The sequence below is a fragment of the Streptomyces africanus genome (assembly GCF_030816955.1).
GTDB lineage: Bacteria > Actinomycetota > Actinomycetes > Streptomycetales > Streptomycetaceae > Streptomyces > Streptomyces africanus.
This window is the reverse complement of the sequence record NZ_JAUSYP010000001.1, coordinates 1923366-2038708: the sequence shown is the minus strand read 5'-3', so window position 1 is coordinate 2038708 and position 115343 is coordinate 1923366. Positions and strand designations below refer to the sequence as shown.

The following is a 115343-nucleotide window of genomic DNA, read 5'->3' as shown; positions in this document are numbered from 1 at the left end:
ACCATCTTCGCCGAGGGACAGCGGCGCTACGTGGAGTCGCTCTCCTCGTACGCCCGGCAGTTCCTCGGCCAGATGGACAAGCCCGACGTCGACTTCATCGAGGGCCTGTCCCCGGCCGTCTCCATCGACCAGAAGTCGACCTCGCGCAACCCGCGCTCCACGGTCGGCACCATCACCGAGGTCTACGACTACCTCCGTCTGCTCTTCGCGCGCATCGGCAAGCCGCACTGCCCCGAGTGCGGCCGCCCGATCACCCGCCAGTCGCCGCAGGCCATCGTCGACAAGGTCCTGGAGCTGCCGGAGGGCAGCCGCTTCCAGGTGCTGTCGCCGCTGGTGCGCGAGCGCAAGGGCGAGTTCGTCGACCTCTTCGCCGACCTCCAGACCAAGGGCTACTCCCGCGCGCGGGTGGACGGCGAGACCATCCAGCTGTCCAACCCGCCCACGCTGAAGAAGCAGGAGAAGCACACCATCGAGGTGGTCGTCGACCGCCTCACGGTGAAGGACAGCGCCAAGCGCCGTCTCACCGACTCCGTCGAGACCGCCCTCGGCCTGTCCGGCGGCATGGTCGTGCTCGACTTCGTCGACCTCCCCGAGGACGACCCCGAGCGCGAGCGCATGTACTCGGAGCACCTGTACTGCGCGTACGACGACCTGTCCTTCGAGGAGCTGGAGCCCCGCTCCTTCTCGTTCAACTCGCCCTTCGGCGCCTGCCCGGACTGCTCCGGCATCGGCACGCGCATGGAGGTCGACCCGGAGCTCATCGTCCCGGACCCGGACAAGAGCCTCGACGAGGGTGCCATCCACCCCTGGTCGCACGGCCACACCAAGGACTACTTCGGCCGCCTCATCGGCGCCCTGGCCGACGCCCTGGGCTTCCGTACGGACATCCCCTTCGCGGGCCTGCCGCAGCGCGCCAGGAAGGCCCTGCTGCACGGCCACAAGACGCAGGTCGAGGTCCGCTACCGCAACCGCTACGGGCGCGAGCGCCGGTACACGACGGCCTTCGAGGGCGCCGTCCCGTTCGTCAAGCGCCGGCACAGCGAGGCCGAGAGCGACGCCAGCCGTGAGCGCTTCGAGGGCTACATGCGCGAGGTGCCCTGCCCGACCTGTGAGGGCACGCGCCTGAAGCCGATCGTCCTCGCGGTCACGATCATGGACAAGTCCATCGCGGAGGTCTCCGCGATGTCGATCAGCGACTGCGCCGACTTCCTGAGGGAGCTGAAGCTCAGCGCCCGCGACAAGAAGATCGCCGAGCGCGTCCTGAAGGAGGTCAACGAGCGGCTCCGGTTCCTCGTCGACGTCGGCCTGGACTACCTCTCCCTGAACCGCGCGGCCGGCACGCTGTCCGGCGGCGAGGCCCAGCGCATCCGCCTGGCCACCCAGATCGGCTCCGGGCTCGTCGGCGTGCTGTACGTCCTCGACGAGCCGTCCATCGGCCTGCACCAGCGTGACAACCACCGGCTGATCGAGACCCTGGTCCGGCTGCGCGACATGGGCAACACGCTCATCGTCGTCGAGCACGACGAGGACACCATCAAGACCGCCGACTGGGTCGTCGACATCGGCCCCGGCGCCGGTGAGCACGGCGGCAAGGTCGTGCACAGCGGCTCCCTGAAGGAGCTGCTCGCCAACGCCGAGTCGCAGACCGGTCAGTACCTGTCCGGCAAGAAGGCCATCCCGCTGCCCGACATCCGGCGCCCGATCGACCCGTCCCGGCAGCTCACGGTGCACGGCGCCCGGGAGAACAACCTCCAGGACATCGACGTCTCGTTCCCGCTGGGGGTGTTCACCGCCGTCACCGGCGTGTCCGGCTCCGGCAAGTCGACCCTGGTCAACGACATCCTGTACACGCACCTGGCCCGCGAGCTGAACGGCGCGAGGAACGTGCCCGGGCGGCACACGCGCGTGGACGGCGACGACCTCGTCGACAAGGTCGTGCACGTGGACCAGTCGCCCATCGGCCGCACCCCCCGCTCCAACCCGGCGACGTACACCGGCGTCTTCGACCACATCCGCAAGCTGTTCGCCGAGACCACCGAGGCGAAGGTCCGCGGCTACCTGCCCGGCCGCTTCTCCTTCAACGTCAAGGGCGGCCGCTGCGAGAACTGCGCGGGCGACGGCACGATCAAGATCGAGATGAACTTCCTCCCGGACGTCTACGTCCCGTGCGAGGTCTGCCACGGCGCCCGGTACAACCGGGAGACCCTGGAGGTCCACTACAAGGGCAAGTCCATCGCCGACGTCCTGAACATGCCGATCGAGGAGGCCACGGAGTTCTTCGAGGCGGTCCCCGCGATCTCCCGCCACATGAAGACCCTCAAGGACGTCGGCCTCGGCTACGTCCGGCTCGGCCAGTCCGCGACCACCCTGTCCGGCGGTGAGGCCCAGCGGGTCAAGCTCGCCAGCGAGCTCCAGCGCCGCTCCACCGGCCGCACGGTCTACGTCCTGGACGAGCCGACCACCGGTCTGCACTTCGAGGACATCAGCAAGCTGCTGACGGTCCTGTCCGGACTGGTCGACAAGGGCAACACGGTCATCGTCATCGAGCACAATCTCGACGTGATCAAGACCGCCGACTGGGTCGTCGACATGGGTCCCGAAGGCGGCGCCGGCGGCGGCCTGGTCGTCGCCGAGGGCACGCCCGAGGAGGTCGCCGCGGTCCCGGCCAGCCACACCGGCAAGTTCCTGCGCGAGGTCCTCGGCGCCGACCGGATCAGCGACGCGTCCTCGGTGAAGGCCCCGAGCAAGACGGCGGCGAAGAAGACGGTCCCGGCACAGACCAGGGCGAAGAAGACCGCCTCCAGGACGGTCGACAGCACCGCCGCCAAGAAGACAGCCGCCAAGCCCACCAAGGCCGCCGCGAAGAAGACGACGCGGACGGCCAAGAGCTGACAGCTCGCCGACGCGCCGTGCCCCACAGGGAGTTCCTTGCGGGGCACGGCGCGTCTGCGTGCTGATCAGGCGTTCTTCGGTTCCACGAACTGCATGTCGAGCTGGATCTTCACCACTTCCCCGAGCAGACCGGGAGCGAAGTCGAGCCCGAACTCGCTGCGCCGGATCTCGCCCGTCGCCTCGAAGCCGGCGTGCCGGCTGCCGTCCATGGGCACATCGACCAGCCCGCCGAACTCCACGGCGAGCGTCACCGGGCGGGTCACCTCGCCGATGGTCAGCTCGCCCTCCATCGTCCAGTCCTCGCCCGCACCCGACACACGCGTCGAGCGGTACGTCATCGTCGGGCGCTTCTCGACGTCGAGCAGGTCGGAGGCGCGGACATGCGCGTCCCGGTCGGCGTTGCCGGTGTCGATCGAGGCCAGATCGACGGTCGCGGAGACCCGCACGTCCTCGACGCGCTCCCCGACGAACAGGTCGGCCTCCAGCCGTTCGAAGCGCCCCCGCACCTTGGCGATGCCCAGGTGACGGATGGTGAAGCCCACGGAGGAGTGGAACGGGTCAAGGGCCCAGTGCCCCGGGGCCAGCGGCAGAGCGGTGGCGGAAGCGGCGGTAGCGGTGTCATTCGTCATGGCTCCACTCTGAGGGGCGCGCGGCCCGTGAGGGAGACCGGCCGGAGCCTGGTAGTGGCAGGGACACCCTCCCCACGCGCGGGGAGGGTACGTTCGGCGGGTGAGCGACAACAAGGTGAGCGACAACGAGTTGGGCACGTTCCTGCGCACCTGGCGTGAAGCCGTCAGCCCCGCCGAGGTGGGCCTGCCCACCGGCCCGCGCCGCCGCACCCCGGGCCTGCGCCGCGCCGAGCTGGCCACGCTCGCGGGCATCAGCGTCGAGTACCTCACCCGGCTGGAACAGGGGCGCGACCGCCACCCGTCCGCCCAGGTGCTCGGCGCACTCGCCGACGCCCTGAACCTGTCTCTCGTCGACCGGATGCTGCTGCGCCGCCTGACCAAGGAGGCGGACGGCGGCGACCCGCTGATCTGCGCGGCGGCCCCGTCGCTCAGCCACACGGCGCGCCCCACCGTCCAGGCCGTGCTGGACCACCTGGAGCCGGCTCCCGCACTGGTGGTCAACTGGATCGGCGACGTCCTCGCCCACACGACCGGTTACGAACGCCTGGTCGGTCCCATCGGCCTGCTCGACGACGAGCGCCCCAACCTGCTGCGGTACCTGTTCACCGACGAGCGGGCCCGCAGCGCCTACCGCGACTGGGACCGGGTGGCCGATGACCTCGTCGCCCGGCTCCGGCACGGCGTCCCCCTGCGGGACCCGCACCTCGCCGAGCTGGCCGACGAGCTGACGGTGACGGCGGGGGCGGACTTCGCCGACCGGTTCGCGGACCTGGCCGTGACGCCGCGGCGGACCGGCTCCCAGCACATCGAGCACCCGGAGGCCGGATCGCTGCGCCTGCTGCACGAGACGTTCGCGCTGCCCGACGAGGGTCAGCGCGTGATCGTCCACCTGCCCGCGGACGACGCCACGGCCGCCGCCCTGGACCGCCTCAACGGCCGTCGCCCCGGCGCGCTGCGGGCCGTGGGGGAGGCCGGCTGAGCGACGCCACGGGACGCGTACGGGAGGACGTTTTCCTGCCGTCCGCGCTGGTTCGCGGGAGGTGTCAGCCCTCCAGCTCGTGCGCGTACGGCGGTTCCGCCCCGGCCCGGGAGCAGGTGATCGCCGCCGCACGGGCCGCGAAGCCCAGCAGCCCCGTCCAGCCGTCGTGCCCCAGCGCGGCCAGCGCCTGCGCGCTGAGCGCGTCGCGTGCCGCGAGCCCGTGCAGCAGCGCCGCGTTCACCGTGTCGCCCGCGCCGATCGTGTCCACGACCTCCACCCGCTCACCCGGCACCGCGTACTCGCCGTCGGCGGTGAAGGCGGTCAGCCCGTCACCGCCCCGGGTGATCACGACCGCTGCCGGACCGGCCGCCAGCCACTCCTCGGGCGTACCGCCGAGCCACCGGGCGTCCTCCTCGGACAGCTTCAGCAGCGACACCGACGGCAGCCAGCTCTTGAACCGCGCCCGGTAGGCGTCCGCGTCGGGGATCAGCCCGGCCCTGATGTTCGGGTCCAGCGCGGTGAACACGCCCTGCGCGGCCGCCGCACGCATCAGCTCCTCGTAGGCGCTCGCCCCCGGCTCCAGCACCAGCGAGCAGGTCCCGAAGGAGACGGCCCGGGTGCCGGGCGGCAGCGCGGAGGGCGCCGTGAACAGCCGGTCCGCCGTGCCGTCGACGTAGAAGGAGTACGCCGCCGAGCCGTCCGCGCCGACCGTGGCGACGGCGAGCGTCGTGGGCTCGGCGCCCCGCTGCACCGACGACACGTCCACCCCGGTCTCCCGCAGCCGGTCCAGCAGGGCCTGACCGAAGGCGTCGTACGACACCCGGGAGCAGAAGGCGGCGGGCGAGCCGAGGCGGCCCAGCGCGACCGCCGTGTTGTACGGGCCGCCGCCGAGCGCCGGCTGGAGTGCCGCCAGGGCACCCGTGCCCCGCGGGACCAGGTCGATCAGTGCCTCACCGGCGACGACGATCATGCGACGGTTCCTCTCTCGGACTGCGCGGACTGCTCGGGCTGCTCGCACCGCACGGACTGCCCCGGCTCCTCGGGGCAGCCGCACGACGTGCGGTGGACGAAGGTGCAGGGGAGCCGCACGGTCCGGGCGGGCCGGTCCGGCTCGGCGAGACGCTCCAGGAGCACGCGTACGGCCTGCGCGCCGATGTCCCTGCTGGGCTGCGCGATCGCGGTCAGCCGGGGCGAGAACAGCTCCGCCCAGGCGAAGTCGTCGAAGCAGCACAGCGCGATGTCGCCGGGCACGGAGAGGCCGTGCGCGCGCAGGGCACGCAGCGCCCCGATGGTCATGGCGTTGTTGCCCGTGACCAGCGCCGTGGGCGGCACGGCGAGGGACAGCAGGGCGGCGGTGGCCTGTTCGGCACCGGCCGACTCCGAGTCGCCGTGCACCAGCAGCCGTTCGTCGTAGGGAAGTCCCCCGAACGCGAGGCCGGTCCGGTAGCCGGTGATCCGTTCGCTCGTGGTGCTGAGGCCCGGCCGTCCCGCCACCAGCCCGATCCGCCGGTGACCGAGACCGGCGAGGTGGGTGACCAGCCGGGACGTCGGTTCGGCGTTGTCGGAGCAGACCTGGTCGAAACGCGGTCCGCCGCCCGGGGCGTCCACCAGCCGGTCCAGGAACACGGCCGGTACGTCGTGCCGCCCCAGGTAGGCGAGCAGCCCGCGCGGATGAGCGGAGGGCGCGACGATCATGCCGTCCACCCGGCGCTCGTGCAGCAGCTGGACGACCTTGCGCTCGTGCTCCGGGTCGTCGTGCGGATCGGCGATCAGGAGACTGTAGCCGTGCTCCAGGGCGGCGGCTTCGACGCCCTGGAGGATCTCCGTGAAGTACGGGTTGCTGATCGCCGACACGGCCAGCCCGATGGACCGGGTACGGGCCGTCACCAGGGACCGGGCCAGCGTGTTCGTGGTGTAGCCGAGCTCCTCCACGGCGTCCAGGACCGCCTGGCGGGTGTGCGGCAGCACCGGCCGGGTGCCGTTCAGGACGTGCGAGACGGTCGCCACGGAGACCCCGGCGCTCCGCGCCACGTCGGCCATGGTCGCCATACCGCTCCGCCTCCTCTGTCAGGTCCCGGCGGGAACGTATCGCATTCAGAGGCAGACGTAAACGCTTACGCAAGCGTTTACGTCGACCCCAACGCCACGGGGCAGAGGCCTGGGCAGAGGGCGGAGACACAGGGCAGAGGGCAGAAGAGAGAGGGCGGCGAACCGCAGCCGCCCTCGGGGCGGCTACTCCCAGTCCCAGCCGATCCCCAGAAACCCCGTCCGCACCCGTGGCTCGACCAGGTGCACCGACCGGTGCCGTCCGCTCAGTGCCAGCTCCTGGCAGCCGGTGCGCGGGGCCGCCGTCGAGTGCTGCGCGAAACGGTGGCAGCGCACCGGGAGGGCCGCCGCGTCGAAGCACACCTGGAGCGCGTACTGGCCGCCGGGGGAGTCGAAGCCGCGGAGGTACTCGTGCGACACGCCCGCCGTGCCGTCCTCGACGCCGTAGCGGAACAGGAACGTGTCGCCGGCCCGCAGCCGGGTGTCGAAGAGCAGCTCGGCCGCGAGCACGCCCGTGTCGCGGTGCCAACGGACGCGTCCCGTACGGCAGTTCTCCAGCGCGTGCACCCGCATACGCTCCGGTGCGGCTCCCCGGTCGCCGTGGTGGACGGCCACGAATCGGTCGACGCCGTCCCGGTGGGCGCGCACGATGTGGTGCGACTCCCGCTCGGCCAGCTCGCGCCGCGCCCCGATCCGCAGCCGCTCGTGGTGCCCGAGGGTGTGCAGACCGCCGTCCGGCGGGCAGTCCAGCTCGGCCAGCAGCTGGTCCAGGACCCCGGAGGCCTCGACGAGGGAGCGGTAGGAGCGGGCCGCTGACCGCTGCCCGGACGGGCCTTCGCCGGGCTCGGCGAGCAGCCGGATCAGCGACTCCTCGGGAAGCTCCAGGATCTCCTCCAGCGCGCGCACGGCCCGCAGCGACTCGGGGCGCTGCGGGCGCCTGGCCCCCTGCTGCCAGTAACTCAGGCTGGTGACGCCGACCTTCACCCCGTGGCGGGACAGATGGTGCTGCACGCGCTGCAGCGGCAGCCCGCGGGCGGCGATCGCGGCACGCAGGGCGACGTGGAAGGGGCCGCCGCGCAGAACCGAGTCCAGTTCCGCGGTGGCGACGTCCGCGTGCTGTGGGGCGTGCGGCATGCAGGGGCCTCTCTGTGTGTCGGCGACGGCTGGTCAGACCGTTCGCACGGGCCGCCCGGGGCCGTCCCGCCGGCGCAGGGGAGGTCTTCACATCCGTAGGCCGTCGTTCAGGGGTCCCGAGTTCCTCCGCATTGAAGCGTGTTGACCTGGTCCCGACAACACCTGATGCCGGACAGTGACGTACTCCCGGCCAGGCCGGTCCCCACATGAGACCGCCCGGGGCGCTTGGCGCCCCGGGCGGTCTCTGCTGACGGCGTCACCGGCCTCCGCCGAGGCCGGCGTCTGCGGCGTCCGTCTACGAGCGGTCGCTCCCGCCCCGTTCCTCGACGGCCAGCCGCTTGGCCCGCACTATGTCGGGGTCGCGCGGGTCGAGGGCGTCGTGCAGGGCGAACCGTTCGTCCGCGTACCGACGGGCACGGACGGCCCGCCGGGTCTTCTCGATCCGCATCCGCTTCATCTGCGCAGCCCTCCGACCCGTGGCCCGCCCGCTTCGCACCGAAACGGCCGGTCCACACCGACAACCCGCCTGCACCGGCACGGCCTCCGTCCGCCGGACGTCGCCGTGTCCCCGTGGGAAGCCTGCATTCCCGCTCCCGGCGTGCCGTAACCCCGGGCGGGGCATGCCGTTGGAAACTGCCCCTCGCCGAGGCCGTGACCGTGTCCCGCCGTCCCGTCGGACTGTCGGTGCTCGCCAGTAGGGTGTGAGACATGGCCGACCCCTCCAGCTACCGCCCCAAACCGGGTGAGATCCCCGACTCGCCGGGGGTCTACAGGTTCCGTGACGAGCACCGCCGGGTGATCTACGTAGGAAAGGCGAAGAGCCTGCGCCAGCGCCTGGCGAACTACTTCCAGGACCTGGCGGGCCTGCACCCGCGCACCCGCTCCATGGTTACCACGGCCGCGTCCGTGGAGTGGACGGTGGTGTCCACGGAGGTCGAGGCGCTCCAGCTGGAGTACTCGTGGATCAAGGAGTACGACCCCCGGTTCAACGTCAAGTACCGCGACGACAAGAGCTACCCCTACCTCGCGGTGACGATGAACGAGGAGTACCCGCGCGTGCAGGTGATGCGCGGTCACAAGAAGAAGGGCGTCCGCTACTTCGGGCCGTACGCGCACGCGTGGGCGATCCGTGACACGGTCGACCTGCTGCTGCGCGTCTTCCCCGTGCGCACCTGCTCGGCCGGCGTCTTCAAGAACGCCGCCCGGACGGGCCGCCCCTGTCTCCTCGGCTACATCGGCAAGTGCTCCGCCCCCTGCGTGGACCGGGTCTCCGCCGAGGAGCACCGCGAACTGGCCGACGAGTTCTGCGACTTCATGACCGGCCGCACGGCCACGTACATCCGCCGCCTGGAGAAGCAGATGGGCGAGGCGGCCGAGGAGATGGAGTACGAGCGGGCGGCCCGGCTGCGCGACGACATCGAGGCCCTGAAGAAGGCCATGGAGAAGAACGCGGTCGTGCTCGCCGACGCGACCGACGCCGACCTGATCGCGGTCGCCGAGGACGAGCTGGAGGCGGCCGTCCAGATCTTCCACGTGCGCGGCGGACGCGTGCGCGGCCAGCGCGGCTGGGTCACGGACAAGGTGGAGGAGATCACCACCGGCGCCCTCGTGGAGCACGCCCTGCAGCAGCTGTACGGCGAGGAGACGGGCGACGCGGTCCCCAAGGAGGTCCTCGTCCCCGCCCTGCCCGACCCCGTGGAGCCCGTCCAGGAGTGGCTCGCCGGGCGGCGCGGCTCGGGCGTCTCCCTGCGCATCCCGCAGCGCGGCGACAAGAAGGCCCTCATGGAGACGGTGCAGCGCAACGCCCAGCAGGCGCTCGTCCTGCACAAGACCAAGCGCGCCTCCGACCTGACCACGCGCTCGCGCGCCCTGGAGGAGATCTCCGACGCCCTCGACCTGGACAGCGCCCCGCTGCGGATCGAGTGTTACGACATCTCCCACCTCCAGGGCGACGACGTGGTGGCCTCCATGGTCGTCTTCGAGGACGGTCTGGCCCGCAAGAGCGAGTACCGGCGCTTCCAGATCAAGGGCTTCGCCGGACAGGACGACGTCCGCTCCATGCACGAGGTGATCACCCGGCGCTTCCGCCGCTACCTCGCCGAGAAGGAGAAGACGGGCGAGTGGGCGGACGGCGAGGACGCCGAGAACGCCGAAAACGGCCAGCTCACCAGCACCAGCACCAGCACCCTCACCGAGGACGACGGCCGCCCCAAGAAGTTCGCCTACCCGCCCCAGCTCGTCGTCGTCGACGGCGGCGCCCCCCAGGTCGCGGCCGCCCAGCGGGCCCTGGACGACCTCGGGATCGACGACATCGCCGTGTGCGGCCTCGCCAAGCGCCTGGAGGAGGTCTGGCTGCCCGGCGACGACGACCCGGTGGTCCTGCCCCGCACCAGCGAGGGCCTGTACCTGCTCCAGCGGATCCGTGACGAGGCCCACCGCTTCGCGATCAGCTACCAGCGCACCAAGCGGTCCAAGCGCTTCCGGTCCAGCCCCCTGGACGACGTCCCCGGCCTCGGGGACACGCGCAAGCAGGCACTCCTGAAGCACTTCGGCTCGTTGAAGAAACTGCGATCCGCCACCATCGACCAGATCTGCGAGGTTCCCGGCATAGGCCGCAAGACCGCCGAGACCATCGCGGTGGCCCTCGCCCAGGCGGCCCCGGCCGCACCCGCCGTCAACATGGCGACTGGAGAGATCATGGAGGAGGAACCCGACACCATGGGTCCCAGCGGGGAGCCCGCACGGACGGGCGCCCCGGACGAACGACGGGGGCAGGAGACATGAATGTGAACGAGCACGACGGGCAAGAAAAGCAAGCCGGAGACGGAGCACAGGTGAGTACGGGCACGCCCAACGACAAGGCCGCAGTCCCGGACGTGGCCATCCCCGAGCTGGTGATCATCTCCGGCATGTCCGGGGCCGGCCGTTCCACGGCCGCGAAGTGCCTGGAGGACCTCGGCTGGTTCGTCGTCGACAACCTGCCGCCCGCGCTGATCCCCACCATGGTGGAGCTCGGCGCCCGCTCCCAGGGCAACGTGGCCCGGATCGCCGTCGTCGTCGACGTCCGCGGCCGCCGCTTCTTCGACAACCTCCGCGAGTCCCTCGCCGACCTGGAGGCGAAGAACGTCACCCGGAGGATCGTCTTCCTGGAGTCGTCCGACGATGCCCTGGTGCGCCGCTTCGAGTCGGTGCGCCGCCCGCACCCCCTCCAGGGCGACGGCCGGATCGTCGACGGCATCGCCGCCGAGCGCGAGCTGCTGCGCGAGCTGCGCGGCGACGCCGACCTGGTGATCGACACCTCCAGCCTCAACGTGCACGAGCTGCGCGCCAAGATGGACGCCCAGTTCGCCGGCGAGGAGGAGCCGGAGCTGCGGGCCACGGTCATGTCCTTCGGCTACAAGTACGGGCTGCCGGTCGACGCCGACCTGGTCGTCGACTGCCGCTTCCTGCCGAACCCGCACTGGGTCCCGGAGCTGCGCCCGTACACGGGCCTCAACGAGGAGGTGTCGGGTTACGTCTTCAACCAGCCGGGCGCCAAGGAGTTCCTCGACCGGTACACGGAGCTCCTGCAGCTCGTCGCCACCGGCTACCGCCGTGAGGGCAAGCGCTACGTGACCATCGCCGTGGGCTGCACAGGCGGCAAGCACCGCTCGGTCGCCATGTCGGAGAAGCTCGCCGCCCGGCTCGCCGCCGAGGGCGTGGAGACGGTGGTCGTACACCGGGACATGGGACGCGAATGACACGACGTACTCCGCGGCTGAGCCGGCTGCGCCGGGTGGTGCCCGACGGCAGCACCGACGGAAGGGGCAGCCGGCCCGCCGAGGCCCGGGGCGGCAGACCCCGCCGCCGGGGCACCCAGCCCAAGGTCGTCGCCCTCGGCGGCGGCATGGGCCTGTCCGCCTCGCTGGCCGCGCTGCGCCGGATCACCGGCGACCTCACCGCCGTCGTCACCGTGGCCGACGACGGCGGCTCCAGCGGCCGGCTGCGCGACGAGCTGGGCGTGCTGCCGCCCGGCGACCTGCGCAAGGCACTGGCCGCACTGTGCGGTGACGACGACTGGGGCCAGACCTGGGCGCGCGTCATCCAGCACCGCTTCCAGTCCAAGGGCGACCTGCACGAGCACGCGGTCGGCAACCTGCTGATCGTCGCCCTGTGGGAGCAGCTCGGCGACCATGTCCAGGCCCTCGACCTGGTCGGACGGCTGCTCGGCGCACAGGGCCGCGTGCTGCCCATGTCCGCCGTCCCGCTGGAGCTCCAGGCCCTGGTCAAGGGCCACGACCCGGCCCGCCCGGACGAGGTGGACACGGTCCGCGGCCAGGCCACCGTCGCCCTCACCCCGGGCGAGGTGCAGTCCGTGCAGGTCGTGCCGCACGACCCGCCGGCCGTGCCCGAGGCGGTCCAGGCCGTCCTGGACGCGGACTGGGTGGTGCTCGGCCCCGGCTCCTGGTTCTCCTCGGTCATCCCGCACCTGCTCGTGCCCGAGCTGCTGGACGCGCTCACGCAGACCAAGGCCCGCCGGGTACTCTCCCTGAACCTCGCCCCGCAGCCCGGAGAAACCGAGGGCTTCTCTCCGCAGCGTCATTTGGAGGTTTTGGGACGACACGCCCCTAAACTCGCCCTGGACGTGGTGCTGGCCGACGAGGCCGCCGTGCCCGACCGCGACTCCCTGACCGATGCCGCCAAGCGGTTCGGGGCCGCGGTCGAGCTGGCGCCGGTGGCCCGGCCCGACGGGACCCCGAGGCATGACCCGGAGCTGTTGGCCGCCGCGTACGACCGTATTTTTCGGATGCATGGAAGGATCGGCCCATGGCGATGACGGCAGCGGTGAAGGACGAGATCTCCCGGCTCCCCGTCACCCGGACCTGCTGCAGAAAGGCGGAGGTCTCCGCCATTCTGCGGTTCGCCGGCGGCCTTCACCTGGTGAGCGGTCGGATCGTGATCGAGGCGGAGCTGGACACGGCGATGGCGGCCCGCCGCCTCAAGCGGGACATCCTGGAGATCTTCGGCCACAGCTCGGAGCTGATCGTGATGGCACCGGGCGGACTGCGCCGCGGCTCGCGCTACGTGGTGCGCGTCGTCGCGGGCGGTGACCAGCTGGCCCGCCAGACCGGCCTGGTCGACGGGCGGGGCCGCCCGATCCGCGGCCTGCCCCCGCAGGTGGTCTCGGGGGCCACCTGCGACGCCGAGGCCGCCTGGCGGGGCGCCTTCCTGGCGCACGGCTCGCTCACCGAGCCCGGCCGCTCCTCCTCCCTGGAGGTGACCTGCCCGGGACCCGAGGCCGCGCTCGCCCTGGTCGGCGCCGCCCGCCGCCTGTCGATCGCCGCCAAGGCCCGCGAGGTGCGCGGCGTGGACCGGGTCGTCGTCCGCGACGGCGACGCGATCGGCGCCCTGCTCACCCGCCTCGGTGCCCACGAGTCGGTGCTGGCCTGGGAGGAGCGCCGGATGCGCCGCGAGGTGCGCGCCACGGCGAACCGGCTGGCCAACTTCGACGACGCCAACCTGCGCCGCTCGGCCCGCGCGGCCGTCGCCGCCGGTGCCCGTGTGCAGCGCGCGCTGGAGATCCTCGGCGAGGACGTCCCCGAGCACCTCGCCGCGGCCGGCCGGCTGCGCATGGAGCACAAGCAGGCCTCCCTGGAGGAGCTGGGCGCGCTCGCCGACCCGCCGCTGACCAAGGACGCCGTCGCCGGCCGGATCCGCCGCCTGCTGGCCATGGCCGACAAGCGCGCCTCCGACCTGGGCATCCCGGGCACCGACGCCAACCTCTCCGAGGAGCTCGCCGACAATCTCGTGGGCTGATCCAACAGACCGTCAAGAAGCCGGTGCCGACCGCCACTTGGGTGGTCGGCACCGGCTTTCACGTGTCGTTCGGCACTCTTGACTCGATCATGGACTGTCATGAGCCTGGCATCTGTTCGCTGCTGTGGCGAACCCACGCTAGGGGGGTTCATGAGACGAAGAGCGAGATCGATCCTCGCTGTCGGCGCGCTCCTGATCGGCGGAGCGAGCATCGCACCCATCGCCCAGGCACAACCGGACAGTTCACCCCCGTCCGACCCGGACGAAGTCAAGGTCTTCCGTGCCGAGGTCACCCGCAAGCAGGTACCCCTGCTGCTCGCGGTCGGCCAGGACGGCCACGAACTCGGCGAGCAGGTGCCCGACAAGGGCACAGGCACCGTCGAGGTCTACCTCACCGACCAGCAGGCGAAGAAGCTGGCGAAGCAGGGCGTCGACCTCATCGAGCACGACCTGTCCACCCGTGCGGAAGCCCGCGTCGAGAACGCCGCCGAGGGCGTGTTCCGCCCGTACAGCGGCAAGGGCGGCCTCAAGGAGGAGATCCTCAGGACCGCGCAGGAGAACCCCGGCCTCACCAAGGTCGTCTCCATCGGCAAGACGGTCCGGGGCCAGGACATCCTCGCGCTCAAGCTCACCAAGGGCGCCAAGAAGACGAAGGACGGCTCCAAGCCCTCGGTCCTCTACCTGTCCAACCAGCACGCGCGCGAGTGGATCACGCCGGAGATGACCCGGCGCCTGATGCACCACTACCTGGACAACTACCACAAGGACCGGCGCGTCAAGAAGATCGTCGACTCCACCGAACTGTGGTTCGTCCTCTCGGCCAACCCCGACGGCTACGACCACACCCACGCCAGTGACGACAACCGCCTGTGGCGCAAGAACCTGCGGGACGTCAACGGCGACGGCGTGATCGGCACCGGCGACGGCGTCGACCTCAACCGCAACTTCGCCTACAAGTGGGGCTACGACAACGAGGGCTCGTCCCCCAACCCCGCCGGCGAGACCTACCGCGGCGTCGGACCGGGCTCCGAGCCGGAGACCAAGGCCCTGGACGCCTTCGAGAGGCGGATCGGCTTCACGTACGGCATCAACTACCACTCCGCCGCCGAACTGCTGCTCTACGGAGTCGGCTGGCAGGTGGCCACGCCCACCCCGGACGACGTCCTCTACAAGGCACTCGCCGGTACGCCCGAGAACTCCGCGATCCCCGGCTACCACCCGCAGCTCTCCTCCGAGCTGTACACCACCAACGGCGAGGCCGACGGCCACGCGGCGAACGTCAACGGCATGGCGATGTTCACCCCCGAGATGTCGACCTGCCAGTCCGCCGCCAATGCCGACCCGGACGACGAGTGGAAGGCGTCCGACTGCCGGTCGGTCTTCACCTTCCCGGACGACGAGAAGCTGATCCGGCAGGAGTTCGCCAAGAACGTCCCGTTCGCGCTCTCCGTCGCCGAGTCCGCCGCCCACCCCGACCGGCCCTCCTCGTCGGTCGGACTGAGCGCCGCCGACTTCACCCCGGCCGCGTTCCCGGTGTCGTACTCCCGCGGCGCCGACCAGGAGGTCTCCGTCGTCGCGCGCAAGTCGCTGCGCGACAAGGAACTGAAGTACCGCGTCAACGGCGGCCGCACCGAGGACATGAGGCTCAAGCCCTGGAAGGGCGGCGAGACCTACGGCGGTGAGGACAACCTCTACTTCGACGCGTACCGGGCGAAGGTCAGGGACGGCGACCCCGGCGACAAGGTCGTGGTGTGGTTCACCGGGGAGACCAGGAAGGGCAAGAAGGTCTCCAGCGAGCGCTTCACCTACACCGTCGCCGAGCGGCCCAAGGCGGACACCCTCGTCGTCGCCGAGGAGGGCGCGGCCGCCACGCAGGCACAGAAGTACGTGGCCGCCCTCAAGGCCAACGGCCGCAAGGCGCTCGTCTGGGACGTCGCCGGGCGGGGCGCGCCGGACGCGCTGGGCGTGCTGAGCCACTTCGACACCGTCGTCCACTACACGGGCGCCGGCGTCCCCGGCAACGCCACCCAGGTCCAGCTGCGCGCCTTCCTCAACGAGGGCGGCCGGCTGATCGAGGCCGGCGAGCAGGCCGGCGGCAGCGTCGACCTCGGCGGCGCCCTGTCGGACGACTTCAGCCAGTACTACCTGGGCGCCTACAGCCGTACCTCGGCCGCCGGAGCCACCGGATTCACCGGCTCCGGCGAGCTGGGCGGCTTCACGGGCCCGCTCGCCGCCGCGCCCGGCAACCCCCTGGACGCGGCGGGCCGCTACAGCGTCACCTCCGACGAGCTGCCCGCCGGCACATTCCCGAAGTTCGCGAGCAAGGGCGCCGGACAGTTCGCCGGCGCGGTCAACCCGTACGGCCCGTACGCGGGCTCCTCGATGGCCGCCGCCGTCCACACCGACGACGCCTACAAGCGCCTCACCCGCACCGTGGACCTCACCGGCGTCGCCGCGGCCGACAAGCCCACCCTGCGCACCCAGCTGATGTGGGACACCGAGCCCGGCTACGACAACGTCCTGGTCGAGGCCCACACCACGGGCGCCGACGACTGGACGACCCTGCCCGAGGCGGGCGGCGCCACCAAGGCCGCCGTTCCGGCCGAGTGCGGGGGCGGCTTCTACGTCCGTGAGCACCCCTGGCTCAAGCACTACCTGACCCAGTCGGACGACGGCTGCACCGCGACCGGCAGCACCGGCTCGTGGAACAGCCTCACCGGCGCCTCCGGCGGCTGGCAGCGGGTGGACTTCGACCTGAGCGCGTACGCGGGCACGTCGGTCGAGGTCTCGATCAGCTACGTCACCGACCCGGGCACCGGCGGGCACGGCGTCCTCGCCGACGAGGCCTCGCTCGTCGTCGGCGGCACGGCGAAGGAGACCGAGGGCTTCGAGACCTCGCTCGGCGCCTGGAAGGCGGCCGGACCGCCCGCGGGCAGCCCGGCCGTCCTCAAGGACTGGGCCCGCACCGGGACCCTGCTCCAGACCTACGGCGCGGTCACCACGGACGACACCGTGCTGCTGGGCTTCGGCCTGGAGCACGTCGCCACCGCGGCCGACCGGGCGGCACTGATGAGAAAGGCGCTCGCCTCCCTCGACGTGTGACCGCGGACGTGTGACCCCACAAGACCTGGGAACTCTCCGTCAACAGGCACCACACCAAGTAGCGAATTCGAGTGATCTCGCTCTCGGTGACGGGCGGTCCGTACCCCTACTGGCGGGTACGGACCGCCCTGCCGTGTATGGGGCATCTGGATGTCACCACCGCAGCCTCAGGGAGGTAGGGTCGTAGGCGGTCGGGGACATCCCAAACAGAGCTCGCCGGCTCTTCATGGCCGGCGTACCAACGAGGAGATCGGTTCGTGACGATCCGCGTAGGCATCAACGGCTTCGGCCGCATCGGTCGTAACTACTTCCGCGCGCTGCTGGAGCAGGGTGCAGACATCGAGATCGTGGCTGTCAACGACCTGGGTGACACCGCGACCACCGCTCACCTGCTGAAGTACGACACCATCCTCGGCCGCCTCAAGCAGGAGGTCTCGCACACCGAGGACACCATCACCGTCGGCGACAAGACCATCAAGGTCCTCGCCGAGCGCAACCCCGCCGACATCCCGTGGGGCGAGCTGGGCGTCGACATCGTCATCGAGTCGACCGGCATCTTCACCAAGAAGGCCGACGCCGAGAAGCACATCGCCGGCGGCGCCAAGAAGGTCCTCATCTCGGCTCCGGCCAAGGACGAGGACGTCACCATCGTGATGGGCGTCAACCAGGACAGCTACGACCCGGCGAACCACCACGTCATCTCCAACGCCTCCTGCACCACCAACTGTGTGGCGCCGATGGCCAAGGTCCTCGACGAGAACTTCGGCATCGTCAAGGGCCTGATGACGACGGTGCACGCGTACACGAACGACCAGCGCATCCTGGACTTCCCGCACAAGGACCTGCGCCGCGCCCGTGCCGCCGCCGAGAACATCATCCCGACCACCACGGGTGCCGCCAAGGCCACCGCGCTGGTCCTCCCGCAGCTCAAGGGCAAGCTGGACGGCATGGCCATGCGCGTCCCGGTCCCGACCGGTTCGGTCACCGACCTGGTCCTCGAGCTCGGCCGCGAGGTCACCAAGGAAGAGGTCAACGCCGCCTTCCAGAAGGCGGCCGAGGGCGAGCTGAAGGGCATCCTCGAGTACACCGAGGACCCGATCGTCTCGTCCGACATCGTCAACGCCCCGGCGTCCTGCACCTTCGACTCCTCCCTGACCATGGTCCAGGAGGGCAAGAACGTGAAGGTCATCGGCTGGTACGACAACGAGTGGGGCTACTCCAACCGCCTCGTCGACCTGACGGTCTTCGTCGGCAACCAGCTCTGATCCACAGAGCAGGCACGTCCATGTGAGAGCAGGGCTCGGGCGGCGCGAGAATGCGCTGTCCGAGCCCTGACTCACGTACAGATCAGAGCTGTTCGATCACGAGCGCTTTCGAGCGATCACGAGCTCTTCCAGGAGTCCCCTCATGAAGACGATCGACGAACTCCTCTCCGAAGGGGCCGCCGGCCGGCGGGTCTTCGTCCGCGCCGACCTGAACGTGCCGCTGGACGGCACCACCATCACCGACGACGGCCGGATCCGCGCCGTCGTGCCCACGGTCAAGGCCCTCGCCGACGCGGGCGCCCGGGTGGTCGTCGCCTCGCACCTGGGCCGCCCCAAGGGCGCCCCGGACCCGGCCTTCTCCCTCGCCCCGGCCGCCGCGCGCCTCGGCGAACTGCTCGGCACGGACGTACGGTTCGCCACCGACACGGTCGGCGAGTCCGCCCGGGCCACCGTCGCCGCCCTCGCCGACGGCCAGGTCGCGGTCGTCGAGAACCTGCGCTTCAACGCCGGCGAGACCAGCAAGGACGACGCCGAGCGCGGCGCCTTCGCCGACCAGCTCGCCGCCCTCGCCGACCTCTACGTCGGTGACGGCTTCGGAGCGGTGCACCGCAAGCATGCCTCCGTCTACGACCTCCCGGCCCGGCTGCCGCACGCCGCCGGCTACCTCATCGCCAAGGAGGTCGCCGTCCTGAAGAAGCTGACGGACGATCTCCAGCGGCCCTACGTCGTCGCCCTCGGCGGCGCCAAGGTCTCCGACAAGCTCGCTGTCATCGACCAGCTGCTCGGCAGGGCCGACCGCATCCTCATCGGCGGCGGCATGGCCTACACCTTCCTCAAGGCCAAGGGCTACGAGGTCGGCAGTTCCCTCCTCCAGGAGGACCAGATCCCGGCCGTCCAGGAGTACCTCGAGCGGGCCGAGAAGACCGGCGTCGAGCTGGTTGTGCCCGTCGACGCCCTGAGCGCGACCGAGTTCCCGGACCTGAAGACCAAGGCTCCCGCCCACCCCACGACCGTCGCCGCGGACGCCATCCCGGCCGACCAGATGGGCCTCGACATCGGGCCCGAGACCCGCAAGCTGTACGCGTCCAAGCTCGCCGACGCCGCCACCGTCTTCTGGAACGGGCCCATGGGCGTCTTCGAGCACCCCGACTACGCCGAGGGCACCAAGGCGGTCGCCCAGGCCCTCGTCGAATCCAAGGGCTTCACCGTGGTCGGCGGCGGCGACTCCGCCGCCGCCGTGCGCACCCTGGGCTTCGACGAGACGGCATTCGGCCACATCTCGACCGGTGGCGGCGCCTCCCTCGAATACCTCGAGGGCAAGACGCTCCCCGGCCTCGCCGCACTGGAGGACTGACCTAGATGGCTGTATCTGATGTTCCTGGGCGCACGCCGCTGATGGCGGGCAACTGGAAGATGAACCTCAACCACCTCGAGGCCATCGCCCACGTCCAGAAGCTCGCCTTCGCCCTGGCTGACAAGGACTACGAGGCCGTCGAGGTCGCCGTCCTGCCGCCCTTCACCGACCTGCGCTCCGTACAGACCCTGGTCGACGGCGACAAGCTCAAGATCAAGTACGGTGCGCAGGATCTGTCGGCGCACGACTCCGGCGCCTACACCGGCGAGATCTCGGGCTCGATGCTGGCCAAGCTGAAGTGCACGTACGTGGCGATCGGCCACTCCGAGCGGCGCCAGTACCACAACGAGACCGACGAGCTGGTGAACGCCAAGGTCAAGGCCGCCTACAAGCACGGCCTGACCCCCATCCTGTGCGTCGGTGAGGAGCTGGAGGTCCGCGAGGCGGGCAACCACGTCGCCCACACCCTCGCCCAGGTCGAGGGCGGTCTGAAGGACCTCCCCGCCGAGCAGGCCGAGACCATCGTGATCGCCTATGAGCCCGTCTGGGCCATCGGCACCGGCAAGGTCTGCGGCGCCGAGGACGCCCAGGAGGTCTGCGCGGCGATCCGCGGCAAGATCGCCGAGCTGTACTCGCAGGAGCTGGCCGACAAGGTCCGCATCCAGTACGGCGGCTCCGTCAAGTCGGGCAACGTCGCCGAGATCATGGCCCAGGCCGACATCGACGGCGCCCTGGTCGGCGGTGCCTCGCTGGACGCCGACGAGTTCGTCAAGATCGTGCGCTTCCGCGACCAGTGAGTATGCGGTAGACGCGATCCGTCGTACCCTTGCGGGGTCCAGCACTGTGCTGGGCCCCGCGTCGTCCATCCGAATCCGAGGAAGTTGGTCCAGCCGTGGTTTTGGGGTTCTCGATCGCCCTGATCGTCTTCAGCCTGCTGATGATGCTGCTGGTGCTGATGCACAAGGGCAAGGGCGGCGGTCTCTCCGACATGTTCGGTGGCGGCGATGCAGTCCTCCGTCGGCGGCTCCTCGGTCGCCGAACGCAACCTCGACCGGATCACCGTCGTGGTCGGTCTGCTCTGGTTCGCGTGCATTATCGTGCTCGGCATCCTGATGAAGGTGAAGAACTGACCGGCCCGCATCCCGCACACACTGCGTACGCAGGCAATACGTACGTAACGCCCCATGTTCGGTACGCGCGGCACAGCGCGGCCTATCATGGGGCTTGCGTCTAGGTGTGAGGGTTGTAACTCCAATCACTGGACGCGCGTTGGGCCTTACGTAGACTGAGGCGCTCGCAGCGAAGCGGAACGCCGACTCGCTTCGCGGCACCATCACGCAGGGAGTTACGACCGTGGCAAGTGGCAACGCGATCCGGGGAAGCCGGGTCGGGGCGGGGCCGATGGGCGAGGCCGAGCGCGGCGAGTCCGCGCCGCGGCTGCGCATCTCCTTCTGGTGCTCCAACGGACACGAGACCCAGCCGAGCTTCGCCAGCGACGCGCAGGTGCCCGATACCTGGGACTGTCCCCGCTGCGGCTTTCCGGCCGGCCAGGACCGGGACAACCCGCCGGACCCGCCGCGCACCGAGCCCTACAAGACGCACCTGGCGTACGTGCGCGAGCGCCGCAGCGACGCGGACGGCGAGGCGATCCTCGCCGAGGCGCTCGCCAAACTGCGGGGCGAAATCTAGGAGTTGAGACCGGCCGGGCACCAGCAGGTGCCCGGCCGGAGCTGCTTTCCGCAACCGACGGACGGCCGCTCGCGGACCGATTGTCAGTGGTGCCCTCTACGGTTTGTGCATCGGGCGAACCGTGAGGGGGGAACAGTGGCGACGGTCGAGGTGGAATGCGTGCGCGTGCCCGCGTGGCGCGGCGGCTTCGGACGGCTGTGGAGCGCCGCCGTGCTGTCCAGTTTCGGTGACGCGCTGCGTACGGCCGCGCTGCCCCTGCTCGCCGTCACGCTGACCGACGAGCCGCTGCTCATCGCCTCCGTCACGGCCTGCGGCTATCTGCCCTGGATCGTCTTCGGCCTGCTCGGCGGGGCCGTCGCCGACCGGGTGGACCAGCGGCGCGCCATGTGGAGGGTGGATGTCTTACGGGGGCTGCTGGTGGCCGCCTTCGCGGTGGCCGTCGCTCTCGGTCACGCCTCGATCGGCCTGCTCATCGTGCTGGCCTTCGCCCTGACCACGTTCCAGACCCTCTTCGACAACGCCGCCACGGCCCTGCTGCCCGCCCTGGTCGACCGGGACGCCCTCGGCAGCGCCAACGCCCGGCTGCTGACCGGCCAGCGCATCGCGGGCGGCCTGCTGGGCGGGCCCGTCGTGCCGCTGCTGCTGGCCGCCGGGGCCGCCGTGCCCTTCGCGGCCGACGCCGTGACCTTCCTGGTGGCCGCCGCCCTGGTGGCCTCGCTGCCGGCCGCCGAGTCCGACCGCACGCCGCGACCGTCGGGGAGCACCCTGCGCCGCGAGATCGCGGAGGGACTGCGCACCCTGTGGCGCGACCGCGCCCTGCGTAGCCTGTGCGCCGCGACCGCCCTGTGCAACATCGGCATGGGCACCCAGCTCGCCATGCTGGTCGTCCTCGTCACCGACTGGCTCGACGCGGGCCCCGCGGGATACGCGGCGGCGGGCGCGGCCTTCACACTGGGCAGCCTGGCCGGGGGAGTGGTGAACAGCCGGCTGGTCGCGCGGCTCGGCCGGCTGCGGTCCGTGCTGCTCGCCGGCTCGGTGCAGACCGCCGCCCTCGTCGTCATGGGCACCGTGCGCAGCCTGACCGTGCTGGTGGGCGCGCTGGCCGTCTTCGGGCTCATGGGCATGGTGTGGAACGTCAACACGACGACACTGATGCAGGAGCGCAGCCCCGCCCGGCTCCTGGGCCGGGTCAGCTCGGCCTTCCGGACCCTGGCCTTCGCCGGTGTGCCCCTCGGCGCCCTGCTGGGCGGGGCCGTCGCCACCGCCTGGGGGCCGAACACCCCGCCCCTGCTCACGGCCGCCTTCTTCGTCCTGTCCGTCCTCGCACTGATACCCGCGCTCAAGGCGAACGTAGTTGTTGTCGGGCCGGACGACGGCGCCACGACATCCGATGTCACGCGCTGATCAATTAAGTTGGGGACCGGCAGCGGGGCAAGGTACGCAGGCAGGACAGGAAAGAAGGCTGAAGCCCGAGATGAACGCAGACGGCCGTACCAGGCTCAACCAGACGTCCGAGTGGACGGCACTGGCCAAGCACCGCGAGGAGCTGGGCGATGTCCAGCTGCGCGAGCTGTTCGCCGCCGACTCCGGCCGCGGCACCGCGTACACCCTCCGGGTCGGCGACCTGTACGTCGACTACTCCAAGCACCTCGTCACCGACGACACCCTGCGGCTGCTGCGCGAACTGGCCGCCGCCACCGACGTGTTCGGGTTGCGGGACGCCATGTTCCGCGGCGAGAAGATCAACACCACGGAGAACCGGGCCGTGCTGCACACCGCGCTGCGCGCCCCGCGTGACGCGGTGATCGAGGTCGACGGCGAGAACGTCGTCCCGGGTGTGCACGCCGTGCTCGACAAGATGGCCGACTTCGCGAACCGGGTGCGCTCCGGGGAGTGGACGGGGCACACCGGCAAGCGGATCCGCAACGTCGTCAACGTCGGCATCGGCGGCTCCGACCTGGGCCCCGCGATGGCGTACGAGGTGCTGCGTGCCTTCACGGACCGCTCGCTGACCGTGCGTTTCGTGTCGAACGTGGACGGCGCCGACCTGCACGAGGCCATCCGCGACCTGGACCCGGCGGAGACGCTGTTCGTCATCGCCTCCAAGACCTTCACCACCATCGAGACGGTCACCAACGCCACGTCCGCGCGCGGCTGGCTGCTGGACGCGCTCGGTGGGGGAGAGGCCGCCGTCGCCAAGCACTTCGTCGCCCTGTCGACGAACGCCGAGAAGGTCGCCGAGTTCGGCATCGACACGGCCAACATGTTCGAGTTCTGGGACTGGGTCGGCGGCCGCTACTCGTACGACTCGGCGATCGGCCTGGCCCTGATGATCGCCATCGGTCCGGACAACTTCCGGGAGATGCTCGACGGCTTCCGGATCGTCGACGAGCACTTCCGGACGGCGCCCGCCGAGTCCAACGTGCCGCTCCTGCTGGGCCTGCTGGGCATCTGGTACGGCAACTTCCACGACGCCCAGTCGCACGCGGTGCTGCCCTACAGCCACTACCTGTCCAAGTTCACCGCCTACCTCCAGCAACTCGACATGGAGTCCAACGGCAAGTACGTCGGCCGGGACGGGCGTGAGGTGGAGTGGCAGACCGGGCCGGTCGTGTGGGGTACGCCGGGCACCAACGGGCAGCACGCCTACTACCAGCTCATCCATCAGGGCACGAAGCTGATCCCGGCTGACTTCATCGGCTTCGCGCGACCGGTCGGCGAGCTGGGCGACCGGCTCAAGGCGCAGCACGACCTGCTGATGGCCAACTTCTTCGCGCAGACGCAGGCGCTCGCCTTCGGCAAGACCCCGGAGGAGGTGCGGGCCGAGGGGGTGCCCGAGGAGCTGGTGCCGCACAAGACGTTCAAGGGCAACCACCCGACGACCACCATCCTGGCGCCCGAGCTGACGCCGTCCGTCCTCGGCCAGTTGGTCGCCCTCTACGAGCACAAGGTGTTCGTGCAGGGCGCGGTGTGGAACATCGACTCCTTCGACCAGTGGGGCGTGGAGCTGGGCAAGATCCTCGCCAAGCGCGTCGAGCCCGCGCTGACCGAGGGCGCCGAGGTCGAGGGCCTGGACGCGTCCACCAAGGCCCTGGTCGGCACGTACCGGGAGCTGCGCGGCCGGCAGTGACGAGCACCGGGCGGGAGGCGGACGGCAGCGCGCTGTCCGCCCACCGCCCGGCGGCGCCCCCTCCGCTTCCCGTAGACTCCCGCACGATCATCATGGCGAGTGCTCGGGGGAGCGCGAAATGGCACGCACACGCGGCAGTTGGACAGGCGGCAGGCTGACGGTCCGGTCCGTCCTGAAGCCCCAGGACGTGGCCCAGGCGGTGTTCCACCCCGCGTGGATACCGCAGCCGCTCGATCCGTCCGTGGAGCGGCTGAAGAAATTCCGGGTCATCGCCGGGGCGGTCGCGTCCCTCGGGGTCTACACCTTCATCGAGGGCGGCTTCGACTTCACGGAGCTGCTGGAGAACGCGATGACGGCCTCCGTCGTCCTGCTCTTCCTCACGCCGCTGACGGTCGGGGCGATGCTCTGGGTCTGGCGGCGCGGGGGCACGGTGCGGCAGCTGCGGGTGCCGCTGCTCAACTCCCTTCTGCTGCTCCTGCTGTTCGTCGGGTGCGTGGCCGCCCTGCTGTTGCTGGTGCGGACGGTGAACGGCTCGGCGAACCCCGTCGTGATCATCGGGGTCGGCCTGACGATGATGTGGATGCTCATCTTCACGGCCTACGGGGCGGTGCGGGTCTCCGGCAACTTCTTCGGCACGGCCGCCACGCACCGCTGCCTGCCGCCGCTGCTCGCCATGGTGACCAGCTGGCTGGTGGCCGTCCCGGATCTCGTCACCGGTGATCTGCACGGACTGAGCCTCACCCTGGGCATCGTCTTCATCCTGGGCGCTCCCGTGACGGTCACCGCCATCGCGCTGCTGGAGATGGGGCGGCTCAAGCGGCGGTACGGGATCAGGCTGAAGGCCCATCCGGCGACTCTGGCACCGGCGCCTGGGCCGGTGCCGCCGATGCCGCCGGGGATGCCTCCGGCGGGATCGCCGTACCTGCCGCCGCAGGGGAACCCGTACGGGCATCCCTACGCGCCGGGCGGGCAGCACCCGTACGCCGCGCACCCGCAGCCGCCGTACAACCCGCAGTACCCCTACGGGGGCTGACCCGGGAGCCGCCGGGACGTCAGGCGACCGCGCTCAGCGTGTCCGCCAGTCGGCGGCGGGCCGCGCGGGCCGCGGGCACGGCGGCCAGCGCGGCCGCGCAGAGCACCGCCGCCGCACCGAGCAGCAGCACCAGCGGGGCGGACGGGCCCCGGGCGATCCCGGCGCCGATGCCGCTCGACCGGCCCTGGGCGTCGATCAGCCAGTGGGCGAGCGGCAGGCCCAGGGCGGTGGCGGCGAGCACGGCCGCCAGTGCCGTACAGCCGGTGGCCGTGACCGTGATGCCCGTGATCTGCCGGGGGGACAGGCCGATGGCCTTCAGCGCGAGCAGGTCCCGTTCGCTCTCGCGGACCGTGCCGCCGATCGCGGTCAGCAGCTCGATCAGTCCGATGAGGGCGAGGACGGCGATCAGCCCGGCGACGACGGCGCGCAGCGGGGAGAGTCCGTCGGCGGGGTTGGTCACGGTGTGCACGTCCAGGTGTCCGCGCCCGGCCGTGGCCAGCCGGTCGGCGACCTCCCGCGGGTCGGCACCGGGGTCCAGGCGCAGCTCGTAGAGGGTCGGGCGGAGCCCGGGGTCGTTCGCGCGGAGGGTGTCGAGGGACGTGGAGATGACCCGGCCGGCGTTCTCCGGCTCGATGCTGCGGCCCACGATGTGCAGGATCTGCGGCTGGTCGCCGACGGTCATCCGCACCCAGTCGCCGACGCGCACGTCCAGCAGGTCGAGCAGGCCCTGCCCGGCCACTGCCTCGTCGGCGCCGCGGGCGGGGCGGCCCTCGGCGAGGGTGTACGGGTAGGGGTCCTGGCCGGTGCCGAGGCCGCGCAGGGCGATGGTCGCCGTCTGGCCCGGGACCAGGGCGGCCGTCTCGACGCCGGGGTAGGCGGCGGCCACCTCCGGGTCGCGTTCCAGGAGGGCACGGGTCTGCCGCTCGTCCAGACCGGCGTCGGCGCGGACGCTGAGGGCGGTCGGCAGGCCGATCTGCTCGGGCGTGCTGTGGAAGCGCTCGATGGTGGTCCACGCGCTCATCGCCACGACGATCAGCAGCAGCGGCAGGGTGAGGCGGGCGACGGTGGCGAGGGACCGGGGGCGGCGGGTGAACGCCTTGTGCCAGCCCAGCACCAACGCGGGCGGAACCCGCGCCCCGAGGGCGCGACGCGCCAGGTCGGAGAGCTGCCCGCTCCGGGGAGCCGCGGGGCGCAGCCCGAGGCCCCGACGCAGCCCGCCGATCGGCCGCCCGCCGGGCGGAGCCGCCGCGGGGCCCGGGCCGAAGGCCCGGCTCGGGCCCGGCCCGGGCAGTCGGCTGCCGAGTGCCGCCGTCGGTTGCTGGACCGGTACCGGCGGGACGCGGCCCGCCCGCCAGGCGGCCAGGCCGGTGGTCGCGCCGATGAACAGCACCGCGCCCACCGGTATGACGAACAGCGCCACGGTGTGGCCGGGCAGCCCCTGCCACACGCCGACCGCGTCCCCGAGCCGCCCCGGGATCCGGCTGCCCAGGGCCTCGGCCAGCGCGGCGGCGGCCACCGCGCCCAGCAGCGCGTAGGCGAGGTGCTGGAGCAGGTAGATCCGGACCACCTGGCCGGGGGTGAAGCCGATGGCCTTGAGGACGGAGAGGTCCCGCAGGTGGCCACGGATACGGGTGCCGATCGCGCCGTGCACGGCGAGCCCGGCGGCGATCAGCGCGCCCAGCCCGAACAGGCCCAGCACCTGGCCGAGGAGCCGGTTGTCGCCCTGGGCCTCAGCCCGGGCCTGCTGCCAGGTGGACACCTCCCCGATCGCCCCGGCGCCCAGTACGGTCACGGCACGCTGGACGACGTAGGACGTGTCGCCGGGGTCCGTCAGCCGCAGTCCGATCACCTGGCCGCCGGGGTCCGGCACGGCCGACGGCAGTGCCCACACCAGGCCCGGCTGCTCACCGGGCCGGTAGCGCGGCTCGGCGCTGTCGGCGAGGCCCACGACGGTCAGTTCGCGGGCCGTGCCGGGCACCGTGAGGATGTCGCCGGGCTCGGCCAGCAGCGCGCGGGCGAGGCGGCTCTCCAGGACGACACCGTTCGGGGTCGCGGGGTCCAGCCAGTGGCCGGAGACGACCGGCGGGCGGCCGACGGACGGGCGTTCCGGAGTGCCGCGCAGCTCGACGGCGGCGCGGCTGCCGCGCGAGGCGACGGTGGTGGCGGCCGTGGGGTACGGGCCGGCGACGGAGTCGACGCCCTCCAGCTCGGCCAGCTTCCCGGTGTCGGCCGCGGTGTCGGTGTGCAGCCACACATGCGCGCCGTGCGACTGTGTGAACACGCGCTGCCAGGGATTGGTGGCGTACCCGAACAGGGCCGTGGCCAGCAGCAGGGAGGCGACGATGCCAGCGGTGGCGAGGACGAGGAACAGCGCCTCGCCGCGGTGCGTGCGCAGATCGGAGTGCGCCCAGCGCAGGGTGGCTCGCACAGGCCTCAGCCTCTCGGCCCGGACACCGGGCAGCCGTCGTACACCCGCATGTCAGTCCCTCACCCGCATGTCAGTCCCTGAGTTCCAGCACACCGGAGATGCCGGACCGGCGGGGCGGAGTGCCGCCGTCGAGTTCCGCGTCGTCGGCGATCCGGCCGTCGAAGAAGCTGATCACCCGGTCCGCGGCGCTCGCCAGCCGCGCGTCATGGGTGACCAGCAGGATCGTCTGCCCGCGCTGGTGGAAGCGGGACAGCAGCCGCATGACCTCGCGGGTGCCCTTGCTGTCGAGGCTGCCCGCGGGTTCGTCGGCCAGCAGCAGCGGGGGATGGTTGACCAGGGCCCGGGCCAGGGCGACGCGCTGCTGCTCACCGCCGGACAGCTCGCCCGGCATGCTGCGCTCCTTGCCCGTCAGGCCCAGCTCGGCCAGCAACTGTTCCCGCTCGGCCCGCGCCCGCTTCGGCGAGGTCCCGGCGAGCAGGGCGGGCAGCTCCACGTTGTCGGCGACGGACAGGTTGGACACCAGGTTGAAGAACTGGAAGACGATCCCGATCCGCTTCCGACGCTCCACCGCCCAGCGTGCCTCGCTGTAGGTGTCGGTGGACTCGCCGTCGAGCCAGATACGGCCCGCGTCCGGCCGCTGCAGGCCGCCGAGCAGATGCAGCAGCGTCGACTTGCCGGCCCCGGACGGACCGGTGATCGCCACGAACTCGCCGGGCCGTACGCACAGGTCGACCCCGCGCACGGCATGGGCGGGCGCGCCCTCGCCGTGATGCGTCTTCACCAGGCCCTCGGCGCGCAGCACAGGAGCGGGACGGTCGTCGCTCACTCCAGCTCCTCCAGCTCTTCCTGGCACCGTTCCAGCCAGTCGAGGTCGGCTTGCAGGTGCAGCATCGCGCCCTCGATCAGCAGGTGGGCGATGCGGTTGTCACGGTCTTCGGCGGCGGCCAGCTTCGACAGCTGCCGCATCGTGTTCAGGTACTGGCGCCGCTGCTGGTTGATCAGGGAGATCTGGTCGGCGAGCCCGCTCTGCGGAGCGAGCGCCAGCTTCATGAAGAACTCGTCCCGCACCCGCGGCTCGTCCTCGGGCTCCTCGAACCAGGCGCGCAGCGCCTCCCGCCCGGCGTCGGTGAGGTGGTAGACCTTTTTGTTGGGCCGGCTGGACTGCGCCACGTCCTCGCCCTCGATCAGTCCCGACTTCTCGAGGCGGCCGAGGGTCACATAGATCTGGCCGACATTCGGCTGAGGGTACGCGGAGCCCAGCAGTTGCTCAAGGTCCTGCTTGAGCTCGTAGCCGTGGGCGGGTCCGCGGGCGAGGAGTGCCAGGAGGGGCAGGCGCACGCGTGCAGTCCTCCTGTCCGGTCCAATGTGCTCCAGGCCCTAGTATCGCCCATACCTAACAGGTATACATGGCCTCTGTTCCGGGCGAAGGTGCCCGTCGCCGGTGTACAGGGAGGAACCTATGCGGTGGATCCATGCCGCGGGTAGGGGCCTTCTCGTTCTCGTCGTGGTCCTGACCGGTTACGTCGCCGCCGGAGCTCAGGCGGGCGAGCCTGCCGACGGCGGCCGCGGACCGCTCACCCTCGCCACCGCCGGAGACCTTACCGGCTACCTCGGTCCCCTGCTGGAGGGCTGGAACCGCACCCACCCCGGCGAAAAAGTGACCCTCGTCGAGCTGCCGGACTCCGCCGACGAGACCCAGGCCCAGATGACCACCGACCTGCGCGACGGCGACCGCAGCCGGTTCGACGTGCTCAACATCGACGTCAACTGGACCTCGGAGTTCGCCGCCGCGGGCTGGATCCGGCCGCTGCCCCGCGACCGTTTCCCGCTGCGGACCTTCCTCCCGCCGGTCGTGGACACGGCGACCTACGACGGACAGCTCTACGCCGTCCCGTACGTCACCAACGCCGGCCTCCTCCTCTACCGCAAGGACGTCCTCGCCAAGGAGGGCGTCCAGCCGCCGCGCACCTGGGCGGAGCTGGAGCGGTACGCGAAGACCATCGCCCCGAAGTACGGCCTCGACGGCTACGCCGGGCAGTTCCTGCCGTACGAGGGCCTCACCGTCAACGCGGCCGAGGCCGTCTACTCGGCGGGCGGCTCGATCCTCGGCGACGAGGGCGAGCGCGTCACCGTCGACTCGGCGGCGGCCCGTGAGGGCATCGGCTTCCTGGCACGCGGGGTGCGCGAGGGCTGGATCCCGAAGGAGGCGCTGACCTACAAGGAGGAGGAGTCCAAGCAGGCCTTCCAGGACGGCCGGCTGCTCTTCCTGCGGAACTGGCCCTACGCCTACGTCGGCGCCTCCGCCCCGGGCTCCGAGGTCGCCGGGAAGGTCGGCGCCGTACCCCTGCCCGGGCCGGACGGGCCGGGCACGAGTGTCCTCGGCGGCTCCAACCTGGCCGTCAGCACGCACGCGCGGCACCCCGACTCGGCCGCCCGCCTGATCGCCTACCTCACCAGCGAGCGCGTTCAGCGCCAGGTCCTCACGCGCGGCGCGCTGCCGCCCGTCCGGGCCGATCTCTACGAGGACCCCGCGCTCATCCGCAGGTTCCCGTATCTGCCGACCCTGCGCGAGAGCGTGCGCACGGCCGCGCCGCGCCCCAAGAGCCCGCGCTACGACCAGGTCAGCCTGGTCGTGCAGGCGGTCGTGCACGACGCGATGGCCGGGAACGAGACGCCCGCGGCGGCGGTGCGCCGGCTGGCCCGCGAACTCGCCGCCATCTCGCGCCGCTAGGGCCCCTAGTTACTTGTTAGGTAACGCGGACGTCTCATCTGGCTGAGATATGTCCGATAGATGGCGAATTCTACCACCTCAACTCCTCGGTAGCTTCTGTCTTTTCATTGACACCCTCTCGACACGCCTACTTAACATGCATGCATAACCGCTGCCCTCCTCAGAGACAGGTCGATGGGTTGAACAGGCACCACTGGTGGCGTGACGCAGTGATCTATCAGGTGTACGTCCGCAGCTTCCTGGACAGCACCGGCGACGGCGTCGGCGACCTCGCCGGCGTCCGGGCCGGACTGCCCTACCTGAAGAAGCTCGGCGTGGACGGGATCTGGCTGAGCCCCTTCTATCCCTCGCCGCAGCACGACCACGGCTACGACGTGGCCGACTACTGCGACGTCGACCCGCTCTTCGGCGACCTCGACGAGTTCGACCTGCTGGTCGGGGCCGCGCGGCGGCTCGGCATCAAGGTGCTGCTCGACATCGTCCCGAACCACTGCTCCAGCGAGCACCCCTGGTTCCGCGAAGCGCTCGCGGCCCCGCCCGGCAGCCCGGCCCGCGCCCGCTTCCACTTCGCCGACGGCCGAGGCCCGGACGGCTCCGAGCCGCCCAACAACTGGCACTCCATGTTCGGCGGCCCCGCCTGGAGCCGCGTGACCGAGCCGGACGGGCGGCCCGGCCAGTGGTACCTGCACATGTTCGCGCCCGAGCAGCCCGACTGGAACTGGCGCAACCCCGAGATCGCCGCCGAGTTCGACCGGATCCTCCGCTTCTGGCTGGACCGGGGCATCGACGGCTTCCGCATCGACGTCGCCGCCGGGCTCTACAAGCACCCGGAGCTGCCCGACTCGGACGACCCGGAGGCCGACGCCCGCACCCGCGACTCCGTCAATCCGCTCGCCTGGAACCAGCCCGAGGTGCACGACGTGTGGCGCCGCTGGCGCTCCATATGCGAGGAGTACACCGAGCGCGACGGCTGCGAACGCCTCCTCGTCGGCGAGGTCTCCGTCCCGACCGCCCGCGAGCACGCCCAGTACGTCCGCCCCGACGAACTCCACCAGGCCTTCTTCTTCGACCTGCTCAGCGCCCCCTGGGACCCGGACGCCTTCCAGAAGGTCATCTCCGAGGCCATGCAGGACATCGCCGGCACCGGCTCGACCGTCACCTGGGTCCTCAACAACCACGATCAGGTCCGCACCGTCACCCGCTACGGCGAACCCGCCACCGAGGGCAGCGGCCTCGGTGCCGCCCGTGCCCGGGCCGCCGCCCTGCTGATGCTGGCCCTGCCCGGCGCCGCGTACATCTACCAGGGCGAGGAGCTCGGCCTGCCCGAGGTCGTGGACCTGCCCGACGACGTGCTGACCGACCCGATCTTCCGCCGCACCGGCAGCCGGGCCCGCATCCGCGACGGCTGCCGGGTGCCGCTGCCCTGGTCGGGGCAGGCCTCGCCGTTCGGCTTCACCTCCGGCGAGGAGAGCGCCAAGCCGTGGCTGCCGCAGCCGGAGTACTTCGCCGAGTACGCCACCGACCGGGCCCTCGCCGACACCCGCTCCTTCTGGCACCTGTACCGCGACGGCCTCCAACTGCGCGCAGCCCTGCCGCAGTTGGGCGAGGGCACGCTGCGCTGGCTGGACGCCCCGCCCGGGGTGCTGGCCTTCGCCCGCGGCGACGACCTGGTGTGCGCCGTCAACTTCGGCACCGCCCCCACACCCGCGCCGGTCCCCGGCGCCCCGCTGCTCGCCAGCGGCCCCTGCCCGCCCGGAGTGCTCTCCGGGTCGACGGCCGCCTGGTGGATCCGTTCCTGAACACCCCGCGAGTCAACCCCGCAAGTCAATTCCCCGAAGGGACATCAACGATGATGCGACGACGCACCACCCTGCTCACCAGCTGCACCGCTCTCGCCCTGGCGCTCGGCGCGACCGCCTGCGGCGGCGGCCCCGTCTCGGCCGGCGGCGGCGACAAGGCGCTCAGCGGCCAGACGATCACTGTGGCCGGTGTCTGGTCCGGCACCGAGCAGAAGAACTTCCAGAAGGTGCTGGACGCCTTCACCGAGAAGACCGGCGCCAAGACGCAGTTCGTCTCCACCGGCGACAACGTCTCCACCGTCGTCGGCAGCAAGATCGAGGGCGGCAACGCCCCCGACGTCGTGATGGTCCCCCAGGTCGGCGTGCTCAAGCAGTTCGCCCAGAAGGGCTGGCTCAAGCCGCTGTCCAAGAAGACCGAGCAGTCCGTGGACGCCGGCTACGCCCCCGTGTGGAAGAAGTACGGCAGCGTCGACGGCACCCTCTACGGCCTGTACTTCAAGGCCGCGCACAAGTCGACCGTCTGGTACAGCCCCGACGCCCTCACCCAGGCCGGTGTGAAGCCGCCGAAGAGCTACGACGAGATGCTGAAGGCCGGGCAGACCGTGTCCGACTCCGGACTCGCCGCGTTCTCCGTCGCCGGGCAGGACGGCTGGACCCTCACCGACTGGTTCGAGAACGTCTACCTCTCCCAGGCCGGACCCGAGAAGTACGACGCCCTCGCCGCGCACAAGCTGAAGTGGACCGACGCGTCGGTCGTCGACGCCCTCACCACCCTCGGCAAGCTCTTCAAGGACAAGCAGCTCATCGCCGGCGGCCAGAAGGGCGCCCTGAACACCGACTTCCCCGGCTCGGTGGAGAAGGTGTTCGGCCCGAAGCCCGAGGCCGGCATGGTCTACGAGGGCGACTTCGTCGCCGGCGTCGCCAAGGACCAGTTCGGCAAGAAGGTCGGCGAGGACGCGAACTTCTTCCCGTTCCCGGCGGTCGCCGGCGGCGAGGCACCGGTCGTCAGCGGCGGTGACGCGGCCGTCGTCCTCAAGGACGGCAAGAACCAGAAGGCCGCCCAGGCCCTCCTGGAGTTCCTGGCGACCCCCGAGGCCTCGGCCGTGTGGGCGGAGGCGGGCGGCTTCCTCTCCCCGAACAAGAAGCTCGACCTCGCCTCCTACGGCGACGACGTCACCCGCGCCACCGCCAAGTCCCTCGTCCAGGCCGGGGATACGGTCCGCTTCGACATGTCCGACCAGGCCCCGGCGGCCTTCGGCGGCACCAAGGGCACCGGCGAGTGGAAGCTGCTCCAGGACTTCCTGCGCGACCCGTCCGACCCGAAGGGCACCGCGGCGAAGCTGGAGGCCGCGGCGGCCAAGGCGTACCAGGACTGATCCGCCATGACAGCGACCCTCGTGAAAGAGACGAACCCCCCGCCGCCCGTCACGGTCGCGGACCGCACCCGGCGTCTGCGCCGCCGCGGGAAGATCGTCGCCCTGCTGTTCGTGCTGCCCGCCCTGCTGCTGCTCGGCGCGCTCGTCGTCTACCCCGTGCTGTTCAGCGTCGGCCGCAGTTTCTTCGACGCCTCCGGGACGACCTTCGTCGGCGGCGACAACTACACCGAGATGTTCCGCGACCCGGCGACCCTCACGGCCGTCCGCAACACGGCCATCTGGGTCGTCGTGGCCCCGGCCCTGCTGACCGGCCTCGGGCTGATCCTGGCCGTGCTGGTGGAGAAGGTCCGCTGGGCCACCGCCTTCAAGCTGCTCCTCTTCATGCCGATGGCGGTCTCCTTCCTCGCCGCCGGCATCATCTTCCGGCTCGCCTACGACGAGGACCCCGACAAGGGTGTCCTGAACGCCGCGGTCGTCTCCGTCCACGACGCCTTCAAGGCCGAGTCCTCGTACCCGACGGCCCGGGCGCGTGACGGGCAGGGCCTGACGAAGGACAAGGACGGTTCGTACCGCACGCGTACGAGCGTGTCCCCGGGCGACGCGGTGACGCTGGGCCTGGTCGGGGTGCTGCCCGACGACCTGCCCGGCGGGACCGAACCCGCGTACACGGCGGCGGGGAAGAAGGCCGGCCCCGACGAACTGCGCGGCGTGGTCTACCTGGACTTCACGCCCGGCGGGGGAGGGGAACAGGGCAAGGTCGACCGGCGGGAGAGCGGACTGCCGCAGATGAAGGTCGAGGCGGTACGCGACGGTAAGACGGCCGCCACGGCGACCACCGCCTCCGACGGCTCCTTCCGCTTCGAGGGCCTCGCACCGGGCTCCTACGAGGTGAAACTGCCGGCGTCCAACTTCGCCCCGCCCTACGAGGGCGTCTCCTGGCTCGGACCGGCGCTCGTCACACCGGCGATCATCGGGGCCTACCTGTGGATCTGGACCGGCTTCGCCATGGTGCTGATCGGGGCCGGCCTGTCCACGCTGCCGCGGGACGCGCTGGAGGCGGCGCGGATCGACGGCGCGAACGAGTGGCAGATCTTCCGGCGGATCACGGTCCCGCTGCTGGCCCCGGTCCTCACGGTCGTCTTCGTCACCCTGGTCATCAACGTGATGAAGGTCTTCGACCTCGTCTACATCATCGCGCCCGGGCCGGTGCAGGAGGACGCGACCGTGCTTGCGACGCAGATGTGGCTGGTGTCGTTCGGCGGCGGCAACAACCAGGGGCTCGGCAGCGCGCTCGGAGTGCTGCTCCTGCTGCTGGTGGTTCCGGCCATGGTGTTCAACGTCCGTCGTTTCCGAAGGAGTCAGCGATGAACGCGGTGCGGCGCGGGTTGGGCAACGGAGTCGTCCAGGCCTTCCTCGTGTTGATCGGTCTGGTGTGGATGACGCCGCTGGCCGGGCTGTTCCTGTCCTCGCTGCGGTCCGCCGAGGACACGGCGAAGGGCGGCTGGTGGACGGTGTTCTCCAGCCCCGGGCAGCTGTCCTTCGACAACTACTCCTCGCTGTTGCAGAACTCGGGCATCACGCAGGCGTTCTGGAACACGGTGCTGATATCGGTGCCGACGACGGTGCTGGTCGTGGTGATCGCGGCGCTCGCGGGATACGCCTTCGCGTGGCTGGACTTCCCCGGGCGGGAGGCGGTCTTCCTGGTCGTGGTCGCGCTGCTGGTGGTGCCCGTGCAGATCGGGCTGCTGCCGGTCGCCAAACTCTTCGGTCAGCTGGGCCTGTTCGGCACGATCCCCGGGGTCGTCCTCTTCCACGTGGCCTACGGCCTGCCGTTCGCCGTGTTCCTGCTGCGGAACTACTTCGCCGAGATGCCGAAGGAGATGCTGGAGGCGGCTCGGATGGACGGCGGCAGTGAATGGCGTATCTTCACGCGGCTCGTGCTGCCCGTGGGGCGGCCGGCGATCGCCTCCCTGGCCATCTTCCAGTTCCTGTGGGTGTGGAACGACATGCTGGTGGCGCTGCTGTTCGCGGACAGTTCCTCGCAGCCGTTGACGGTGGAACTCCAGTCGCAGATACGGCAGTTCGGCAGCAACATCGATGTCCTGGCGCCCGGGGCGTTCGTGTCCCTGGTCGTCCCTGTCGTCGTGTTCTTCGCGTTCCAGAGGCACTTTGTGCAGGGCGTGATGGCTGGGTCGGTCAAGTAGCCGCTGCCTGTTCGCGATACCAGGGGGCTCCGCCCCCTGGACCCCCGCCTTTGCCCACCCACCACCCGAAACTGCCCTTGAAAGGGGCAACTCGCGAGTCCAGCTTCCTGGCTGACTGCTTCGGGTGATGGGTGGGTGAAGGCTTGAGCCTAAGCCGAAGCCGGCGGGTACAGGGAACGGGGCAGCTCCGACGCCGCGGCAGCGTCCAGCAGCCACAGCGTCCTGCTGCGGCCGTACGCCCCCGCCGCAGGTGCCTGGATCTCGCCCGCGCCCGACAACGCGATCGCCGCGGCCTGGGCCTTGTCCTCGCCCGCGGCCAGGAGCCACACCTCCCGCGCCGCACGAATCGCCGGCAACGTCAGCGTCACCCGCGTCGGCGGCGGCTTCGGCGCGCCGTGGACACCGACGACCGTACGGTCGACTTCCCGCACCGCAGGCAGCTCCGGGAACAGCGACGCCACGTGCGTGTCCGGGCCGACGCCCAGCATCAGCACGTCGAACGTGGGGACGGGCCCGTGGTTCTCCGGGCCCGCCGCCCGCGCCAGTTCCTCCGCGTACGCGGCTGCCGCCGCGTCCACGTCGTCGCCGTAGGGGCCGTCCGACGCGGGCATCGCGTGCACCCGCTTCGGGTCGAGCGGCACCGAGTCGAGCAGCGCCTGACGCGCCTGCGTGACATTGCGCTCCGGGTCGCCCTCGGGCAGGAACCGCTCGTCGCCCCACCAGAGGTCGAGCCGGCTCCAGTCGACGGCGTCCCGGGCGGGCGCCGCGGCGAGGGCGGCCAGCAGGCCGTTGCCGTTGCGGCCGCCCGTCAGGACCACGGACGCCGAGCCCCGGGAGGCCTGCGCGTCCACGATCCTGGTGATCAGCCGGGCCGCCGCGGCCTGCGCCATCAGTTCCTTGTCGCGGTGGACGACCAGCTGCGGTGCCGTGCTCACTTCGTCGTCGCCTTCCGTACCGGTTCCAGCTGGGGCGGTTCCCGCTTCACCGGTTCCTGCTTCACCGGTGCCTCCGCCGTCGCTTGCGAAGCGGGTGCTTTCGCAGCCGTTTCACGGGGAGCGGGGAGGGCGAGTCGTGCTCGCCCGTCACTTTTGGGCTCTCCCTGATCTCCCTGATCTCCCGGCTCTGCCTGTGCTCCTTTGGGGGACTTCAGCCGGTCCACCCCGTACCGCAGCGCCGACGCGTACGTGTCGTCCGGGTCGAGCCGCCGCAGCTCCTCGGCGATCAGCTCGGCCGTGTCCCGGCGCTTGAGCGCCACACCACGGGCCGGCTGGCCCTCGATGGAGAGCGTCGCCAGGGAGCCGTCCGCCCGGTCCAGCACGATGGGGCCGCAGTCCGTGTCCATGCGGACCGCCGTCAGACCGGGGCCCCCGGACAGCGAACGCTTGACGGGGACGTCCAGCCGGTCCGCGAGCCACATCGCCAGCAGCTCACAGCTCGGGTTGAACTCCTCGCCCTCCACCTCGACGGCCCTGACCTCGCAGGTGACCTGGTCGAGGGCCGCCGCCAGCATGGAACGCCAGGGCGTGATGCGGGTCCAGGACAGGTCCGTGTCGCCGGGGGTGTAGGTCCCGGACCGGGTGGCCAGGTCCCGCACCGGCTGCTCGGAGGCGTACGTGTCGGTGACGCGGCGCTGGGCGAGGGCACCCAGGGGGTCCTTCGCCGGGTCGAGCGGCGCGTTCACCGGCCACCACACCACCACCGGTGCGTCCGGCAGCAGCAGCGGCAGCACCACCGACTGGGCGTGGTCGGCGACCTCGCCGTACAGCCGGAGCACGACGGTCTCGCCGGTGCCGGCGTCGGCGCCGACCCGGACCTCCGCGTCCAGGCGGGACTGCGTACGGTCGCGGGGCGAGCGGGAGACGCGCTTGATGACCACGAGCGTGCGCGAGGGGTGCTCGTGCGAGGCGTCGCTCGCGGCCTTCAGCGCGTCGTAGGCGTTCTCCTCGTCGGTCACGATGACCAGCGTGAGCACCATCCCGACCGCCGGGGTGCCGATCGCCCGGCGGCCCTGCACCAGCGCCTTGTTGATCTTGCTGGCCGTGGTGTCCGTGAGGTCTATCTTCATGGCCGGCGCCAGCTCCGTCCGTGTCGCTCGAGCATTTCGTCCGCCTCGACGGGCCCCCAGGTACCGGCCGGGTACTGGGCGGGCTTGCCGTTGTTGTCCCAGTACTCCTCGATCGGGTCGAGGATCTTCCAGGACAGCTCGACCTCCTCGGTACGCGGGAAGAGGTTCGAGTCTCCGAGGAGGACGTCCAGGATGAGACGCTCGTACGCCTCCGGGCTGGACTCCGTGAAGGACTCGCCGTAGGCGAAGTCCATCGACACGTCCCGGATCTCCATCGACGTGCCGGGGACCTTCGAGCCGAAGCGGACCGTGACGCCCTCGTCGGGCTGGACGCGGATGACGATCGCGTTGGAGCCCAGCTCCTCGGTGGCCGTCGTGTCGAAGGGGGAGTGCGGGGCCCGCTGGAAGACGACCGCGATCTCCGTGACGCGGCGGCCCAGCCGCTTGCCGGTGCGCAGGTAGAAGGGGACGCCCGCCCAGCGGCGGTTGTCGATCTCCAGCTTGATCGCGGCGTAGGTGTCGGTCTTCGAGGAGGCGTTGATGCCGTCCTCCTCCAGATAGCCGCGCACCTTCGTGCCGCCCTGCCATCCGGCGGCGTACTGGGCGCGCACGGTGTCCCGGCCGATGTCCTTGGGCAGCTTCACCGCCCCGAGCACCTTGGTCTTCTCGGCGGCCAGCGCGTCCGCGTCGAAGGAGGCCGGCTCCTCCATGGCGGTGAGCGCCAGGAGCTGGAGCAGGTGGTTCTGGATGACGTCACGGGCGGCGCCGATGCCGTCGTAGTACCCGGCCCGGCCGCCGATGCCGATGTCCTCGGCCATGGTGATCTGCACGTGGTCCACGAGGGACCGGTTCCAGATCGGCTCGAACATCGTGTTGGCGAAGCGCAGCGCCAGGATGTTCTGGACGGTCTCCTTGCCCAGATAGTGGTCGATGCGGAAGACCTGGTCCGGGGCGAAGACCTCGTGGACGACCTTGTTGAGCTCCTCGGCCGACTTCAGGTCGTGCCCGAAGGGCTTCTCGATGACCGCGCGCCGCCAGGAGCCGCCCTTCTGGTCGGCCAGCCCGTGCTTCTTCAGCTGCTGGATGACCACCGGGAAGGACTTCGGCGGCACGGACAGGTAGAAGGCGAAGTTGCCGCCCGTGCCCTGTGCCTTGTCCAGCTCCTCGATCGTGGAGCGCAGCCGCTCGAACGCGTCGTCGTCGTCGAACGTGCCCTGCACGAAGCGCATGCCCTGGATGAGCTGCTGCCAGACCTCTTCGCGGAAGGGCGTGCGGGCGTGCTCCTTGACCGCGTCGTGGACCTCCTGGGCGAAGTCCTCGTGCGCCCACTCGCGGCGGGCGAAGCCCACGAGCGAGAAGCCCGGCGGCAGCAGACCCCGGTTGGCGAGGTCGTACACGGCGGGCATGAGCTTCTTGCGGGACAGGTCGCCCGTGACGCCGAAGATGACCAGGCCCGACGGCCCCGCGATACGCGGGAGCCGTCGGTCCGCGGGGTCACGCAGCGGGTTGCTGCTCGACACCTGTTCAGCCCTCCGAGGGGGCGAGGCGCTGAAGCTCGGCCTCGGTCGACTTCAGCAGGTCGGTCCAGGACGCCTCGAACTTCTCGACGCCCTCCTCCTCCAGCAGCTGGACCACGTCGTCGTACTTGATCCCGAGCTTCTCGACCGCGTCGAGGTCGGCGCGGGCCTGCTCGTACGTGCCGGCGATGGCGTTGCCGCGGATCTCGCCCTGCTCCTCCGTGGCGAACAGGGTCGCCTCCGGCATGGTGTTCACCGTGTTCGGAGCCACCAGCTCGTCGACGTACAGGGTGGGCTTGTACGCCTTGTCCTTGACACCGGTGGACGCCCACAGCGGACGCTGCTTGTTGGCGCCCGCCTTCTCCAGCGCGTTCCAGCGGTCCGAGGAGAAGACCTCCTCGTACGCCTGGTAGGCCAGACGGGCGTTCGCGACGCCGGCCTTGCCGCGCGCCGCCTTGGCCTCGTCGGTGCCCAGCGCGTCGATCCGCTTGTCGATCTCGGTGTCCACGCGGGAGACGAAGAACGACGCCACGGAGTGGATCTGCGACAGGTCCAGGCCGCGCTCCTTGGCCTTCTCCAGGCCGGTCAGGAACGCGTCCATGACCAGGCGGTAGCGCTCCAGCGAGAAGATCAGCGTGACGTTGACGCTGATGCCCAGGCCGATGGTTTCGGCGATGGCCGGGATGCCCGCCTCGGTGGCCGGGATCTTGATGAGCGTGTTGGGCCGGTCCACCAGCCAGGCGAGCTGCTTGGCCTCGGCGACCGTCGCCCGCGTGTTGTGCGCCAGGCGCGGGTCGACCTCGATCGAGACCCGGCCGTCCTGGCCACCGGTGGCGTCGTACACCGGGCGCAGGATGTCGGCGGCGTCGCGGACGTCCGCCGTCGTGATCATGCGGATGGCCTCTTCGACGGTGACCTTGCGGGCGGCGAGATCGGTCAGCTGCGTGTCGTAGCCGTCGCCCTGCGAGATCGCCTTCTGGAAGATCGACGGGTTGGTGGTGACGCCCACGACGTGCTGCTGGTCGATCAGCTCGGCGAGGTTGCCGGACGTGATCCGCTTGCGCGACAGGTCGTCCAGCCAGATCGCCACGCCTTCCTCGGAGAGGCGCTTGAGTGCGTCTGTCATGGAAATTCCATCTCCTACGTGTCGTATGTAAGCGTCAGCGCTGAGCTGCGGCGATCGATTCCCGCGCGGCGGCGGCCACGTTCTCGGGAGTGAAGCCGAACTCGCGGAAGAGGACCTTGCCGTCGGCCGAAGCACCGAAGTGCTCCAGGGAAACGATGCGGCCGGCGTCGCCCACGTACTTGTGCCAGGTGAGACCGATACCGGCCTCCACCGCGACACGGGCCCGGACGGACGGCGGCAGGACGCTGTCCCGGTACCCCTGGTCCTGCTGCTCGAACCACTCCACCGACGGCATGGACACCACACGCGTGGGCACGCCGGCGCCCTGGAGCTGCTCGCGCGCCTCGACGGCGACGTGCACCTCCGAGCCGGTGGCGATGAGGATGACCTCGGGCTCGCCGCCGTCGGCCTCGAACAGGACGTAACCGCCCTTGGCGGCATCGTCGTTGGGCTCGTACGTCGGCACGCCCTGACGGGTCAGCGCCAGACCGTGCGGCTGGCCCTTGCCGAACTCCTTCGTCCAGCGCCGGAGGATCTCGCGCCAGGCGGTGGCCGTCTCGTTGGCGTCGGCCGGCCGCACGATGTTCAGGCCCGGGATCGCCCGCAGCGACGCCAGGTGCTCGACCGGCTGGTGCGTCGGGCCGTCCTCGCCCAGGCCGATGGAGTCGTGCGTCCACACGTACGTCACGGGCAGGTGCATCAGCGCCGACAGCCGCACCGCGTTGCGCATGTAGTCGGAGAAGACCAGGAACGTGCCGCCGTAGATCCGGGTGTTGCCGTGCAGCGCGATGCCGTTCATCTCGGCGGCCATCGCGTGCTCGCGGATACCGAAGTGGATCGTGCGGCCGTACGGGTCCGCCTCCGGCAGCGGGTTGTCCGCCGGGAGGAAGGAGCTGGTCTTGTCGATCGTGGTGTTGTTGGAGCCGGCCAGGTCGGCGGAGCCGCCCCACAGCTCCGGGATCACCGCGCCGAGCGCCTGGAGGACCTTGCCGGAGGCGGCACGCGTGGCCACGCCCTTGCCGACCTCGAAGACCGGGATCTTCTCCTCCCAGCCGGTGGGCAGCTCACCCCCCGCGATCCGGTCGTACTCGGCGGCGCGCTCGGGGTTGTTGTCCCGCCACTGCTGGTACGCCTTCTCCCACACCGCACGGGCCGCCTGGCCCCGCTCCAGCGCCTTGCGGGTGTGCGTGATGACCTCGTCGGCGACCTCGAAGCTCTGCTCCGGGTCGAAGCCCAGCACCCGCTTGGTCGCGGCGACCTCGTCCTCGCCCAGCGCCGAGCCGTGCGCGGCCTCGGTGTTCTGCGCGTTCGGGGCCGGCCAGGCGATGATCGAGCGCATCGCGATGAACGACGGCTTGTCCGTGACGGCCTTGGCCTGCTGGATCGCCTCGTAGATCGCGGCCGGGTCCAGGTCGCCGTTCTCCTGCGGCTCCACCCGCTGCACGTGCCAGCCGTAGGCCTCGTAGCGCTTGGCCGTGTCCTCGGAGACGGCCGTCTCGGTGTCGCCCTCGATCGAGATGTGGTTGTCGTCCCACAGCAGGATCAGGTTGCCCAGCTTCTGGTGGCCCGCGAGCGACGAGGCCTCGGCGGAGATGCCCTCCTGGAGGCAGCCGTCACCGGCGATGCAGTAGACGAAGTGGTCGAAGGGGGACTCGCCCTCGGGGGCCTCCGGGTCGAACAGGCCCCGCTCGTAGCGGGCGGCCATCGCCATGCCCACCGCGTTGGCGACACCCTGCCCGAGCGGGCCGGTCGTCGTCTCCACACCGGTGGTGTGCCCGTACTCGGGGTGGCCCGGGGTCTTCGAACCCCAGGTGCGGAAGGACTTCAGATCGTCCAGCTCCAGGCCGAAGCCGGCCAGGTACAGCTGGGTGTAGAGGGTCAGGGACGAGTGGCCGGCGGACAGCACGAAGCGGTCCCGCCCGACCCAGTCGGCGTCCGCCGGGTCGTGCCGCATCACCTTCTGGAAGAGGGTGTAGGCGGCAGGCGCCAGGCTCATCGCCGTACCCGGATGGCCGTTACCGACCTTCTGTACGGCATCGGCGGCCAGGACACGCGCGGTGTCGACGGCCCGCTGGTCCAACTCGGTCCACTCGAGGTCTGTGGTGGTCGGCTTGGTGCTCACCCTGGGTCAGGGCTCCTCTCCACATGTCGGATGCCGGTGTATCGGGGCGTCCACCGGCCGCAGCCGAGCCTACCCCCGTGGGACGTGCGTTCTTTCGAGTCACTCCAGAGTGCCGGGACACGTTTGGATCCGCCTCCTGACTGGGCCGTATCCCCTTCGACAGGTGAATACGGACCCGCTCATCCGGGTGCTCAATCGAGCTTCCGCGCGCCCTTCGGTAGCCGCTCACCAACACGACCCGACCCCCGCGAATGTCCGACTCTGGGCAACGTCTAAAGTGGCGTGGTACGCGCGAGCCTTTACCGGGACTTCACACGGGTGAGGCTTGCTGGGATGTCTCTGTAGGGGTGTGCGTGACGGCCGTTGAATCCCGTCCAGCGGGGATGATCGGGACGGACCAGAGCCCGGCCCACCGGCCGTTCGGGGCCCGTGTCAAGGCGTTCGTGGCTCTCACCAAGCCGCGGATCATCGAGCTGCTCCTGATCACCACCGTGCCGGTGATGTTCCTGGCGCAGCAGGGTGTGCCCGACCTGACCCTGGTGCTGCTGACCTGCGTCGGCGGTTACATGTCCGCGGGCGGCGCCAACGCGCTCAACATGTACATCGACCGCGACATCGACGCGCTGATGGACCGCACCTCGCAGCGGCCGCTGGTCACCGGCATGGTCAGCCCGCGCGAGTGCCTCGTCTTCGGCATCACCCTGGCGATCGCCTCCACCCTGCTCTTCGGCCTCACCGTGAACTGGCTGAGCGCCTGGCTCTCCCTCGGCGCGCTCCTCTTCTACGTCGTCGTCTACACGATGATCCTCAAGCGCCGTACCTCGCAGAACATCGTGTGGGGCGGCATCGCCGGCTGCCTGCCCGTGCTGATCGGCTGGTCCTCGGTCACGAACTCCATGTCGTGGGCGCCGATCATCCTGTTCCTCGTCATGTTCTTCTGGACGCCGCCGCACTACTGGCCGCTGTCGATGAAGGTCAAGGAGGACTACGCGCGCGTGGGCGTGCCGATGCTGCCGGTGGTCGCCTCCAACAAGGTCGTCGCCAAGCAGATCGTGATCTACAGCTGGGTCATGGTCGCCGTCTCGCTCCTGCTGACCCCGCTCGGCTACACCGGCTGGTTCTACACGTCGGTCGCCGTGCTGGCGGGCGGCTTCTGGCTCTGGGAGGCGCACGGCCTGCAGAACCGCGCGAAGGCGGAGGTGACGGGCGCGAAGCTGAAGGAGATGCGCCTGTTCCACTGGTCGATCACCTACGTGTCGCTGCTGTTCGTGGCGGTCGCGGTCGACCCCTTCCTGCGCTGACCCAGCACTGACGTACGTCACAGGGATCTGCTCTCGCCAGTCGATCTACCCGTGAGTAGCATCGCCACCATGGCAGACACGCAGCAGGTTGACCCGAAGGCCGAGCGCAAGGCGGCCCGGCTGGCCAAGCAGATCAGCTCCTTCTCCAAGGCCCACGGCGGCGCCGAGGGCCAGGTCGCCTACCTCGGCGAACGCGGCGCCCGTATCGTCCTGGTCGGCGAGGACGGCAACTGGGGCGACCTGGTGGCCCCCTCCTACGAGATCGCCGAGAAGGCCGTGGAGAAGTCCGGCATCACGACCCACGAGTCCTTCGACGGCGAATTCGCCGCGAAGGTCAGGACGGGCCGCTACGAGTGGTCGCGCATGGCCGGTATCCAGGTAGGCGGCCCGAAGAACAACTGACCTTCTTGGGGGCGCGGGGCTGTATCGATGTGCGGCTCCGCCGCGTGGGCGCGACCAACCACACACAGCCCGCACCCGCCGAAACAACACAGGCACCCCACCCCGGGACCGCGACCTCATCCCCGTTCACCCGTTAGGACCTTAGGAACAACACGGTCCACACCGGGGAGCCCGGATGATCGAAACGCCGTCCCTAGTGGACCAGTACTGCCACGGAGTACTCCGCACGGAGCTGGGCCTCGGCACCTTCGAGGCCCACCTCTCCCGCACGGAGGGCCCACCCGCGCCCGGCACCACCCTCTTCGACACCCAGACCGGCTTCGCCGTGCGCCGCTGGTGCCCGCCCCTGCTCGGCCTCGAACCGCACTGCACGCCCGCCCGCTACCTCGCCCGCCGCCGCGAACTGGGCGTCCTGGAGTCCGCCCGCCGGCTCCTGCGCGGCAGCGGCATCACGACGTACCTGGTCGACGCGGGCCTGCCCGGTGATCTGACCGAACCCGGCGAACTGGCCTCGGCCGGAGCCGCCGAGGCCCGCGAGATCGTCCGCCTGGAGCTGCTCGCCGAGCAGGTCGCCGACACCTCCGGGACCGTCGAGTCCTTCCTCGCCAACCTCGCCGAGTCGGTGCACGCCGCCGCCGCGAACGCCGTCGCCTTCACCTCGGTCGCGGGCGTACGGCACGGCCTCGCGCTCGCGCCGGAGCCGCCGGGGCCGGGGGAGGTGCGGGGGGCCGTCGGCCGCTGGCTCGCGGGGCGCGGGGTCGGCGGGGAGCTGAGCGACCCCGTGCTGCTGCGGCACCTGCTGTGGAGCGCCGTCGCCTCGGGGCTGCCGCTCCAGCTGCACGCGGGGCTCGGCGCGCCGGGCCTGCGGATCGACCGTACGGATCCGGTGCTGCTGACGGACTTCGTCCGGGCCACGGCCGGTCTGGGAACGGACCTCGTCCTGCTGCACGGGTACCCGTACCACCGGCACGCCGCCCACCTGGCCGGTGTCTTCCCGCACGTCTACGTCGACTCCGGCGCCGCCCTGGTCCGCACCGGCGCCCGCGCCGCGACCGTCCTCGCGGAGGTCCTTGAGCTGGCCCCCTTCGGCAAGATCCTCTTCTCCACCGGCGCCCAGGGGCTGCCCGAGCTGCACGTGGTGGGGGCCCGGCTGTTCCGCGAGGCGCTCGGCCGGGTGCTCGGCACCTGGGTCGCCGAGGGCGCGTGGTCCCTGGCCGACGCGCAGCGCGTGGCGGGGATGCTGGCGTCGGGGAACGCGCGGCGGGTGTACGGGCTCGACTGAACCTGGTCTTGGCCTCTAGGCCTTCGTCAGGGAGGCCTCGGCCGCGGGACCGGGCACGTCGGCCACGGCCTGCGGACGTTCGCGCAGCGACAGCACCACCCGCAGCACCCAGATCCACATCAGGGCCGAGCCGAGCATGTGCAGGCCGACCAGGATCTCGGGCAGGTCCGTGAAGTACTGGACGTACCCGATGACGCCCTGCGCGAGCAGGATCAGGAACAGTTCGCGGGTGCGGTTCAGCGGGGAGCGCGGCGCGTCGACCGCCTTGAGGACGAACCACAGGGCGAACGTCAGCGTCACCACGATCCACGCCAGCACGGCGTGCAGCTTGCTCACCGTCTCCCAGTCGACCGGCATCCGCTCGACCTCGCTGGAGTCGCCGGCATGCGGACCCGCGCCGGTGACCACCGTGCCGACCAGGATGAGCAGCACGGCGGCGGCGACCAGGAACCACACCAGCTGCTGCACGGCCTTGCCGACCAGCGGGCGCGGCGGAGCGTCGCCCTCACGGGTGCGCTGCCACATCACCGTCGCCACCGCGATCAGCGCGGACGTCGCCACGAAGTGGGCCGCGACCGTGTAGGGGTTGAGACCGACCAGCACCACGATGCCGCCGAGCACCGCGTTGCTCATCACGATCCAGAACTGCGCCCAGCCCAGCCGGGTCAGGCCGCGCCGGTACGGCTTCTGCGAGCGCGCGGCGATGATCGCCCAGCCGACGGCGGCGCACAGCACGTACGTCAGCATGCGGTTGCCGAACTCGATGGCGCCGTGGAAGCCCATCGCGCTGGTGGCGGTGAGCGAGTCGTCGGTGCACTTGGGCCAGGTCGGGCAGCCCAGGCCCGAGCCGGTCAGCCGTACGGCTCCGCCGGTGACCACGATGAGCACCGACATGACGATTGCGGAGAGGGCCGCGCGCTGGACCGTCCGGGGTTCCGGGGTCCAGCGCTCGGCGATGAAGGCGAGCGGGTTGCGCAGGGCCGCCCTGGCGTCGGCGCGGGTCACTTTTGGCACGCGACCCATCGTAGGACGCCGCTTGTGCACGCTTTCACGAGGGTCGGTCATGGCTTGCTCCCAGCGCTTACTCCCAGCGGAAGAACCGTCCGGCCGCCGTCAGACCGACGACCGCCCAGACGGCGAGGATCCCCAGGTCGGCCCAGGGCATCCCGGTCCCGTGCCGCAGCACGTCCCGCAGGCCGTCGGACAGGGCCGAGATGGGCAGCAGGCCGAGCACGTCCTGCGCGGCGGCGGGGAACTTGTCGAGCGGCACGATGACCCCGCCGCCGACGAGCAGCAGCAGGAACAACAGGTTGGCGGCGGCGAGCGTCGCCTCGGCCTTCAGCGTCCCGGCCATCAGCAGACCGAGGCCCGAGAAGGCCGCCGTGCCGAGGACCAGGAGCAGCAGCACGGCGAACGGGTTGCCGTGCGGCGACCAGCCGAGCGCGAAGGCGATCACCGTCAGCAGGACCACCTGGAGCACCTCGGTGACCAGCACGGACAGCGTCTTCGCCGTCATCAGGCCCCAGCGCGGCAGAGGCGAGGACGCGAGCCGCTTCAGGACGCCGTAGCGGCGCTCGAAACCGGTCGCGATGGCCTGCCCGGTGAACGCGGTCGACATCACGGCGAGCGCGAGGATGCCGGGGGCGAGGAAGTCGACGGCCTCGCCCGCGCCCGTGTCGACGATGTCGACGGTGCTGAAGAGCACCAGGAGCAGGGTCGGGATGACGACGGTGAGCAGCAGCTGCTCGCCGTTGCGCAGCAGCATCTTCGTCTCGAGCGCGGCCTGGGCCGCGATCATGCGGGTCAGGGGCGCGGCCCCCGGCTTCGGCGCATAGGTGCCGGTGGCGGTCACGAACGCAGTTCCTTCCCTGTGAGCCGCAATCATGAGCGCAGCTCCTTGCCGGTCAGCTCGAGAAAGACGTCTTCCAGGGTGTGCCGCTCCACCGAGATCTTCTCCGGCATCACGCCGTGCTGGGCGCACCAGGAGGTGACCGTCGCGAGCAGTTGCGGGTCGACCTTGCCGACGACCCGGTACGAACCCGGCGTCAGCTCGGCGGCCGAGCAGTCGGCGGGCAGGGCCTTCAGCAGCGAGCCGACGTCCAGGCCGGGACGGCCGCTGAAGCGGAGCGTGTTCTCGGCGCCGCCCCGGCACAGCTCCTCCGGGGAGCCCTGGGCGATGACCCGGCCCCCGTCGATGATGGCCACGTCGTCGGCGAGCTGCTCGGCCTCGTCCATGTAGTGCGTGGTGAGGATCACACTGACACCGTCGGCGCGCAGGTCCCGGACCAGGTCCCAGGTGGCGCGACGGGCCTGCGGGTCGAGCCCGGCGGTCGGCTCGTCCAGGAACACCAGCTCGGGGCGGCCGACCACGGCCATCGCGAGGGCCAGCCGCTGCTGCTGCCCGCCCGACAGCCGCCGGTACGTCGTACGGCCGCACGAGCCGAGCCCGAGGCGTTCGATGAGCGCGTCCACGTCCAGGGGGTGGGCGTGCAGCCTGGCCACGTGGCGGAGCATCTCGTCGGCGCGGGAGCCCGAGTAGACGCCGCCGGACTGGAGCATCACGCCGATCCGGGGCCGCAGCTCCCGGGACTGTCCGACCGGGTCGAGGCCCAGGACGCGCACCGTGCCGGAGTCCGGCTTCCGGTACCCCTCGCAGGTCTCGACCGTGGTCGTCTTGCCCGCCCCGTTGGGGCCGAGCACGGCGGTCACACCCTCCCGGGCCACCAGGTCGAGCCCGTCCACCGCGGTCTTCGTGCCGTACCGCTTCACCAGGGCCTGGACCTGGACCACGGGCTCACTTCGCATGGGTCCAGAGTCTAGGTTCGTGCGCGGGGTCTCAGAGCGGCGGGTGCTGGAACTCCTCCTCACGGGGACGGTGCACCGGCAGCCAGCGCTCTGCGTAGGCCACCGCGTCCGCCACCGGGAACAGCCGCGCCTCGGCCGCCCCGACCTTGCCGCGTACGACGGGACGGTCCCGCTCGAAGTCGTAGCCCAGCTCGTCGAACCGGTCCGAGCTGATCGACACCTCGGTCACGGTCTCCCAGCCGTCGGGGCCCGGCCGGCCCACGGCGACGCGCGGGGACGGTATCCGGTACTCGGCGAGGTGGAAGCTGGTGCAGGAGGCGTAGCCGGCGCCGAGCAGCAGGACCCGGGCGCCCATGGCCTCCAGCTTCGCCAGCGGGCTGCGCTCGCCGAGCCGGCAGTCGGGAGCGTGCCCCTCGATCACCTCCGCCGCGCGCGGGCCGACCGCCGCGAAGGAGGTCTGCGGATGGGCGCTGCGCAGCGCGCCGGGCCAGGTGTGCGCACGGTCTCCGGGACGACGCCGACCCCCCGTGTGGGCGTGATCCGGGGGTCGTAGGCGGGCATCGTGGCGCGGATGGCCTCCCACCAGTCGGGTGGCACGGGCGGGTTGCCCCACAGGGCCGGGTCGGAGAGGTCGCCGGTCTGCGTCGGAACCACCAGCGTGCCCTGCGGGCCGAGCGCGTCGAGCAGTCCCCGCACCACCGCGACGGCGCCGCCGTTGACCCAGCCGAGGGAGCTGAGCGAGGAGTGCACGAGGAGGGTCTCGCCGGGCCGCACTCCCAGGTCGCACAGCTGCGCGCGCAGTGTGTCCCGGGTGACAAGAGGGCCGGTCGGAGGGGGTGTGGACATGGTTCGGGAGTGTCCCCCACGCGGCTGCGCCATGCCACCGGTTTGGTCGATCGGAGATCGTTTCCGCAGGTCAGGTTAGCTTTACCTAAGTGACGCAGGGCACCACGGGGGTGACCGGACGCGGCTTGCCCGGCCCCGATGAATTACGCAACAATGGCGTTGTGAAAAACGTCGGCGAGGTTCGGGAGACCCCCACGGGGTCCCCTCAGGAGGAACTCGCGACCGGGGAGCGGTCCACCCGCAACCGAGTCGCGCGATCCATCCTGGACCACGGCCCGTCGACCGTCGCCGAACTCGCCGAGCGGCTGGGCCTCACCCAGGCGGCCGTGCGCCGGCACCTCGACGCCCTCGCGGGCGACGGTGTCGTCGAGGCGCGCGAGCAGCGGGTCTACGGCACGCGCACCCGCGGCCGGCCGGCCAAGGTGTTCGCCCTGACCGACTGCGGCCGGGACGCCTTCGACCAGTCCTACGACAAGCTCGCTGCGGACGCGCTGCGCTGGATCGCCGACCGCGAGGGCGGCAACGAGGCGATCGCCGCCTTCGCCCGCGCCAGGATCGCCGCGCAGGCGAGCGCGTACCGCGAGGCGGTCGAGACCGCCGCGCCCGAGCAGCGGACGGAAGCCCTGGCCAAGGCCCTGAGCGCCGACGGGTACGCTGCTACGGCGCGCAGCGCGCCCCACCCGCAGAAGGGTGAGCAGCTCTGCCAGCACCACTGCCCGGTCGCCCACGTCGCCGAGCAGTTCCCGCAGCTGTGCGAGGCGGAGACGGAATTTTTCGCCGAGCTGCTCGGTACGCACGTACAGCGGCTCGCCACCATCGCGCACGGCGACGGCGTCTGCACGACGTTCATCCCCAAGATTTCCCACAACGCATCTGCAAGCACGGCCGGGAGGAACCCCGCATGACTCTCCCCACGGAGACTGCCCACCCCGAGCTCGAGGGCCTGGGCAAGTACGAATACGGCTGGGCCGACTCCGACACGGCCGGCGCCTCTGCCAAGCGCGGCATCAACGAGGACGTCGTCCGGGACATCTCCTCCAAGAAGAGCGAACCGGAGTGGATGACCAAGCTCCGCCTCAAGGGTCTGCGCCTCTTCGAGAAGAAGCCCATGCCGAACTGGGGCTCGGACCTGTCGGGGATCGACTTCGACAACATCAAGTACTTCGTGCGCTCCACGGAGAAGCAGGCGGCCTCCTGGGAGGACCTGCCCGAGGACATCAAGAACACGTACGACAAGCTGGGCATCCCCGAGGCCGAGAAGAACCGCCTCGTCGCCGGTGTCGCCGCGCAGTACGAGTCTGAGGTCGTCTACCACCAGATCCGTGAGGACCTGGAGGAGCAGGGCGTCATCTTCCTCGACACCGACACGGCCCTGAAGGAGCACCCGGAGCTCTTCAAGGAGTACTTCGGGACCGTCATCCCCGTCGGCGACAACAAGTTCGCGTCGCTGAACTCCGCCGTGTGGTCGGGCGGCTCCTTCATCTACGTGCCGCCGGGCGTCCACGTGGAGATCCCGCTCCAGGCCTACTTCCGTATCAACACGGAGAACATGGGCCAGTTCGAGCGGACGCTGATCATCGTCGACGAGGGTGCCTACGTGCACTACGTCGAGGGCTGCACCGCCCCGATCTACAAGTCGGACTCGCTGCACTCCGCGGTCGTCGAGATCATCGTCAAGAAGAACGCCCGCTGCCGCTACACGACCATCCAGAACTGGTCGAACAACGTCTACAACCTGGTCACCAAGCGTGCCGTGGCCTACGAGGGCGCGACCATGGAGTGGGTCGACGGCAACATCGGCTCCAAGGTGACGATGAAGTACCCGGCCGTCTACCTGATGGGCGAGCACGCCAAGGGCGAGACGCTGTCCATCGCCTTCGCCGGCGAGGGCCAGCACCAGGACGCGGGCGCCAAGATGGTCCACATGGCGCCGAACACGTCGTCCAACATCGTGTCGAAGTCCGTCGCGCGTGGTGGCGGTCGTACGTCCTACCGCGGTCTCATCGAGATCGGCGAGGGCGCCGCGGGCTCCAAGTCGAACGTGCTCTGTGACGCGCTGCTGGTCGACACGATCTCCCGCTCGGACACCTACCCCTACGTGGACGTCCGCGAGGACGACGTGTCCATGGGCCACGAGGCCACCGTCTCCAAGGTCTCCGAGGACCAGCTCTTCTACCTGATGAGCCGCGGTCTGAGTGAGTTCGAGGCGATGGCGATGATCGTGCGCGGCTTCGTCGAGCCCATCGCCAAGGAGCTCCCCATGGAGTACGCCCTTGAGCTCAACCGGCTGATCGAGCTGCAGATGGAAGGCGCGGTCGGCTGATCCCCACCGCAGTCCCATCAAGCCCTTACGTAACGGAAAGCGAGCACTACGACAGCCATGGCTGAGGCTCAGAACATCCCGGTGGGCTCCACCACCACCGGCTCGATCGCGGTGGCGGCCGAGTCGACCGTCGCCACCCGCATGAGCGCGCCCCCCTCCTTCGACGTAGCGGACTTCCCCGTGCCGCACGGCCGTGAGGAGGAGTGGCGGTTCACCCCGCTGGAGCGCCTGCGCGGGCTGCACGACGGCACCGCCGTGGCCGACGGCAACGGCGTGAAGGTCGACGTCCAGGCCCCCGAGGGCGTCACCGTCGAGGCCGTCGGCCGCGACGACGCGCGGCTCGGCAAGGCCGGCACCCCGGTGGACCGCGTGGCCGCCCAGGCCTACTCGGCCTTCGAGAAGGCCTCGGTCGTGACCGTGCCGAAGGAGACCGTCCTCACCGAGCCGATCCGCATCGCGGTGCACGGCGAGGGCGGCACCGCCTTCGGCCACCAGGTGATCGAGCTGGGCGCCTTCGCCGAGGCCGTCGTGGTCATCGACCACACCGGTGACGCGGTGCTCGCCGCCAACGTCGACTACCTCCTGGGCGACGGCGCCAAGCTGACCGTCGTCTGCGTCCAGGACTGGGACGAGAAGGCCGTCCACGTCGCCCAGCACAACGCGCTCGTCGGCCGCGACGCCTCCTTCAAGTCGGTCGTCGTCACCTTCGGCGGCGACGTCGTCCGGCTGCACCCGCGCGTGCGGTACGCCGGCCCCGGCGGCGAGGCCGAGCTGTTCGGCCTCTACTTCACCGACCAGGGCCAGCACCAGGAGCACCGCCTCCTGGTCGACCACAACGTCCCGCACTGCAAGTCGAACGCCGTCTACAAGGGCGCGCTCCAGGGTGACGGCGCCCACGCGGTGTGGATCGGCGACGTGCTCATCGAGGCCAAGGCCGAGGGCACCGACACGTACGAGATGAACCGCAACCTGGTCCTCACGGACGGGGCGCGCGTGGACTCCGTACCGAACCTCGAGATCGAGACCGGCGAGATCGTCGGCGCCGGCCACGCCTCGGCCACCGGCCGCTTCGACGACGAGCAGCTCTTCTACCTCATGGCCCGCGGCATCCCGGAGCACGAGGCCCGCCGACTGGTGGTCCGCGGCTTCTTCGCCGAGCTGGTCCAGCAGATCGGCCTCCCGGACATCGAGGAGCGCCTGATCGCCAAGATCGAGGAGGAGCTGGAGGCGGCCGTCGCATGACCTTCGTACGCGCCTGTGGACTGGGCGAGCTGGAGGAGGACACCCCGAAGCGGGTGGAACTCGACGGCACGCCCCTGTCCATCGTGCAGACCGAGGGCGAGGTGTTCGCGATCCACGACATCTGCTCGCACGCGAACGTCTCCCTGTCGGAGGGCGAGGTCGACGACTGCCACATCGAGTGCTGGCTGCACGGCTCGCGCTTCGACCTCCGCTCCGGCAAGCCCGACGCCCTTCCCGCGACGCGCCCCGTCCCCGTATACCCCGTAAAGATCGAAGGGGACGACGTGCTCGTCTCCCTCACCCAGGAGTCCTGAGGCACCCATGGCAACGCTTGAAATCCGAGACCTGCACGTCACCGTCGAGGTCGAGAACGGCACGAAGGAAATCCTCAAGGGTGTCGACCTCACCGTGAAGCAGGGCGAGACGCACGCCATCATGGGCCCCAACGGCTCGGGCAAGTCGACCCTCGCCTACTCCCTCGCGGGACACCCGAAGTACACCATCACCGGCGGCACCGTCACCCTCGACGGCGAGGACGTCCTGGAGATGTCCGTCGACGAGCGGGCCCGCGCCGGTCTGTTCCTCGCGATGCAGTACCCGGTCGAGGTCCCGGGCGTCTCCGTGTCGAACTTCCTGCGCACCTCCGCGACCGCCATCCGCGGCGAGGCCCCCAAGCTGCGGACGTGGGTGAAGGAAGTCAGGGAGACCATGGAGCGTCTCAACATGGACCCGGCCTTCGCCGAGCGCAACGTGAACGAGGGCTTTTCCGGCGGTGAGAAGAAGCGCCACGAGATCCTCCAGCTGGAGCTGCTCAAGCCGAAGATCGCGGTCCTCGACGAGACCGACTCCGGCCTGGACGTCGACGCCCTGCGCGTCGTGTCGGAGGGCGTGAACCGGGTCCGCGAGACGGGCGAGGTCGGCACCCTGCTGATCACGCACTACACGCGCATCCTCCGCTACATCAAGCCCGACTACGTGCACGTCTTCTCCGGCGGCCGGATCGTCGAGTCCGGCGGTGCCGAGCTCGCCGACAAGCTGGAGAACGAGGGCTACGAGGCATACACGAAGGGTGGCGCATCCGCGTGACACAGCTGCCGGGCCTCCTCGACACCGAGGCGCTCCGCAAGGACTTCCCGATCCTGGACCGCGTCGTCCACGACGGCAAGAAGCTCGTGTACCTGGACAACGCGGCGACCTCGCAGACGCCGCGCCAGGTGCTCGACGTGCTCTCCGAGTACTACGAGCAGCACAACGCCAACGTCCACCGTGGCGTGCACGTCCTCGCCGAGGAGGCCACGGCGCTGTACGAGGGCGCGCGCGACAAGGTCGCGGAGTTCATCAACGCGCCCTCGCGCGACGAGGTGATCTTCACCAAGAACGCCTCCGAGTCGCTCAACCTCGTGGCGAACATGCTGGGCTGGGCCGACGAGCCCTACCGCGTGGACTCCGACACCGAGATCGTCATCACGGAGATGGAGCACCACTCCAACATCGTGCCGTGGCAGCTGCTCGCGCAGCGCACGGGCGCGAAGCTGAAGTGGTTCGGCCTGACCGACGACGGCCGTCTGGACCTGTCCAACATCGACGAGGTCATCACCGAGAAGACGAAGATCGTCTCCTTCGTGCTGGTCTCCAACATCCTGGGCACCCAGAACCCGGTCGAGGCGATCGTGCGCCGCGCCCAGCAGGTCGGTGCGCTGGTCTGCATCGACGCCTCGCAGGCCGCGCCGCACATGCCGCTGGACGTGCAGGCCCTCCAGGCCGACTTCGTGGCCTTCACCGGCCACAAGATGTGCGGCCCGACGGGCATCGGCGTCCTCTGGGGCCGCCAGGAGCTGCTGGAGGACCTGCCGCCCTTCCTCGGCGGCGGCGAGATGATCGAGACGGTCTCGATGCACTCCTCCACCTACGCCCCGGCGCCCCACAAGTTCGAGGCGGGTACGCCCCCGGTCTCCCAGGCGATCGGTCTCGGCGCGGCGATCGACTACCTCAACGCGATCGGCATGGACAAGATCCTCGCGCACGAGCACGCGCTCACCGAATACGCGGTGAAGCGGCTGCTGGAGGTCCCGGACCTGCGCATCAATCGGCCCGACCACGGCCGAGGAGCGCGGAGCGGCGATCTCCTTCACCCTCGGGGACATCCACCCGCACGACGTGGGCCAGGTCCTCGACGAGCAGGGCATCGCGGTCCGGGTCGGCCACCACTGCGCGCGGCCGGTCTGCCTGCGGTACGGAATTCCTGCGACCACGCGAGCGTCGTTCTATCTGTACTCCACGCCGGCCGAGATCGACGCGCTGGTCGACGGCCTGGAGCACGTACGGAACTTCTTCGGCTGAAGGGCGTGCTGAACGGTGAAACTGGACTCCATGTACCAGGAAGTCATCCTGGACCACTACAAGAACCCGCACGGGCGGGGCTTGCGGGATGGCGACGCCGAGGTGCACCACGTCAACCCGACGTGCGGTGACGAGATCACACTGCGCGTGAAGTACGACGGAACGAAGATCGAGGACGTCTCGTACGAGGGCCAGGGCTGCTCGATCAGCCAGGCCTCGGCCTCCGTACTGAACGAACTCCTCGTCGGCAAGGAGTTCTCCGACGCGCGGAAGATCCAGGAGACCTTCCTGGAGCTGATGCAGTCCAAGGGGAAGCTCGAACCCGACGACGCGATGGAGGAGATCCTGGAGGACGCGGTCGCGTTCGCCGGGGTGTCCAAGTACCCGGCCCGGGTCAAGTGCGCCCTGCTGAGCTGGATGGCCTGGAAGGACGCGACGGCCCAGGTGCTGGGCGGAGCCGACGCCGAGAAGGAGACGACGGCATGAGCGAGACCGTGGAGATGAAGCCGGCCTCGGAGGAAGAACTCCGTGAGGCCCTGATGGACGTCGTCGACCCCGAACTGGGCATCGACGTCGTCAACCTCGGCCTGATCTACGGCATTCACGTCGACGAGTCGAACATCGCGACCGTCGACATGACCCTGACCTCCGCGGCCTGCCCGCTGACGGACGTCATCGAGGACCAGGCGAAGTCCGCTACGGACGGCCTCGTCAACGAGCTGCGCATCAACTGGGTCTGGATGCCGCCGTGGGGCCCCGACAAGATCACGGACGACGGGCGGGAGCAGCTTCGGGCGCTCGGGTTCAACGTCTGAGATCCACGTCTGGGATCTACTGAGATCCACGTCTGGGATCCACTGACTGACGAAGGGGCGGCACCCTGCCGGGGTGCCGCCCCTTCGCGCGTGTCAGTCCAGTTCGCGTGTGTCAGTCCAGCCCGGCGACCAGCCGGAACGCCGAGTCCGCGCGGTACACCCCGTCGTACTGGTACGGGTCGAGGCGGAGCTGGAAGTTGCGGTGGCGCAGGAAGCGGCCCGGGTAGTTCGCCGACTCCAGCATGATCGCGCCCGGGTAGCTGGCGGGCCGGGGGCAGAAGGTGGCGTCCTTGCGGAAGAGGGACGAGCCGTCGTTGCGTTCCGCGCGCAGGACGAAGTTGCGGTGGCGGAGGTAGCCGCCGTCGGCCGTGGTGAAGGAGTAGCAGGAGGAGTCGGCCAGGCCCGCCACCCGTTCGAAGGTGGCGTTGCGGCGGGCCGAGGCCGAGCCGGCCGGGGCGAGAGTCACGTAGTCGCCGCTGATCTGCCAGTAGCGGTCGGGGTAGTTGACGGAGCGTATGGAGGTCCCGGTCTGCGCGGCCGGGGGCTTCGCCGGCGGTGACGTCCTGTGGGACGCCGGGGGCTTCGGCGCCTTCGTGTGCGGCTCCGGACTGGCGTCGGGGCGGGGCGATGTGCTTCTGGTGGGGGTGGGGGACGGGCGCTTGTGGTCCGCTTCGGGCGCTTCCCCCGTCTTGGAGGGCGTCGCGAACGAGATCAGGCCGCCCGGTGCCGAGCTGCTGAGGGCCGTCGGCTGCGCCGCCGAAGGGGTCGGCTCGGCGGTCCGGTTGTCCATCACGGCGATCGCGGTCACGCACGCGGTGACCGTGGCCAGGGCGAGAGCGCCTGCCAGCCAGAGCCGTCGCGTTCCCGGTGCCCGGGTGGTGTCCGGGGCCCAGCCGCTCTCCCACGGGCGGCCCAGTGGGGGCCGGGACTTCTCTTCTGACATGCGCTTTTTCCTCCGGCGGGCACCCTTGACGCGGCGCGGTTGCGGTCGCCCGGTCTGTGATCGCTGACACCGTAGTGGACCGCGGGGAGCACTGGGAGGCGTTTGTTGAAACCGGTATCTCTTCTCTCGTTGCGTACGGGTGTACAGATGTTGTGTACGCTCGTACATATGGGTTATCTGCTGCTGGCCGGGGCCATCGCCGCCGAGGTGGGTGCGACCACCGCCATGAAGTACAGCGAGGGCTTCAGCAGGCTCGGACCCTCGCTGCTGACGCTCCTCGGCTACCTCGTCTCCTTCGCGCTGCTCGCGCAGACGCTGAAGACCGTCTCCGTCGGAACGGCCTACGCCATCTGGGCCGGCGTCGGCACCGCCGCCATCGCCACGATCGGGTTCGTGTTCCTCGGTGAGGGGATGACTGTCGCCAAGGCAGCCGGGATCGCCCTGATCATCGTCGGGGTCGTGGTGCTGAACCTGGGAGGTGCCCACTGATGCCCCGGCGCTACGACCCCGAGCGGCGGCAGCGGATCATCGACGCGGCGATCCGGGTCGTCGGGGCGAAGGGCATCGCGGGGCTGAGCCACCGCACGGCCGCCGCCGAGGCCGATGTACCGCTCGGCTCGACGACGTACCACTTCAAGACCCTCGACGAACTGCTGGTCGCCGCGCTGCGGCAGGCCAACGAGGGCTTCGCCAAGGTCGTCGCGGGCCGGGGCGGGCTGGAGGACCCCCGGACCGATCTGGCGGCCGAGCTGGCCGGGTGGATGGGGGAGTGGCTCGCGGGCGACCGCACGGGCGTCGAGCTGGAGTACGAGCTGTACCTCGCCGCCCTGCGCCGGCCCGCCCTGCGGCCCGTCGCCGCCGAGTGGGCCGAGGGGGTCGCCGAGCTGCTGTCCCGGCGTACGGATCCGGTGACCGCGCGGGCGCTGGTGGCGGTCGTCGACGGCATCTGCCTCCAGGTGCTGCTGACCGGGGTGCCGTATGACGAGGCGTATGCCCGGGAGGTGCTGGGGCGGGTGGTCGCGGGGGCGCGGGAGTGATGCTCGCGAGGGTGAGGGAGGGCTGGGAGGACCCCGATGGCGGGGCTGCCACCGCGCGTCACCGACCAGCGGCGGGGCGTACCGCCCGGCACGTGAGACGGCCCCGTACCGGTTCGCATCGACCGCTGTCCGCCGGTTAGGTTGCCCTCATGACCGACACGACTGCTCCTCGCACCACCGGCGCCGTTGCCGCCGGCCTCGCCACGATCGCCGCCGACGGCACCGTCCTCGACACCTGGTTCCCCGCGCCCGAGCTGGCCGACGGGCCCGGCCCGTCCGGCACCGAGCGGCTCTCCGCCGAGCAGGCCGCCGAGCTGCTCGGTGGCGGTGCGACCGCGGCGATCGGCCCGGACGCCCGCCGGGGCGTCGAGGTGGTCGCGGTCCGCACGGTCATCGCCTCGCTCGACGAGAAGCCGATCGACGCGCACGACGTCTACCTGCGTCTGCACCTGCTCTCCCACCGCCTGGTCAAGCCGCACGGCCAGAGCCTGGACGGCATCTTCGGCTTCCTCGCCAACGTCGCCTGGACCTCGCTCGGCCCGGTGGCTGTCGACGACCTGGAGAAGGTGCGGCTGAACGCCCGCGCCGAGGGCCTGCACCTCCAGGTCACCTCGGTCGACAAGTTCCCCCGCATGACCGACTACGTGGCCCCCAAGGGCGTCCGCATCGCCGACGCCGACCGGGTCCGCCTCGGCGCGCACCTCGCCGAGGGCACCACCGTCATGCACGAGGGCTTCGTCAACTTCAACGCCGGCACGCTCGGCACGTCGATGGTCGAGGGCCGCATCTCCGCGGGCGTCGTCATCGGCGACGGCTCGGACATCGGCGGCGGCGCCTCGACCATGGGCACGCTGTCCGGCGGCGGCAACGTCATCATCTCCGTCGGCGAGCGGTGCCTGGTCGGCGCCGAGGCGGGCGTCGGTATCGCGCTCGGCGACGAGTGCGTCGTCGAGGCAGGCCTGTACATCACCGCCGGCACCCGCGTCACCATGCCCGACGGCCAGATCGTCAAGGCCCGCGAGCTGTCCGGCGCCTCCAACATCCTCTTCCGCCGCAACTCGGTCACCGGCACCGTCGAGGCCCGGCCGAACAACGCGGTGTGGGGCGGGCTGAACGAGATCCTGCACAGCCACAACTGATCACCTCGTACGAGGTACCCGGCGTGACCTCGTGGTGGCTTTTGCAGATGAACGGGTGGGCGCAGGGTCCGATGAACGGGCGGGCGTCGTTTCCGAGCAGAAGCCGAACCGATGAAACGAGGACCGGGGCATGAGGAACGAGCGGGGGCGGGGCGTGGCGCGGTTGCTGGCGGGGGCCGTGGCGGGGCTGGTGGTGTGCTGGCTTCCGGTGGGTGCCGCGCACGCCGACGAGACCAACACGGGCTCGCACAACGGCCACCGGGTCGGGCTGGTCAACGTCAACGTCGGGCAGGTCGACGACCCGGCGGAGGACGTGCTGGAGCACACGCTGCTGTTCGGCGACGGGTACGCCTGGAACTGAGCCGGCAGTTCGACGGGCCGGGGCCCGTACCGCACGCACGTGCGGTACGGGCCCCGGCCCGTTTTTTGTGTCCGGCAGTGGCATAGCGGGAGGCTCCCGCGCGCGTCACAAGGGGTACGGGGGCGGGCAGCGGGTCCGCCCCGGGGGAAGGCGAAGGTGACGATGGATGCCGAAGCGCAGGAGAGCTTCCGGGAATTCGTGGCGAACAGGTCGTCCACGCTGCTGAAGACCGCGGTCCTGCTGAGCGGCGGCGACCGGCACGCGGGGGAGGACCTGCTCCAGAACGCGCTGATCAAGGCGGCGGGCCGCTGGCACCGGATCGACGAGCCCGAGGCGTACGTCCGGCAGATCCTCTACCGCCAGCAGGTCAGCCGCTGGCGGCTGAAGTGGCCGAGGCGCGAACTGAGCGTCGCCGAACCGCCGGAGACCACCACCGCCCCGGACGCCTCCGGCGCGGCCGAGCTGCGTCTGGTGATGCGGGGCGCGCTGGCCCGGCTGACCGCGCGGCAGCGCACCGTGCTCGTGCTGCGCTACTTCGAGGATCTGCCCGAGGCGGAAGTGGCCCGGATCCTGGGGTGCTCCGTCGGCACCGTGCGGTCCGCCACCCACCGCTCCCTGGCCCGGCTGCGCGCCCTCGCGCCCGAGCTGGCCGCCCTGGGCCCGGCCGCTGCGGAAGAGCGGCCGTCCCGTGACTACTCGCCCGTGGAGGTGCGTCAGTGAACGTCGACGAACTCGTGCGCGACGCGCTGCGCGACCAGGCCGAGGGGCAGCCGCCCGCGGCACCCGGCTTCGCCGACCGGGTGCTCGCCGTCCGCCGGCGCCGCCGCAGCCGCCGGCTCGCCTCCGCCGCCGCGGCGGTCGCCGCCGTGGTCGCCGTGGCCGTGGCCGTGCCGATGCTGGACTCGGGCAAGCAGGACGTACGTCCCTCGGGCGGCGTGGAGCAGACCAGTGTCACCGCCCGGCCGGACCAGTCGCCGCCGCGCGACCTGATCGCCGCCGGCCGGGTCGCCCTGGCCGCGCACTTCACCAGATCGATCGTCGAGCAGTCCGCCGACCGGGCCGTTTCCAAGCGCACGTACTGGCTGCTGAACCCGAAGACGAACAAGTACGTGAAGGACGACCGGTGGTCGTACGTCGCCGTCGCCCCCCGGATGACGACCGCCGCCGTTCTCGAACGGGACCTGCCCGTGCCACGTATCGGGCTGCTCGACCTGGCGAGTGGTCAGGTCAAGCGGTGGATCCCGGTCGACCGGCCCGTGGCGGGGGTGGAGTTCTCCACCGACGGCAGGAAGCTCGTCGCGACGACGTACAGCAAGAACCCCGACCGCCGGGTGAAGATCGACGGGTCGGAGGGCTGGGACGTCCCCTTCATGGAGTCGGACCGGACCGGGTTCCACGTCATCGACGTGGCCTCCGGAAGCAGTTCCTGGGCGGGGGTGGAGATCGGCGGAGGTGCGCACAATCCCGATGCGTTCATCAACTCGCGCCAGGACTTCGCGTTCACCCGCGACGGCCGTCTCGTCTGGTCGGGGATGCCCACCGAACCCGGCGAGAAGTTCTACGACTTCACCGGCAAGGAAGTTCCCGCGCCCGCGCTGGAACGGTACCGGGACTGGTCCGTCGACGCGGGCGTGTCGCCGGACGGGCAGCTCGTCGCCGGCCCGTTCGCGGGGCAGAAGTGGAAGACGTCCTCCTTCGTGCTCGACGCGCGCACCGGGAAGCAGCGCGAGGTACGCGGGCAGCAGTTGCTCGCCTGGGCGGACGGGAACTCGCTCGTCGCCTGGGACATCGGGCCGGACGGGAACGAGTACCACCAGCGGCTGGTGCTGGTCTCCATCGGCGGCGAGAAGACGACCCCGCTCAGTGATTTCCGGTCGCCCAAGGACAACACCAAGGGGCGGTGGGAGCCGGTGTTCGCGGAGCGGTGATCAGGTCCGGGTGAGGTCCGCGTGGAGCGCCAGCAGGGCGTCGGTCGTGGCGGGGCCGGCCGGCCGGAGCGGGGCGCGGACCGGGCCCGCGGGGAGGTCCAGGGCGGTGAGCAGCGCCTTCGTCGTCACCGTGCCCGGGAGGCCTGCCGACATGATCGCCTCGATGAGGGGGGTGGCCTGCTGCTGGAGGCGGGCCGCCTGTGCCGTGTCTCCCGCGTCGAACGCGTCCAGGACCGCTCGCAGCCGGGCCGGGACCACGTTCGACACCGTGCTGACGTAGCCGGCCCCGCCCACCGCGTACAGGGCCAGGTTGTGCTCGTCGCAGCCCGCGTAGTACGCCAGGTCCGTGCGGGCCAGCACCTTCTGGGCGGCCAGGAAGTCGTAGGAGCAGTCCTTGACCGCGACGATCCTGGGGTGTGCGGAGAGGCGGAGGATCGTCTCCGGTTCGACTCGGACGCCGGTGCGGTTCGGGATGTCGTAGAGCATGAGCGGGAGCTCGCCGGCGTCGGCGATCTCGCGGAAGTGGGCCTCGATCGCGTCCTGCGGGGGTCTGCTGTAGTACGGCGCCACCACCAACAGGCCGTCCGCGCCCGCCTTTTCCGCCTCCCGGGCCAGGTCGACGGTGTGGCGGGTGTCGGGCGTGCCGATGCCCGCGACGATCGTCGCCCGGTCGGCCACGGCCTCGCGGACGGCTGCGATCAGGGCCGACTTCTCGGCGTCCGTGGTGGTCGGCGACTCGCCCGTCGTGCCGGACAGGACGAGGCCGTCGCAGCCCTGTGCGACCAGGTGGGCGGCGAGGCGTTGGGCGCCGTCGAGATCCAGTGCGCCGGACGTCGTGAACGGGGTGATCATGGCGCACAGGGCGCGGCCGAAGGGGGGCGTCATGTGAGTAGTGTCGGCAGCATGACTGTGTAGCTCTAGTTAATTTTGCTACCCGGTATTCGTAAGGGATGCTTTCCGGTCGCCTTGGGGGGTGCGGGCGCCGTGGCCGGGGTACTCGGGGGTTCCTACTTCGAGAGGAGGCGGAACACCGTGACCGGGACCATCGATCATCGGGCCGTGCACGACGAGCACCACACCGTGGGCGAGCTCGTCTCACAGGCCGCGGAGCAGCTCTCCCGGCTCGTGCGGCAGGAAGTGGCTCTGGCCAAGGAGGAGCTGGCCGAGAAGGGGAGGCGTGCGGGGCGTGGTGGTGGGCTGCTCGGTGCGGCGGGTGCCGTCGCCTACGCCGGGCTGCTCGCGCTGGCCGGGACGGGGGTCGCCGCCCTCTCGCTGGTGCTGCCCGTCTGGGCCGCGGCGCTCATCGTGACGGGGGTGCTGTTCGTGATCGCGGCCGTGCTGGGCGCTGCCGGCCGGGCGCAGTTGCGCCGGGCCACGCCTCCCACTCCTGAGGAGGCTCTCGGCAGTGTCAGGGCGGACGTGGAGGAGATCAGGGAAAGGGCACATCGATGACGGAAGCGACGGGTGGGGCCAAGGGGCCCGACGAGCTGCGGCAGCAGATCGAGCGGACCCGTGGTGAACTCGGGAACACGGTGGAAGAGTTGGCGGGGAAGGCGGATGTGAAAGGGCGTGCGCGGGCGCGGGCGGCCGATCTGCGGGACAAGGCCGGGGCGATGACGGTGCAGTTGCGCAGCAGCGCCGCGCAGGCCGGGCACACGGTGCACGACAAGGCGACGCATGCGACGCACGCGGGGCCTCGGCCGGTGCGGGGTGTCGTTCGGGCCGGAGTGCAGCATCCCAAGCCGGTGCTGGTTGCCGGGGCGGCTGCGGGGGCTGTGGTGGTGACCGTCGGGGTGTTGCGGCGCCGGCAGCAGGCCGCTCACGGGCCTCTCTGGCGTCTCGTGCATCGCTGAGCGGGGTGGGGGTGCCGCGCCGCGCGCCTGACGCCGGGTGGTGGGTCGGGGCCGCGCCGGGGGGTGTCCGTCCTCGGAACGGCGCGATGGGGTCGGACGCCGACTGACTGTCCGTTGACGCGCCAACCGCTGCGGGCGGACACCCCCCGACACGTCCCCTGCTCGCCGTCGGCGGGTGCGGGTGCGTCGTGGTTGCCCTAGCTGCGGGCAGTCGTTGCCTCCCCCAGTGCCTTAAAACCCTCGCTTGACCTCAAGTTCGGTCGAGGTTGAAAGGTGGGGTGCGCAGGCAACCGGCGTATACGACTGGAGTGTTCCATGAGCCGTCGAACCGAGCAGCACCCCGACCCCACCGACCCCCGCATCGGTGCTCCCTTCTTCAGCACCTGGCGAGTCGGTACTCCCGAGCGGCAGCAGCAGACCGTGGAGACGATCGGGCGGACGTGGGAACGGCGGCCGTGGCCCGCCGGTGATCTGCTGGGATACCACGTGTACGCGGGACACGACGGGTCCACGCTGATGCACTACTCGCAGTGGAGCGCCGAGGCCGCCTACGAGGCCTTCGTCAAGACGCATCGGCAGGAGCGGGTCGACGAGATCGACACCGCCGTGCCGGGGATCGAGCGGGTGGGGCTCGGGCGGTACCGGCGGTATCGCAGCCGGGAGCGGGCCGTGGGGGACGTGCGGGTGCCGGAGTTGATCGTCACCGTGCGGATCGACTTCGAGGAAGGGGCCGGGGAGCGGCGCCAGGAGTGGGTCGATCTCGTGCACAAGGCCCTGGGTGACGATCCGCAGGGCCATGGCGGGCTGATCTCCGCCCATTTCCATCTGAGTACCGATGGCGGGCACGTGCTGAACTACGCCGAGTGGGAGAGCGACCAGGCCTATGACGAGGCCTTGGCGGCGCCCGGGACCGACGCGTGGGAGCGCGTGCGGACGTACCCGGGGGTGCGGGGAGTGAGCGGGAGCCGGTATCGGCATGCCCTGGGGCTCGTCCCCGGGTGAGGGGCCGGCTGGACCTTCGGTGCAGCCGGCCCCCGGCCGGGTCACGGGCGGAAGCGCAGGACCTGCGGGTCGTGGTCGCTGATCTGGTCGTTGAACTCCGCGTTGACGTGCACGCTGTCGTACGCGAAGTCGCAGTCGCGGCGGATCGACGGGCTGACCAGGATCTGGTCGAGGACCTGGCTGTTGCCCTGGTAGACGTACGAGTAACGCTCGCTCCTGGGCAGCGACTTGATCGCCGACCAGAGTTCGCCGCGGCCTTCGAGAAGCTTCGCGGTCCGGGAGAACTCGAAGTCGTTGATGTCGCCCAGGGCGATGACGTCCGCGTTCTTCTCGGTGTCGAGGATGTCCTTGACGAAGGCGTTCACCAGCGTGGCCTGGCGGTGGCGCTGGGTCTCGGAGCTGCGGACCGGCGGCTGGTACTGGGAGGTCAGGCCCTGGTCGCCGCCCTTGGAGTTGAAGTGGTTGGCGATCACGAAGACCGTGCGGCCGCGGAAGACGAACTCGCCGGCCAGCGGCTTGCGGCTGTTCTTCCAGGCCTCGTCGGCGGGGGCGATGCGGCCGGGGCTGAGCGTCAGGTGCGCCTTGCCGCGGATCTTCGTCACGCCGGTCGCCGTCGTGGCGTCGCCGCCGGCGCGGTCCGTGAAGGAGACCCGCTCCGGGTTGAACAGGAACGCCTGGCGGATGTTGCCGCCGGGCTCGCCGCCGTCCGTGTTGTCGGCCGGGTCGATCGAGCGCCAGTCGTACCTCGGGCCGCCGGCCGCGACGATCGCGTCGATCAGCTCGGCCATGGTCTGGTCGGCGGCGACCGTGCCGTCGTTCTTCGCGCCGTTGTCGTCCTGGATCTCCTCCAGCGACACGATGTCCGGCGACTTCAGGTTGTTCACGATCGCGGAGGCGTGCTCGGCGAAGGTGTCGTCGGACGGGTCGAGGTTCTCGACGTTGTAGGTGGCGACCGCGAGTTCCGAGGAGCGCTGCTTGCTCGTCGTCTCGCGCTTCAGGCCCGCCTGCTCGAGCGTGCCGAGTTCGCTCGCGACCAGGGTGTAGCCGCCGAACTGGTTGTAGTCGAGCGGGCCCGCCGTGGTGCCGGTGAGGGTGTCGCCGACGTTCGCCTTCGGGAAGTCGGCCGTCGAGCCGAGGGACTGGATCTGGAGACGGCCGGTGTTCTGGGCGTCGTAGGAGCCGTAGACCGTGCCGCCGTGGCGGTTGCGGTTCTCGTGCGGCTTCACCGTCACCCAGAGTTCGGTGTACGGGTCGGTGGCGCCCACGACACGGGTGTCGCTGACGCGGACGGTCATGCCCTCCAGCGCCTCGTAGTGGTCCAGGGCGTATGCCGAGGGCTTGAGGGGGAGGGCGTTGATCGAGCCGTTCGCCGTGGTGTCGCCGGACGGCGTGTAGGCGGCGGGGACCGACCTGGCGTCGATCGTCGTGGCGGCGGGGAGCTGGTTGCCGCTGGAGACGACCGTGGTCGTCGGCTTGGTGATCTCCGTCAGGGACTGGTTGCCGGAGGCGGTGCCGCCGGGGACGTACTCCGAGACCGTGCCGCTGACCGTGACGGAGTCACCGACGGCGACCCCCTTCGGAGCGGAGCTGGTGAAGACGAAGACGCCCTCGCTGGTCGCCGGGTCGGCGTCCGGGGCGGGATCTTGTATCCAGAAGCCGCGGGACGAGCCGTAGGTCCGGATGCCGGTGACGATTCCGGTCACGTCCGTGACCTGCTTGCCGGCGAACGGCGATATCCGGGTGCTGCCCTGGATGTCGTGGATGCGGACCGAGTCCGCGTGTGCGGGGGCGGTGAGGACGATCGTGGATGCCGCGGAGCACACGGCGGCGACGGTGAGCGCGGCGAGGCGCGCGGACGACTTGCTCGGCAACGGGAATCCCTCCGGGGACATGACAGGGCGCCGGGACGAGGGTGGAGCGTGGACTGTCAGCCGCTACCTGTGGGGCGGGCGGTGTGACGCGCGTAGAGGGCGGTGGACGGGCAGGTTGTGGGGCCGGCCCGGTGAACAAGTGTCCGCCGACTTCTACGCGCGTCAATCTCCAGCCTGCTCAGGGCACTTGTCAAGGTTTCGGCCATGTACAGCTCCTGACGGGGACATGAAGTAGGCGGCATGGGTGTAAATCCGTCTAGGCTGAGCGGCTGAGTCGTATGAGGCGCCCTAGGAGAAACCCCCGATGTCAGACAGCTCCCCCCTGCCGCCGGTGCGGCTGACGTCCGAAGCGGAGCTGGCGCGCGACGCGCTGTCCACGCCGTTGCTGTCCCGAGCCGCCCGGCTGGCCCGCTGGGCCGGGCCGGAGACCCGGGTCGACGCCGGGGGAGGGCTCGTCGACGAGCAGTTGCCCGCCGCCGCCGAGGCACTCGGACTGAGCGGGGACGACGCCGCCGCCGACGCCGGCGAGGCGTGGCGGGTGGCCGTGGACACCGGGCTCGTCGAGATCGTCGACGAGGAGGAGGGCACCGTCACGGCGGGCGAGGACCTCGCACTGCTCACCGGCGGCTCCCCGCAGGACGTGCTCACGGTGTGGCTCGCGGCCCTGGAGGCGGTGCTCGCCGACGCGAGCGTCCCCGACCTGGACGGGCTCGTGGCCGAGGACGGCGAGGTCGACCTCTCCGCCCTCGACTGGGACCCGGAGGCCGAGGCCGAGTTCCTCGACGGCGTGCTCGGCAACCTCTATCTGCTGACGGCCGGCGAGGACACGCCCGCCGAGGCGCCCGTGCCGCTGCCCGCGCTGGCCGCGTCGGTGATCGTGCCCAGTGACATGGGCGAGCCGACCAACGACGTCCTGGAGCAGGTGTCCGACGCGATGATGCGGCTGGACAACCAGTTCCGGATGCTGGAGCCGGTGGGTCTCGTGGCGTACCAGCCGGTCGACGAGGCGCTCATGGCCGATGCCGACGAGGAGCCCGCGGGGCCCGTCGACGACGCCGACGTCTCCCGGTACGGCATGGTCCGGCTCACCCCGCTCGGGCTGTACGGCCTGCGCGCCCGGCTGCTGGAGGCCGGGTTCGACGCGCCGACCGTCGGGGACCTCGCGCACAAGGGAGCCGACGCGCTGCTCGACGGCACGGCGGCGTTCCCGCCCGGTGCTGCGCAGGCCGAGACCGAGCAGTGGCTCCAGCGGCGGGAATCGCTCGACGCGGCGCGGGAGTTGCTGGCGGCGGCGCGGGGTGCGGATGCCGGGGCGCCGCTGCGGCGGTTGCGGTGTCAGCAGGCGTTGTCGCTGGTGGGTGCTTCGGCCGAGCCGGCGCTCCGAGAGGTGCTCGATGATGCCGAGTTGGGCGGGCTCGCGCGGGTGTGGCTGACCGAGCACGGTGCGGCTGATGTGCCTCCGCCCTCGGAGGCGATGGTCTATTGGCTGACCATCGATACGGTGGCCGCGCAGCTGGCGGCGGAGGGTAATTCCGAGGAGTTGCGGGCCTTGGTCGAGGGGCTTGCGCGGCAGCACGGTGGGTTTTTCGAGGCGGTCTGGCGGGTTGATCATCCCGCGACCGCTGATGTGCTGGAGGCGATGGGGCGGTTGCATCCCGACAAGAAGGTTGCGAAGGAGGCGCGGAAGGCTGCGTTCAAGGCGCGGTCGCAGCAGGGGGGCTGACCTTGCGTTGCGCGTGCGGGTTCGTTGTGGCTTGTCGCGCCCACGCGGCGGAGCCGCATATGGATACAGTCCCGCGCCCCTTGGGTGTTGTTCAACCGGCGTTCATGGATGAGCGGGACGGTGGCGGTGATCGAGGTCCGCCACCCTCCACGGCATATCCACCGTCACAGGAGACACCATGTCGCTCACCCGCAGGGACTTCGCCAGAACCTCCGCGATCACCGGTGCCGGTGTCGCGCTGGCGGGCAGTGTCGGGGCCCTCGCCACCGCGCCGAACGCCCTCGCGTCCTACGACACCGACAGTGCGGAGGGCGCGGCGGACGCCCGGCACGGGGTCGGCTACGGGCCGCTCGTACCGGATCCCGAGGGGATCCTCGCCCTGCCCGCGGGCTTCACGTACCGCATCGTCACCTACAGCGGAAAGACCAAGCTGGAGTCCGGTGAGTTCACGCCGTCCAACCACGACGGCACCGCCACCTTCGACGGCCCCCGCGGCACCACCCTGCTCGTCAACAACCACGAGCTGAAGGGCCCGCGCGCCAACTGGAAGTACCCGGTCCCGCTCACCGAGGGCCTCGTCTACGACCCGGCCGCCGCCGGCGGCTGCACGGTCGTCGAGATACGCCCCGACGGACGGGTCGCCGAGTGGGTGGGCATCGCCGGTACCTCCACCAACTGCGCGGGCGGCCGCACGTCCTGGGGCACCTGGCTCACCTGCGAGGAGAACTCCGACAAGGCCGGCGTCAACGGCATGACCAAGGACCACGGTTACGTCTTCGAGGTCGACCCCGTCGACCGGCGCGCCAACCGCGGCCCCAGGCCGCTGAAGTTCTTCGGCCGCTACGACCATGAAGCCGTCGTCATCGACCCCAGGCGCGGCCACGCCTACCTCACCGAGGACGCCGCCGGCCCCAACGGCCTCTTCTACCGCTGGACCCCGCCCGAGGGCTTCGCGTACGGCCCCGGAAAGTTCCGCGAGCTCGCCGACGACGCCGGCGTCCTCCAGGCACCCAAGTGCTTCGACTCGGGCGGGAAGTACGTCGACGACCTGTCCCGCGCCACGAAGACCGGCACCGTCTACGGCGTCGACTGGGTGGACGTGCCCGACCGCGACGCCCGTACGACCCCCGTGCGCAAGCAGTTCGGCGAAGGCGAGGTCACCCGCGCCCGCAAGCTGGAGGGCATGTGGTGGGGCGACGGGGGCGCCTACATCGTCTCCTCGTACGCCCGCGAGGAGAGCCCCGGCCGGCACGACGGCCAGGTCTGGTTCTACGACCCCAAGCGCCGGACGCTGACCTTGAAGGTCCTGCTCGGAGTGAACCCCGACCCCTCCGCGGACGGCGCGTTCGACGGCCCCGACAACATCACCGTCTCCCCGTACGGCGGCCTCGTCATCGCCGAGGACGGGGAAGGGGTGCAGCACCTGTTCGGGGCCACCGACAGCGGCCGGACCTACCCGATCGCCCGCAACGAGCTGAACATCGGCACTGAAGAGGAGCCGGAATACAGCGAGTTCGCCGGTGTCACCTTCTCACCCGACGGCCGGACCCTCTTCGCCAGCATCCAGACGCCCGGCATTCTGCTCGCCGTCACCGGCCCCTGGAAGCGGCAGAAGCGCTGATTAATTCGCTCGCAGTGCCCGCGCTGCGCCTCCTACAGTGAGATCACAACGTCACGCACCTCCCGGTGCGATGGCAGCGGCTACTTCTCTTCCAAAGAATCCGACGCCGCCGCCGACTTGATCTCGGGAGGCGCAGCATGGGGTGGGTGCCCGGTGCGCAGGCAACGGTTACTTCCTTTGACCGGAGGGTTGCGGGTTCGAATCCCGTCAGCGGCTTCGGGTCGCTGTAGCTCAATGGGCAGAGCATCCGGATAAGTCCGTCGCCGACTTCTGTTCTCGGGCATCCACCTTTTTCCTGTGCCGCGCTTCCCTCGGAAACCTGCAAAGAATTCGGGGGAATTCATCATGGCGCGATTCAACAGCAAGGCGGCGCGGGCGCGTCCCGTGTCCCGTGTGACGTCCACCGGGCGGGTGCTGCGCACCTACGAGGGCGGCCGGGGCCGGGAGCGCGACGCCCGCTCGGAGCTCTTCCTGCTCGCGGTGTCGAACTTCGTGTCGCAGCAGACCTTCTACGAGACCGGCGCCGACCGCGACGACCGCTTCGCGAAGCTCGTGCGCGAACTCGCCGTCACCGACCCGGCGTGGACGGCCGGACTGCTCGGCTGGCTGCGCGGCGAGGGCAACCTGCGCACGGCCTCCGTCGTCGGCGCCGCCGAGTACGTCAAGGCCCGCCTGGACGCGGGCGCGACCGGCGGCCCCACGGGCCGGCAGGTCGTCGCCTCCGTGCTCCAGCGGCCCGACGAGCCCGGCGAACTGCTCGCGTACTGGACGGCGACGTACGGCCGCAACGTGCCCAAGCCGGTCAAGCGCGGCACCGCCGACGCCGTGCGCCGTCTCTACCACGGCAAGGCGCTGCTGAAGTACGACACCGCCTCCAAGGGCTACCGCTTCGGCGACATCCTCAACCTCGTGCACGCCGCGCCGGACCCGGACAAGCCCTGGCAGGGCGAGCTGTTCCGGTACGCCCTCGACCGGCGGCACAACCCGGACACCGCGGTGCCGCCCGCGTCGGACCGCGTCCTCACCGCGCACCACGCGCTGATGGCGCTGCCGGTGGCGGAACGGCGCGCGGTCGTGACCGCCGAGGGCGGTGCCGAGCGGCTGGCCGAGGCCGGGATGACGTGGGAGACGCTGGCGGGCTGGCTCCAGGGGCCGATGGACAAGGCGGCCTGGGAGGGCGTGATCCCGTCCATGGGCGTCATGGCGCTCGTGCGCAACCTGCGGAACTTCGACGAGGCCGGGGTGTCCGACGAGGTGGCCGAGCGGGTCGCCGCGCGGATCAGCGACCCGGCGGAGGTCGCGCGCTCGCGGCAGTTCCCCTTCCGGTACCTCGCCGCGTACCAGCACGCGCCGTCGCTGCGCTGGTCGTACGCGCTGGAGCGGGCGCTCGGTCACTCGCTGGCCAACGTGCCCGCGCTGCCCGGCCGGACGCTGGTGCTCGTGGACCGCTCGGGCTCGATGTTCTGGTCGCGGCTGTCCGACCGCTCCGAGCTCACCCGCGCCGACGCCGCCGCGATCTTCGGCACGGCGCTCGCGCTGCGGGCGGAGCGCGCGGACCTGGTCGAGTTCGGCTCGACGAGCGGCCGCGTGAGGTTCCGCAAGGGCGAGTCGGTGCTGAAGATCCTCGGCCGCTTCGGCGACCTGGGCGGCACCGACACCACCGAGGCGGTGCGCCGGCACTACCGGAAGCACGACCGGGTGCTGATCGTCACCGACGAGCAGTACACGCAGCACCACCGGGGTGACCCGACCGAGCAGGTCCCGGCCGACGTGCCGGTCTACACCTGGAACCTGGCCGGATACCGGGCGGGCCACGGCCCGTCGGGCACCGGGCACCGGCACACGTTCGGGGGCCTGACGGACGCGGCCTTCCGGATGGTTCCGCTGATCGAGGCCGCCCGGGACGCCGACTGGCCCTGGGCGGTCTGAGAGACCGTGGCCCGCACCGCGTGGGGAGTGCGGGCCACGATCTCGTCCGGGCCCTTGTTCTCGACTGGTACTGACATCTAACATTTCAGTTCATGGAGGCCATCCGGCCCGTGCCCCGGACCCTGCTCAGGGACCGTGCGTACGAGGCGATCCGGGACGCCATCGTGGCCGGGGAGATCGAACCCGGTGCGGTGGTGCGGGACGCCGAGCTCGCGGAGCGGCTGGGGCTGTCCCGGGCGCCGGTGCGGGAGGCGTTCTCCCGGCTCGTGGACGAGGGGCTGCTGGAGAGCAAGCCGCAGAGCTACACCCGGGTGACACCGCTCGTGGCCTCCGACGTCCGGGACGCCGCCGCCGTGGTCGGCGCCATGCACGAGCTGGTGACGCGGGTCGCCGTACCCCGGCTGGGGGCCGCGGACATCGAGGCGATGCGCGCCGCCAACCAGCGGTTCGCCGCCGCCGTCGGCACCGGAGACGTGGACGGGGCCCTGCGTGCGGACGACGCGCTGCACGACGTCCTCGTCCGGGTGAGCCACAACCGTGCGGCCGCCGCGACCGTCGCCCGCTACACCCCGCTCATCCGCCGCCTGGAGCGACGGCGCTTCGGTGAGGGCGGCAGCTGCCGTTCGGCCGGGCTGCACGAGCGGCTGATCGAGGCCTGCGCGGCCGGTGACGTGGCCGAGGCGGTCCGCGTCACGGCGGAGATCTGGCGAGGGCTCGAAGAGCTCGCCGACTGAGACCGATCCCCATCCCGTCCCGACCCCGGGAGGACCCATGTCCCTTTCCCCGTCCCCTTCTTCGTCTTCCTCGTCCCTTGCCTCGTACGAGCGTTACCCCCTGCTCTTCGGGCCCTCGCCCGTCCATCCCCTGGAGCGTCTGACCGCGCACCTCGGCGGTGCCGCCCTCTGGGCCAAGCGCGAGGACTGCAACTCCGGTGTCGCGTACGGCGGGAACAAGACCCGCAAGCTGGAGTACCTGGTCGCCGACGCGCTCGCCCAGGGCTGCGACACGCTCGTGTCGATCGGCGGGGTGCAGTCCAACCACACCCGCCAGGTCGCGGCGGTCGCCGCCCGGGCCGGGCTCAAGTGCGTGCTCGTGCAGGAGAGCTGGGTGGACTGGCCGGACGCCGTGTACGACAAGGTCGGCAACATCCTGCTCAGCCGCCTCGCCGGGGCCGACGTGCGGCTGGTGAAGGCCGGGTTCGGGATCGGCTTCAAGGAGAGCTGGGAGCAGGCGCTCAGGGAGGTCGAGGAGGCGGGCGGCAAGCCGTACGCCATCCCGGCCGGGGCCTCCGACCATCCGCTCGGCGGCCTCGGTTTCGCCGGGTGGGCGTACGAGGTCGCCGAGCAGGAGCGTGAACTGGGCGTCTTCTTCGACACCGTGGTCGTGTGCTCGGTGACCGGCTCCACCCAGGCCGGCATGGTCGCCGGGTTCGCGGCGCTGGAGGAGGCGGGTGGGCGTCCCCGGCGCGTGCTCGGCATCGACGCCTCGGCGAAACCGGCCGCGACCCGCACCCAGGTCGCCCGCATCGCTCACCGCACCGGGCAGCTCATCGGAGTCAAGCGTGAGTTGACCGAGGCCGATGTCGAACTCGACGAGCGGTACCACGCGGGCACGTACGGCGTACCCGACGAGACCACGCTGGCGGCGATGCGGCTCGCGGCCCGGACGGAGGGGATGGTCACCGACCCCGTGTACGAGGGGAAGTCCATGGCCGGGATGACCGACCTGGTCGCGCGGGGCGAGATCGGCCGCGACTCCACGGTGCTCTACGCCCACCTGGGCGGACAGCCGGCGCTGAACGCGTACAGCGCGCTGTTCTGACAAGGTCTCCGACGGGTCCGGCCGGCCGCGCGCAGGAATCAACCGGCCGTCCCCCGGGTTGTCAGCGGTTACCCGAGCCCCGAAGGAGCCTCGATGTCCGACGAACCAGCCGTACGGGAACTCCGCCTGGTCGTGACCGCGGACGACTACGACGCCGCGCTGCACTTCTACCGGGACGTGCTCGGTCTGAGCGAGCAGGGCGCGTTCGCGTCGGAGGGCGGGCGGGTCACGATCCTGGAGGCCGGGCGGGCCACTCTGGAGCTGACCGACCCGAACCACGCCGCCTTCATCGACGAGGTCGAGGTGGGGCGGCGGGTCGCCGGACATGTCCGGGTCGCCTTCCAGGTGGACGACTCCGTCGCCGTCACGGCGAAGCTGGCCGCCGCCGGAGCCGAGGTGGTCGCCGAGCCCACGCGCACCCCCTGGAACTCCATGAACTCCCGGTTGGAGGCCCCGGGCGCCCTCCAGCTGACGCTCTTCACGGAACTCGACGGCTGAGGGGCCCGCGCGGTCGCCCCTGCCGGGCGGCGTGCCGCGCCGGATAAGGTGCTCAGCGTGTGGACCGACAATCAGTGGGGGGAGCCGGGTGCCGAGCGGCCCGGCGGTGCCAGGCGCCGGGCCACGATCCACGACGTCGCACGACTGGCCGGGGTGTCACGGCAGACGGTCTCCCGGGCGGTCAACGACAAGGGTGAGATCGACCCGGCCACCAAGGAACGGGTCCTGGAGGCGGCCCGGCTCCTGGACTACCGGCCCAGTCGTTTCGCGCGCGGACTCGTCCAGAAGGGGGCGGTGACGGCAGGCCTGGTCATCCCGGACCTGCGCAACCCCTTCTTCCCCGAGGTGGCCGCCGGAGTGCTGGAGGCGGCCGAGCAGCGCGGCTGGCAGGTGGTCGTGTGGGACTCCCGGATCGACGAGGCCAGGGAGCGGCAGGCGCTCGACGTGCTCTCCCACCAGGCGGACGCGGTCGTGGGCTACTTCAAGGACCCGGACGACGTCCTCACCCGGCACCTCGGAGGCGTGCCGCTGGTGCTGCTGGAGCGGGGCCCGCAGCAGACCCGGTTCGCGGCCGTGGGCATCGACGCCGCCACCGGAGTCGAGCAGGGCATGGACCACCTGTTCCGCGCGGGCCACCGCAGGATCGGCATGCTGGACGGCGTGCACGGCCCCGGCCCGCGCAGGCTGGCCTTCCTGGAGCAGGTGCGGCGGCTCGGACTGCCGGTCGACGAGGACTGGGTCGTGGTGTGCCCGGAGCACAGCGTGGCCGGCGGCGAGGCCGGCATGGAACGGCTCCTGGCGGCGCGGCCCGAGATCACCGCTGTCTTCGGCTTCAACGACCTGATCGCGGTCGGGGCGATGCGCACCGCCCGTCGCCGGGGCCGGAGTGTTCCGGACGATCTGGCGGTGCTGGGCTTCGACGGTCTCTCCCTGGGCGAACTGGTGGAACCCGCCCTGACCACCCTGCACATCGACAAGCGGCAGCTGGGACGGCTGGCCGTGGAGCAGGTGGCCCGGCTGCGCGCGGGTGAGGAGCCACTGCGGGGCGCGGACGCGTGGGTGGTGCCCGAGCTGGTGGTCCGCGCCTCCGCCTGACGACCCGGGCACGGGCCCGGCGGATCGTTCCGCGCAGTTCCCTTGACACCGGTTTTCGGGCGCCCCGATACTCAACGGCAACGCTCACGTGAACGTTCACGAGCCACACCCCCCCACGCGAGATCGTCGGCCGACCACCACCCGCCCCGCCCGCCGACATCGTTGTCTTCCGTTCACTTCCTCATCAGGGAAGCTCCCCCCATCCCGTGAAAACGGGCCCGCGGCGGCCCTGTGCCCGGCCGCGGCACGCCCGGAAAGCGAGTGCGCGCCCATGGAACACCGAACGATGTCCCGCAGACGCTTTCTGGGGGCCTCCCTGGGCGGTGCGGGGGCGGGCCTGCTCGGGCTGACCGGATGCGGGTCGGCGGAGGGATCGGCCTCCGCCGGCACCGACCACCTGAGCCTCTGGTACTGGAAGGGCTCGCTCAGCGACAAGCTGCTCGCCACCGCCAGGCGGGGCGTCCCCGGAGTGCCGGGGCTGCGGGTGCGGGGCTCGCAGATCCCCGACGGCGACATCGACTCCAAGGTCCGCACCAGTCTCGCCGCGCGCGCCTACGTGCCGGACGTGACGGTCGTGAACAACGACAACCTCGCCACGTTCTTCCCCGACGAGAACGAGTTCCTCGACCTGCGCGAACTCGGCGCGGAGTCCGTCCGCGACCAGTACCTCGAGTGGAAGTGGAAGGCCTGCTTCACCCCGACGGGCCGGATGATCGGCTTCCCCTTGGACGCCGGCCCCACCGCGCTCTACTACCGCAGGGACCTCTTCCGGGAGGCCGGACTGGCCCACGAACCGGCGGACGTCGCCGAGGAGATCCCCGCCTGGGAGAAGTTCATCGCCGCCGGGCGGACCCTGCGGGCGAAGGGCCCCGGCAAGCCGTACCTGGTGAGCAACATCGGCAACGTCTTCCAGCAGGTCCTGCTCCAGAGCACCCGGCAGTTCGTCGACGCCGACAACCGCTTCATCGGCGACCAGGAGCACGTCCGGCGGGCCTGGGACCTGTCCGTGGACATCCTCCGCCAGGGACTCAGCGCCAGGATCACGGACGGCACCCCCGACTTCAACGCGGCCATGAGCGGAGGCCGGATCGCCACGATGACCACGGCCGTGTGGGCCATCAACGGCCTGAAGGACACCGCCCCGAAGACCGCCGGGTCCTGGCGGCTCACCACCATGCCGGACGGCCCCGCCAACTACGGCGGCTCGTACATGACGCTGACCCGCTACTGCCGGGACCCCGAGGCCGGCTTCGCCTTCCTGAAGTGGCTGCTCAGCCCGGCGAACCAGCTCGAGAGCTACCAGGAGATGGCCCTGTTCCCCACCACTCCGGCCGCGTACGCCGACCCGGCGATGCACCGGCCCGACCCCTTCTTCGGCGGTCAGCAGCCCATCGACGTCTTCGGCCCGGCCGCCCGGAAGGCCCCGGTCGTCTACTTCAGCCCCTACGAGGAGTCCGCCAACACCCCGTTCTTCCAGGAGCTGACCAATGTGGAAATGCTCGGCAAGAACCCCGAGCGGGCCTGGCGGGACGCCGTGCACACCGCCGAGACCACGCTGTCCCGGGTGGGGGTGAGCTGACATGGCGACCTTGCTCGAACCGGCCGGAGCGCCGGCGGCGAACGAGAAGCCGCCGGCCGGTCGCACACGACCCACCACCCCGGGCGGACGCCGCCGGCACCTCCCGCCGCTGCTCGCCATCTCCCCGTTCTACGTGCTGTTCGCCGTCTTCGGCGCCTTCCCGATCCTCTTCTCCGTCTACCTGTCCTTCCAGGACTGGGACGGCATCGGCGACATGCGCTACGTCGGGTTCCAGCAGTACGGCTGGCTGCTGCAGGACTCGGTGTTCTGGCACTCGGTGCTCAACACCTTCGAGATCTGGTTCCTGTCCACGGTGCCGATGCTGTTCCTGGCCCTGGTGCTGGCGTTCCTGCTGCACTCGCAGGTCCGCTTCGCCGGGGCCTACCGGGTGGCGTACTTCGTCCCGAACGTCACCTCGATGGTCGCCATGACCGTCGTGTTCGGCTCGGTCTTCGCCCAGGCGGGCCTCGCCAACTCGGCGCTGCGGGCGATCGGCCTGGACGGGGTCGGCTGGCTGTCCTCGGAGTGGGGCATCAAGTCGTCCGTCTCCATCATGATCATCTGGCGGTGGGTCGGCTACAACGCGCTGATCTTCCTGGCGGGCCTCCAGGCCATCCCCACCGAGCACTTCGAGGCCGCCCGCGTCGACGGCGCGAACAGCAGGCAGACCCTCTTCCGGGTCGTCCTGCCGCAACTGCGGCCGGTGGTGCTCTTCGCCGCCGTCACCTCCACCATCAACGGCCTTCAGATCTTCACCGAGTCCCAGGTGCTCTTCCAGTCGACCGACGTCGGAACCACGGGCGGGCCGGGCCAGGAAGGGATGACCATCGTGCTCTATCTGTGGCAGAAGGCCTTCAAGGAGCACCAGTTCGGCTACGGCGCCGCCATGGGCTGGGTCCTCTTCGCGATCATCGCGGTCTTCACCGTCGTCAACTGGCGTCTGGTCGCCGGCTCGGACGACGACCGCCGGCCCGGCATCGCCGGACTGCTGCGCCGCAAGGGGGCACGCAATGGCCGTTGAACAGAGGTCGACCGGGAGCGCGGGCCTGGCCATCGGCTCCGGCAGCAGGCTCAGTCGCACGTGCGTGCGGGCGGTGCTGGTGCTCGGTGTGCTGGTCTCGCTGTTCCCCTTCTACTGGCTGGTGGTGCTGGCCTCCGGCACCACGCAGGACATCTACCGCTACCCGCCCAAGCTGGTGCCGGGGCCGCATCTGCTGGACAACATGGGGCGGGTGCTCGACACCGTCGACTTCTTCGGCTCGCTGTTCAACACCGTCGTCGTCGCCGTGCTCGGGACCGTGCTGGTGCTGTTCTTCGACTCACTGGCCGCGTTCGCCTTCGCCAAGTACGAGTTCCCCGCGAAGAGGTTCCTCTTCGGCATGCTGCTGGTGACGTACATGATCCCCGCGCAGCTCTCCCTGGTGCCGCAGTTCGTGACCATGGCCGCGTTCGGCTGGGCCGGATCCCTGAAGGCGCTGATCATTCCCGGCGCGGCGAACGCCTTCGGTATCTTCTGGATGCGTCAGTACGCGCAGAACTCGCTGCCGGACGAGCTGCTGGACGCCGGGCGGATCGACGGCGCCGGCTTCTTCCGCCTCTACTGGACGGTCGCCCTGCCGCTGTTCCGGCCGGCTCTCGCCTTTCTCGGCATCTTCACGTTCATCGGCCTCTGGAACGACTACATCTGGCCCCTGGTCGTCATGATCGACCCCGACAGGGTCACCCTCCAGGTCGCCCTGGCGAATCTCAACGTCCTCTACAACACCGACTATTCGCTGGTGATGGCGGGCGCGCTGATGAGTGTCGTCCCGCTGATCGTCGTATTCCTGATCGGGGCGCGGCACTTCCTGCGGGACCTGGCGGCGGGGGCGATGAAGATGTGAGGCGGCGGGGGTACGGACCTCGGCCCGCCGACTCTTGTCGATAAGGTGCGGAGGGGGTCCCCGGTTCGTGAGTCCCCGGTTCGTGAGGAGTGGCTGCATGGCGCAGGTCAGGCCCATGCGGGCGGATGCTCGGCGTAACTACGAGCGGTTGCTGAAGGTGGCCGTGGAGGCCTTCGCCGAGCACGGGGAGGGCGCGTCGCTCGACGACATCGCCAAGCGGGCCGGGGTCGGCTCCGGCACGCTGTACCGGCATTTCCCGACCCGGCGCGCGCTGCTGGAGGCCGCGTACCTCGACCGTATCGAGGCGATCGCGGCCCGGGCCGACGCCCTCGCGGCCGCGCTGGCGCCGGGCGAGGCGCTGGTGGAGTGGCTGTACGAACTCGGCGCCGGGATGATCCGGATGCGCGGCCTGCGGGCCCTGCTGGGTCCGACCGTCACACAGAACGGCTCGACCGTGGCCACGGCCTGCGGCGACGCGGTGAAGAGCGCGGCGGGGCGCCTCGTCCGGGCTGCGCAGGAAGAGGGCACGCTCCGGCGGGACGTCGAGCCGATCGACGTCCTGCGATTGGCGCACGGCGTCTCGGCGGCGGCGGAGCTGGCGGACGAGGAGGGCGGCCACATCCGCCGCTGTCTGACCCTGCTGACGGAGGGCCTGCGGCCGCGGGGCGGGTGAGGGACGGGCCACGCCGGCGTGGCCGGACGGTGTCGCGTGCCCCCGGCAGTCCGGCTCGTGGGGGTGTGCCCGGGCCGGGGGCGTCGCTTCGTCGCGTGGGGCCGTTACAGGGACTGGGCCGCCGGCTTCACCATTCCCCTGACCGTGCGGGACTTGACGAAGTCACCGAGCGCCGTCATCTCCCACTCGCCGGAGAACTGGCGGATCAGCTTGGCCATCATCACGCCGGTCTGCGGCTCGGCGCTGGTGAGGTCGAAGCGGACCAGTTCCTCGCCGGTCGTGGCGTCCAGGAGGCGGCAGTAGGCCTTGGCGACCTCCGTGAACTTCTGGCCGGAGAAGGAGTTGACCGTGAAGACCAGGCCGGTGACCTCCTGCGGGAGGCGGCCGAGGTCGACCACGATCACCTCGTCGTCACCGCCGCCCTCACCCGTGAGGTTGTCGCCGGAGTGCTTGATCGCGCCGCCGACGATGGACAGCTTGCCGAAGTAGCAGCTGTCGATGTGGTTGCGCTGCGGGCCGTAGGCGATGACTGAGGCGTCGAGGTCGATGTCCTTGCCCCGGTACGCCGGCTCCCAGCCGAGGCCCATCTTGACCTGGGACAGCAGCGGGCGGCCGCCCTTGACCAGGGAGACGGTCTGGTTCTTCTGGAGGCTGACGCGGCCCTTGTCGAGGTTGATCTTCCCGGCGCCGGGCGCGGGCGGCGGCGGCGTGGCCGGGGCCGGGGGCGCCGCGGGCGTGGTGACGGGCGGGGCCGGGGGAGCCACGGGCGGCTGCGCCGGGGCCGGCGGCGGGATCACCGGCTGGGCCGGGGCTGCCGCGGCCGGCTCCTCCACCGTGACTCCGAAGTCCGTGGCGATGCCCGCGAGGCCGTTGGCGTATCCCTGGCCGACGGCCCGGGCCTTCCACTGGCCGTTGCGCAGGTAAATCTCCACGATCACCAGGGCCGTCTCGTCACCGAGCTGCGGGGGCGTGAAGGACGCCAGCACGGAGCTGTCGTCCGCGTTGCGGATCGTGGCCGTCGGTTCGATGCCCCGGAAGGTCTGGCCCGCGGCGTCGGGGCTGGCCGTGACGACGATCTTCTCGATGCCGGGGGGTACGGCCGTCGTGTCGACCACGATCGCGTCGGGCGTGGCGCCGCCGCCCGAGCGGTACGTCACGCCCGGGCCCGAAGGCTGGTTGTAGAAGATGAAGTCGTCGTCGGAGCGCACCTTGCCGTCGGCGGTGAGCAGCAGGCCCGATACGTCGAGCCGCACCGGGGCGGCGACGTCCACCGTCACGCGGGCGGCGGACAGGGGGATGTTCGAGCCGGGGGTCATAGCTGTCATGACCCGTGAACGAGCGAGGTGGTTTTGCCGTTCCCTTACCTCGCGGCCAATCGGGTCAGCGGCGGTTGCGCGGATGATCGCGGGCGGTGCGTTCGTTGCCCCGCTTGTAGTTTCCGGTCCAGCGGGCCATGACGAGCTGAGGGTCGGAGGCCTCGACCTCGGCGAGGAACTGGTCGGCCCGGGGGCCGTTCAGCGTGGTGGCGGGGCGGCCGTGGTGGGTGATGCGGACGGTTCCGCCCGCGTGCTGCTCGTAAGCGAATCCGTGGGGTCGTGGCATGCCGGGAGCGTACGGGGGGTGGGGGCAGGCGCCCCAGCGGATTTCGCCTGCCCCCGGACGAGAGGTCCTACGGCACGACCACGATCTTGCGGCCGACCCCGGACGCGAACTGCTCCAGCGCCTGCGGGTACCGCTCCAGCGGGATCCGGTCGCTGATGAAGACATCGGGGTCGAGAACCCCGCCCGCGAACAGCTCGGCCGCGCGCTCGAAGCTGTGCAGCACCGCCATCGAACCGGTGATGGTGATCTCCTGGTTGTAGATGCGGTACGGGTCGATCGTCACGCGCGTCGCGTAGTCGGCCACGCCGAACTGGAGGAACGTGCCGGCCTTCGCCACCCGGTCCAGACCGTCCTGGATCGCCGCCGCGTTGCCCGTTGCGTCGACGACCAGGTCCCAGCCCTGCGGGCGGTCCAGTTCGTCCGGGCTCGCCGCCGACGCCGAGACGCCGAGGCGGCGGGCCGTCTCCAGGCGGGCCGGGTTCACGTCGACGACGTCCACGCTCGCCGCGCCCGTGCGCTTGGCCAGTTCCAGCATCATCAGGCCCATCGTGCCGGAGCCGTAGATCAGGACGTGCGCGCCGAGGCGGGAGCGGAGCACGTCGTAGCCGCGTACCGCGCAGGACAGCGGCTCCACGAGGGCCGCGTCCTGCGTGCGGACGTGCTCGGGGAGCTTCACGCAGTTCGCCACCGGGGCGAGCGCGTACTTCGCCGCGCCTCCGGCCGTCGTGACGCCGATCGCCGCCCAGCGTTCGCAGAGGTTGTTGTGGCCAGTACGGCAGTAGCGGCACTCGAAGCAGTACAGCGACGGGTCGACCGCGACCCGGTCGCCCACCGACACCTCGGTGACCTGGGTGCCGACCCCGACCACCTCGCCCGCGAACTCGTGCCCGGGCACGATCGGCAGCTTGGGGGCGAACTCGCCCTGGAGGATGTGCAGGTCCGTGCCGCACAGCCCGCAGGCCGCGACCTCGACGACGACCTCGCGCGGCCCTGGCGTCGGGTCCGGGACCTCGGCGACGACGGCCTTGCCCACGGACTCGATGACGGCGGCCTTCATTTGACGGCTCCCAACGACAGGCCCTGGACCAGCTTGTCCTGGGCGGCGAACCCCGCGGCGAGCACCGGCAGGGAGATGACGAGCGACGCGGCGCACACCTTCGCCAGGAACAGGCCCTGGCTGGTGATGAAGCCGGTCAGGAAAACGGGGGCGGTCTCGGCGACCACGCCCGTGAGCACCCGGGCGAACAGCAGCTCGTTCCAGCTGAAGATGAAGCAGATCAGGGCGGTGGCGGCGATACCGGGGAGGGAGATCGGGGCGACCACGCGCGCGAGGATCGTGGGCAGCCGGGCTCCGTCCACCTTCGCCGCCTCGATCACCGCGACCGGGATCTCGGCGAGGAACGACTGCATCATCCACACCGCGATCGGCAGGTTCATGGAGGTGTAGAGGATGACCAGCAGCCAGATGTTGTCGAGCATCCCGGCGTTCTTGGCGAAGAGGTAGATCGGGAGCAGGCCCGCGACGGCCGGCAGCATCTTCGTGGAGAGGAAGAAGAACAGCACGTCCGTCCATTTGCGGACGCGGTTGATCGACAGCGCGTACGCCGCCGGGAAGGCCAGCAGCAGGACCAGCAGGGTCGAGGCGAGGGACGCGACCGTGGAGTTGATCAGAGCCGGCCAGGGGCTCGCGCCGCCGCCCGCGCCGAAGAACTCGCGGTAGCCGTCCAGGGTCAGGGCGGCGGCGAAGGACGGCGGGTTGGTCGCCGCGTCCTGCTCGGAGTGGAAGGACGTCAGCGCCATCCACGCGATGGGCAGGAAGAACGCGATGCCGAGCAGCCAGGCCAGCAGGCCAAAGCCCGCACCTTTGCCACGGACACGACGGACACGCAGGGCGTTCGTGCTCATGCGCGGGACACCTCCTCGCGGAACAGGGACGACACCACGCGCAGGGCGAAGGTCGCGATGACGATCGAGCCGATGACCACCAGGACGCCCGCGGCCGAGGCGAGGCCGTTCTCATGGGCCTGGTAGAAGCTCTGGTAGACGGTGTAGGGGAGGTTGGCGGTGCCCAGGCCGCCGGACGTGATCGTGAAGACCGCGTCGAAGTTCTGGACGATGTAGATCGAGCCCAGCAGGGCGCCCAGTTCGAGGTAGCGGCGCAGATGCGGGAGCGTCAGGTGGACGAAGATCTGCCAGTCGCTCGCGCCGTCGACCCGGGCCGCCTCGATCTGCTCGTGGTCGCGGCTCTGCAGACCGGCCAGCAGGATCAGCATCATGAACGGCGTCCACTGCCAGACGAGCGACGCCTCGACCGCGAGCAGCGGAGTGTGGGAGATCCAGTCGGGCTGTGGGCCGCCCACATAGTGCAACAACCCGTTGAACAGGCCGTATTCGGGGTTGTAGAGCACATGCTTCCAGAGCAGGGCCGCCGCCACGGGGACCACCAGGAACGGGGCGATCAGCAGCGTCCGTACGATGCCCCGGCCGCGGAACCTCCGGTCCAGGAGCAGGGCGAGGACGAGTCCCAGCACCAGGCTGGCCAGGACCACCGCCACCGTCAGCAGGACGGTCGTCCACACCGACTGGCGCAGGTCCGCGTCGGTGAGGACCTCCTGGTAGTTGCCGAGGCCCGTGAAGCGGCGGGCGTCGGGATAGAGGGCGTTCCAGTCGAAGAAGGAGATCACCAGCGTGGCCACGAAGGGCAGCTGGGTGACGACGATCATGAAGATCAGGGCCGGGAGCAGCGGGGCGCGGGTGGCCCAGGCCCGCAGGCGGGCGGAGGGCCGGCGGACCGGGGTGCGTGTCTCGGGAGCGGCCAGGGGGGCCGTTGTCGTGGCGGTCATCGTCCCTCGTACTCCTCTGAGATCTTCTCGGCGAGCGCCTGCGACTTCTTCAGGGCCGACTCGACGGACTGGCGTCCGGCGATGGCCGCGCTGATCTCCTGCGAGACCTTGGTGCCGAGGTCGGTGAACTCGGGGATGCCGACGAACTGGATGCCGGGCGCGGGCCGCGGCTGCACGCCGGGATCATTGGGCCGGGCCCCCTCGATGGCCTGCTTGGTCATCTCCTGGAAGGCGGCGGCCTCCTTGCGGTAGTCGGCGTTGGCGTACGTCGACGCCCGCTTGCCGGCCGGCACGTTGGACCAGCCGATCTGGTCGCCGACCAGCTGCTCGTACTTCTTGCCGGACGCCCAGGAGACGAACTTCCAGGCGTCGTCGGAGTTGCGGGAGGCCTTCTGGATGCCCCAGGCCCAGGTGTAGAGCCAGCCGGAGGACTTCGTCTGCTCGACGGGGGCGGGGGCGTAGCCGAGCTTGCCCTTGACCGGCGAGTTCGCCGCCTCCAGGGATCCGGCCGCGGAGGTGGCGTCGTACCACATGGCGACCTTGCCCTGGGTCATGTTGTTCAGGCACTCGGCGAAGCCGGACTGGGCGGCGCCGGACTCGCCGTGCTCGCGGACCAGGTCGACGTAGAACTTCGTCGCCTTCTCGAAGGCGGGGGAGTCGAGCCGCGCCTTCCAGTTCTTGTCGAACCAGGTGCCGCCGAAGGTGTTCACGACGGTGGTGAGGGGGGCCATCACCTCGCCCCAGCCGGGCAGGCCGCGCAGGCAGATGCCCTTCATGCCCGGTTCGGCGCCGTCCGCCTTGGCCGCGAGGTCCGCCACCTGCTGCCAGGTGGGGTGCGCGGGCATCGTCAGGCCCTTCTTCTCGAACACGTCCTTGCGGTACATCAGGAACGACGACTCGCCGTAGAAGGGCTGGCCGTAGAGCTTGCCGTCGTCGCCGGTGAGGGACTGGCGCATCGGCTTCAGGACGTCCTGCTCGTCGTAGGCCGGGTCCTTGGCCACATAGCCGTTCATCTCGTGCAGCCAGCCGTTGCGGGCGTAGATCGGTATCTCGTAGTTGGACAGCGTGGCGACGTCGTACTGGCCGGCCTGGTTGGCGAAGTCCTGGCTGATCTTGTCGCGGACGTCGTTCTCGGGCAGGACGGTGAAGTTGACCTTGATGCCGGTCTCTCGGGTGAAGTGGGCGCGGGTGAGCTTCTGCAGCTCGACCATCTGGGGGTTGTTGACCATCAGGACGTTGATGGCGTCGCCGCCGGATCCGGCCCCGCCCGCGCCGACCCAGCAGCCGGAGAGCAGCGGGGCGAGCAGCGTCCCTGCGGCGGCCATGGCGAGCGTGGCTCGCGGTGGCCGTCGTCGGCTCTGGGTTCGCATGGATCGCTCCTGGAGGTATGGGGAGATAAGGGGTATCGCAGGGCGTGAAGGTGCCCTGTGGGGACAAGGGGTGAAGGAGTCGTGGGTGGCGGCGGTCAGACCCGGATGACCTGCGGTCCGAGCAGTGAGTAGCGGTGGGCCTCGGCCGCGGGCAGCAGGGTGCTCGTTACGATCGTCTCCAGCGCGCCGACCTCGGCGAACCGGCAGAAGCTGACCGCTCCGAACTTGGTGTGCACGCCCGCGAAGACCGTGCGGCGGGCGGCCCGGATCGCCTGGGTCTTGACCTCGCTGACGGCCGGGTCGGGGGTGGTGAGGCCGTGTTCGCGGGAGATGCCGTTGGCGCCGATGTACGCCAGGTCCACGACGAAACCGGCCAGCATCTTGGTCGTCCAGTGGTCGACGGTGGCGAGGGTGCCGGAGCGGACCCGGCCGCCGAGCAGCAGGACGGACACGGTGTCGGTCCCGGCGAGGGCGCCGGCGACCGGGAGGGACGCGGTGACCACGGTCAGCGGCCGGTCCCGGGGGAGTGCCTCGGCGATGAGCTGCGGGGTGAAGCCCTCGTCGACGAAGACGGTCTCGGCGTCGCCGAGCAGGTCCGCGGCGGCGGTCGCGATGCGGCGCTTCTCGGGGACGTGGCTGGTGGCGCGGAAGGCGAGCGTCGTCTCGAAGCCGGCGCTCTCCACCGGGTAGGCGCCGCCATGGGTGCGGCGGAGCAGGCCGTGGTCCTCCAGGACGCGCAGGTCCCGCCGGACCGTCTCCTTGGCCACGCCCAGGTCGGCGGCGAGGGCGGTGACGTCGACCGAGCCGGCGCGCCGTGCGGCCAGCACGATCTCGCGCTGGCGTTCCTCCGCGGTTCTGGTCATGGCCGTCACCCGCCTTCCTGCTGTGCTGCCCGTTCGGACCCTCGGTCGGGCCATGGGGGAAGTTCTACAGCGGGTGCTCCACGGCGACCAGGTCTGCTGCGGAAGTGTTCGTGCCCGTGTGTGCCCGTTCGGTCCCGGACATGCGTCGCGTACCGGAGGGGGATCGTGGCCGTCCGCGGGTGCGTTGTGGCTGGTCCCGCGGTTCCCCGCGCCCCTGAGGGCGCTGCCCGACCGCATCCGGGCCGTGCCCGGATGCCCGAGCGGGCGGGCCCGTTCTCTGCCCGCCCGCCCTCTCGCGACGACTCTTTCCGGTCAGTACGGCCAGATCGGCGGGTCCGTCACGAAGTGGCCGCCCAGGTAGGCATGCGCCTCGTTCGCCGGGTCCAGCTCGCCCTGCTCGGCGATGAGCTTCTCGGCCCACGGCTCGGAGTCGTCCCGCGGCTCGTAGCCGAGCGCCCGGGCGGTGGTCAGGTCCCACCACAGCCGGGTGTTGGCGGACGAGCCGTGGACGACGGTGTGGCCGACATGCTCTGCGGTCAGGGCCGCGTGGAAGAGGCGGGCGCCGTCGGCGGGGCTCATCCACACCGAGAGCATGCGCACGCTGGTCGGCTCGGGGAAGCAGGAGCCGATCCGCACCGAGACCGTCTCCAGGCCGTGCTTGTCCCAGTAGAGCTGTGCGAGGTCCTCGCCGAAGCACTTGGACAGGCCGTAGAAGGTGTCCGGGCGGCGGGGGGTGTCGACCGGGATCAGGGGGTCGTCGCCCTGGGGGCGCGGGGTGTAGCCGACGGCGTGGTTGGAGGAGGCGAAGACGATCCGGCCGACGCCCTCCTCGCGGGCGGCCTCGTAGAGGTGGTAGGTGCCCTCGATGTTCGCCTTGAGGATCTTCTCGAACGGGGCTTCCAGGGAGATGCCCGCGAGGTGGATGATCGCGTCGACGCCGCGGACGGCCTCGCGCACGGCGTCCTGGTCGGCCAGATCGGCGACGATCGCGTCCGGCGCGCCCTCGATCGGGCGCAGGTCGAGCAGACGCAGCTCGTAGCCGTAGTCCGGGAGCAGGTCCCGCATCAGGGTGCCGAGGCCGCCGGCGGCGCCGGTGAGCAGGACGGTGCGGGGAGCGGGCATCCTCGGTCTCCTTGAATCTCCCACCGTGCAGATGAGTGCACGGCATTCATATGCGTGGACACGCTAAGGATCTGGAGCGGAACCCGTCAAGTATGCCGCGGAAAGAGCGAATCCGCTGGTGCGTGGCGGGTTCGCGCGCTTGACCGGCGCCGAGGCGGCGCTTTAGCGTGGGGGCGTTCAGAAATATAGACGGCAATCATGAATATGGAACCGGGAGAGCTCGTGACGTCAGCCCCTCTCGCCGCCCGACTCAACATCCCCAGCGGACCGCTGTTCTTCCCGGTCACCGCCTACGGCCCCGACGGCTCGGTGGACCTCGACACCTACCGCACGCACGTGCGCCGCGGGGTCGAGGCCGGAGCCGCCGCCGTGTTCGCCTGCTGCGGCACCGGCGAGTTCCACGCGCTCACGCCCGAGGAGTTCGAGGCCTGCGTACGGGTGGCCGTCGAGGCGGCCGAGGGGCGCGTGCCGGTCGTCGCGGGCGCCGGGTACGGCACGGCACTCGCCATCCGCTATGCCCGGCTCGCCGAGGCGGCCGGGGCGGACGGACTGCTCGCCATGCCGCCGTACCTCGTCGTCGCCGGGCAGGAGGGCCTGCTGCGGCACTACCGCGAGCTCGCCGCCGCGACCGCCCTGCCGGTCATCGTCTACCAGCGCGACAACGCCGTCTTCACGCCGGAGACCGTCGTCGAACTCGCCCGCACGGACGGGATCATCGGCCTCAAGGACGGGCTCGGCGACCTCGACCTCATGCAGCGCGTCGTCAGCGCCGTGCGCTCCGAGGTCCCCGGCGACTTCCTCTACTTCAACGGCCTGCCGACCGCCGAACAGACCCAGCTCGCCTACCGGGCCCTCGGCGTCACGCTCTACTCGTCCGCCGTGTTCTGCTTCGCGCCCGAGATCGCCCTCGCCTTCCACCAGGCGCTCCGCAACGGCGACGACAGCGTGGTGGAGAAGCTGCTGGACGGCTTCTACCGCCCCTTCGTCGAGCTGCGCGCCCAGGGCCGCGGCTACGCCGTCGCCCTCGTCAAGGCCGGCGTCCGGCTGCGCGGACTGGACGTGGGGGAGGTGCGGCCCCCGCTGCACGAGCCGACCGGGGATCATGTCAAGCAGCTCGCCGAAGTGATCGAGCGCGGCTACGCGCTGCTTGAGGAGGCCAAGTGAAGGCGTCGGCATTCGTCTACCCCTGGGACGTCAACGGGGACCCGGAGGCGCCCGCGCGGATCGCGGCGCTCGGCGTGGAGCAGGTGACGCTCGCCGCCGCCTACCACTCCACGCGCGCGCTCACCCCCCGCCACCCGCGCCACCGCATCGTCACCGCCGAACACGCCGCCGTGCTGTACCCGGCGGGCGACCGCTGGGACGGGCGGGAGCTGCGCCCCTACCCGGCCGGTGACTGGGCCCCCGGGGACGCCTTCGGCGAGGCCGCCGCCGCGCTCACGGACGCCGGCCTGGAGGTGCACACCTGGGTCGTCCTCGCGCACAACTCCCGCCTGGGCGCCGAGCACCCGGGCACCTCGGTCGTCAACGCCTACGGCGACCGCTACCCCTGGGCGCCGTGCATCGCGCAGCCCGCCACGCGCGCGTACCTGACCGGCCTGGCGGCGGAGGCGGCCGTACGGCCCGGGGCGCGCGGCACCGAGCTGGAGTCCCTCGGCTGGTACGGCCTCCAGCATCTGCACGCCCACGACAAGACCGGCGGCGTCGGCCTCGGCGACGCCGGGCAGTACCTGATGGCGCTGTGCTTCTGCCCGTCCTGCCGGGAGGGCTACGGCCGGCACGGCCTGGACGCCGACGAGCTGGCCGCCGCCGTACGGACCGCGCTGGAGCCGGTGTGGCAGGGGGTGACGCCCTCCGACGGAGACTGGGCGGGCATCGAGAAGCTCCTCGGTGAGACGCCGGCGAACACCACGCGCGCGTACCGGGACGAAACCGCCCGCACGCTCCAGGAGGAGGCCGTGACGGCGGTCCGGGCGGCCGCGCCCGACGGCTTCCAGGTGCTGCTGCACGCGGACCCGGTGTCCTACCACGTCGGTGCGAACCCGGGCGTCGACCCGGCCCACATCCTGTCCGTCGCGGACGGTGTGGTCGTGCCCTGCGCGGGCGGCACCGGCACCCTGACGCCGTTCGCCCGGCAGGACAAGGCGGGCGCGGTCATCGCCGCCAACTTCACCGTGGTCTCCGGCATGGGCGGCAGCCCCGGCACCCTCGCCGCCGACGCGGCCGAGGCCCGGCGGCTCGGCGCCACCGAACTGCGGCTGTATCACGCCGGGTTGGCGTCCGACGACGACCTGGAGACGGTCCGCTCCGCTCTCGCCGGGCGCTGAAACAGCGGGGCCGCCGTCACCAGCAGGGCCACGCCCAGGGTCACCAGCACCAGCCGGTGGCTCACCAGCTCGACGAGGGCGGCCCCGGTGGCCAGTCCGGCCACGTTCGGTGTGTATACCAGCGTGTTGGCGGTGGCGGTGACCCGGCCCAGCAGCGGCCCCGGCGTCTCGCGCTGCACGGACGTCAGCGCGGCGATCAGCACCGCGGGCAGTCCCGCCCCGATCGCCGCGCTGCACACCAGCGCGAGCGGGTCGGACGGCACCGCCCGCAGGGCCACCGCGACGGCCAGCAGGGCGATGCCGTACGCCGCGAAGCGCCGCTCGCCCAGACGGCGCAGAGCGGTGCCGGAGAGCAGGCCGACCGTGACCGACCCGGCGCCCTGCACGGCGTACAGCACACCGGCGTAGGCGGGGGAGTGCCCCAGGTCGTCGACGACGGCGTAGGCCATCGCCCCGTTCAGGCCGGCGAACAGCATGGTGGCGCCGCCCGCCAGGACCAGGGTGCGCAGTACGGGGTGCGCCCACAAATGGCGGGCGCCCTCGGCGGTCCGCTCCCGGCGGCTGCCCGTGGGCGGCGCGGGCTTCTCCTCCCGCACCCGCAGCAGCGCGTACAGGCCCGTGGCCAGGACGAACGTCGCCGCGTCCAGGAGGGCGACGCTCGCGCCGCCGTACGCCGCGTACAGGCCCGCGCCCGCCAGCGGCGCCAGGAGCTTCATGCCCTCGGTGGCCGTCATGCGCAGGCCGTTGAAGTCGCCGAGCAGGGACGGGTCGACGGCGGCCGCCACGAGCGCCGACTCGGCCGCGTCGTGGACGACGCCCGCCGCGCCGTACACGAACAGCACCGCGTACAGCAGCCACAGATCACCCGGGGCGTCGACGCTCAGGAGGGCGAGCAGGAGGGTTCCCAGGAGCAGGTTCACGCCGATCAGCAGGGGTTTGCGGCGGCCCCGGTCGGCGAGTGTGCCCAGCAGCGGTCCGGCCAGGGCCGGCAGCCACATGGCGAGCATGCACAGCGCGGCCAGGCCGTCCGAGCCGGTGAGGTCCTTGACCCACACGCCGGACGCCAGCCACAGCGCCGAGGTGCCGAAGCCGGAGACCACCACGCCGGAGAGGCAGAGCCCCGCGTCGCGGTCGCGCAGGACACGCACCACGGGCCAGGTCGTTCTGTTCGTCATGCCTGGTCATCGTGGCTCTAAGGCCCGCGAGCAGGGATCGGGAAGGTGCCGTAGAAAACGGGCGGCCGGGCGATGAGTTCCGCGGTCGCCGTCGGTCTACCTCCCAGGAACGAAACCAGGAGGCACAGCGGATGACCGACACCACCTCGACCCTCGACCTCGGACCGCAGACGACGGTCCTGGCGCGCCTGGCCGAAGGCGTCACCGACGAGCAACTGGCGGGCCCGACGCCCTGCCCGGAGTACGCGGTGCGCAACCTGCTGGGCCACCTGGTCGGGCTGACCGTCGCCTTCCGCGACGCCGGCCGCAAGGACCTGGGCGTCACGACCGACACCAGCCCGGACTCCGCCCTCCCGGACCTCGGGCCCGGCTGGCGCGAGGAGCTGCCCAAGGTCCTCGCCGAACTGGCCGAGGCCTGGCGCGACCCGGCCGCGTGGACCGGCATGACCCGGGCCGGCGGCGTGGACCTGCCCGGCGAGATCGCGGGGCTCGTCGCCACCGACGAGCTGGTGATCCACGGCTGGGACCTGGCCCGCGCGACCGGCCAGGCGTACATCCCCGACCCGGCCGCGCTCCGGGTCTGCCACGACTTCCTCGCCGCGTCGGTCGACGATCCCAGCCGGGGCGAGATCTTCGGCCCCGTCGTCCCCGTCCGGCCGGACGCGCCCCTGCTGGACCGGGCGGTGGGGCTGAGCGGGCGGGATCCGGGGTGGACGCGACGGTCCTGAGGACGCAGGGCCGGGCACCGGCGAGGCGGCGGCAGGTGGCTGTGGGCCTGCCGGGGGGTTTCGGCTGCTCGGGGAGTATCCCGTGGCGAGGGACGCGCCACGGGAAACGACCGGCCGAGGGCGTTGGTGGCGTGTCTGCGGGGCGGGTTGTGGGTGGCCGTCGGCTGGGGGTGCGGCTGGGCGGACGGATCGTGGAGGCGTCTTGTGCCGCGGGTGGCGGTGGGTGTTGGTGGCGTGTCTGCGGGGCGGGTTGTGGGTGGCCGTCGGCTGGGGGTGCGGCTGGGCGGACGGATCGTGGAGGCGTCTTGTGCCGCGGGTGGCGGTGGGTGTTGGTGGCGTGTCTGCGGGGCGGGTCGTGGGTGGCCGTCGGCTGGGGGTGCGGCTGGGCGGACGGATCGTGGAGGCGTCCTGTGCCGCGGGTGGCTGCGGCACGCCGGGGCGCCGAGTTCTTCGTCGCACGGCTGCGGGGCTCGCCGTTCCGTATGCCGGGCACATCAGGCGGCGGGTATCGCGAGGCGGCACATAGGCTCCCCGGATGACCCTCACCCTCACCGTCCTCGGGACGGCCTCCCCGCACCCGCGGCCCGACCGTCCCTGCTCCGGCTACCTGCTCCGCGGCGGGGGTGCCGAGGTGTGGGTGGACGCGGGGCCCGGGACCTTCGCCGAGTTGCAGCGGCACACCGATCCGGCGCGGCTCACCGCTGTGTGGATCTCGCACCTGCACGCCGACCACTGTGCCGACCTGCTGTCCGCGGTGTACGGCCTGGCGTACGGCGGGCTCACCCCGCCCGAACCCGTACCGGTGTACGCCCCGGTGGGGTGCGCGCAGCGTCTCGCCGGGTTCTTCGGGCGGCCCGACGCGGGCTTCCTGAAGGGCATCCTGGACTTCCGGACCCTGCACGACGGCCACCGGGCACAGCACGGTGATCTGGTCCTCGGGGCCCGGGCCGTCGATCACGATGTCGAGGCGTACGGCCTGCGTGCCGAGGCCGGCGGGCGGGTTCTCGCCTACTCTGGCGACAGCGGCCCCTGCCCGGCCCTGACCGAACTCGCCGGAGAAGCCGACCTGTTCCTCTGCGAGGCCGACATCGACGAGCATCGCGAAGGCGAACAGGTCCATCTCACCCCCGAGGACGCCGGCACCACCGCCCGCCGGGCGGGCGTGCGGGAGTTGCTCGTCACGCACGTCGGGCCCACGCTCACCCCCGAGGAGGCGACCGCACGAGCCGCCTCCGCCTTCGGCGGACCGACCGCCACCGCGCACCCTGGCCTCACCAGGAGCGTGTGAACAGCACCGCATCTTCTTTGTCAGAAGCATTGACGAAACAAACGCGCCCTCCTACCGTCATCGCGTCGTACTTCGTACGTCATATATGAGACGCGATACGCGAGATCCGATACGCGATCCCCCCCGGGGACGCGAGATCCGAGAGGCGCGCATGACCTCTGTGCCCACGCCGATCCCCTCCCGCACGCAGTACGTGCTGGAGGGGATCAAACACCGCATCCTCACCGGGCAGCTGACGCCCGGCCAGGCGCTGGTCGAGACCGAGCTCGCCGCGCAGTTCGGGGTGTCGAAGACCCCGGTGCGCGAGGCGCTCAAGACCCTCGCCGGGACCGGGCTGGTCGTGATGAACCAGTACAAGGGCGTCACGGTGCGCATGGTGGACGCGGACATGGCGCGCGAGGTCTACGACGTCCGGCTGCTGCTGGAGCCCGAGGCGCTGAAGCGGGCCGTGCACCGCGGGGCCTCCCTGGAGGCCGCCCGCACTGCGCTGACCAGGGCCGACGCCGCCACCGACACCGCCGAACGCTCCCTGGCCAACCGGGAGTTCCACCGCGCCCTGTACCTGCCGTGCGGCAACCCGCTGCTCGGCCGGATGCTCGACGAGGTCCGCGACCAGGCCGCCCTCGTCTCCGCCGTCGCGTGGGCCGCCTCGCCCTCCTGGGAGCGGGAGGCCGGCGAGCACCGCGAGATCCTCCGGCTCGCCCTCGACGGCGACGCCGACGGCGCGGCGCGCGCCCTGCACTCCCACATCGCGTCCTTCGTGCAGCGCGCTTTCCCCCAGGCGGAACTGGAACAGGAAGGTCAGGAATGAGCAGCGTGGCGTTCGAGACCCAGCGGGCGGCCCTGGCCGACGTGGTGGCGATCCCGGTGACGCCGTTCGCCGAGGACGGCTCCGTCGAGCAGGACACCTACCGGGCCCTGCTGCGCCGTCTGCTCGACGGCGGCATCACGACCCTCACCCCGAACGGCAACACGGGCGAGTTCTACGCCCTGACCCCCGAGGAGCGCCGCCTCGTCACGGAGTTGACGGTCGACGAGGCCGGGGAGCGGGCCGTCATCCTGGTCGGTGTCGGGCACGACGTCCCGACCGCCGTCGCCTCCGCCCGGCACGCCCGGGAGCTCGGCGCCCAGATGGTGATGGTCCACCAGCCCGTCCACCCGTACGTCTCCCAGGCCGGCTGGGTCGACTACCACCGGGCCATCGCTCAGGCCGTGCCGGAGCTGGGCGTCGTCCCGTACATCCGTAACGCGCAGTTGACCGGTGCCCGGCTCGCCGAACTCGCCGACGCCTGCCCGAACGTCATCGGCGTGAAGTACGCCGTCCCGGACGCCGCCAGGTTCGCGGCCTTCGCCCGGGACGCGGGCCTGGAGCGGTTCGTGTGGGTCGCCGGGCTCGCCGAGCCCTACGCCCCCTCCTACTTCTCCGCGGGCGCCACCGGCTTCACCTCCGGGCTGGTGAACGTCGCCCCGGCGGTCTCCCTGAACATGATCGAGGCGCTGCGCTCCGGCGACTACCCGGCCGCCATGAAGGTCTGGGAGCAGATCCGCCGCTTCGAGGAACTGCGCGCCGACAGCGGCTCCGCCAACAACGTCACCGTCGTCAAGGAGGCCCTCGCCTCCCTCGGGCTGTGCCGCCGCGAGGTCCGCCCGCCGAGCAGGCAGCTGCCCGAGAGCGAGCGGGCCGAGGTCGCCGCGATCGCCGCCGGGTGGTCGATATGACCGACCGCAAGCGCCCCGAGGAACTGCGCAGCCACCAGTGGTACGGCACCGAAGGGCTCCGTACCTTCAGCCACCGTGCCCGCACCCGCCAGCTCGGTTATCTGCCCGAGGAGCACCTCGGCAAGCCCGTCATCGCGATCCTCAACACGTGGTCGGACATCAACCCCTGCCACGTGCACCTGCGGGATCGCGCCCAGGCGGTCAAGCGCGGTGTCTGGCAGGCGGGCGGCTTCCCGCTGGAGTTCCCGGTCTCGACTCTGAGCGAGACCTTCCAGAAGCCGACCCCCATGCTCTACCGCAACATGCTCGCCATGGAGACCGAGGAGCTGCTGCGGTCGTACCCGGTCGACGGGGCCGTCCTGATGGGCGGCTGCGACAAGTCCACGCCCGCCCTGCTCATGGGCGCGGCGAGCGCGGACCTGCCGGCGGTGTTCGTGCCGGCCGGGCCCATGCTGCCGGGCCACTGGCGCAACGAGGTGCTCGGATCCGGCACCGACATGTGGAAGTACTGGGACGACAAGCGGGCCGGGGTCATCGGCGACTGCGAGATGCAGGAGCTGGAGAGCGGCCTCGCCCGCTCGCCCGGCCACTGCATGACGATGGGCACGGCCTCCACCCTGACCGCCGCCGCCGAGGCCCTCGGTGTCACGGTCCCGGGCGCCTCCAGCATCCCGGCCGTCGACTCCGGGCACGACCGGATGGCCGCCAAGGCGGGCATGACGATCGTCGACCTGGTCCACCGGGACCGGAAGCTGAGCGACATCCTCACCGCCGAGGCCTTCGAGGACGCCGTGACGACCGTGCTCGGCCTCGGCGGCTCCACCAACGCCGTGATCCACCTGATCGCCATGGCGGGCCGGGCCGGCGTCCGGCTCACCCTCGACGACTTCGACCGCATCGCCCGCACGGTCCCGGTGCTGGCCAACGTGCGGCCCGGCGGACAGACGTACCTGATGGAGGACTTCCATTTCGCGGGCGGTCTGCCCGGGTTCCTCTCCCGGATCACGGACCTGCTCCACCTGGACCGGCCGACCGTCTCGCACGACACGCTGCGCGAGCAGCTCGCCGGCGCGCAGGTCCACAACGACGACGTCATCCGGACCCGGGACAACCCGGTCGCGAAGGAGGGCGGGGTCGCCGTGCTGCGCGGCAACCTCTGCCCGGACGGCGCCGTCATCAAGCACATCTCCGCCGAGCAGCACCTGCTCAAGCACACCGGGCCCGCCGTCGTCTTCGACGACTACAAGACGATGCAGCGCACCATCAACGACCCGGCGCTCGGCATCACCCCCGACCACGTGCTCGTGCTGCGCAACGCCGGCCCCAAGGGCGGCCCGGGCATGCCCGAGTACGGGATGCTGCCCCTGCCCGACTACCTGCTCAAGCAGGGTGTGCGGGACATGGTCCGCATCTCCGACGCCCGGATGAGCGGCACGAGTTACGGCGCCTGTGTGCTGCACGTCGCTCCCGAGTCGTACGTGGGCGGACCGCTCGCCCTCGTCCGCACCGGCGACTCCATCACCCTCGACGTCGAGGCGCGCACCCTCCATCTCCACGTCGACGACGGGGAAATGGAGCGGCGCCGGGCGGACTGGACGCCGCCGCCCGCCCGGTACGAGCGCGGCTACGGCGCGCTCTACAACGAGCAGATCACGCAGGCCGACACCGGCTGCGACTTCGAGTTCCTGGCCCGCACGGGCAAGGTGCAGGACCCGTACGCGGGCTGAGCCACCGCACCACCCGAATACCGCAGCACCACCCGAGTACCTCAGCACGACCCGGCACGACCCTGCACGGGGAGAAAGCGCTTCCCGTGCACGCACCGACGCATGACGTACCACGACGTACTGAGAACGGAGAACAGTCATGGCCCAAGCCGCAGCCGTGGCGAAACCGCCCGCGCCACCTCGGCGGCGCCGTGCCTCCGCCACCCCGCGCAGGCTCCCGTACCTGCTGATCGCACCGGCCGCCCTGCTGATGCTGGGCTTCATCGCCTACCCGGTCATCAGCGTCTTCTACTACAGCCTGCAGAACTACAACCCCACCAAGCCGTGGCGGAACGGATACGCGGGCTTCGACAACTTCGTCCACGCCTTCACCGAGGACCCGGTCTTCTGGGACACCCTCGTCTTCAGCGCCAAGTGGGTCTTCGTCGAGGTCGGCCTCCAGCTGCTGTTCGGTCTCGCGCTGGCCCTCATCGTCAACCAGACCTTCGTGGGCCGGGGCCTGGGACGTGCGATGGTCTTCTCCCCCTGGGCCGTCTCCGGCGTGCTCACCTCCGCGATCTGGGTGCTGCTCTACAACTCCCAGACGGGCATCACCCGTTACCTCGCGGACATCGGCATCGGCTCCTACGGGACCAGCTGGCTGTCGGACACCTCCACCGTCTTCCCGGCGGCGATCGTGGCCGACCTGTGGCGAGGGGTGCCGTTCTTCGCGATCCTCATCCTCGCCGACCTGCAGTCCGTCTCGAAGGACCTCTACGAGGCCGCCGAGGTCGACGGGGCCAGCCGCCTCAAGCAGTTCTGGCACATCACGCTGCCCCACCTGAAGGACGCCATCATCCTGTCCACGCTGCTGCGGGCCGTCTGGGAGTTCAACAACGTCGACCTGCTCTACACGCTGACCGGCGGCGGCCCGGCGGGGGAGACCACGACCCTCCCGCTCTACATCGCCAACACCTCGGTCGACGCCCACAACTTCGGCTACGCGTCCGCCCTGACCACGGTCGCGTTCGTGATCCTGCTCTTCTGCTCGATGGTCTATCTGCGGCTGAGCAAGTTCGGAGGCGAGAGCAAGTGAGCGTCAAGGAAGCCACCAAGGCGGCGCCCGCCCCGGCGCCCCTGGCCCCCGAACCGCCGCGTCCCGCCAAGGGCAAGCGCGCCTGGGACGAGGCGCCCCGCTGGCAGATCTACCTGCCCCTGGGGATCTACCTGGTCTTCACCCTCATCCCCTTCTACTGGATCCTGCTGTTCGCCCTGCGCCCGTCCGGCTCGACCTCGCTCGTGCCCTGGCCGATGACCTTCGACCACTTCGAGAAGGTCTGGACGGAGCGCAGCTTCGGCACCTACTTCGCCAACAGCGTGCTCGTCGGCGTCGCCACCCTGGTCATGACGACCCTCGTCGCCCTGGCCGGCGGCTACGCCCTCGCCCGGTTCGACTTCAAGATCAAGCGGGCGTTCATGCTGGGCCTGCTGTGCTCCCAGTTCGTGCCGGGCGCGCTGCTGCTGGTCCCGCTGTTCGAGATCTTCGCCGAACTCCAGATGATCAACAGCCTCGGCAGTGTCATCCTCGCCGAGACGGTCTTCCAGCTGCCGCTGTCGATGATCCTGATCAGCAACTTCATCAAGAACGTGCCGTACTCCCTGGAGGAGGCGGCCTGGGTGGACGGCTGCAACCGCATGACGGCCTTCCGGATCGTGGTGCTGCCGCTGCTGCGGCCGGGTCTGATCGCCGTCGGCTCCTTCGCCTTCGTGCACTCCTGGAACCACTTCCTGTTCGCCCTGATGTTCCTCAACAACCAGGACAAGCAGACCATCCCGGTCGGCCTGAACACCCTGATGAGCGCGGACAGCGTCGACCTGGGCGCCCTCGCCGCGGGCGGCATCATCGCGGCCGTGCCGGTCGTGATCGTGTTCGCCTTCATCCAGAAGTGGCTGATCACCGGGTTCAGCGCGGGGGCGGTGAAGGGATGAGACTGCGCCAACTCGCCGTCGCGGCAGGGCTGGTGGGCGTGCTCTGCGTCCCCGCGCACGCCGAGGCACGGGACATCGGCCGCGACACCCTGCCCGCGAACGACGGCTGGGCCTCCGAGGGGGCGGGCACCACCGGAGGGGCCGCGGCCGACGACGCCCACGTCTTCACCGTCACCGACCGGGCCCAACTGGTCCGCGCCCTCGACGGCGGCAGCGACACCCCGAAGATCATCAGGATCGCCGGGACCATCGACGCCAACACCGACGACGACGGCGACCGGCTCGACTGCTCCGACTACGCCACCGGCGGCTACGGCCTGAAGAAGTACCTCGCCGCCTACGACCCCCGCACCTGGGGCGCCGCCAAGCCCAGCGGCCCGCAGGAGGAGGCCCGCCAGGCCTCCGCCGCCCGGCAGGCCGAGCGGGTCGTGCTGCCCGTCGGCTCCCACACCACCATCGTCGGGCTCGGCGACTCGGCCGTCCTGAAGGGCGCGAGCCTCCAGGTGCGGAACGCGGACAACGTGATCATCCGCAATCTCGACATCCGCGACGCCTACGACTGCTTCCCCGTCTGGCAGCCCAACACCGGTGGCCTCGGCGACTGGAAGACGGCGTACGACGGCATCTGGCTGGCCGGCGCCACCCATGTGTGGGTCGACCACGTGACGTTGAGCGACAAGGGCCACCCGGACGCCAAGGAGCCCGTGTACTTCGCCCGCAACTACCTGCGCCACGACGGACTGCTGGACATCACGAACGGCTCCGACCTGGTGACCGTCTCCTGGAGCCGGTTCGCCGACCACGACAAGGCGATGCTCATCGGCAACGGCGACACCGCCACCGGCGACCGCGGCAAGCTCCGGGTCACCCTCCACCACAACGCGTTCGAGTCGGTCGTCCAGCGCGCCCCGCGGGTCCGCTTCGGCCAGGTGCACGTCTACAACAACCGCTACGAGATCACCGACGACGACTACCGCTACTCCCTGGGCGTCTCCACCGAGTCGAGGATCTACGCCGAGAACAACGCCTTCCACGCCCCCGGCCACGTCGAGGTCGCCGACCTGGTCAAGAGCTGGAACGGCAGCGCCCTGCACCAGAGCGGCACGCTCTTCAACGGCTTTCCGGTCGACCTGCTCACGATCTACAACGCCTACAACTCGGGCAGCGAGCGCGACCTGACCGGCGACGTCGGGTGGACGCCCGCCCTGCACGGGCCGATCGACAGCGCCGCCGAGGCCGACCGGGCGGTGGCCCGCGGCGCGGGTGCGGGGAGGATCCCATGACCGGTCGCATGATCAACTCCATGAACACACCTCTGCCCGTCGTCCTCGCCGGCGCCCGGGGCCACGGCCGCTGGCACGTCGAGAACATCCGCCGCCTCCAGCAGCAGGGCCTCGTCCGGCTGGCCGGCGTCTGCGAACTGACGCCGCTGACCGGGGCGGAACTCGACGGCCTGGGCACCCCCGAGCAGTCCGCCGCCTTCGGCGCCCTGCTGGACTCCACCGGTGCCCGGATCGCCGTGATCTGCACACCGATCCCGACCCACACCGACCTGGCGCTCACGGCGGCCGAGCGGGGCGTGCACCTCCTGCTGGAGAAGCCGCCCGCCCCCTCGTACGCGGAGTTCCGCCGGATGGCCGACGGGGTCGCCGCGGCCGGGGTCGTCTGCCAGATCGGCTTCCAGTCGCTGGGCTCGCACGCCCTGCCCGCCATCCGCGCGCTGATCGCCGAGGGGGCGATCGGCCGGCTGGCCGGGATCGGCGGGGCCGGTGCCTGGGTGCGCGACGAGGACTACTTCCGGCGGGCGCCCTGGGCGGGCAAGCGGCGGATGGACGGCGTCGACGTGATCGACGGGGCGCTGACCAACCCGCTCGCCCACGCCGTGGCCACCGCACTCGCCCTCGGCGGCAGCACCCGCGCCGAGGACGTCACCGGCATCGAGACCGAGCTGCTGCGCGCCAACGCCATCGAGTCCGACGACACCTCCTGTGTCCGGATCGGCACCCTCCAGGGCCACCCGGTCACCGTCGCCGCGACCCTGTGCGCCGAGCGGGCGGACGAACCGTACGTCCTGGTGCACGGCAGCACCGGCCGCATCACCTTCTGGTACAAGCAGGACCGCGTGCTGCTCCAGCGCGCGGGGCACGGCCCGGAGGAGTTCGAGCACGGCCGCACCGACCTGCTGGAGAACCTCGTCGCGCACCTCACCACCGGCGCCGACCTGCTGGTCCCGCCGGACGAGACCGGCGCCTTCATGAAGGTCGTGGAGGCCATCCGCACCGCTCCCGACCCGGCTCCGCTGCCGGACACCGCCTGGCACCGGATCCCCGGCGAGAACCGCCGGGTGGTGCCCGGCATCGACGGGCTCGTCGCGGCCGCCGCCGACACCCTCGCCCTCTACTCCGAGCTGGGCGCCCCCTGGGCGCTGACCGCGGAGCACCTGTCGAAAGAGGTGAGCACCAGATGACCAGCAGCAACGACACGGCGGTGCTGCGTGTCGCCGGGCGCCCGGTCGGCCGGTACGTCACCCGGCCCGAGCTGCCGGCGCGGCTCTCCCCGCGCCCGTATCTGCACCCCGTCACCACCCTGGCCGGCACGGCGGTCACCGAACTGACCCCCGCCGACCACGCACACCACCTCGGCGTCGGTGTCGCCGTTCCCGACGTCGAGGGGTTCAACTTCTGGGGCGGGCGCACCTACGTCCGCGACCAGGGCCCGACCGAGCTGGACAACCACGGCTCCCAGCGGCACGTCGCCTTCCAGCTGCGCGACCCGGACGGCTTCGTGGAGGAGCTGCGCTGGGTCGCGGCGGGCGGTGAGCTGCTGCGCGAGCGCCGCACGGTCGCGGCCACCGAACTCACCGACCAGGCCTGGGCGCTGGACCTCACCTTCTCCCTCACCAACGTCACCAAGGACCCGCTGTCGATCGGCAGTCCCGCGACCAACGGACGGCCGGGCGCGGCCTACGGCGGTTTCTTCTGGCGGGCCCGCAAGGAGGCCGCCGCACCGGAGGTCTTCTCGGCCGGGGCGGAGGGCGAGGGGCAGGTCCACGGCCGGCCCGCCGACTGGCTCGCCCTCAGGGGCGGCACCTGGACGCTGGTCTTCGCCGGCGCCACCGAACAGACCCGCCGCGACCCGTGGTTCGTACGCACCGAGGAATACCCGGGCGTCGGCTCCTCCCTGGCGTACGGCGAGCGGCTGCCCCTCCCGCCCGGCGAGACCGTCGTCCGCCGGGTGGTCACCGTCGTCGCCGACGGCCGCCTCGACCGGGACGCCGCCGCGGCCCTCGTCCGCAAGGCGGTGAGCCCGTGACCACCGAGACCTACCGCAACCCCGTCCTCGACGCCGACTGGTCCGACCCGGACGTCATCCGCGTCGGCGACGACTTCTACCTCACCGCCTCCAGCTTCGGCCGCGTCCCCGGACTGCCGTTACTGCACTCCCGAGACTTGGTGAACTGGACCCTGGTCGGCCACGCGCTCGAACGGCTGGAACCGGCGGAGGAGTTCGCCACCCCCCGCCACGACTGCGGCGTCTGGGCCCCGTCCCTCCGGTACCACGACGAACGCTTCTGGATCTTCTGGGGCGACCCCGACCAGGGCATCTTCCAGATCAACGCCCCCGCGATCAGGGGTCCCTGGACCCGACCGCACCTGCTGAAGGCCGGCAAGGGCCTGATCGACCCCTGCCCCCTGTGGGACGAGGAGACCGGCGAGGCCTATCTGGTCCACGCCTGGGCCAAGTCCCGCTCCGGCATCAAGAACCGCCTCACCGGGCACCGGATGCGCCCCGACGGCACCGAACTCCTCGACGAGGGCAAGGTGATCGTCGACGCCGACCGCATACCCGGCTGGTTCACCCTCGAAGGACCCAAGCTCTACAAGCACGACGGCTGGTTCTGGATCCTCGCCCCCGCCGGGAGCGTGGAGACCGGCTGGCAGGGCGCATTCCGCTCGCGCGGCTTCTTCGGGCCGTACGAGGAGCGGATCGTCCTGGAGCAGAAGGAGACCGACGTCAACGGCCCCCACCAGGGCGGCTGGGTGCGCACCCCGTCCGGTGAGGACTGGTTCCTGCACTTCCAGCAGCGCGGCCCCTACGGCCGGGTCGTGCACCTGCAGCCGATGCGCTGGGGCCCGGACGGCTGGCCGGTGCTCGGGGACGACGGCGCCCCCGTCGCCGTACACGAGAAGCCCGGCCTGCCGCCGCAGCCGCCCGCCGCGCCCGCCACCGACGACGACTTCCCCGGCGGACGGTACGGCCGCCAGTGGCAGTGGACCGCCAACCCGGGCGACGGCTGGGCCACCCAGCACTCCGGGGACGGGCTCCGGCTGACCTGCGTCCGCTCGGCCGACGCGCACGATCTGCGCAAGCTGCCGAACGTGCTCACCCAGCGGCTGCCCGGCAAACCCTGCACGGTCGAGGTGGAGCTGCGGCTCGACAGCGACGAGCCCGGGGCCCGGGCCGGTCTCGCGGTCCTCGGGGACGCGTTCGGCTGGATCGGCCTCCAGCGGGGCGCGGACGGGACCGCGCACCTCGTGCACCGGTTCGCCGAGGCGGTCGCGGACGCCGAACGCGACGCCGCCCACCCGCGGCTCGCACCGGGGGACCGGGCCCGGCTGCGGATCGAGATCGGCGCGGGCGCCCGCTGCCGCTTCTCGGCCGACGTCGGCGACGGCTTCCGGCCGTCGGGCCCGGTCTTCGCCGCCACCCCGTGGCGCTGGGTCGGCGCCCTGCTCGGCCTCGTCGCCCTCGCGCCCGCCGGTCAGGGACACGCCGGCGCGGCGACCTTCACCCAGTTCCGGATCAGCGCCTCGTAAAGCACCTCAACCGTAAGCCTGTTGGGAGCCGCAATGACGCACCTCCGTAGCAAGCGCTTGTCGAGACCGGGGCACGGCAAGGTCGTGGCCGCCGTGCTCGGCCTCGTCGCCGCGCTGAGCCTCGGGACTCTCGGGGACGCACAGGCGGCTCCGCAGTCCCGGAAGACCGGGCCCGCCGCCGACCGCTGGACCGACCGGGCGCACGGCTTCGCCTCCCTCGCCGGCGGCACCACCGGCGGGGCGGGCGGCAAGGTCGTCACCGTCACCGACCAGGCCGCGCTGGCGAAGTACGCGGCGGCCGAGGAACCGTACGTCATCCGCGTCAAGGGCTCCCTGGACATGGACCCCTTCGGCACGGAGATACCCGTCGCCTCCGACAAGACCATCATCGGCGTGAGCGACACCGCCGAGATCGTGCACGGCGGCTTCACCCTCGACCCCGGCACGCACAACGTGATCATCCGGAACCTCACGATCCGCGACACGGCCATCGAGGGCAACTGGGACTGCAAGGACACCGACTACGACGGCATCCGTCTCGACACGGCCCACCACGTGTGGATCGACCACATCCGCTTCTCGCGGATCTGCGACGGCCAGCTCGACATCCGCAAGGACAGCGAGTACGTCACCGTCTCCTCCAACCAGTTCACGAACAACAACAAGACCTTCGGCATCGGCTGGACCCCGAACGTCAAGACGCAGATCACGATCGACCACAACTGGTTCCGCGGCACCAAGCAGCGCAACCCGTCCGCCGACAACTGCGCCTACGCCCACCTCTACAACAACTACCTGTCCTCGCAGCTGTCCGACGGCGACCCCGTGTGGACGTACGGCAACTGGTCGCGCGGCCGCACGAAGATGGTCATCGAGAACAGCTACTACGACGGCGTCCAGCACCCCTACCAGGCCGACGCCACCGCCGAGCTGGTGCAGCGCGGGTCGGTCCTGCGCAACACCACGGGCCGGCACGACGCGTGGGGCACGGCGTTCGAACCGCGCGCGTTCTACGCCTACCGGCTCGACCCGGCCGCCGCCGTGCCCGCGCTGGTGAAGCGGTTCTCCGGACCGCAGAAGCGGATCGGCGGCCCGGTCGTCCTGCACGTCCCGGGTGACTACCCGACCGTGCAGGCGGCGGTGGACGCGGTGCCCGACGGCAACGACACCGCCGTCGAGATCGCCGTCGCGCCGGGCACCTACCGCGAGAAGGTGTTCATCCCGGCGAGCAAGCCGAACCTCGTGCTGCGGGGGACTGGACAGGACCGCTCCGACACCGTCATCGTCTTCGACACGCCCGCCGAGTACGGGGGTTCGACGGGCAGCGCCACCGTCCGGATCGCCGCGAACGACGTCACCGCACGCAACCTCACCTTCAGCAACGACTTCGACGAGGCCGCGCACGAGCTGAAGGGCGAGCAGGCGCTGGCGATGAAGACGACCGGCGACCGGATCGTCTTCGAGGACACGGCGTTCCTGGGCAACCAGGACACGCTGATGACCGACAGCCCCAAGCTGACCACCCTCAGCCGGGTCTACGTCCGCGACTCCTACATCGAGGGCGACGTCGACTTCATCTACGGCCGGGCCACGACCGTGATCGAACGGTCGGTGATCCGGGCGCTGAGCCGGGGCTCGGACACGAACAACGGCTACATCACGGCCGCTTCGACCTGGAAGGGCAACCCGTACGGGTTCCTGATCACCCGGTCGGAGATCGTCAGCGACGCCCCCGCCGGGAGCTTCCACCTGGGCCGGCCCTGGCACCCGGGCGGCGAGCCCGACGCGATCGCGCAGGTGCTGATCCGGGACACCGCGCTGCCGGCCGCGATCAAGTCCTCGCCGTGGACCGACATGAGCGGGTTCTCGTGGAAGGACGCGCGGTTCGCCGAGTACCGCAACCACGGCCCGGGTGCGACGGTCACCGCCGACCGTCCGCAGCTGAGCGACCAGGAGGCGCGGCCGCACACCGTGGCCGCCTACCTCAAGGGCACGGACGACTGGGCACCCCACGACCGCCACTGACCCCCACACCTTCAAGTTCCGCTGGATCCAGAAGAAGAGAGCCGACCAATGAAGATCAGCAATCGCAGAAGCAGGCGCGCCGCCACGGCCGTCGCCCTGGGGGCCGTACTCGCGCTGACCGCCACCGCCTGCGGCGACGACGGCAGCGGGACGGGCGGCGACAAGGGCGCCGACGGCAGCGGCAAGGGCAAGATCGTCTTCTGGGACAACAACGGCGGTGTCCGCACCGAGATCTGGAAGGAGGTCATCGCCGACTTCGAGAAGGCCAACCCGGACATCAAGGTCGAGTACGTCGGGATCGCCTCCACCGAGTACCAGTCCAAGGTCGACACCGCCCTCCAGGGCGGCGGTCTGCCGGACGTCGGCGGTGTCGGCGCGGCGATGCTCGCCGGGTTCGCGGCACAGGGCGCGCTGGAGCCGCTGGACGAGCGGCTCGAGAAGTCCTCCCTCAACGGCAAGCTCAACAAGGACATGGTCGAGTCGCTGAAGGCGGCCGGCGGTGGCGACGACAAGCTGTACTCGATCCCCACCTCCGCCAACAACGGTGTGCTGTACTACCGCACCGACCTGTTCAAGAAGGCGGGGCTTGAGGAGCCGACGACGTGGGAGCGGTTCTTCACGGCCGCCGACAAGCTCACGAACAAGGGCAAGAACGAGTTCGGCTACACGATTCGTGGCGGCGCCGGTTCCATCGCCCAGGCGCTGGACGCCATGTACGGGCAGTCCGGGATCACCTCGTTCTGGGACTCCAGCGGTGAGAAGACCACCGTCAACGACCCCAAGAACGTGGCGGCGCTGGAGAAGTACGCGGCGCTGTACAAGAAGGTCACCCCCGCGGCCGACCTCAACAACGACTTCACCAAGATGGTCGCGCAGTGGGACTCCGGCACGATCGGGATGCTGAACCACAACCTCGGGTCGTACCAGGACCATGTGAAGGCGCTCGGGGTCGACAAGTTCCGCGGTATTCCGCAGCCGACCGGGCCCGGCGGGAAGCGGGTGCAGGTCTCCAACCCGGTCGACGGAATGGGGCTGTTCAAGAGCTCCAAGAACAAGGCCGCCGCCTGGAAGTTCATCGAGTTCGCCACGTCCAAGGCGGAGAACTCGAAGTTCAACGAGGCGGCGGGCCAGGTGCCGTCGAACACGGACGCGGCGAAGGATGCGTGGATTTCGAAGGCCGAGCCCACGAAGCTGGCCGCTGACGCGTTGTCGGACGGGTCGACGACGATTGTGCAGCTGCCGTACTACCTGCCGGACTGGAACACGATCTCCAAGGCCGACAATGAGCCGAACTTCCAGAAGGTGCTGCTCGGGAAGATGAGTGCGAAGGAATTTCTGGACACGTTGGCTGAGCAGCTGAATGCCGCTCAGGAGGAGTGGGACCAGCAGAAGGGTTGATTTTCGCTGGGTTTCGCCGTGGGGCGGCCTGTGGTGTGCAGGGTGTGGGCCGCCCCTGGCTTGTCGCGCAGTTCCCCGCACCCCTAAGGAGTTTCTCGCATGTCTCTCAGTCGAAGACAAGTCGCCGTTGCCGCTGTCGCCTCGGTGCCCCTCGCGCTCTCCGTAACCGGTACGGCACAAGCTGCCGGTAGCCGTAATCGCACCCTCTACATCGCCGGTGACTCCACCGCCGCCCAGAAATACGCGAACGCCGCGCCCGAGACCGGGTGGGGTATGGCGGTTCCGTTCTTTCTCCGTAAGGGCCTGGCGGTCGCCAACCATGCGGTGAACGGGCGGAGTTCGAAGAGTTTCGTAGACGAGGGGCGGCTGGAGGTTATTCTCTCCGCGATCCAGCCCGGCGATTTCCTCCTCATCCAGTTCGGTCACAACGACGAGAAGGCCGAGGACCCGACTCGGTACACCGAGCCCTGGACGACGTATCAGGACCATCTGCGGATGTACGTCGAGGGGGCCCGGGCCCGTGGCGCGCGGCCCGTGTTGGCCACCTCCGTCGAGCGGCGGAAGTTCGACGCCGGCGGGAAGGCCCTGCCGACGCACGGCGAGTACCCGGCGGCCATGCGGGCGCTGGCCGCCGAGGAGCGGGTCGCGCTGCTCGATGTGCAGGCGCTGTCGCTCGCCCTGTGGCAGGAGCTCGGGGTCGAGGAGACGAAGAAGTACTTCAACTGGACCGCCACCGAGCAGGACAACACGCACTTCAACCCGCCGGGCGCGATCGCCGTGGCCCGGCTCGTGGCCAGGGAGCTGCTCCGGACCCGGGTGCTCGGGCCGCGTGATGTGCGCCGGCTGGACGAGCCGATTCCCGAGTCGTGGATCACCTGGCCGCAGGCCGCCGCGTAACACCCCCGACGCAGAAGGAAAGAGAGCCGCACCATGAACGTTCGGAAGTGTCATGATCATGGCAAAATGAAGGTCGCCGCGGTGGTCGGGTGTGCCGCGCTCGTGCTGTCCCTCAGCGGTACCGCCGCGCAGGCCGGGCCCCGGGACGCGGCCCGCCAGACGCTCGGCGCCAACGACGGGTGGGGTGCGTACGGCACCGGTACCACGGGGGGTGCCGCGGCCGACGCCGCGCACGTCTACACCGTCACCACCTGGGAGCAGTTCAGGGCCGCTCTGAAGGACGGCGGGTCCGCGCCCAGGATCATCAAGGTGAAGGGGATGATCGACGCCGTCTCCCAGGGCTGTGAGGCCTTCGAGGCCGAGGGGTACGACTTCCAGAAGTACCTCGCCGCCTACGACCCCGCCGTCTGGGGCCACGACAAGCCGGTCAGCGGTGAGCAGGAGGACCTGCGGGCCGCGTCCGCCGCCCAGCAGGACAAGACCATCAAGGCGGTCGTGCCTGCCAACACCACCATCATCGGCGTGGGCAAGAACTCCGGGATCCTCGGCGGCAGCCTCCAGATCAAGGGCGTCGACAACGTCATCGTCCGGAACCTGGCCATCGAGGCGCCGGTCGACTGCTTCCCGCAGTGGGACCCGGCCGACGACAACAAGACCGGCGCCTGGAACAGCGAGTACGACGGGGTGGTCGTCTACGGCTCCACGCATGTGTGGGTCGACCACAACACGCTGACCGACGGCCGCTACCCCGACAGCTCCCTGCCGTCCTACTTCGGCAAGACCTACCAGCAGCACGACGGGCTCCTCGACGTCGTGCGCGGCTCGAACCACGTCACCGTGTCCTGGAACTCCTTCAAGGACCACGACAAGACCATGCTGATCGGCAACAGCGACAGCGCCACCGCCGACGACACGGGCAAGCTGAAGGTCACGCTGCACCACAACCGCTTCGAGGGCATCGTCGAGCGGGCGCCGCGGGTGCGGTTCGGGCAGGTCGACTCGTACAACAACCACTTCGTGGTCACCAAGGGCCAGAAGTGGGGCTACGTCTACGGCATCGGCAAGGAGTCCCGGCTCGTCGCCGAGCACAACGCGTTCACGCTGGCGCAGGGCATCAGCCCGGCGAAGATCCTCAAGAAATGGAACGAGGCGCCGGTCTCTGCCAAGGACAACTACGTCAACGGCAAGGCCGTCGACCTGATCGCCGTGCACAACGCGGAGATCCCCGGGGAGACGCTCCAGTCGGGCGCCGGCTGGACGCCGGCGCTGCGGGCCGGCGTCGACCCGGCGAAGGCGGTCCCGGGCATCGTCGACGCCCGCGCGGGCGCCGGCCGCGTGTGCTGACCTGATCCGACCCGACCGGCACGTGAACCGGCCGGGGCGGCCCGCATCCCCGCCCCGGCCTTCCCTCTCCGCACCAGTCACCCCGCACCAGCCGCACCGCGAAGGAGCAGCCGTATGCTCTCGCAGCCCCATGTCCCCGTCTCCCGCCGGACGTTCCTCTTCGCGAGCGCCGCGGCGGGCGCCGCCACCGGCCTCGCTGCCGGCCCCGCGCGGGCCGCCACCCGGCCGCGCCCGTTCGGCCGGTACGGCTCACCGGCCGTCCGCCGCGACCCGAAGACCCTGTACGTCCACCCGGGCGGCGCCGGTGACTTCACCACCGTCCGGGACGCCGTGGCCGCCGCGACCGGCAGCGGATACACCCTCGTCATCGCCCCGGGCGTCTACCGGCAGACCGTCGCCGTCGACCCCGACCGTACCCAGATGACCTGGATCGGGGCGAGCGAGAACCCCCATGACGTCGTCATCGTGTACGACAACGCGGCCGGGACGCCCAAGCCGGGCGGCGGCACCTACGGCACCACCGGGTCCGCCACCACCACCGTGCAGGCCGACGGATTCACCGCCCGCTGGATGACCTTCGCCAACGACTGGCTGCGCGCCGACCACCCCGAGATCACCGGCACCCAGGCCGTCGCCCTCAAGGTCCAGGGCGACCGGTCGGCCTTCCACCACTGCCGGTTCCTCGGCCACCAGGACACCCTGTACGCCGACTCGATGGCGCTGGGCACCTTCGCCCGCCAGTACTTCGCCCACTGCTACGCCGAGGGCGACGTCGACTTCGTCTTCGGGCGGGCGACCGCCGTCTTCGAGCAGTGCCGCTTCCGGACCCTGAACCGGACCGACCTGCCGGGCGCCCCGTACGGCTTCGTCTTCGCCCCGTCGACGGCCGCTGCCAACCCGCTCGGGTACCTGGTGACCAGGAGCCGCGTCGACAGCGAGGCCCCCGACGGCTACTACAAGCTCGCCCGTCCCTGGGTGCCCAGCTCCGACACCACCGCCCGTCCCATGCTCACCGTCCGGGACACCCGGCTCGGTGCGGGCATCGACGCGGTCGCGCCCTACACCAACATGTCGAACGCCTATCCGTGGCAGTCGATGCGGTTCGCCGAGTACCGCAACACGGGACCGGGCGCCGCCGTCTCCGTGCCGGAGAACCGTCCCCAGCTCACCTCCCGGCAGGCCCGGTCGGCGACCCGTGCCGGCTACCTGGGCGACTGGGAGCCGTGGAAGGAGGCCTGCTGAATGCGCCGGCGCACCCTGCTCACCGGATTCGCCGGCGGCCTCGTCGCCACCGGCGCGGCACCCGCCTTCGCCACGCCCGCTCGTCACCGCGTCCTCCACGTCCGCCCCGGCGACTCCGTGCAGGCCGCCGTGGACGCCGTGGACGGCCCGGGCCGGACCGTCGTCGTGCACCCGGGGACGTACCGCGAGGTCGTCAGCGTCCCGGCGGAAAAAGCCGGGCTGACCCTCAGGGGCGCCACCCGGGACCCGCGGGACGTCGTCATCGTGTACGACAACGCGGGCGGCACACCGAAGCCGGACGGCTCGGGCACCTACGGCACGGCGGGCTCCGCCACCTTCACCTCGGCGGCTCCCGGGCTGACCGTCCGCGACCTGACCCTGGCCAACGACTGGCTGCGCGCCGACCACCCCGACATCACCGGCACCCAGGCGGTCGCGGCGTACACGTACGGCGACCGCACCCGCTTCGAGAACGTCCGGCTCCTGGCCCACCAGGACACCCTGTTCGTCGACACGACCGCGCTCGGCGCCTTCGACCGGCAGTACTTCCGGCACTGCTACATCGAGGGCGACGTCGACTTCGTCTTCGGGCGGGCCACCGCCGTGTTCGAGCAGTGCCACTTCCGCACGCTGGCGCGGGACGTGGACTTCACTCCCAAGGGCATGGTCTTCGCGCCCTCCACCGCCCGGGCGAACCCGTACGGCATCCTCGCCGTCCGCTGCCGCATCACCTCCGGCGCCGAGGACGGTGCCTACAAGCTGGCCCGGCCCTGGGTGCCGTCGTACGAGATCACGGCCTGGCCGTCGCTGGTGGTGCGGGAGACCCGGATCGGGCCGGGCATCGACGCGGTGGCCCCGTACACCAACATGCGAGAGGCCTATCCCTGGCAGTCGATGCGGTTCGCCGAGTACCGCAACAGCGGGCCGGGCGCCGCCGTCTCCGTGCCGGAGAACCGGCCCCGGCTCGGCCGCGCGCAGGCCGCGACGCACACCAAGGACGTCTACCTCGGCGACTGGCGGCCCGGTGCGTAGGGCCGCGGCGCTCCTCCTCGGGATGTGCCTGCTCTGGCCGGCCCCTGCGGCCTCCGCCGCCGAACGCGCCCCCGTCGGCTGGGCCTCGGCCGGCTCCGGCACCACCGGCGGGGCGGGCGGGACGACCTGGACGGTGCACACCCGCGCCGAGCTCAAGGAGGCACTGGCCAACGAAGGCGCCCCCACCGCGCCCAAGGTCATCCGGGTCGTCGGTGACGTCAACGGCCACGAGAGCGACGACGGTTCCCTGCTCGGTGAGCAGGACTACGCGCCCGGATACGACCTCGGCAGGTACATGTCCTGCTTCGGCGAGGACGGCGCCGTCTGGTCCGACACCCGCTTCGACTACTGCAAACAGCAGCGGCAGCTGCGCCAGACCGGCTCGAACAAGGAGAAGGCGCAGATCCAGCTCACCGTGCCGAGCAACACGACCCTCGTCGGCGTGGGCCCAGGCGCCCGGCTGCTCGGGGTGTTCCTGACGGTCAACACCGGCAGCAACATCGTCGTGCGGAACCTGCGTCTGGAGGCGCCCGTCGACCACTTCACCAGCTGGTCCCCGGACGACGGCACGCGGGGCAGCTGGAACGCCCGCTTCGACGCGCTCACCGTGATCACCGGCCGGAACATCTGGATCGACCACTGCACCTTCACCGACGGCCGGTTCCCCGACCGCGAGGCACCCCTCGGATTCCACGGCGAGCGCGTGCAGCGGCACGACGGACTGCTGGACATCGAGGACGGCTCCGACTTCGTCACGGTCTCCGACAGCCGGTTCGAGGACCACGACAAGGCGATCCTGATCGGCTCGGGCGACGGCCGCGGCGACCGGGACCGGGGGCACCTCAAGGTGACCTTCGTCCGTAACCTCTTCAGCGGCATCGTGCAGCGCGCCCCGCGGGTCCGCTTCGGGCAGGTGCACGTCCTCAACAACGTCTACCGCGGCCGGGCTCCCCTGTACGCCCTGGGCGTGGGCGTGGAGTCCGCGATCCACTCCGAGCGCAATGTGTTCCGCTTCCCGAATCCGTCCCAGACCGTCGCCGCCTACGGGGGCGAGCACTTCCACGACACCGGCTCCTGGTTCGACGGCCGGCCCGCCGGCCTCGACGCGGTGGCGAGCCGGCTGGGACTCACCGACGACGTCGGCTGGGACCCCGCCGACGTCTACCACTACCGCCCCCTGACGTCCCCGTCGGCCGTCGAGGGGTACGTCCTGAGCCACGCCGGAACCGGGAGGTCGTATGGGCACCCATGAGCCGCTCGGGCGGCGGACGTTCGTGGTCGGGGCCGGCACGGCGCTGCTGGCCGGAGGAGCGGTGAGCGGTGCGGAGGCCGCGGTCGTGGACGGCCCGCTGCCCGACTTCCACCCGGCGCTGAAGGACGCCCTGACCTTCCCGCTCGCCTGGGGGAGATCCCCGATCCGCGACTTCCGCGCCTGGCGGCACGCCGCCCGGGCCACGGTCGAGGAGCACCTGCTCGTCGAACGGCAGGACGGGACGCCGTACGCGCCGCAGACCAGTGGCCGTGCCCAGGGGGACGGGTACACAAGGGAGTTGGTCACCGTCTCCCTCACCCGCCACGAACGCGTGCGCGGCGCCCTGCTCACCCCGCACGGCAGGGGACCCTTCCCCGCCGTGCTGCTCCTGCACGACCATGGCGCCAGGTTCGACATCGGGAAGGAGAAACTGGTCCGGCCCTGGTACGACGACACACGGCTCGCCTCCGCGAGGGCCTGGGCGGACAAGTACTTCAGCGGACGGTTCGTCGGCGACGAACTGGCCCGGCGCGGCTATGTGGTGCTGTGCCTGGACGCGCTCGGCTGGGGCGACCGCGGGCCGCTCGCCTACGAGCAGCAGCAGGCCCTCGCCGCCAACTTCTACAACCTCGGCTCCTCGCTCGCCGGGCTCATGGCCCGGGAGGACCAGCGGGCCGCCGCGTTCCTGGCGGGACTCGACCGGGTGGACGCCCGGCGGGTCGCGGCCGTCGGCTTCTCCATGGGCGCCTACCGCGCCTGGCAGACCGCCGCCCTCAGCGACCACGTCGCGGCCGCCGCGAGCGTGTGCTGGATGACCGGCCTGAAGGAGATGATGGTGCCCGGCAACAACACGCTGCGCGGGCAGTCGGCCTACTACATGCTCCACCCGGGTCTCGCCCGGCACCTCGACATCCCCGACGTGGCGAGCATCGCCGCCCCCCGGCCGATGCTGTTCCTGGGCGGCGGGCTCGACACGCTGTTCCCGGCCGAGGGCGTACGGGTCGCGTACGACAAGCTGCGGGCCGTGTGGCGGTCGCGCCACGCCGAGGACCGGATACGGACGAAGACGTGGCCGGAGCTCGGCCACGTCTTCACCCAGGACATGCAGGACGAGGTCTTCAGCTGGCTCGACGACGTCCTGTGAGGCTCATCGCCGTACCGGCTTGACGCCCTCCAGCGTCGGCACCACCGGCTTGATGCTGCCGTCGGCCGCGAACTCCATGCGGTCGATGGTGGTCTCCCGGTGCATGCCGTCACCGCCCGGCCTGCCGGGGCCGTTGAGGGCGAAGCGGTGGTAGACCATGTACCAGTCGTCGGTGCCGGGGGTGTTCACCACCGAGTGGTGACCGGTGCCGAGGATGCCGTACTCGGGCCGCTTCTGCAGGATCGTCCCGCGCTTGGTCCACGGGCCGAGCGGGGACGGCCCCGTCGCGTACGCCACGTGGTAGTTCTCGCTGCGGGTGTCGTCCTCCGACCACATGAAGTAGTACGTGCCCTTCCGCTTGATCACGAAGGAGCCCTCGCGGAAGTTGTCCGGTGTGATGTCCTGCACCTTCGACGCGTCGAAGGACACCATGTCGTCGTTGAGCGGCACCACGTACCCGTGGCCGTTGCCCCAGTACAGGTACGCCTGGCCGTCGTCGTCCGTGAAGACCGCCGGGTCGATCATCTGGCCCTTGAGCGCTCCGCCCTTGGCGACCAGCGGCTTGCCGAGCGCGTCCTTGAAGGGGCCGGCGGGGGAGTCGGCCACCGCCACGCCGATCTGCTGCTCGGCGCAGAAGTAGAAGTAGTACTTGCCGTTCCGCTCGGCGATCGCGGGCGCCCAGGCGTTCTTGTCGGCCCAGCTGACGTCCGGCCCGAGGTCCACGATGACGCCGTGGTCCTTCCAGTGGACCAGGTCCTTCGACGAGTACGCCTTGAACTTGGTGCCGCTCCAGCCCTGGAAGCCGTCCGTCGTCGGGTAGATCCAGTATCTGCCGTTGAGGTAGTGGACGTCCGGGTCGGCGTTCAGGCCGGGCAGCAGGGGGCTGCGGGTGCGGACCGCCTCGACCGTCCAGGTGCGTTTGGTGCCGTCGGCCGCCGTCACGGTGTACTTCTGCGGCGTGCGGAAGTCGCGCCGCGTCCCGGACTTCGGGCTCAGCGTGGCGCCCTCACCGACCCACAGCTTCGGGGCGAGGCCTCGCAGTGCCGCGTCCGAGATGGACGGCTCCATCGGGAGGACCACCTTCGAGGCGCTCTCCGTGACGATCGAGTAGCCCTTCTGGTGCGGGGCCGTCGCGTCCGTCACGGAGGCGGGGGAGCTCGGGTAGGCCGCCAGCAGCCGGTCGTACTCCTGCTGCGTCACCGGGAGCACCGTGCCGTGCCGGGGGCTCGCCGGGAGCTGGTAGTCGGTGGACGGGGTCCACTTGCCGGAGGCGAGGTCGGTGGTCTCGAACGGGACGTAGCCGCGGCCGCCGTACTCGTCGATGAACAGGTACCACTTCTTCTCGGTGTTCGACTTGAACACCGTCGGGCCCTCGCCCCGGTCCATCGCGCCCTTGCCGATGCAGTCGGCCACGAAGTCGTACTTCGTCGAGGTCAGGGACGTCGACTTCTCACCGGTGATGAACTTGGAGCAGGGGCTGGAGGAGCTGGGGTCCCGCTCGTCCTTGGTGTAGCGGTAGTACTCGTCCTTGTACTTCACGACCGTGGAGTCGATCACCGAGTAGCCCGGGTCGTTCCAGATCTTCGGCGCGCTGAAGGTGCGGAAGTCCTTGGTGGTCGCGTACATCATCTTGTTGTACGTGTTGCCCTTGTGGTCCGGGTCGTCGTCGGCATACAGCTTCGACGCCCAGAAGACGACGTACTCACCGAGCTCGTCGTCCCAGTAGGCCTCCGGGGCCCAGGTGTTGCCCGCATTGTCCGGGGAGACCTTCACCAGGCGCTGGTCGGTCCAGTGGACCAGGTCGGTGGACTCCCAGACCATGATCGACTTGCTGCCGTGCCGCTGCACCTGGTCCCAGCTGCCGCTGGAGTTCTGGTACATCCGCAGGTCGGTGGCGATCAGAAAGAACTTGTCGCCCTTGGGGGAGCGGATCACGAACGGGTCGCGCAGGCCCTTCTCGCCGATCGTCGACGTCAGGACCGGCTTCCCGGCGTTCAGCTCACGCCAGTGCAGCGCGTCGTTGCCCCGGCTGAGGGCGTAACGGATCTGCTCGCCGTCGGCGGTGCCCTCGCCCGTGAAGTAGGCGAAGAGATAGCCGGCGTACTTGGAGTGCTTCACGGGTGGTGCTCCGGGGTCTGCGGTGCTGGGCGGCGCCGTGAGAAAGGTCAGGAGGAGGCCGGTCAGGGCCAGGAACGGAAGCAGGAGCGTGCGGGGGCGCATGACACTTCCTGTCGAAGTCTGGGGGATTCTGTTGGATAGCGGCCTTCGGAGTTTCACCGGCCGGGGACAGTGCGTCAACGGGTGTGCGTGAGGCCGGTGGTTCCGAAACTTTCGGAGACTGGGGCGCGCCCGTGCACGTGACAGCGGCACCGGCGGCAACCCTTTGGCGGCGCGGCGGCGACTGCTGGTCGGAAACGGGCCGTTGCGGGCCCCTCCGGACCGTTTCCGTCCCCATCGCCTAGGAAAGGAACGCTCCGTGCTGCTCAGCACCGGACGCCACCGCAGGACCCGTACGCTCACCATCGCCGCCGCGGTGGTCTGTGCCTCGGGGGCGGGCGGCGTCTATCTCGGGCTCTCCGGCGGCGGCGCGCAGGCCGCCTCGTCGACGGTCACCGTCTCCAGCACGTCCCAGCTCGAAGCGGCCGTGAAGAACGCCACCGCCGGTACGGTCATCCAGGTCCGCGGCGGCACCTACTACCCGTCCGCGACCCTCAAGTCAACGGCTGACGGC

General features: G+C 70.9%; 100 protein-coding genes and 3 pseudogenes (2 of these 103 cut by a window edge). 73 read left to right on the top strand and 30 right to left on the bottom strand.

Features of this window, described 5'->3' with window-relative positions; genetic code table 11:
* Window positions 1-2892 carry the 3' portion of an excinuclease ABC subunit UvrA gene (uvrA, locus tag QF034_RS09530; protein WP_307174517.1) on the top strand. 132 nt of this gene lie to the left of the window's left edge, so 2892 of the gene's 3024 nt are visible here — the last part of the coding sequence; its start codon lies beyond the left edge, outside the window; the stop codon is at window positions 2890-2892.
* Window positions 2893-2957: 65 nt separating this feature from the next.
* Here the strand turns inward: uvrA and QF034_RS09525 are convergent, their stop codons facing one another.
* Window positions 2958-3521 (bottom strand): YceI family protein, encoded by a 564-nt coding sequence (locus QF034_RS09525; RefSeq protein WP_307174516.1) that lies wholly within the window; start codon window positions 3519-3521, stop codon window positions 2958-2960.
* 115 nt (window positions 3522-3636) lie between these two features.
* Between QF034_RS09525 and QF034_RS09520 the strand changes: the two genes are divergently transcribed.
* The gene (locus tag QF034_RS09520) at window positions 3637-4500 is read left to right on the top strand and encodes a helix-turn-helix domain-containing protein (protein WP_307179843.1); all 864 of its coding nucleotides are present in this window, start codon (window positions 3637-3639) and stop codon (window positions 4498-4500) included.
* Window positions 4501-4564: 64 nt separating this feature from the next.
* On the opposite strand, the gene QF034_RS09515 is transcribed toward QF034_RS09520, so the two are convergent.
* The 4 genes from QF034_RS09515 to QF034_RS09500 all read right to left on the bottom strand — a co-directional run bounded on the left by QF034_RS09515 (window position 4565) and on the right by QF034_RS09500 (window position 8137).
* Window positions 4565-5470, bottom strand: coding sequence for a carbohydrate kinase family protein (locus QF034_RS09515; protein ID WP_307174515.1), 906 nt, complete (start codon window positions 5468-5470; stop codon window positions 4565-4567).
* Window positions 5467-6549, bottom strand: a complete 1083-nt coding sequence (locus QF034_RS09510) for a LacI family DNA-binding transcriptional regulator (RefSeq protein ID WP_307174514.1) — start codon at window positions 6547-6549, stop codon at window positions 5467-5469. Before QF034_RS09510 ends, QF034_RS09515 begins: the two co-directional genes overlap by 4 nt.
* 183 nt (window positions 6550-6732) lie before the next feature.
* Entirely contained in the window at window positions 6733-7680 is a 948-nt protein-coding gene (locus QF034_RS09505; protein ID WP_307174513.1) for a hypothetical protein, read from the bottom strand.
* A gap of 295 nt (window positions 7681-7975) precedes the next feature.
* Window positions 7976-8137 carry a hypothetical protein gene (locus QF034_RS09500; protein WP_167409582.1) on the bottom strand — a complete coding sequence of 54 codons (162 nt, stop codon included), beginning with the start codon at window positions 8135-8137 and terminating at the stop codon, window positions 7976-7978.
* 251 nt (window positions 8138-8388) lie between these two features.
* On the opposite strand from QF034_RS09500, the gene uvrC reads away from it, so the two are divergent.
* The 13 genes and pseudogenes from uvrC (at window position 8389) to QF034_RS09435 (ending at window position 25049) form a co-directional block, all read left to right on the top strand.
* Window positions 8389-10464 (top strand): excinuclease ABC subunit UvrC, encoded by a 2076-nt coding sequence (uvrC, locus tag QF034_RS09495; RefSeq protein ID WP_307174512.1) that lies wholly within the window; start codon window positions 8389-8391, stop codon window positions 10462-10464.
* Window positions 10461-11420, top strand: coding sequence for an RNase adapter RapZ (gene rapZ, locus QF034_RS09490; protein ID WP_307174511.1), 960 nt, complete (start codon window positions 10461-10463; stop codon window positions 11418-11420). The genes uvrC and rapZ overlap by 4 nt, the downstream gene beginning before the upstream one ends.
* Window positions 11417-12496 carry a gluconeogenesis factor YvcK family protein gene (locus QF034_RS09485; protein WP_307174510.1) on the top strand — a complete coding sequence of 360 codons (1080 nt, stop codon included), beginning with the start codon at window positions 11417-11419 and terminating at the stop codon, window positions 12494-12496. Before rapZ ends, QF034_RS09485 begins: the two co-directional genes overlap by 4 nt.
* On the top strand, window positions 12487-13476 hold the full coding sequence (whiA, locus tag QF034_RS09480; protein WP_150480207.1) for a DNA-binding protein WhiA: 990 nt from the start codon (window positions 12487-12489) through the stop codon (window positions 13474-13476). The genes QF034_RS09485 and whiA overlap by 10 nt, the downstream gene beginning before the upstream one ends.
* A 150-nt stretch (window positions 13477-13626) precedes the next feature.
* A complete protein-coding gene (locus QF034_RS09475) occupies window positions 13627-16578 on the top strand; it encodes a M14 family metallopeptidase (protein ID WP_307174509.1) in 2952 nt (983 codons plus the stop codon).
* A 257-nt stretch (window positions 16579-16835) separates the two neighbouring features.
* Entirely contained in the window at window positions 16836-17843 is a 1008-nt protein-coding gene (gene gap / locus QF034_RS09470; protein WP_086561720.1) for a type I glyceraldehyde-3-phosphate dehydrogenase, read from the top strand.
* Window positions 17844-17985: 142 nt separating this feature from the next.
* Window positions 17986-19197, top strand: a complete 1212-nt coding sequence (locus QF034_RS09465; RefSeq protein ID WP_307174507.1) for a phosphoglycerate kinase — start codon at window positions 17986-17988, stop codon at window positions 19195-19197.
* Window positions 19198-19238: 41 nt separating this feature from the next.
* Entirely contained in the window at window positions 19239-19994 is a 756-nt protein-coding gene (tpiA, locus tag QF034_RS09460; protein WP_307179842.1) for a triose-phosphate isomerase, read from the top strand.
* Window positions 19995-20089: 95 nt separating this feature from the next.
* Window positions 20090-20327: pseudogene (gene secG, locus QF034_RS09455) on the top strand (preprotein translocase subunit SecG).
* Window positions 20328-20550: 223 nt separating this feature from the next.
* Window positions 20551-20886, top strand: coding sequence for an RNA polymerase-binding protein RbpA (locus QF034_RS09450; RefSeq protein WP_003957010.1), 336 nt, complete (start codon window positions 20551-20553; stop codon window positions 20884-20886).
* Window positions 20887-21021: 135 nt separating this feature from the next.
* The gene (locus QF034_RS09445; protein WP_307174506.1) at window positions 21022-22290 is read left to right on the top strand and encodes an MFS transporter; all 1269 of its coding nucleotides are present in this window, start codon (window positions 21022-21024) and stop codon (window positions 22288-22290) included.
* A 70-nt stretch (window positions 22291-22360) separates the two neighbouring features.
* Window positions 22361-24016, top strand: a complete 1656-nt coding sequence (pgi, locus tag QF034_RS09440; RefSeq protein ID WP_307174505.1) for a glucose-6-phosphate isomerase — start codon at window positions 22361-22363, stop codon at window positions 24014-24016.
* A 118-nt stretch (window positions 24017-24134) separates the two neighbouring features.
* Window positions 24135-25049: a hypothetical protein gene (locus QF034_RS09435; protein ID WP_307174504.1), complete on the top strand. Its 915-nt coding sequence runs from the start codon at window positions 24135-24137 to the stop codon at window positions 25047-25049.
* 19 nt (window positions 25050-25068) lie between these two features.
* Here the strand turns inward: QF034_RS09435 and QF034_RS09430 are convergent, their stop codons facing one another.
* From QF034_RS09430 to QF034_RS09420, 3 genes are all read right to left on the bottom strand, one after another.
* A complete protein-coding gene (locus QF034_RS09430) occupies window positions 25069-27477 on the bottom strand; it encodes an ABC transporter permease (protein ID WP_307174503.1) in 2409 nt (802 codons plus the stop codon).
* Between the two features lie 70 nt (window positions 27478-27547).
* The gene (locus tag QF034_RS09425) at window positions 27548-28303 is read right to left on the bottom strand and encodes an ABC transporter ATP-binding protein (RefSeq protein ID WP_107400482.1); all 756 of its coding nucleotides are present in this window, start codon (window positions 28301-28303) and stop codon (window positions 27548-27550) included.
* Window positions 28300-28815: a PadR family transcriptional regulator gene (locus QF034_RS09420; protein WP_086561728.1), complete on the bottom strand. Its 516-nt coding sequence runs from the start codon at window positions 28813-28815 to the stop codon at window positions 28300-28302. Before QF034_RS09420 ends, QF034_RS09425 begins: the two co-directional genes overlap by 4 nt.
* 121 nt (window positions 28816-28936) lie before the next feature.
* Between QF034_RS09420 and QF034_RS09415 the strand changes: the two genes are divergently transcribed.
* From QF034_RS09415 to QF034_RS09395, 5 genes are all read left to right on the top strand, one after another.
* On the top strand, window positions 28937-30208 hold the full coding sequence (locus QF034_RS09415; RefSeq protein ID WP_307174502.1) for an ABC transporter substrate-binding protein: 1272 nt from the start codon (window positions 28937-28939) through the stop codon (window positions 30206-30208).
* Between the two features lie 140 nt (window positions 30209-30348).
* The gene (locus QF034_RS09410; RefSeq protein WP_307174501.1) at window positions 30349-32007 is read left to right on the top strand and encodes a glycoside hydrolase family 13 protein; all 1659 of its coding nucleotides are present in this window, start codon (window positions 30349-30351) and stop codon (window positions 32005-32007) included.
* Between the two features lie 50 nt (window positions 32008-32057).
* On the top strand, window positions 32058-33383 hold the full coding sequence (locus QF034_RS09405) for an ABC transporter substrate-binding protein (RefSeq protein WP_307174500.1): 1326 nt from the start codon (window positions 32058-32060) through the stop codon (window positions 33381-33383).
* A 6-nt stretch (window positions 33384-33389) separates the two neighbouring features.
* The gene (locus QF034_RS09400) at window positions 33390-34751 is read left to right on the top strand and encodes a carbohydrate ABC transporter permease (protein WP_307174499.1); all 1362 of its coding nucleotides are present in this window, start codon (window positions 33390-33392) and stop codon (window positions 34749-34751) included.
* Window positions 34748-35587, top strand: a complete 840-nt coding sequence (locus QF034_RS09395; protein ID WP_307174498.1) for a carbohydrate ABC transporter permease — start codon at window positions 34748-34750, stop codon at window positions 35585-35587. Before QF034_RS09400 ends, QF034_RS09395 begins: the two co-directional genes overlap by 4 nt.
* A gap of 149 nt (window positions 35588-35736) precedes the next feature.
* On the opposite strand, the gene pgl is transcribed toward QF034_RS09395, so the two are convergent.
* Genes pgl through tkt form a run of 5 tightly spaced genes read right to left on the bottom strand, consistent with a single transcriptional unit; the run spans window position 35737 to window position 42417 of the window.
* Window positions 35737-36522, bottom strand: a complete 786-nt coding sequence (pgl, locus tag QF034_RS09390; RefSeq protein ID WP_307174497.1) for a 6-phosphogluconolactonase — start codon at window positions 36520-36522, stop codon at window positions 35737-35739.
* The gene (gene opcA / locus QF034_RS09385; RefSeq protein ID WP_307174496.1) at window positions 36519-37652 is read right to left on the bottom strand and encodes a glucose-6-phosphate dehydrogenase assembly protein OpcA; all 1134 of its coding nucleotides are present in this window, start codon (window positions 37650-37652) and stop codon (window positions 36519-36521) included. Before opcA ends, pgl begins: the two co-directional genes overlap by 4 nt.
* Entirely contained in the window at window positions 37649-39172 is a 1524-nt protein-coding gene (gene zwf / locus QF034_RS09380; protein ID WP_307174495.1) for a glucose-6-phosphate dehydrogenase, read from the bottom strand. The genes opcA and zwf overlap by 4 nt, the downstream gene beginning before the upstream one ends.
* A gap of 4 nt (window positions 39173-39176) precedes the next feature.
* Entirely contained in the window at window positions 39177-40295 is a 1119-nt protein-coding gene (gene tal / locus QF034_RS09375; protein WP_307174494.1) for a transaldolase, read from the bottom strand.
* A gap of 34 nt (window positions 40296-40329) precedes the next feature.
* Window positions 40330-42417: a transketolase gene (gene tkt, locus QF034_RS09370; protein ID WP_307174493.1), complete on the bottom strand. Its 2088-nt coding sequence runs from the start codon at window positions 42415-42417 to the stop codon at window positions 40330-40332.
* Window positions 42418-42800: 383 nt separating this feature from the next.
* On the opposite strand from tkt, the gene QF034_RS09365 reads away from it, so the two are divergent.
* The 3 genes from QF034_RS09365 to QF034_RS09355 all read left to right on the top strand — a co-directional run bounded on the left by QF034_RS09365 (window position 42801) and on the right by QF034_RS09355 (window position 45402).
* A complete protein-coding gene (locus QF034_RS09365; protein ID WP_307179841.1) occupies window positions 42801-43718 on the top strand; it encodes a heme o synthase in 918 nt (305 codons plus the stop codon).
* Window positions 43719-43787: 69 nt separating this feature from the next.
* A complete protein-coding gene (locus tag QF034_RS09360; protein ID WP_307174492.1) occupies window positions 43788-44120 on the top strand; it encodes a hypothetical protein in 333 nt (110 codons plus the stop codon).
* Window positions 44121-44295: 175 nt separating this feature from the next.
* Window positions 44296-45402 (top strand): amidohydrolase family protein, encoded by a 1107-nt coding sequence (locus QF034_RS09355; protein WP_307174491.1) that lies wholly within the window; start codon window positions 44296-44298, stop codon window positions 45400-45402.
* Between the two features lie 15 nt (window positions 45403-45417).
* Here the strand turns inward: QF034_RS09355 and QF034_RS09350 are convergent, their stop codons facing one another.
* The 4 genes and pseudogenes from QF034_RS09350 to QF034_RS09335 form a co-directional block, all read right to left on the bottom strand.
* Window positions 45418-46467, bottom strand: a complete 1050-nt coding sequence (locus QF034_RS09350; RefSeq protein WP_370880777.1) for a COX15/CtaA family protein — start codon at window positions 46465-46467, stop codon at window positions 45418-45420.
* Window positions 46468-46483: 16 nt separating this feature from the next.
* Window positions 46484-47287, bottom strand: coding sequence for an ABC transporter permease (locus tag QF034_RS09345; protein ID WP_307174489.1), 804 nt, complete (start codon window positions 47285-47287; stop codon window positions 46484-46486).
* Window positions 47284-48207, bottom strand: a complete 924-nt coding sequence (locus tag QF034_RS09340) for an ABC transporter ATP-binding protein (protein ID WP_307174488.1) — start codon at window positions 48205-48207, stop codon at window positions 47284-47286. Before QF034_RS09340 ends, QF034_RS09345 begins: the two co-directional genes overlap by 4 nt.
* Window positions 48208-48238: 31 nt before the next feature.
* A pseudogene (locus tag QF034_RS09335) lies at window positions 48239-49053 on the bottom strand (AAC(3) family N-acetyltransferase).
* A gap of 161 nt (window positions 49054-49214) precedes the next feature.
* Between QF034_RS09335 and QF034_RS09330 the strand changes: the two are divergent.
* The 8 genes and pseudogenes from QF034_RS09330 (at window position 49215) to QF034_RS09295 (ending at window position 55773) form a co-directional block, all read left to right on the top strand.
* Window positions 49215-49958, top strand: coding sequence for a helix-turn-helix transcriptional regulator (locus tag QF034_RS09330; protein ID WP_307174487.1), 744 nt, complete (start codon window positions 49215-49217; stop codon window positions 49956-49958).
* The gene (gene sufB, locus QF034_RS09325) at window positions 49955-51376 is read left to right on the top strand and encodes a Fe-S cluster assembly protein SufB (protein WP_307174486.1); all 1422 of its coding nucleotides are present in this window, start codon (window positions 49955-49957) and stop codon (window positions 51374-51376) included. Before QF034_RS09330 ends, sufB begins: the two co-directional genes overlap by 4 nt.
* Window positions 51377-51433: 57 nt before the next feature.
* Window positions 51434-52618, top strand: coding sequence for a Fe-S cluster assembly protein SufD (gene sufD / locus QF034_RS09320; protein ID WP_307174485.1), 1185 nt, complete (start codon window positions 51434-51436; stop codon window positions 52616-52618).
* Window positions 52615-52932, top strand: a complete 318-nt coding sequence (locus QF034_RS09315; protein ID WP_086561395.1) for a non-heme iron oxygenase ferredoxin subunit — start codon at window positions 52615-52617, stop codon at window positions 52930-52932. Before sufD ends, QF034_RS09315 begins: the two co-directional genes overlap by 4 nt.
* A 7-nt stretch (window positions 52933-52939) precedes the next feature.
* Window positions 52940-53704, top strand: coding sequence for a Fe-S cluster assembly ATPase SufC (gene sufC, locus QF034_RS09310; RefSeq protein WP_307174484.1), 765 nt, complete (start codon window positions 52940-52942; stop codon window positions 53702-53704).
* Window positions 53701-54958, top strand: a pseudogene (locus QF034_RS09305) (cysteine desulfurase). The gene sufC and the pseudogene QF034_RS09305 overlap by 4 nt, the downstream one beginning before the upstream one ends.
* A 15-nt stretch (window positions 54959-54973) precedes the next feature.
* Window positions 54974-55444 (top strand): Fe-S cluster assembly sulfur transfer protein SufU, encoded by a 471-nt coding sequence (sufU, locus tag QF034_RS09300; protein ID WP_306967978.1) that lies wholly within the window; start codon window positions 54974-54976, stop codon window positions 55442-55444.
* Window positions 55441-55773, top strand: a complete 333-nt coding sequence (locus QF034_RS09295; protein ID WP_010039749.1) for a metal-sulfur cluster assembly factor — start codon at window positions 55441-55443, stop codon at window positions 55771-55773. Before sufU ends, QF034_RS09295 begins: the two co-directional genes overlap by 4 nt.
* A 112-nt stretch (window positions 55774-55885) precedes the next feature.
* On the opposite strand, the gene QF034_RS09290 is transcribed toward QF034_RS09295, so the two are convergent.
* Entirely contained in the window at window positions 55886-56716 is an 831-nt protein-coding gene (locus tag QF034_RS09290; RefSeq protein ID WP_307174483.1) for an AbfB domain-containing protein, read from the bottom strand.
* Between the two features lie 168 nt (window positions 56717-56884).
* Here QF034_RS09290 and QF034_RS09285 point away from each other — a divergent pair, with 168 nt between their 5' ends.
* From QF034_RS09285 to QF034_RS09260, 6 genes are all read left to right on the top strand, one after another.
* Window positions 56885-57205, top strand: a complete 321-nt coding sequence (locus QF034_RS09285) for a DMT family transporter (RefSeq protein WP_307174482.1) — start codon at window positions 56885-56887, stop codon at window positions 57203-57205.
* Window positions 57205-57753 carry a TetR/AcrR family transcriptional regulator gene (locus QF034_RS09280; RefSeq protein ID WP_307174481.1) on the top strand — a complete coding sequence of 183 codons (549 nt, stop codon included), beginning with the start codon at window positions 57205-57207 and terminating at the stop codon, window positions 57751-57753. The genes QF034_RS09285 and QF034_RS09280 overlap by 1 nt, the downstream gene beginning before the upstream one ends.
* A 149-nt stretch (window positions 57754-57902) precedes the next feature.
* Window positions 57903-58892, top strand: a complete 990-nt coding sequence (gene dapD, locus QF034_RS09275) for a 2,3,4,5-tetrahydropyridine-2,6-dicarboxylate N-succinyltransferase (RefSeq protein ID WP_307174480.1) — start codon at window positions 57903-57905, stop codon at window positions 58890-58892.
* A 130-nt stretch (window positions 58893-59022) separates the two neighbouring features.
* A complete protein-coding gene (locus QF034_RS09270) occupies window positions 59023-59253 on the top strand; it encodes a hypothetical protein (RefSeq protein WP_307174479.1) in 231 nt (76 codons plus the stop codon).
* A 162-nt stretch (window positions 59254-59415) separates the two neighbouring features.
* A complete protein-coding gene (locus tag QF034_RS09265) occupies window positions 59416-59973 on the top strand; it encodes a SigE family RNA polymerase sigma factor (protein WP_307174478.1) in 558 nt (185 codons plus the stop codon).
* Complete coding sequence (locus tag QF034_RS09260) at window positions 59970-61181, top strand: WD40 repeat domain-containing protein (protein ID WP_307174477.1); 1212 nt, start codon at window positions 59970-59972, stop codon at window positions 61179-61181. The genes QF034_RS09265 and QF034_RS09260 overlap by 4 nt, the downstream gene beginning before the upstream one ends.
* Here the strand turns inward: QF034_RS09260 and dapA are convergent, their stop codons facing one another.
* On the bottom strand, window positions 61182-62066 hold the full coding sequence (dapA, locus tag QF034_RS09255; RefSeq protein WP_307174476.1) for a 4-hydroxy-tetrahydrodipicolinate synthase: 885 nt from the start codon (window positions 62064-62066) through the stop codon (window positions 61182-61184).
* Window positions 62067-62213: 147 nt separating this feature from the next.
* Between dapA and QF034_RS09250 the strand changes: the two genes are divergently transcribed.
* The 3 genes from QF034_RS09250 (at window position 62214) to QF034_RS09240 (ending at window position 64036) form a co-directional block, all read left to right on the top strand.
* Entirely contained in the window at window positions 62214-62633 is a 420-nt protein-coding gene (locus QF034_RS09250; RefSeq protein WP_086561382.1) for a phage holin family protein, read from the top strand.
* Complete coding sequence (locus QF034_RS09245) at window positions 62630-63034, top strand: DUF3618 domain-containing protein (RefSeq protein WP_307174475.1); 405 nt, start codon at window positions 62630-62632, stop codon at window positions 63032-63034. Before QF034_RS09250 ends, QF034_RS09245 begins: the two co-directional genes overlap by 4 nt.
* 315 nt (window positions 63035-63349) lie before the next feature.
* Window positions 63350-64036, top strand: coding sequence for an antibiotic biosynthesis monooxygenase (locus QF034_RS09240; protein ID WP_307174474.1), 687 nt, complete (start codon window positions 63350-63352; stop codon window positions 64034-64036).
* A 41-nt stretch (window positions 64037-64077) separates the two neighbouring features.
* Here the strand turns inward: QF034_RS09240 and QF034_RS09235 are convergent, their stop codons facing one another.
* The gene (locus QF034_RS09235; RefSeq protein WP_307174473.1) at window positions 64078-65907 is read right to left on the bottom strand and encodes a DUF8508 domain-containing protein; all 1830 of its coding nucleotides are present in this window, start codon (window positions 65905-65907) and stop codon (window positions 64078-64080) included.
* Between the two features lie 304 nt (window positions 65908-66211).
* Between QF034_RS09235 and QF034_RS09230 the strand changes: the two genes are divergently transcribed.
* The 11 genes from QF034_RS09230 (at window position 66212) to QF034_RS09180 (ending at window position 78729) form a co-directional block, all read left to right on the top strand.
* Window positions 66212-67630, top strand: coding sequence for a hypothetical protein (locus QF034_RS09230; protein WP_307174472.1), 1419 nt, complete (start codon window positions 66212-66214; stop codon window positions 67628-67630).
* Window positions 67631-67808: 178 nt separating this feature from the next.
* Entirely contained in the window at window positions 67809-69251 is a 1443-nt protein-coding gene (locus QF034_RS09225) for an alkaline phosphatase PhoX (RefSeq protein ID WP_307174471.1), read from the top strand.
* A gap of 345 nt (window positions 69252-69596) precedes the next feature.
* Complete coding sequence (locus QF034_RS09220; RefSeq protein WP_307174470.1) at window positions 69597-71180, top strand: TROVE domain-containing protein; 1584 nt, start codon at window positions 69597-69599, stop codon at window positions 71178-71180.
* Window positions 71181-71272: 92 nt separating this feature from the next.
* The gene (locus QF034_RS09215) at window positions 71273-71914 is read left to right on the top strand and encodes a GntR family transcriptional regulator (protein ID WP_307174469.1); all 642 of its coding nucleotides are present in this window, start codon (window positions 71273-71275) and stop codon (window positions 71912-71914) included.
* Between the two features lie 37 nt (window positions 71915-71951).
* A complete protein-coding gene (locus QF034_RS09210) occupies window positions 71952-73001 on the top strand; it encodes a 1-aminocyclopropane-1-carboxylate deaminase (RefSeq protein WP_307174468.1) in 1050 nt (349 codons plus the stop codon).
* A 93-nt stretch (window positions 73002-73094) separates the two neighbouring features.
* Window positions 73095-73499, top strand: a complete 405-nt coding sequence (locus QF034_RS09205) for a VOC family protein (protein WP_307174467.1) — start codon at window positions 73095-73097, stop codon at window positions 73497-73499.
* A 57-nt stretch (window positions 73500-73556) separates the two neighbouring features.
* Entirely contained in the window at window positions 73557-74594 is a 1038-nt protein-coding gene (locus QF034_RS09200; protein WP_307174466.1) for a LacI family DNA-binding transcriptional regulator, read from the top strand.
* Between the two features lie 286 nt (window positions 74595-74880).
* Window positions 74881-76173 (top strand): ABC transporter substrate-binding protein, encoded by a 1293-nt coding sequence (locus QF034_RS09195; RefSeq protein ID WP_307174465.1) that lies wholly within the window; start codon window positions 74881-74883, stop codon window positions 76171-76173.
* A 1-nt stretch (window position 76174) separates the two neighbouring features.
* On the top strand, window positions 76175-77194 hold the full coding sequence (locus tag QF034_RS09190) for a carbohydrate ABC transporter permease (RefSeq protein ID WP_307174464.1): 1020 nt from the start codon (window positions 76175-76177) through the stop codon (window positions 77192-77194).
* Window positions 77184-78056, top strand: coding sequence for a carbohydrate ABC transporter permease (locus QF034_RS09185; RefSeq protein ID WP_307174463.1), 873 nt, complete (start codon window positions 77184-77186; stop codon window positions 78054-78056). The genes QF034_RS09190 and QF034_RS09185 overlap by 11 nt, the downstream gene beginning before the upstream one ends.
* A 97-nt stretch (window positions 78057-78153) precedes the next feature.
* Window positions 78154-78729 carry a TetR/AcrR family transcriptional regulator gene (locus QF034_RS09180; RefSeq protein WP_307174462.1) on the top strand — a complete coding sequence of 192 codons (576 nt, stop codon included), beginning with the start codon at window positions 78154-78156 and terminating at the stop codon, window positions 78727-78729.
* Window positions 78730-78833: 104 nt separating this feature from the next.
* On the opposite strand, the gene QF034_RS09175 is transcribed toward QF034_RS09180, so the two are convergent.
* From QF034_RS09175 to QF034_RS09140, 8 genes are all read right to left on the bottom strand, one after another.
* A complete protein-coding gene (locus tag QF034_RS09175) occupies window positions 78834-80045 on the bottom strand; it encodes a TerD family protein (RefSeq protein WP_307179840.1) in 1212 nt (403 codons plus the stop codon).
* A 64-nt stretch (window positions 80046-80109) separates the two neighbouring features.
* Window positions 80110-80331: a hypothetical protein gene (locus QF034_RS09170; protein WP_307174461.1), complete on the bottom strand. Its 222-nt coding sequence runs from the start codon at window positions 80329-80331 to the stop codon at window positions 80110-80112.
* A gap of 67 nt (window positions 80332-80398) precedes the next feature.
* A complete protein-coding gene (locus QF034_RS09165) occupies window positions 80399-81388 on the bottom strand; it encodes a zinc-dependent alcohol dehydrogenase family protein (protein ID WP_307174460.1) in 990 nt (329 codons plus the stop codon).
* Window positions 81385-82236: a carbohydrate ABC transporter permease gene (locus QF034_RS09160; protein ID WP_307174459.1), complete on the bottom strand. Its 852-nt coding sequence runs from the start codon at window positions 82234-82236 to the stop codon at window positions 81385-81387. The genes QF034_RS09165 and QF034_RS09160 overlap by 4 nt, the downstream gene beginning before the upstream one ends.
* Window positions 82233-83174: a carbohydrate ABC transporter permease gene (locus QF034_RS09155; RefSeq protein WP_307174458.1), complete on the bottom strand. Its 942-nt coding sequence runs from the start codon at window positions 83172-83174 to the stop codon at window positions 82233-82235. Before QF034_RS09155 ends, QF034_RS09160 begins: the two co-directional genes overlap by 4 nt.
* Window positions 83171-84544, bottom strand: a complete 1374-nt coding sequence (locus QF034_RS09150; RefSeq protein WP_307174457.1) for an ABC transporter substrate-binding protein — start codon at window positions 84542-84544, stop codon at window positions 83171-83173. Before QF034_RS09150 ends, QF034_RS09155 begins: the two co-directional genes overlap by 4 nt.
* Window positions 84545-84639: 95 nt before the next feature.
* Window positions 84640-85407, bottom strand: coding sequence for a DeoR/GlpR family DNA-binding transcription regulator (locus QF034_RS09145; RefSeq protein WP_307174456.1), 768 nt, complete (start codon window positions 85405-85407; stop codon window positions 84640-84642).
* 312 nt (window positions 85408-85719) lie between these two features.
* Window positions 85720-86529, bottom strand: a complete 810-nt coding sequence (locus tag QF034_RS09140) for an NAD-dependent epimerase/dehydratase family protein (RefSeq protein ID WP_307174455.1) — start codon at window positions 86527-86529, stop codon at window positions 85720-85722.
* Window positions 86530-86751: 222 nt separating this feature from the next.
* Between QF034_RS09140 and QF034_RS09135 the strand changes: the two genes are divergently transcribed.
* Window positions 86752-87693: a 5-dehydro-4-deoxyglucarate dehydratase gene (locus QF034_RS09135; RefSeq protein ID WP_307174454.1), complete on the top strand. Its 942-nt coding sequence runs from the start codon at window positions 86752-86754 to the stop codon at window positions 87691-87693.
* Window positions 87690-88856 (top strand): hypothetical protein, encoded by a 1167-nt coding sequence (locus QF034_RS09130; protein WP_307174453.1) that lies wholly within the window; start codon window positions 87690-87692, stop codon window positions 88854-88856. Before QF034_RS09135 ends, QF034_RS09130 begins: the two co-directional genes overlap by 4 nt.
* Here QF034_RS09130 and QF034_RS09125 read toward each other — a convergent pair.
* Window positions 88793-90031: an MFS transporter gene (locus QF034_RS09125; RefSeq protein WP_307174452.1), complete on the bottom strand. Its 1239-nt coding sequence runs from the start codon at window positions 90029-90031 to the stop codon at window positions 88793-88795. The genes QF034_RS09130 and QF034_RS09125 overlap by 64 nt on opposite strands.
* 131 nt (window positions 90032-90162) lie before the next feature.
* Between QF034_RS09125 and QF034_RS09120 the strand changes: the two genes are divergently transcribed.
* The 19 genes from QF034_RS09120 to QF034_RS09030 all read left to right on the top strand — a co-directional run bounded on the left by QF034_RS09120 (window position 90163) and on the right by QF034_RS09030 (window position 112612).
* Entirely contained in the window at window positions 90163-90759 is a 597-nt protein-coding gene (locus tag QF034_RS09120) for a TIGR03086 family metal-binding protein (protein WP_307174451.1), read from the top strand.
* A gap of 535 nt (window positions 90760-91294) precedes the next feature.
* On the top strand, window positions 91295-92047 hold the full coding sequence (locus QF034_RS09115; protein ID WP_307174450.1) for an MBL fold metallo-hydrolase: 753 nt from the start codon (window positions 91295-91297) through the stop codon (window positions 92045-92047).
* Window positions 92048-92198: 151 nt separating this feature from the next.
* Window positions 92199-92858 (top strand): GntR family transcriptional regulator, encoded by a 660-nt coding sequence (locus QF034_RS09110; protein WP_307174449.1) that lies wholly within the window; start codon window positions 92199-92201, stop codon window positions 92856-92858.
* The gene (locus QF034_RS09105) at window positions 92855-93766 is read left to right on the top strand and encodes a dihydrodipicolinate synthase family protein (RefSeq protein WP_307174448.1); all 912 of its coding nucleotides are present in this window, start codon (window positions 92855-92857) and stop codon (window positions 93764-93766) included. The genes QF034_RS09110 and QF034_RS09105 overlap by 4 nt, the downstream gene beginning before the upstream one ends.
* Window positions 93763-95493, top strand: coding sequence for an L-arabinonate dehydratase (gene araD / locus QF034_RS09100; protein WP_307174447.1), 1731 nt, complete (start codon window positions 93763-93765; stop codon window positions 95491-95493). Before QF034_RS09105 ends, araD begins: the two co-directional genes overlap by 4 nt.
* Before the next feature lie 139 nt (window positions 95494-95632).
* The gene (locus QF034_RS09095) at window positions 95633-96568 is read left to right on the top strand and encodes a carbohydrate ABC transporter permease (protein ID WP_307174446.1); all 936 of its coding nucleotides are present in this window, start codon (window positions 95633-95635) and stop codon (window positions 96566-96568) included.
* Entirely contained in the window at window positions 96565-97461 is an 897-nt protein-coding gene (locus tag QF034_RS09090; protein ID WP_307174445.1) for a carbohydrate ABC transporter permease, read from the top strand. The genes QF034_RS09095 and QF034_RS09090 overlap by 4 nt, the downstream gene beginning before the upstream one ends.
* A complete protein-coding gene (locus QF034_RS09085; RefSeq protein WP_307174444.1) occupies window positions 97458-98744 on the top strand; it encodes a pectate lyase family protein in 1287 nt (428 codons plus the stop codon). Before QF034_RS09090 ends, QF034_RS09085 begins: the two co-directional genes overlap by 4 nt.
* Complete coding sequence (locus tag QF034_RS09080) at window positions 98741-99928, top strand: Gfo/Idh/MocA family protein (RefSeq protein WP_307174443.1); 1188 nt, start codon at window positions 98741-98743, stop codon at window positions 99926-99928. The genes QF034_RS09085 and QF034_RS09080 overlap by 4 nt, the downstream gene beginning before the upstream one ends.
* Window positions 99925-100773: a DUF6807 domain-containing protein gene (locus QF034_RS09075; RefSeq protein ID WP_307174442.1), complete on the top strand. Its 849-nt coding sequence runs from the start codon at window positions 99925-99927 to the stop codon at window positions 100771-100773. Before QF034_RS09080 ends, QF034_RS09075 begins: the two co-directional genes overlap by 4 nt.
* On the top strand, window positions 100770-102278 hold the full coding sequence (locus QF034_RS09070; RefSeq protein WP_307174441.1) for a glycoside hydrolase family 43 protein: 1509 nt from the start codon (window positions 100770-100772) through the stop codon (window positions 102276-102278). Before QF034_RS09075 ends, QF034_RS09070 begins: the two co-directional genes overlap by 4 nt.
* 33 nt (window positions 102279-102311) lie before the next feature.
* Window positions 102312-104303 carry a pectinesterase family protein gene (locus tag QF034_RS09065; RefSeq protein WP_307174440.1) on the top strand — a complete coding sequence of 664 codons (1992 nt, stop codon included), beginning with the start codon at window positions 102312-102314 and terminating at the stop codon, window positions 104301-104303.
* A gap of 48 nt (window positions 104304-104351) precedes the next feature.
* The gene (locus tag QF034_RS09060; protein ID WP_307174439.1) at window positions 104352-105701 is read left to right on the top strand and encodes an ABC transporter substrate-binding protein; all 1350 of its coding nucleotides are present in this window, start codon (window positions 104352-104354) and stop codon (window positions 105699-105701) included.
* Window positions 105702-105800: 99 nt separating this feature from the next.
* Complete coding sequence (locus QF034_RS09055) at window positions 105801-106598, top strand: rhamnogalacturonan acetylesterase (protein WP_307174438.1); 798 nt, start codon at window positions 105801-105803, stop codon at window positions 106596-106598.
* Window positions 106599-106631: 33 nt separating this feature from the next.
* Window positions 106632-107942 carry a pectate lyase family protein gene (locus QF034_RS09050; RefSeq protein ID WP_307174437.1) on the top strand — a complete coding sequence of 437 codons (1311 nt, stop codon included), beginning with the start codon at window positions 106632-106634 and terminating at the stop codon, window positions 107940-107942.
* Window positions 107943-108056: 114 nt separating this feature from the next.
* Window positions 108057-109184 (top strand): pectinesterase family protein, encoded by a 1128-nt coding sequence (locus QF034_RS09045; RefSeq protein ID WP_307174436.1) that lies wholly within the window; start codon window positions 108057-108059, stop codon window positions 109182-109184.
* Window positions 109185-110216: a pectinesterase family protein gene (locus tag QF034_RS09040; RefSeq protein ID WP_307174435.1), complete on the top strand. Its 1032-nt coding sequence runs from the start codon at window positions 109185-109187 to the stop codon at window positions 110214-110216.
* Window positions 110209-111468: a pectate lyase family protein gene (locus QF034_RS09035; protein ID WP_307174434.1), complete on the top strand. Its 1260-nt coding sequence runs from the start codon at window positions 110209-110211 to the stop codon at window positions 111466-111468. Before QF034_RS09040 ends, QF034_RS09035 begins: the two co-directional genes overlap by 8 nt.
* A complete protein-coding gene (locus QF034_RS09030; RefSeq protein WP_307174433.1) occupies window positions 111455-112612 on the top strand; it encodes a dienelactone hydrolase family protein in 1158 nt (385 codons plus the stop codon). Before QF034_RS09035 ends, QF034_RS09030 begins: the two co-directional genes overlap by 14 nt.
* A gap of 3 nt (window positions 112613-112615) precedes the next feature.
* Here QF034_RS09030 and QF034_RS09025 read toward each other — a convergent pair whose 3' ends face one another.
* Window positions 112616-114832 carry a glycoside hydrolase family 43 protein gene (locus tag QF034_RS09025; protein ID WP_307174432.1) on the bottom strand — a complete coding sequence of 739 codons (2217 nt, stop codon included), beginning with the start codon at window positions 114830-114832 and terminating at the stop codon, window positions 112616-112618.
* 256 nt (window positions 114833-115088) lie between these two features.
* Here QF034_RS09025 and QF034_RS09020 point away from each other — a divergent pair, with 256 nt between their 5' ends.
* Window positions 115089-115343 carry the beginning of a right-handed parallel beta-helix repeat-containing protein gene (locus tag QF034_RS09020; protein ID WP_307174431.1) on the top strand. It continues 900 nt past the right edge of the window, so 255 of the gene's 1155 nt are visible here — the first part of the coding sequence; the start codon lies at window positions 115089-115091; its stop codon lies off the right edge, out of view.

What these genes read in the sequence shown, in the direction of transcription:
- QF034_RS09525 (WP_307174516.1), bottom strand. Translation starts at nt 3,521, where the DNA reads ATGACGAATGACACCGCTACCGCCGCTTCCGCCACCGCTCTGCCGCTG.
- QF034_RS09515 (WP_307174515.1), bottom strand. Translation starts at nt 5,470, where the DNA reads ATGATCGTCGTCGCCGGTGAGGCACTGATCGACCTGGTCCCGCGGGGC.
- QF034_RS09510 (WP_307174514.1), bottom strand. Translation starts at nt 6,549, where the DNA reads ATGGCGACCATGGCCGACGTGGCGCGGAGCGCCGGGGTCTCCGTGGCG.
- QF034_RS09505 (WP_307174513.1), bottom strand. Translation starts at nt 7,680, where the DNA reads ATGCCGCACGCCCCACAGCACGCGGACGTCGCCACCGCGGAACTGGAC.
- QF034_RS09500 (WP_167409582.1), bottom strand. Translation starts at nt 8,137, where the DNA reads ATGAAGCGGATGCGGATCGAGAAGACCCGGCGGGCCGTCCGTGCCCGT.
- uvrC (WP_307174512.1), top strand. Translation starts at nt 8,389, where the DNA reads ATGGCCGACCCCTCCAGCTACCGCCCCAAACCGGGTGAGATCCCCGAC.
- rapZ (WP_307174511.1), top strand. Translation starts at nt 10,461, where the DNA reads ATGAATGTGAACGAGCACGACGGGCAAGAAAAGCAAGCCGGAGACGGA.
- QF034_RS09485 (WP_307174510.1), top strand. Translation starts at nt 11,417, where the DNA reads ATGACACGACGTACTCCGCGGCTGAGCCGGCTGCGCCGGGTGGTGCCC.
- whiA (WP_150480207.1), top strand. Translation starts at nt 12,487, where the DNA reads ATGGCGATGACGGCAGCGGTGAAGGACGAGATCTCCCGGCTCCCCGTC.
- QF034_RS09475 (WP_307174509.1), top strand. Translation starts at nt 13,627, where the DNA reads ATGAGACGAAGAGCGAGATCGATCCTCGCTGTCGGCGCGCTCCTGATC.
- QF034_RS09465 (WP_307174507.1), top strand. Translation starts at nt 17,986, where the DNA reads ATGAAGACGATCGACGAACTCCTCTCCGAAGGGGCCGCCGGCCGGCGG.
- tpiA (WP_307179842.1), top strand. Translation starts at nt 19,239, where the DNA reads ATGGCGGGCAACTGGAAGATGAACCTCAACCACCTCGAGGCCATCGCC.
- pgi (WP_307174505.1), top strand. Translation starts at nt 22,361, where the DNA reads ATGAACGCAGACGGCCGTACCAGGCTCAACCAGACGTCCGAGTGGACG.
- QF034_RS09435 (WP_307174504.1), top strand. Translation starts at nt 24,135, where the DNA reads ATGGCACGCACACGCGGCAGTTGGACAGGCGGCAGGCTGACGGTCCGG.
- QF034_RS09415 (WP_307174502.1), top strand. Translation starts at nt 28,937, where the DNA reads ATGCGGTGGATCCATGCCGCGGGTAGGGGCCTTCTCGTTCTCGTCGTG.
- QF034_RS09410 (WP_307174501.1), top strand. Translation starts at nt 30,349, where the DNA reads ATGCATAACCGCTGCCCTCCTCAGAGACAGGTCGATGGGTTGAACAGG.
- QF034_RS09405 (WP_307174500.1), top strand. Translation starts at nt 32,058, where the DNA reads ATGATGCGACGACGCACCACCCTGCTCACCAGCTGCACCGCTCTCGCC.
- QF034_RS09400 (WP_307174499.1), top strand. Translation starts at nt 33,390, where the DNA reads ATGACAGCGACCCTCGTGAAAGAGACGAACCCCCCGCCGCCCGTCACG.
- QF034_RS09395 (WP_307174498.1), top strand. Translation starts at nt 34,748, where the DNA reads ATGAACGCGGTGCGGCGCGGGTTGGGCAACGGAGTCGTCCAGGCCTTC.
- opcA (WP_307174496.1), bottom strand. Translation starts at nt 37,652, where the DNA reads ATGAAGATAGACCTCACGGACACCACGGCCAGCAAGATCAACAAGGCG.
- tal (WP_307174494.1), bottom strand. Translation starts at nt 40,295, where the DNA reads ATGACAGACGCACTCAAGCGCCTCTCCGAGGAAGGCGTGGCGATCTGG.
- QF034_RS09365 (WP_307179841.1), top strand. Translation starts at nt 42,801, where the DNA reads ATGATCGGGACGGACCAGAGCCCGGCCCACCGGCCGTTCGGGGCCCGT.
- QF034_RS09360 (WP_307174492.1), top strand. Translation starts at nt 43,788, where the DNA reads ATGGCAGACACGCAGCAGGTTGACCCGAAGGCCGAGCGCAAGGCGGCC.
- QF034_RS09355 (WP_307174491.1), top strand. Translation starts at nt 44,296, where the DNA reads ATGATCGAAACGCCGTCCCTAGTGGACCAGTACTGCCACGGAGTACTC.
- QF034_RS09350 (WP_370880777.1), bottom strand. Translation starts at nt 46,467, where the DNA reads ATGACCGACCCTCGTGAAAGCGTGCACAAGCGGCGTCCTACGATGGGT.
- QF034_RS09345 (WP_307174489.1), bottom strand. Translation starts at nt 47,287, where the DNA reads ATGATTGCGGCTCACAGGGAAGGAACTGCGTTCGTGACCGCCACCGGC.
- QF034_RS09340 (WP_307174488.1), bottom strand. Translation starts at nt 48,207, where the DNA reads ATGCGAAGTGAGCCCGTGGTCCAGGTCCAGGCCCTGGTGAAGCGGTAC.
- sufB (WP_307174486.1), top strand. Translation starts at nt 49,955, where the DNA reads ATGACTCTCCCCACGGAGACTGCCCACCCCGAGCTCGAGGGCCTGGGC.
- sufD (WP_307174485.1), top strand. Translation starts at nt 51,434, where the DNA reads ATGGCTGAGGCTCAGAACATCCCGGTGGGCTCCACCACCACCGGCTCG.
- QF034_RS09315 (WP_086561395.1), top strand. Translation starts at nt 52,615, where the DNA reads ATGACCTTCGTACGCGCCTGTGGACTGGGCGAGCTGGAGGAGGACACC.
- sufC (WP_307174484.1), top strand. Translation starts at nt 52,940, where the DNA reads ATGGCAACGCTTGAAATCCGAGACCTGCACGTCACCGTCGAGGTCGAG.
- QF034_RS09295 (WP_010039749.1), top strand. Translation starts at nt 55,441, where the DNA reads ATGAGCGAGACCGTGGAGATGAAGCCGGCCTCGGAGGAAGAACTCCGT.
- QF034_RS09290 (WP_307174483.1), bottom strand. Translation starts at nt 56,716, where the DNA reads ATGTCAGAAGAGAAGTCCCGGCCCCCACTGGGCCGCCCGTGGGAGAGC.
- QF034_RS09285 (WP_307174482.1), top strand. Translation starts at nt 56,885, where the DNA reads ATGGGTTATCTGCTGCTGGCCGGGGCCATCGCCGCCGAGGTGGGTGCG.
- QF034_RS09280 (WP_307174481.1), top strand. Translation starts at nt 57,205, where the DNA reads ATGCCCCGGCGCTACGACCCCGAGCGGCGGCAGCGGATCATCGACGCG.
- dapD (WP_307174480.1), top strand. Translation starts at nt 57,903, where the DNA reads ATGACCGACACGACTGCTCCTCGCACCACCGGCGCCGTTGCCGCCGGC.
- QF034_RS09270 (WP_307174479.1), top strand. Translation starts at nt 59,023, where the DNA reads ATGAGGAACGAGCGGGGGCGGGGCGTGGCGCGGTTGCTGGCGGGGGCC.
- QF034_RS09265 (WP_307174478.1), top strand. Translation starts at nt 59,416, where the DNA reads ATGGATGCCGAAGCGCAGGAGAGCTTCCGGGAATTCGTGGCGAACAGG.
- dapA (WP_307174476.1), bottom strand. Translation starts at nt 62,066, where the DNA reads ATGACGCCCCCCTTCGGCCGCGCCCTGTGCGCCATGATCACCCCGTTC.
- QF034_RS09245 (WP_307174475.1), top strand. Translation starts at nt 62,630, where the DNA reads ATGACGGAAGCGACGGGTGGGGCCAAGGGGCCCGACGAGCTGCGGCAG.
- QF034_RS09240 (WP_307174474.1), top strand. Translation starts at nt 63,350, where the DNA reads ATGAGCCGTCGAACCGAGCAGCACCCCGACCCCACCGACCCCCGCATC.
- QF034_RS09230 (WP_307174472.1), top strand. Translation starts at nt 66,212, where the DNA reads ATGTCAGACAGCTCCCCCCTGCCGCCGGTGCGGCTGACGTCCGAAGCG.
- QF034_RS09225 (WP_307174471.1), top strand. Translation starts at nt 67,809, where the DNA reads ATGTCGCTCACCCGCAGGGACTTCGCCAGAACCTCCGCGATCACCGGT.
- QF034_RS09220 (WP_307174470.1), top strand. Translation starts at nt 69,597, where the DNA reads ATGGCGCGATTCAACAGCAAGGCGGCGCGGGCGCGTCCCGTGTCCCGT.
- QF034_RS09215 (WP_307174469.1), top strand. Translation starts at nt 71,273, where the DNA reads ATGGAGGCCATCCGGCCCGTGCCCCGGACCCTGCTCAGGGACCGTGCG.
- QF034_RS09210 (WP_307174468.1), top strand. Translation starts at nt 71,952, where the DNA reads ATGTCCCTTTCCCCGTCCCCTTCTTCGTCTTCCTCGTCCCTTGCCTCG.
- QF034_RS09205 (WP_307174467.1), top strand. Translation starts at nt 73,095, where the DNA reads ATGTCCGACGAACCAGCCGTACGGGAACTCCGCCTGGTCGTGACCGCG.
- QF034_RS09195 (WP_307174465.1), top strand. Translation starts at nt 74,881, where the DNA reads ATGTCCCGCAGACGCTTTCTGGGGGCCTCCCTGGGCGGTGCGGGGGCG.
- QF034_RS09190 (WP_307174464.1), top strand. Translation starts at nt 76,175, where the DNA reads ATGGCGACCTTGCTCGAACCGGCCGGAGCGCCGGCGGCGAACGAGAAG.
- QF034_RS09185 (WP_307174463.1), top strand. Translation starts at nt 77,184, where the DNA reads ATGGCCGTTGAACAGAGGTCGACCGGGAGCGCGGGCCTGGCCATCGGC.
- QF034_RS09180 (WP_307174462.1), top strand. Translation starts at nt 78,154, where the DNA reads ATGGCGCAGGTCAGGCCCATGCGGGCGGATGCTCGGCGTAACTACGAG.
- QF034_RS09175 (WP_307179840.1), bottom strand. Translation starts at nt 80,045, where the DNA reads ATGACCCCCGGCTCGAACATCCCCCTGTCCGCCGCCCGCGTGACGGTG.
- QF034_RS09170 (WP_307174461.1), bottom strand. Translation starts at nt 80,331, where the DNA reads ATGCCACGACCCCACGGATTCGCTTACGAGCAGCACGCGGGCGGAACC.
- QF034_RS09165 (WP_307174460.1), bottom strand. Translation starts at nt 81,388, where the DNA reads ATGAAGGCCGCCGTCATCGAGTCCGTGGGCAAGGCCGTCGTCGCCGAG.
- QF034_RS09160 (WP_307174459.1), bottom strand. Translation starts at nt 82,236, where the DNA reads ATGAGCACGAACGCCCTGCGTGTCCGTCGTGTCCGTGGCAAAGGTGCG.
- QF034_RS09155 (WP_307174458.1), bottom strand. Translation starts at nt 83,174, where the DNA reads ATGACCGCCACGACAACGGCCCCCCTGGCCGCTCCCGAGACACGCACC.
- QF034_RS09150 (WP_307174457.1), bottom strand. Translation starts at nt 84,544, where the DNA reads ATGCGAACCCAGAGCCGACGACGGCCACCGCGAGCCACGCTCGCCATG.
- QF034_RS09145 (WP_307174456.1), bottom strand. Translation starts at nt 85,407, where the DNA reads ATGACCAGAACCGCGGAGGAACGCCAGCGCGAGATCGTGCTGGCCGCA.
- QF034_RS09140 (WP_307174455.1), bottom strand. Translation starts at nt 86,529, where the DNA reads ATGCCCGCTCCCCGCACCGTCCTGCTCACCGGCGCCGCCGGCGGCCTC.
- QF034_RS09125 (WP_307174452.1), bottom strand. Translation starts at nt 90,031, where the DNA reads ATGACGAACAGAACGACCTGGCCCGTGGTGCGTGTCCTGCGCGACCGC.
- QF034_RS09120 (WP_307174451.1), top strand. Translation starts at nt 90,163, where the DNA reads ATGACCGACACCACCTCGACCCTCGACCTCGGACCGCAGACGACGGTC.
- QF034_RS09115 (WP_307174450.1), top strand. Translation starts at nt 91,295, where the DNA reads ATGACCCTCACCCTCACCGTCCTCGGGACGGCCTCCCCGCACCCGCGG.
- QF034_RS09110 (WP_307174449.1), top strand. Translation starts at nt 92,199, where the DNA reads ATGACCTCTGTGCCCACGCCGATCCCCTCCCGCACGCAGTACGTGCTG.
- QF034_RS09105 (WP_307174448.1), top strand. Translation starts at nt 92,855, where the DNA reads ATGAGCAGCGTGGCGTTCGAGACCCAGCGGGCGGCCCTGGCCGACGTG.
- araD (WP_307174447.1), top strand. Translation starts at nt 93,763, where the DNA reads ATGACCGACCGCAAGCGCCCCGAGGAACTGCGCAGCCACCAGTGGTAC.
- QF034_RS09095 (WP_307174446.1), top strand. Translation starts at nt 95,633, where the DNA reads ATGGCCCAAGCCGCAGCCGTGGCGAAACCGCCCGCGCCACCTCGGCGG.
- QF034_RS09085 (WP_307174444.1), top strand. Translation starts at nt 97,458, where the DNA reads ATGAGACTGCGCCAACTCGCCGTCGCGGCAGGGCTGGTGGGCGTGCTC.
- QF034_RS09080 (WP_307174443.1), top strand. Translation starts at nt 98,741, where the DNA reads ATGACCGGTCGCATGATCAACTCCATGAACACACCTCTGCCCGTCGTC.
- QF034_RS09075 (WP_307174442.1), top strand. Translation starts at nt 99,925, where the DNA reads ATGACCAGCAGCAACGACACGGCGGTGCTGCGTGTCGCCGGGCGCCCG.
- QF034_RS09065 (WP_307174440.1), top strand. Translation starts at nt 102,312, where the DNA reads ATGACGCACCTCCGTAGCAAGCGCTTGTCGAGACCGGGGCACGGCAAG.
- QF034_RS09060 (WP_307174439.1), top strand. Translation starts at nt 104,352, where the DNA reads ATGAAGATCAGCAATCGCAGAAGCAGGCGCGCCGCCACGGCCGTCGCC.
- QF034_RS09055 (WP_307174438.1), top strand. Translation starts at nt 105,801, where the DNA reads ATGTCTCTCAGTCGAAGACAAGTCGCCGTTGCCGCTGTCGCCTCGGTG.
- QF034_RS09050 (WP_307174437.1), top strand. Translation starts at nt 106,632, where the DNA reads ATGAACGTTCGGAAGTGTCATGATCATGGCAAAATGAAGGTCGCCGCG.
- QF034_RS09045 (WP_307174436.1), top strand. Translation starts at nt 108,057, where the DNA reads ATGCTCTCGCAGCCCCATGTCCCCGTCTCCCGCCGGACGTTCCTCTTC.
- QF034_RS09040 (WP_307174435.1), top strand. Translation starts at nt 109,185, where the DNA reads ATGCGCCGGCGCACCCTGCTCACCGGATTCGCCGGCGGCCTCGTCGCC.
- QF034_RS09030 (WP_307174433.1), top strand. Translation starts at nt 111,455, where the DNA reads ATGGGCACCCATGAGCCGCTCGGGCGGCGGACGTTCGTGGTCGGGGCC.
- QF034_RS09025 (WP_307174432.1), bottom strand. Translation starts at nt 114,832, where the DNA reads ATGCGCCCCCGCACGCTCCTGCTTCCGTTCCTGGCCCTGACCGGCCTC.